General features: G+C 42.6%; 103 protein-coding genes and 1 tRNA gene (1 of these 104 running past the window's edge). 40 read left to right on the forward strand and 64 right to left on the reverse strand.

Features of this window, described 5'->3' with window-relative positions; all coding sequences use genetic code 11:
• Nucleotides 1-210: 210 nt before the first annotated feature.
• The 5 genes from SFU91_13630 to SFU91_13650 form a co-directional block, all read right to left on the reverse strand.
• A complete protein-coding gene (locus tag SFU91_13630; protein ID MDX2130069.1) occupies nt 211-1,275 on the reverse strand; it encodes a glucose-1-phosphate thymidylyltransferase in 1,065 nt (354 codons plus the stop codon).
• A gap of 97 nt (nt 1,276-1,372) precedes the next feature.
• The gene (locus SFU91_13635; GenBank protein MDX2130070.1) at nt 1,373-2,806 is read right to left on the reverse strand and encodes a cytochrome ubiquinol oxidase subunit I; all 1,434 of its coding nucleotides are present in this window, start codon (nt 2,804-2,806) and stop codon (nt 1,373-1,375) included.
• A gap of 302 nt (nt 2,807-3,108) precedes the next feature.
• On the reverse strand, nt 3,109-4,188 hold the full coding sequence (locus SFU91_13640) for a cytochrome b N-terminal domain-containing protein (protein MDX2130071.1): 1,080 nt from the start codon (nt 4,186-4,188) through the stop codon (nt 3,109-3,111).
• A gap of 32 nt (nt 4,189-4,220) precedes the next feature.
• Nucleotides 4,221-4,742, reverse strand: a complete 522-nt coding sequence (locus SFU91_13645) for a Rieske (2Fe-2S) protein (GenBank protein ID MDX2130072.1) — start codon at nt 4,740-4,742, stop codon at nt 4,221-4,223.
• 1 nt (nt 4,743) lies between these two features.
• Complete coding sequence (locus tag SFU91_13650) at nt 4,744-5,904, reverse strand: hypothetical protein (GenBank protein MDX2130073.1); 1,161 nt, start codon at nt 5,902-5,904, stop codon at nt 4,744-4,746.
• Between the two features lie 536 nt (nt 5,905-6,440).
• Here SFU91_13650 and SFU91_13655 point away from each other — a divergent pair.
• Nucleotides 6,441-7,643 carry a porin gene (locus tag SFU91_13655; protein MDX2130074.1) on the forward strand — a complete coding sequence of 401 codons (1,203 nt, stop codon included), beginning with the start codon at nt 6,441-6,443 and terminating at the stop codon, nt 7,641-7,643.
• A gap of 64 nt (nt 7,644-7,707) precedes the next feature.
• On the opposite strand, the gene SFU91_13660 is transcribed toward SFU91_13655, so the two are convergent.
• Nucleotides 7,708-8,862: a citrate synthase gene (locus SFU91_13660; GenBank protein MDX2130075.1), complete on the reverse strand. Its 1,155-nt coding sequence runs from the start codon at nt 8,860-8,862 to the stop codon at nt 7,708-7,710.
• A gap of 177 nt (nt 8,863-9,039) precedes the next feature.
• Between SFU91_13660 and hemW the strand changes: the two genes are divergently transcribed.
• From hemW to SFU91_13695, 7 genes are all read left to right on the forward strand, one after another.
• Nucleotides 9,040-10,239, forward strand: a complete 1,200-nt coding sequence (gene hemW / locus SFU91_13665; GenBank protein MDX2130076.1) for a radical SAM family heme chaperone HemW — start codon at nt 9,040-9,042, stop codon at nt 10,237-10,239.
• Between the two features lie 20 nt (nt 10,240-10,259).
• A complete protein-coding gene (locus SFU91_13670; GenBank protein MDX2130077.1) occupies nt 10,260-11,525 on the forward strand; it encodes a Wzz/FepE/Etk N-terminal domain-containing protein in 1,266 nt (421 codons plus the stop codon).
• A 164-nt stretch (nt 11,526-11,689) separates the two neighbouring features.
• On the forward strand, nt 11,690-12,256 hold the full coding sequence (locus SFU91_13675; GenBank protein ID MDX2130078.1) for a peroxiredoxin: 567 nt from the start codon (nt 11,690-11,692) through the stop codon (nt 12,254-12,256).
• A 72-nt stretch (nt 12,257-12,328) separates the two neighbouring features.
• The gene (locus SFU91_13680) at nt 12,329-12,928 is read left to right on the forward strand and encodes a carboxymuconolactone decarboxylase family protein (protein MDX2130079.1); all 600 of its coding nucleotides are present in this window, start codon (nt 12,329-12,331) and stop codon (nt 12,926-12,928) included.
• 114 nt (nt 12,929-13,042) lie between these two features.
• A complete protein-coding gene (locus SFU91_13685; GenBank protein ID MDX2130080.1) occupies nt 13,043-13,996 on the forward strand; it encodes a TerC family protein in 954 nt (317 codons plus the stop codon).
• Nucleotides 13,989-14,522 carry a putative metal-dependent hydrolase gene (locus SFU91_13690; protein MDX2130081.1) on the forward strand — a complete coding sequence of 178 codons (534 nt, stop codon included), beginning with the start codon at nt 13,989-13,991 and terminating at the stop codon, nt 14,520-14,522. Before SFU91_13685 ends, SFU91_13690 begins: the two co-directional genes overlap by 8 nt.
• Nucleotides 14,523-15,059, forward strand: coding sequence for a hypothetical protein (locus SFU91_13695; protein ID MDX2130082.1), 537 nt, complete (start codon nt 14,523-14,525; stop codon nt 15,057-15,059).
• A 3-nt stretch (nt 15,060-15,062) separates the two neighbouring features.
• Here SFU91_13695 and SFU91_13700 read toward each other — a convergent pair whose 3' ends face one another.
• Together SFU91_13700 and SFU91_13705 are read right to left on the reverse strand one after the other, a co-directional pair.
• Complete coding sequence (locus SFU91_13700; protein ID MDX2130083.1) at nt 15,063-17,921, reverse strand: putative LPS assembly protein LptD; 2,859 nt, start codon at nt 17,919-17,921, stop codon at nt 15,063-15,065.
• 9 nt (nt 17,922-17,930) lie between these two features.
• Nucleotides 17,931-20,012, reverse strand: coding sequence for an alginate lyase family protein (locus tag SFU91_13705; protein MDX2130084.1), 2,082 nt, complete (start codon nt 20,010-20,012; stop codon nt 17,931-17,933).
• Between the two features lie 127 nt (nt 20,013-20,139).
• Here SFU91_13705 and SFU91_13710 point away from each other — a divergent pair, with 127 nt between their 5' ends.
• Complete coding sequence (locus SFU91_13710) at nt 20,140-20,550, forward strand: DUF2721 domain-containing protein (protein MDX2130085.1); 411 nt, start codon at nt 20,140-20,142, stop codon at nt 20,548-20,550.
• A 62-nt stretch (nt 20,551-20,612) separates the two neighbouring features.
• Here the strand turns inward: SFU91_13710 and SFU91_13715 are convergent, their stop codons facing one another.
• The 4 genes from SFU91_13715 to SFU91_13730 form a co-directional block, all read right to left on the reverse strand.
• Entirely contained in the window at nt 20,613-21,518 is a 906-nt protein-coding gene (locus tag SFU91_13715; GenBank protein ID MDX2130086.1) for a TonB family protein, read from the reverse strand.
• 211 nt (nt 21,519-21,729) lie between these two features.
• A complete protein-coding gene (gene bchD, locus SFU91_13720) occupies nt 21,730-23,610 on the reverse strand; it encodes a magnesium chelatase ATPase subunit D (GenBank protein MDX2130087.1) in 1,881 nt (626 codons plus the stop codon).
• Between the two features lie 118 nt (nt 23,611-23,728).
• Nucleotides 23,729-25,006 carry a glycosyltransferase family 87 protein gene (locus SFU91_13725; protein ID MDX2130088.1) on the reverse strand — a complete coding sequence of 426 codons (1,278 nt, stop codon included), beginning with the start codon at nt 25,004-25,006 and terminating at the stop codon, nt 23,729-23,731.
• Between the two features lie 47 nt (nt 25,007-25,053).
• On the reverse strand, nt 25,054-26,274 hold the full coding sequence (locus tag SFU91_13730; protein MDX2130089.1) for a hypothetical protein: 1,221 nt from the start codon (nt 26,272-26,274) through the stop codon (nt 25,054-25,056).
• 301 nt (nt 26,275-26,575) lie between these two features.
• On the opposite strand from SFU91_13730, the gene SFU91_13735 reads away from it, so the two are divergent.
• From SFU91_13735 to SFU91_13755, 5 genes are all read left to right on the forward strand, one after another.
• Nucleotides 26,576-27,997 carry an FAD-dependent oxidoreductase gene (locus SFU91_13735; GenBank protein MDX2130090.1) on the forward strand — a complete coding sequence of 474 codons (1,422 nt, stop codon included), beginning with the start codon at nt 26,576-26,578 and terminating at the stop codon, nt 27,995-27,997.
• Between the two features lie 279 nt (nt 27,998-28,276).
• Entirely contained in the window at nt 28,277-29,149 is an 873-nt protein-coding gene (locus SFU91_13740; GenBank protein MDX2130091.1) for a pirin family protein, read from the forward strand.
• 30 nt (nt 29,150-29,179) lie between these two features.
• Nucleotides 29,180-30,742, forward strand: coding sequence for a hypothetical protein (locus SFU91_13745; GenBank protein MDX2130092.1), 1,563 nt, complete (start codon nt 29,180-29,182; stop codon nt 30,740-30,742).
• Nucleotide 30,743: 1 nt separating this feature from the next.
• Nucleotides 30,744-31,757 carry an N-acetyl-gamma-glutamyl-phosphate reductase gene (gene argC, locus SFU91_13750; protein ID MDX2130093.1) on the forward strand — a complete coding sequence of 338 codons (1,014 nt, stop codon included), beginning with the start codon at nt 30,744-30,746 and terminating at the stop codon, nt 31,755-31,757.
• 157 nt (nt 31,758-31,914) lie between these two features.
• On the forward strand, nt 31,915-33,468 hold the full coding sequence (locus SFU91_13755; protein ID MDX2130094.1) for a hypothetical protein: 1,554 nt from the start codon (nt 31,915-31,917) through the stop codon (nt 33,466-33,468).
• Nucleotides 33,469-33,664: 196 nt separating this feature from the next.
• Here SFU91_13755 and SFU91_13760 read toward each other — a convergent pair whose 3' ends face one another.
• Together SFU91_13760 and SFU91_13765 are read right to left on the reverse strand one after the other, a co-directional pair.
• Nucleotides 33,665-34,672, reverse strand: a complete 1,008-nt coding sequence (locus SFU91_13760; protein ID MDX2130095.1) for an energy transducer TonB — start codon at nt 34,670-34,672, stop codon at nt 33,665-33,667.
• A gap of 226 nt (nt 34,673-34,898) precedes the next feature.
• On the reverse strand, nt 34,899-35,117 hold the full coding sequence (locus SFU91_13765; protein ID MDX2130096.1) for a hypothetical protein: 219 nt from the start codon (nt 35,115-35,117) through the stop codon (nt 34,899-34,901).
• A gap of 479 nt (nt 35,118-35,596) precedes the next feature.
• Between SFU91_13765 and SFU91_13770 the strand changes: the two genes are divergently transcribed.
• Both SFU91_13770 and SFU91_13775 read left to right on the forward strand, forming a co-directional pair.
• Complete coding sequence (locus tag SFU91_13770) at nt 35,597-36,205, forward strand: inorganic diphosphatase (GenBank protein MDX2130097.1); 609 nt, start codon at nt 35,597-35,599, stop codon at nt 36,203-36,205.
• A gap of 18 nt (nt 36,206-36,223) precedes the next feature.
• Entirely contained in the window at nt 36,224-36,679 is a 456-nt protein-coding gene (locus SFU91_13775; GenBank protein ID MDX2130098.1) for a hypothetical protein, read from the forward strand.
• 48 nt (nt 36,680-36,727) lie between these two features.
• Here SFU91_13775 and SFU91_13780 read toward each other — a convergent pair whose 3' ends face one another.
• The 4 genes from SFU91_13780 to SFU91_13795 form a co-directional block, all read right to left on the reverse strand.
• Nucleotides 36,728-37,792, reverse strand: a complete 1,065-nt coding sequence (locus tag SFU91_13780; protein MDX2130099.1) for a tetratricopeptide repeat protein — start codon at nt 37,790-37,792, stop codon at nt 36,728-36,730.
• Nucleotides 37,789-38,892: an MlaD family protein gene (locus tag SFU91_13785; GenBank protein ID MDX2130100.1), complete on the reverse strand. Its 1,104-nt coding sequence runs from the start codon at nt 38,890-38,892 to the stop codon at nt 37,789-37,791. Before SFU91_13785 ends, SFU91_13780 begins: the two co-directional genes overlap by 4 nt.
• 128 nt (nt 38,893-39,020) lie before the next feature.
• Nucleotides 39,021-39,758, reverse strand: coding sequence for an ATP-binding cassette domain-containing protein (locus SFU91_13790; protein MDX2130101.1), 738 nt, complete (start codon nt 39,756-39,758; stop codon nt 39,021-39,023).
• 20 nt (nt 39,759-39,778) lie between these two features.
• Nucleotides 39,779-40,576, reverse strand: a complete 798-nt coding sequence (locus SFU91_13795; protein ID MDX2130102.1) for an ABC transporter permease — start codon at nt 40,574-40,576, stop codon at nt 39,779-39,781.
• A 206-nt stretch (nt 40,577-40,782) separates the two neighbouring features.
• On the opposite strand from SFU91_13795, the gene lepA reads away from it, so the two are divergent.
• The 4 genes from lepA (at nt 40,783) to SFU91_13815 (ending at nt 45,871) form a co-directional block, all read left to right on the forward strand.
• Entirely contained in the window at nt 40,783-42,627 is a 1,845-nt protein-coding gene (gene lepA, locus SFU91_13800) for a translation elongation factor 4 (GenBank protein ID MDX2130103.1), read from the forward strand.
• 9 nt (nt 42,628-42,636) lie between these two features.
• Nucleotides 42,637-43,503, forward strand: coding sequence for a signal peptidase I (lepB, locus tag SFU91_13805; GenBank protein ID MDX2130104.1), 867 nt, complete (start codon nt 42,637-42,639; stop codon nt 43,501-43,503).
• 17 nt (nt 43,504-43,520) lie between these two features.
• Nucleotides 43,521-44,426: a signal peptidase I gene (lepB, locus tag SFU91_13810; protein MDX2130105.1), complete on the forward strand. Its 906-nt coding sequence runs from the start codon at nt 43,521-43,523 to the stop codon at nt 44,424-44,426.
• A 113-nt stretch (nt 44,427-44,539) separates the two neighbouring features.
• Complete coding sequence (locus SFU91_13815) at nt 44,540-45,871, forward strand: hypothetical protein (GenBank protein ID MDX2130106.1); 1,332 nt, start codon at nt 44,540-44,542, stop codon at nt 45,869-45,871.
• An 84-nt stretch (nt 45,872-45,955) separates the two neighbouring features.
• On the opposite strand, the gene SFU91_13820 is transcribed toward SFU91_13815, so the two are convergent.
• The 3 genes from SFU91_13820 to SFU91_13830 form a co-directional block, all read right to left on the reverse strand.
• Entirely contained in the window at nt 45,956-46,831 is an 876-nt protein-coding gene (locus SFU91_13820) for an ABC transporter permease (protein ID MDX2130107.1), read from the reverse strand.
• Nucleotides 46,832-47,019: 188 nt separating this feature from the next.
• Entirely contained in the window at nt 47,020-47,883 is an 864-nt protein-coding gene (locus SFU91_13825) for a hypothetical protein (protein MDX2130108.1), read from the reverse strand.
• 98 nt (nt 47,884-47,981) lie between these two features.
• A complete protein-coding gene (locus tag SFU91_13830) occupies nt 47,982-48,758 on the reverse strand; it encodes a DUF4397 domain-containing protein (protein ID MDX2130109.1) in 777 nt (258 codons plus the stop codon).
• Between the two features lie 186 nt (nt 48,759-48,944).
• On the opposite strand from SFU91_13830, the gene SFU91_13835 reads away from it, so the two are divergent.
• Nucleotides 48,945-50,756 carry an ABC transporter transmembrane domain-containing protein gene (locus tag SFU91_13835; protein ID MDX2130110.1) on the forward strand — a complete coding sequence of 604 codons (1,812 nt, stop codon included), beginning with the start codon at nt 48,945-48,947 and terminating at the stop codon, nt 50,754-50,756.
• 78 nt (nt 50,757-50,834) lie between these two features.
• Here SFU91_13835 and SFU91_13840 read toward each other — a convergent pair whose 3' ends face one another.
• On the reverse strand, nt 50,835-53,315 hold the full coding sequence (locus SFU91_13840; protein MDX2130111.1) for a T9SS type A sorting domain-containing protein: 2,481 nt from the start codon (nt 53,313-53,315) through the stop codon (nt 50,835-50,837).
• A 150-nt stretch (nt 53,316-53,465) separates the two neighbouring features.
• Nucleotides 53,466-55,394, reverse strand: coding sequence for an acetate--CoA ligase (gene acs / locus SFU91_13845; protein ID MDX2130112.1), 1,929 nt, complete (start codon nt 55,392-55,394; stop codon nt 53,466-53,468).
• Nucleotides 55,395-55,712: 318 nt separating this feature from the next.
• On the opposite strand from acs, the gene hisD reads away from it, so the two are divergent.
• The 3 genes from hisD to SFU91_13860 are packed head-to-tail and all read left to right on the forward strand — an operon-like array spanning nt 55,713 to nt 59,433.
• Nucleotides 55,713-57,071, forward strand: coding sequence for a histidinol dehydrogenase (gene hisD / locus SFU91_13850; protein MDX2130113.1), 1,359 nt, complete (start codon nt 55,713-55,715; stop codon nt 57,069-57,071).
• Nucleotides 57,068-58,258 carry an anhydro-N-acetylmuramic acid kinase gene (locus SFU91_13855; protein MDX2130114.1) on the forward strand — a complete coding sequence of 397 codons (1,191 nt, stop codon included), beginning with the start codon at nt 57,068-57,070 and terminating at the stop codon, nt 58,256-58,258. The genes hisD and SFU91_13855 overlap by 4 nt, the downstream gene beginning before the upstream one ends.
• Nucleotides 58,255-59,433, forward strand: a complete 1,179-nt coding sequence (locus SFU91_13860; protein MDX2130115.1) for a hypothetical protein — start codon at nt 58,255-58,257, stop codon at nt 59,431-59,433. The genes SFU91_13855 and SFU91_13860 overlap by 4 nt, the downstream gene beginning before the upstream one ends.
• A gap of 38 nt (nt 59,434-59,471) precedes the next feature.
• Here the strand turns inward: SFU91_13860 and SFU91_13865 are convergent, their stop codons facing one another.
• Together SFU91_13865 and pgeF are read right to left on the reverse strand one after the other, a co-directional pair.
• Complete coding sequence (locus tag SFU91_13865; GenBank protein MDX2130116.1) at nt 59,472-59,921, reverse strand: hypothetical protein; 450 nt, start codon at nt 59,919-59,921, stop codon at nt 59,472-59,474.
• An 89-nt stretch (nt 59,922-60,010) separates the two neighbouring features.
• Nucleotides 60,011-60,751, reverse strand: a complete 741-nt coding sequence (pgeF, locus tag SFU91_13870; protein MDX2130117.1) for a peptidoglycan editing factor PgeF — start codon at nt 60,749-60,751, stop codon at nt 60,011-60,013.
• A 122-nt stretch (nt 60,752-60,873) separates the two neighbouring features.
• On the opposite strand from pgeF, the gene SFU91_13875 reads away from it, so the two are divergent.
• Entirely contained in the window at nt 60,874-63,267 is a 2,394-nt protein-coding gene (locus SFU91_13875; protein ID MDX2130118.1) for a hypothetical protein, read from the forward strand.
• Here the strand turns inward: SFU91_13875 and SFU91_13880 are convergent.
• Nucleotides 63,251-64,648, reverse strand: coding sequence for a DUF2851 family protein (locus tag SFU91_13880; protein ID MDX2130119.1), 1,398 nt, complete (start codon nt 64,646-64,648; stop codon nt 63,251-63,253). The two genes, SFU91_13875 and SFU91_13880, sit on opposite strands and share 17 nt — an antisense overlap.
• A gap of 166 nt (nt 64,649-64,814) precedes the next feature.
• Between SFU91_13880 and SFU91_13885 the strand changes: the two genes are divergently transcribed.
• Both SFU91_13885 and SFU91_13890 read left to right on the forward strand, forming a co-directional pair.
• The gene (locus tag SFU91_13885; protein ID MDX2130120.1) at nt 64,815-66,014 is read left to right on the forward strand and encodes an FtsX-like permease family protein; all 1,200 of its coding nucleotides are present in this window, start codon (nt 64,815-64,817) and stop codon (nt 66,012-66,014) included.
• A gap of 76 nt (nt 66,015-66,090) precedes the next feature.
• On the forward strand, nt 66,091-68,091 hold the full coding sequence (locus SFU91_13890) for a tetratricopeptide repeat protein (protein MDX2130121.1): 2,001 nt from the start codon (nt 66,091-66,093) through the stop codon (nt 68,089-68,091).
• A 4-nt stretch (nt 68,092-68,095) separates the two neighbouring features.
• Here the strand turns inward: SFU91_13890 and SFU91_13895 are convergent, their stop codons facing one another.
• The 8 genes from SFU91_13895 to SFU91_13930 form a co-directional block, all read right to left on the reverse strand.
• The gene (locus SFU91_13895; protein MDX2130122.1) at nt 68,096-68,659 is read right to left on the reverse strand and encodes a DUF4276 family protein; all 564 of its coding nucleotides are present in this window, start codon (nt 68,657-68,659) and stop codon (nt 68,096-68,098) included.
• 4 nt (nt 68,660-68,663) lie between these two features.
• Nucleotides 68,664-69,860, reverse strand: a complete 1,197-nt coding sequence (locus SFU91_13900) for an AAA family ATPase (GenBank protein ID MDX2130123.1) — start codon at nt 69,858-69,860, stop codon at nt 68,664-68,666.
• 32 nt (nt 69,861-69,892) lie between these two features.
• Entirely contained in the window at nt 69,893-70,459 is a 567-nt protein-coding gene (locus tag SFU91_13905; GenBank protein MDX2130124.1) for a Uma2 family endonuclease, read from the reverse strand.
• 69 nt (nt 70,460-70,528) lie between these two features.
• Complete coding sequence (locus tag SFU91_13910) at nt 70,529-71,173, reverse strand: NAD(P)H-dependent oxidoreductase subunit E (protein ID MDX2130125.1); 645 nt, start codon at nt 71,171-71,173, stop codon at nt 70,529-70,531.
• Nucleotides 71,174-71,226: 53 nt separating this feature from the next.
• Nucleotides 71,227-71,784, reverse strand: coding sequence for a nucleotidyltransferase (locus SFU91_13915; protein ID MDX2130126.1), 558 nt, complete (start codon nt 71,782-71,784; stop codon nt 71,227-71,229).
• Nucleotides 71,751-72,047 (reverse strand): hypothetical protein, encoded by a 297-nt coding sequence (locus SFU91_13920; protein MDX2130127.1) that lies wholly within the window; start codon nt 72,045-72,047, stop codon nt 71,751-71,753. Before SFU91_13920 ends, SFU91_13915 begins: the two co-directional genes overlap by 34 nt.
• Before the next feature lie 18 nt (nt 72,048-72,065).
• The gene (locus tag SFU91_13925) at nt 72,066-73,778 is read right to left on the reverse strand and encodes a class I adenylate-forming enzyme family protein (GenBank protein ID MDX2130128.1); all 1,713 of its coding nucleotides are present in this window, start codon (nt 73,776-73,778) and stop codon (nt 72,066-72,068) included.
• 30 nt (nt 73,779-73,808) lie between these two features.
• On the reverse strand, nt 73,809-74,384 hold the full coding sequence (locus SFU91_13930) for a hypothetical protein (GenBank protein MDX2130129.1): 576 nt from the start codon (nt 74,382-74,384) through the stop codon (nt 73,809-73,811).
• A 90-nt stretch (nt 74,385-74,474) separates the two neighbouring features.
• Here SFU91_13930 and SFU91_13935 point away from each other — a divergent pair, with 90 nt between their 5' ends.
• Nucleotides 74,475-75,098, forward strand: coding sequence for an LEA type 2 family protein (locus SFU91_13935; protein ID MDX2130130.1), 624 nt, complete (start codon nt 74,475-74,477; stop codon nt 75,096-75,098).
• Between the two features lie 44 nt (nt 75,099-75,142).
• Here SFU91_13935 and SFU91_13940 read toward each other — a convergent pair whose 3' ends face one another.
• From SFU91_13940 to ppc, 5 genes are all read right to left on the reverse strand, one after another.
• A complete protein-coding gene (locus tag SFU91_13940) occupies nt 75,143-75,403 on the reverse strand; it encodes a Txe/YoeB family addiction module toxin (protein ID MDX2130131.1) in 261 nt (86 codons plus the stop codon).
• Nucleotides 75,400-75,657 (reverse strand): type II toxin-antitoxin system prevent-host-death family antitoxin, encoded by a 258-nt coding sequence (locus SFU91_13945; protein MDX2130132.1) that lies wholly within the window; start codon nt 75,655-75,657, stop codon nt 75,400-75,402. The genes SFU91_13940 and SFU91_13945 overlap by 4 nt, the downstream gene beginning before the upstream one ends.
• Nucleotides 75,658-75,857: 200 nt before the next feature.
• Nucleotides 75,858-76,070: a DUF2283 domain-containing protein gene (locus SFU91_13950; protein MDX2130133.1), complete on the reverse strand. Its 213-nt coding sequence runs from the start codon at nt 76,068-76,070 to the stop codon at nt 75,858-75,860.
• Nucleotides 76,055-76,378, reverse strand: a complete 324-nt coding sequence (locus SFU91_13955; GenBank protein MDX2130134.1) for a PBECR2 nuclease fold domain-containing protein — start codon at nt 76,376-76,378, stop codon at nt 76,055-76,057. Before SFU91_13955 ends, SFU91_13950 begins: the two co-directional genes overlap by 16 nt.
• Before the next feature lie 9 nt (nt 76,379-76,387).
• Nucleotides 76,388-79,267, reverse strand: a complete 2,880-nt coding sequence (ppc, locus tag SFU91_13960; GenBank protein ID MDX2130135.1) for a phosphoenolpyruvate carboxylase — start codon at nt 79,265-79,267, stop codon at nt 76,388-76,390.
• Nucleotides 79,268-79,414: 147 nt separating this feature from the next.
• On the opposite strand from ppc, the gene SFU91_13965 reads away from it, so the two are divergent.
• The 3 genes from SFU91_13965 to SFU91_13975 all read left to right on the forward strand — a co-directional run bounded on the left by SFU91_13965 (nt 79,415) and on the right by SFU91_13975 (nt 82,198).
• Nucleotides 79,415-80,422, forward strand: coding sequence for a polyprenyl synthetase family protein (locus SFU91_13965; protein MDX2130136.1), 1,008 nt, complete (start codon nt 79,415-79,417; stop codon nt 80,420-80,422).
• A 240-nt stretch (nt 80,423-80,662) separates the two neighbouring features.
• Nucleotides 80,663-82,057, forward strand: coding sequence for an OFA family MFS transporter (locus tag SFU91_13970; protein MDX2130137.1), 1,395 nt, complete (start codon nt 80,663-80,665; stop codon nt 82,055-82,057).
• Nucleotides 82,058-82,198, forward strand: coding sequence for a hypothetical protein (locus tag SFU91_13975; GenBank protein MDX2130138.1), 141 nt, complete (start codon nt 82,058-82,060; stop codon nt 82,196-82,198).
• Nucleotides 82,199-82,296: 98 nt separating this feature from the next.
• Here the strand turns inward: SFU91_13975 and SFU91_13980 are convergent, their stop codons facing one another.
• From SFU91_13980 to SFU91_13990, 3 genes are all read right to left on the reverse strand, one after another.
• On the reverse strand, nt 82,297-83,730 hold the full coding sequence (locus SFU91_13980) for a T9SS type A sorting domain-containing protein (protein MDX2130139.1): 1,434 nt from the start codon (nt 83,728-83,730) through the stop codon (nt 82,297-82,299).
• Nucleotides 83,731-84,066: 336 nt separating this feature from the next.
• Complete coding sequence (locus SFU91_13985) at nt 84,067-84,309, reverse strand: hypothetical protein (GenBank protein ID MDX2130140.1); 243 nt, start codon at nt 84,307-84,309, stop codon at nt 84,067-84,069.
• A 30-nt stretch (nt 84,310-84,339) separates the two neighbouring features.
• Nucleotides 84,340-84,585, reverse strand: coding sequence for a hypothetical protein (locus tag SFU91_13990; protein MDX2130141.1), 246 nt, complete (start codon nt 84,583-84,585; stop codon nt 84,340-84,342).
• Nucleotides 84,586-84,662: 77 nt separating this feature from the next.
• Between SFU91_13990 and SFU91_13995 the strand changes: the two genes are divergently transcribed.
• Nucleotides 84,663-84,800 (forward strand): hypothetical protein, encoded by a 138-nt coding sequence (locus SFU91_13995; protein ID MDX2130142.1) that lies wholly within the window; start codon nt 84,663-84,665, stop codon nt 84,798-84,800.
• Between the two features lie 22 nt (nt 84,801-84,822).
• Here the strand turns inward: SFU91_13995 and SFU91_14000 are convergent, their stop codons facing one another.
• From SFU91_14000 to SFU91_14010, 3 genes are read right to left on the reverse strand one after another with little or no spacing between them, the layout of a single operon-like run.
• Complete coding sequence (locus SFU91_14000; protein MDX2130143.1) at nt 84,823-85,869, reverse strand: hypothetical protein; 1,047 nt, start codon at nt 85,867-85,869, stop codon at nt 84,823-84,825.
• Nucleotides 85,856-86,635 (reverse strand): site-specific DNA-methyltransferase, encoded by a 780-nt coding sequence (locus SFU91_14005; protein ID MDX2130144.1) that lies wholly within the window; start codon nt 86,633-86,635, stop codon nt 85,856-85,858. The genes SFU91_14000 and SFU91_14005 overlap by 14 nt, the downstream gene beginning before the upstream one ends.
• Nucleotides 86,625-87,602 carry a DNA methyltransferase gene (locus SFU91_14010; GenBank protein ID MDX2130145.1) on the reverse strand — a complete coding sequence of 326 codons (978 nt, stop codon included), beginning with the start codon at nt 87,600-87,602 and terminating at the stop codon, nt 86,625-86,627. Before SFU91_14010 ends, SFU91_14005 begins: the two co-directional genes overlap by 11 nt.
• Nucleotides 87,603-87,854: 252 nt before the next feature.
• On the opposite strand from SFU91_14010, the gene SFU91_14015 reads away from it, so the two are divergent.
• A complete protein-coding gene (locus SFU91_14015; protein ID MDX2130146.1) occupies nt 87,855-88,043 on the forward strand; it encodes a hypothetical protein in 189 nt (62 codons plus the stop codon).
• A 196-nt stretch (nt 88,044-88,239) separates the two neighbouring features.
• Here the strand turns inward: SFU91_14015 and SFU91_14020 are convergent, their stop codons facing one another.
• From SFU91_14020 to SFU91_14040, 5 genes are all read right to left on the reverse strand, one after another.
• Complete coding sequence (locus SFU91_14020; protein MDX2130147.1) at nt 88,240-88,842, reverse strand: hypothetical protein; 603 nt, start codon at nt 88,840-88,842, stop codon at nt 88,240-88,242.
• A 3-nt stretch (nt 88,843-88,845) separates the two neighbouring features.
• Nucleotides 88,846-89,403 (reverse strand): hypothetical protein, encoded by a 558-nt coding sequence (locus tag SFU91_14025; GenBank protein ID MDX2130148.1) that lies wholly within the window; start codon nt 89,401-89,403, stop codon nt 88,846-88,848.
• A gap of 11 nt (nt 89,404-89,414) precedes the next feature.
• Nucleotides 89,415-89,861, reverse strand: a complete 447-nt coding sequence (locus SFU91_14030; GenBank protein MDX2130149.1) for a hypothetical protein — start codon at nt 89,859-89,861, stop codon at nt 89,415-89,417.
• Between the two features lie 376 nt (nt 89,862-90,237).
• Nucleotides 90,238-90,705: a hypothetical protein gene (locus SFU91_14035; protein ID MDX2130150.1), complete on the reverse strand. Its 468-nt coding sequence runs from the start codon at nt 90,703-90,705 to the stop codon at nt 90,238-90,240.
• A 297-nt stretch (nt 90,706-91,002) separates the two neighbouring features.
• On the reverse strand, nt 91,003-96,933 hold the full coding sequence (locus SFU91_14040) for an FG-GAP-like repeat-containing protein (protein MDX2130151.1): 5,931 nt from the start codon (nt 96,931-96,933) through the stop codon (nt 91,003-91,005).
• A 169-nt stretch (nt 96,934-97,102) separates the two neighbouring features.
• On the opposite strand from SFU91_14040, the gene SFU91_14045 reads away from it, so the two are divergent.
• Entirely contained in the window at nt 97,103-99,586 is a 2,484-nt protein-coding gene (locus SFU91_14045) for a ligase-associated DNA damage response DEXH box helicase (protein MDX2130152.1), read from the forward strand.
• A 36-nt stretch (nt 99,587-99,622) separates the two neighbouring features.
• Here SFU91_14045 and SFU91_14050 read toward each other — a convergent pair whose 3' ends face one another.
• The 8 genes from SFU91_14050 to SFU91_14085 form a co-directional block, all read right to left on the reverse strand.
• Nucleotides 99,623-100,327 (reverse strand): hypothetical protein, encoded by a 705-nt coding sequence (locus tag SFU91_14050; protein MDX2130153.1) that lies wholly within the window; start codon nt 100,325-100,327, stop codon nt 99,623-99,625.
• Nucleotides 100,328-100,460: 133 nt separating this feature from the next.
• Nucleotides 100,461-102,104, reverse strand: a complete 1,644-nt coding sequence (locus SFU91_14055; protein MDX2130154.1) for an ATP-dependent DNA ligase — start codon at nt 102,102-102,104, stop codon at nt 100,461-100,463.
• A 2-nt stretch (nt 102,105-102,106) separates the two neighbouring features.
• Nucleotides 102,107-102,499 carry a type II toxin-antitoxin system VapC family toxin gene (locus SFU91_14060; GenBank protein MDX2130155.1) on the reverse strand — a complete coding sequence of 131 codons (393 nt, stop codon included), beginning with the start codon at nt 102,497-102,499 and terminating at the stop codon, nt 102,107-102,109.
• Nucleotides 102,496-102,684, reverse strand: coding sequence for a hypothetical protein (locus SFU91_14065; GenBank protein ID MDX2130156.1), 189 nt, complete (start codon nt 102,682-102,684; stop codon nt 102,496-102,498). The genes SFU91_14060 and SFU91_14065 overlap by 4 nt, the downstream gene beginning before the upstream one ends.
• A gap of 149 nt (nt 102,685-102,833) precedes the next feature.
• On the reverse strand, nt 102,834-103,838 hold the full coding sequence (locus SFU91_14070) for a ligase-associated DNA damage response exonuclease (GenBank protein MDX2130157.1): 1,005 nt from the start codon (nt 103,836-103,838) through the stop codon (nt 102,834-102,836).
• 53 nt (nt 103,839-103,891) lie between these two features.
• Nucleotides 103,892-104,905, reverse strand: coding sequence for a hypothetical protein (locus SFU91_14075; protein MDX2130158.1), 1,014 nt, complete (start codon nt 104,903-104,905; stop codon nt 103,892-103,894).
• Nucleotides 104,906-105,040: 135 nt separating this feature from the next.
• Nucleotides 105,041-105,211, reverse strand: a complete 171-nt coding sequence (locus SFU91_14080; protein MDX2130159.1) for a hypothetical protein — start codon at nt 105,209-105,211, stop codon at nt 105,041-105,043.
• A gap of 307 nt (nt 105,212-105,518) precedes the next feature.
• The gene (locus SFU91_14085) at nt 105,519-106,511 is read right to left on the reverse strand and encodes a LamG-like jellyroll fold domain-containing protein (protein ID MDX2130160.1); all 993 of its coding nucleotides are present in this window, start codon (nt 106,509-106,511) and stop codon (nt 105,519-105,521) included.
• A gap of 65 nt (nt 106,512-106,576) precedes the next feature.
• Between SFU91_14085 and SFU91_14090 the strand changes: the two genes are divergently transcribed.
• Nucleotides 106,577-106,996, forward strand: coding sequence for a nuclear transport factor 2 family protein (locus tag SFU91_14090; GenBank protein MDX2130161.1), 420 nt, complete (start codon nt 106,577-106,579; stop codon nt 106,994-106,996).
• 12 nt (nt 106,997-107,008) lie between these two features.
• On the opposite strand, the gene SFU91_14095 is transcribed toward SFU91_14090, so the two are convergent.
• The 3 genes from SFU91_14095 to SFU91_14105 form a co-directional block, all read right to left on the reverse strand.
• On the reverse strand, nt 107,009-107,932 hold the full coding sequence (locus SFU91_14095) for a hypothetical protein (GenBank protein MDX2130162.1): 924 nt from the start codon (nt 107,930-107,932) through the stop codon (nt 107,009-107,011).
• 73 nt (nt 107,933-108,005) lie between these two features.
• Complete coding sequence (locus tag SFU91_14100; GenBank protein MDX2130163.1) at nt 108,006-108,434, reverse strand: ACT domain-containing protein; 429 nt, start codon at nt 108,432-108,434, stop codon at nt 108,006-108,008.
• A gap of 80 nt (nt 108,435-108,514) precedes the next feature.
• Entirely contained in the window at nt 108,515-109,609 is a 1,095-nt protein-coding gene (locus SFU91_14105; protein MDX2130164.1) for a peptidyl-alpha-hydroxyglycine alpha-amidating lyase family protein, read from the reverse strand.
• Between the two features lie 332 nt (nt 109,610-109,941).
• Between SFU91_14105 and SFU91_14110 the strand changes: the two genes are divergently transcribed.
• Nucleotides 109,942-110,880: an AEC family transporter gene (locus SFU91_14110; protein ID MDX2130165.1), complete on the forward strand. Its 939-nt coding sequence runs from the start codon at nt 109,942-109,944 to the stop codon at nt 110,878-110,880.
• Nucleotides 110,881-110,887: 7 nt separating this feature from the next.
• Here the strand turns inward: SFU91_14110 and SFU91_14115 are convergent, their stop codons facing one another.
• Nucleotides 110,888-111,364, reverse strand: coding sequence for an acyl-CoA thioesterase (locus SFU91_14115; protein MDX2130166.1), 477 nt, complete (start codon nt 111,362-111,364; stop codon nt 110,888-110,890).
• 144 nt (nt 111,365-111,508) lie between these two features.
• Between SFU91_14115 and SFU91_14120 the strand changes: the two genes are divergently transcribed.
• On the forward strand, nt 111,509-112,525 hold the full coding sequence (locus SFU91_14120) for a c-type cytochrome (protein ID MDX2130167.1): 1,017 nt from the start codon (nt 111,509-111,511) through the stop codon (nt 112,523-112,525).
• Nucleotides 112,526-112,587: 62 nt separating this feature from the next.
• On the opposite strand, the gene SFU91_14125 is transcribed toward SFU91_14120, so the two are convergent.
• Complete coding sequence (locus SFU91_14125; GenBank protein ID MDX2130168.1) at nt 112,588-112,971, reverse strand: cupin domain-containing protein; 384 nt, start codon at nt 112,969-112,971, stop codon at nt 112,588-112,590.
• A 43-nt stretch (nt 112,972-113,014) separates the two neighbouring features.
• On the opposite strand from SFU91_14125, the gene SFU91_14130 reads away from it, so the two are divergent.
• From SFU91_14130 to meaB, 3 genes are all read left to right on the forward strand, one after another.
• Nucleotides 113,015-113,087 (forward strand) — tRNA-Gln (locus tag SFU91_14130).
• 121 nt (nt 113,088-113,208) lie between these two features.
• Nucleotides 113,209-113,976, forward strand: coding sequence for an RsmE family RNA methyltransferase (locus SFU91_14135; protein MDX2130169.1), 768 nt, complete (start codon nt 113,209-113,211; stop codon nt 113,974-113,976).
• On the forward strand, nt 113,969-114,994 hold the full coding sequence (gene meaB / locus SFU91_14140; protein MDX2130170.1) for a methylmalonyl Co-A mutase-associated GTPase MeaB: 1,026 nt from the start codon (nt 113,969-113,971) through the stop codon (nt 114,992-114,994). The genes SFU91_14135 and meaB overlap by 8 nt, the downstream gene beginning before the upstream one ends.
• 55 nt (nt 114,995-115,049) lie before the next feature.
• Here the strand turns inward: meaB and SFU91_14145 are convergent, their stop codons facing one another.
• Nucleotides 115,050-115,343, reverse strand: the 3' portion of a protein-coding gene (locus SFU91_14145; protein MDX2130171.1) for a VanZ family protein. Its footprint extends 78 nt past the window's final position; 294 of the gene's 372 nt are visible here — the last part of the coding sequence; its start codon lies beyond the right edge, outside the window; the stop codon is at nt 115,050-115,052.

The following is a 115,343-nucleotide window of genomic DNA, read 5'->3' on the forward strand; positions in this document are numbered from 1 at the left end:
ATCACCGCCACACGGAACAAACCGGAAGTTTTTCTCAAACCTCGGCTTTCACCACCACCGCCCGCCTTCGCTTGCATTTACAAGCCTTTAGCCCATTTCCCCATCATTTTCTCATTTCTCAAACTTCCGAATCCTTTATAGCAAGCAAGAATTCCATTTTTTTTTGTTTGAACATACATTTTTCAAATTGCATTACACACGTGTTATTTCTTAGACCACCTCAACACGTGATTGATCTCCTAACATAAAACGATTTGTACGTGGTTTTTTTCTTGCACTGACAATTTCAACGTCATTCCCGAGCAAACTTTCTTCAATTCGAATTCCAACATCTTCAATACGGCAATCTTTCAAAATGATGCTGAATTCAACCTCCGACTTCTTAACAATGCATTTATCAAAAATGGATGTAAACGGTCCAATGTATGAATCTTGAATATGGCAATTTTCGCCGATGATAATTGGCCCTCGAAGTACTGAGTTTTTCACCACACTTCCTTTACCGATTGATACTTTTCCACTAATCTGAGTTTCTTCATCCACTTTTCCCTCACAAACTGCAGTATGGTTTTCCAGAACCAAACGATTGGCCTCGAGCAGGTCGTAAGGTTTGCCGGTATCTTTCCACCAACCCGTGATTTCTGAGTAGGTGACTATTTTCTTTTTAGAAAGCAAGTACTGATGCGCGTCAGAAATTTCAAGTTCCCCTCTTTCGCTTGGCTTTATGGCTTTAACGGCATCAAAGATACTTGAATCATAGAGGTAGATTCCGGCAACGGCATAATCGGATTTTGGTTTTTTGGGTTTTTCTTCAATTGAAACAATGCGCCCATTTTTTAATTCAGGGACACCGAAACGCTCGGGGTCTTTTACTTTTGAAAGGGTCAAGTGACAATTCGATTTTTTCTCTTTGAATTCTTCGATAAATCGCTTTACACCACCCACAAGCATATTATCGCCAAGGTAAAAGATAAATGGGTCACCTTTAATAAAGTCTTCTGAGATTTTCACTACATGAGCTAAGCCAAGCGGCGCCTCTTGAGGGATATAGGTTATTTTAACCCCCCACTGTTTTCCCGTTCCAATTGCAACTTCAACCGCTTTGTTTTCCGCATTGGTCACGATTCCAATTTCCTTTACACCCGCTTCGACCATTGAATCAATGGCATAATGCAACATTGGTTTATTGGCAATTGGAATTAAGTGTTTGTTTTGCGTATGTGTTATTGGGCGAAGGCGTGTGCCTCTACCTCCGGAAGTAATTAGGGCTTTCATAGTATTATTGATTAGTGAAAAAAGCCATTGAAAATAGACTTGCCGATGTGAAATAAAAAAAGCCCCTTTCAGGGCCTTCTTTATTAAAAATAAATCTTTATTGATTTCCAGAAGCCACCTCTTCGCGTTTTTCACGCGCACGAAGCATCATCGCAATTTTGCTCTGTTCTTTATTGACTTTGTAATCAAGATAGTCGGCTAAGGCCTCGATTTCTTGCACTTTACCGGCAAGCTGTGGCATATATTTTCGGTAAGGAGAATCTTCTTGATACTCATGCAAAGTGGTAAGCAACATTTTGATGGAGCTATGTTCGCGGCCCTTTAAGAATTTTGTCATTGAACGGTAACCTTCGGAGGTATGACAACTTTGGCATTGGCCTCGGTACATTGCCTCCCCATCGCTCAAAATTTGTGAGACGGAGTCTCTCTTATCAACAACCGTTCGAATCCATTTTGTTTTTGGCAAATAGCCTTCTCGATTAATCGTTGAAACCTCACTTTTGCGAATTCCATTTGAATACATGTGACCGGCAATACTATAAGGTTTTCTAAGCATTTCACGAGAATATTCAGCACTTGCGGTTGCAATCAGTGCCAAAACTAAAACAGCAATACCGTGACCATAAGAAAAGCTATGCGGCGAAAATCGCGAGAAAAAATAAACGATTCCGGTAATTGTGGCGGTGGTCATAATCATTACCAGAGAGATTCGTGTTACTTGTGTAAATGCGCCTGAACCGGCAGTTGAAATTCCCAATTCCAAAAGACCGCGTTGCACTTCTGGAACACTCCAGAGATACCAAATCAATGCAAAAGGCATGAGAACAAATGTTGGAATAAGCCATTTCGAACTCCATACAATCAGTTCAGATTTCACTTTCTTTTCATCATGCCCATCTAAACGGCTATGTGAATAGAGTGCCCAGACGCCGGCGAGCGAGACACACACCAATATTCTCATCAAGAGACTTGGGAAATAGGTCGGGTTAAAGAATGCATGCCAAAAGCGGCTTGCTTCATATCCTGTTCCGGCTGCAAGCATCCACGCGTCGCCGGGAGTCAGCATAAAGGATAAAATCCCATTAATAATCACTAGTGTGAGAAATGACGCGCCAGCATAAACCCATCCTACTTTGAGGTGGAGTTCGTTATCGATTTTCCCCCAGCTATAGTAATAAACGGCGGCGGCAGTGAGTTCAACAATAAAGAAAACCCACTCAATCGCCCATCCAAATACAAAGTTATGAATAAGGGTGGAGGTTGACTCCGGGTTGGCAAGTCCAATTGCAAACCAAATTCCCACTCCAGACACAGCGCCAAAGACGCCGGTCAGAATAAGGAAAAAGCGGGCATGTTGGCGCAATTTCGGCAGCCAATCCGCACGACCTTCCTTTAGCGCTTTGCGCTCAACTAAAACCAAGTAAAGGCCGCCGCCGACGGCAAATTGAGAAATAAGTGTGTGATAGATCGCGATAATTCCAATAACCCATCCGCTACCGATAATTGGAACATCCCAAAATGGGTAATTCATAGTACTTCCTTTTGTTTATAAATTCTTGAGATAAAATTAGCCGTTTCTTCGTCTTATCGAATGATTCGGGCAGAATCGGGTGTCTATGAAACAACCCAAAGCCCCTTTTTTCGCTTCTTCAATCGAATTGCTTTGATTGAAGCTTTTCGAATGGTTTTGATTTTTACCAGATGTAAATTCTAAAAGCGAATAATCAGTCGTTCAATTTCTAAGTAAATGTTCTTAAATGTTGTATGGCTTAGTTCTGATAAAGCCTCAATTTTTGACTATCAAATTCAAAGAACTTGTTTGGTTTCAATACGCTATAAAACAAGGTATCCCCAAATGGTGGTCATCAGCAGAACTGAAAGTGCAAATATTCCAAAGTAGGTTGCATTACGTGCTTGAACACTTTTTTCGTGCTTTCCATCGTAGAGAGGAATGAGCACCCAAAGCACCAACCCAAGAGTAAAGATGACGATTCCAAGGCCTTCTCCGAGTGCGCCCGGAAACCAATTTCCAAAAATTTTCAACGTTTGAAATGAGCTCATGAAGTACCATTCAGGATGAATTCCCATCGGTGCGGGTTTTAGCGCATCGGCGGGTTCACCCAAATCCCAAGGGAAAACGGAGGCAAGCAATGCTAAAACATTCAGTGCAATGAGCCACATTGCAAGGTCTTTCATTAAAAAATTCGGGAAAAATGGAATTGAGCGCCTCATATAATCAGGTTTTTCCATTTCTGAGGGAATTGTGGCATTGCCGTGTTTTTGCACAAGGTAGAGGTGGAAAACTAAAATTGGTAAAAAGATCATTGGCATAAGCACAACGTGCAGAGCAAAGAAGCGTTGAACGGTTTGCTCACTCACTTCTAAGCCGCCTCGAAATAAATTCGCCATTGGCTCTCCAAATAAAGGAAGGGCGTTCGGGATTTCCATTCCGACTTTCGTCGCAAAGTAGGCGAGATCATCCATCGGCAAAAGATAACCGCTGAAGCCAAAGAGCAGCGTGATAATCAAAAGTGCCATCCCTGTCCACCAGCCGAATTCTCGGGGGTAACGATATGCTTTCATAAAATAAACGGAGAACATATGAATGAAAACCGCCGCCACCATCAGATTTGCCGACCACGAATGGGCCGAACGAATCAGCCACCCAAATTCGATTTCATAAGTAATTTGACGAACTGATTCGTACGCTTCCGGGCCCGGTCGATAATACACCAATAACAATACCCCGGTAAGGCTTTGAACGATAAAGAAGAAGAGTGATATTCCACCCCAATAATACCAGAAAGAGTGTTTATGCTCGGGCACAGTTTTTTTGCTTGCAAATGCGAGAATATCGGCAAGACCCAAACGCTCATCCACCCACCCATAAACTGAAGAAAATAAGGTTTTCATAAAACGACTTGTTTTGCGTTATGGCAATTGAATTATACTTTTTTTACAGTGATAACCCCGTTTTCATTTGAAACGGCGAGAGACTTTAAGGGTTTAGGCGGTGGCCCACCAGTATTTTTGCCCGTCTTGGCATCATAGGTGCCGTTGTGGCAGGCACAAAAAAGCTGTTCTTTATCAGATTGATATTGAACAGTACATCCCAAATGGGTACAAACCGCTTCGGTGGCAGACCAAGTTCCGTCGGTGTGGTGTATAATCATAGCGGGTTTAGTTCCGAATTTGAACATTAAAGCAGAACCTTGTTCAATTTTTGCTGCTTCTCCCAAAGTGACTTCTGTGACGGCAGTTTCGTGTTTAGCCTTTTCAATCGGTGTGGCCAAATATCGGTAAACTGGGTATCCCAAAGCACCGGCATAACAGATTCCCATACCGGTAAAAACAAGCTTTGCAAAAGCCCTTCGAGATATTAATTCACTTTCATCAAGCGAAATCATCTCAGGTGAAACTTCGGTCGCTTTTGCCTTAAGACTATTTTGTTGATTTGTTTCGCTCATTTTAAACTCCTTCTGTTACTGTTGCGGAAACTTCATTTTGAACACCCATTCCTGTTGAATTTTTTTTGCTTTTTGCTTGGAGCATCACGGTTGCGAGCCAACCGACAACACCCAGACCTGCTACAAAAAGAACGAGGAAAATGGCAACGACAGACCAGTTGGTAACGACCACGCGATCCCAAACATCAAATCCCTTTTGGAGCAGCGTGACATCGCGAACGCCATCGCGGTAAGACACCAAACCAACTGTAGAGAGCAGCGTCACCAACGGAACCGCCCAAGCAACAAGAATATTGGAAGCCGGCTTCACTGAACTTAGCAGCGCAATCGCAAGGAGAGCTACAGTAAGTACTAACCAAAGCCCAGCATAAACTTGATATAATAGACTTGCTCCAAGACCAACACGAACCGCTTCAGATTGAACGACATACGCCCAAATCCCGCAAGCCAAATGCACAGCTACCGCAACAGCGCCAACACTACCCCCGATTTTCTCAAGAAATAGCCTTAGTTCAGAAGAAAGTGATTTATTGGTTCCTGAAATCCAAATCATCCAAAGCCCACCAAAAGCGATTCCGCCGCTCATCATTAATAACCATCTCGGGGTCAGCGACGGGTCTCCTTCAGGAAGAGCTGTTCCAAACGCAGAATTCGAATACATCGCTTGCCACACTTCCGGACGAAGCATGAGCGTCATGTTTGTTGAGTAAATTCTGCCAATAATTAAAACAATTGAAAACGCCACAAGGGTCATAACCCACGCCGGCTGATGTGACTCAGTTTTTTCGGCAATCTTATAAAAGAGCCAATAAGCAAGGGTTAGTAAAGCAATGACTGAAATCCAATAGGCTCCGATAAGCACACTGCTGGTATAAATCGCTTGTCCATAGAGAACCTGCGTAAAAAGCAGCGGAGGCACGCCTAAGTTTATTACATAGGTAGTAACCACCGGAAGCCTTTTGGCAATGGCTGCTGCCCCCTGCAATTGCAATAAATTTCTTGTGCCGGCTCGATTTCCCAAAAAGGAAAGAGCGGCAACTAGGGCTAAGCCACCAACCAGCATTTGCATTGCAACAAAATGCAGGCTGAGTGTTACAATATGTAGAAGTTTGAATAACCAAATCGGGGCGGGAAGCGGAATCGGATCGACGGTTGGAAACATACAACAAACAGCCGGGTTTAATTACAACAAATATCCCTGCTGAAGCAAGCCTTAACGGCAAGAAAGTGAAAAAACAAATGTATTTTACAAGAAATGTTGCTTTAAATTCAATATAAAGCAATGAGTCACTGCGAAACTACAAGTTCATCACTTTTCGCGTTTTTAGCCCATCTTCTTTAAGCAGAGTTCGCTTTTCTTATCCAATTTTCAATCTCAAAAATTGATTTTGTTGAAGAAGGAAAAGCCACTAATGCCTTAAGTGAAGTTCTTTAATAGAGATTTCTCTGAGATTTCTCTTCTTTAAATATTATTCCTATAAGACACTTAAATTTAGGTAGCTTCATTAATCTGTAAAAAAAATATGGCAGCATCTTGCATAGTATTTTTCAGAATTAACTCTTCTTTTTATCGTATTTTACAGTCAAAATCGGCCATAACGGTTTTAAACATATTGGATTTTATGGGAAACAGGAAATTATTTTGCCCACTTCTGAATTCTCATACTCTTCCGTTTATTTGACCGACCTATTCATTGAATGAATCGTTTCCTTATTTTTTGTTTTGTTTTCCTTCAATTTGGAACATTTGTTGAGGTATTGCATGCTCAAAATCCGGATAAAGCAGAAATTACGCCCATTATAAAAGATTTCGGTAAGGGTATCACCTACATCAACTCAGATAGTACGCTTAGCACCTCCTTCCGATTTAGAACTCAATTGCGAGGTAATTTTCTCTATGATGATGACGAATTACAAATCGATGGGCTATTTCGGAGATTTCGATTCCGGCTCGACGGTTTTTTGTTATCACCACAATTCACCTATGCCTTTCAATTTCATCTTGCAGACGCTGATTTTGGATCACAATTCACGACAACGCACGGATCAAATCGTACCGTCATTCGAGATGCAAATTTTTCATATCTCTTTGAGAACGGGATTCAACTGACTTTTGGACAAGGGAAGCTTCCAGCTCACAGGCAAAGAATCATTTCGTCTGGGAGACTTCAATTTACTGACCGTTCGATTGCACATTCCATCTTTGATATTGATCGGGATTTCGGGATTTGGTTTCGCCATCAAACATTGCTTTCCGAATCCTTTTACATAAGAGAAATCTTCTGTTTTAGCGGCGGGGAAGGACGAAATCAACCCATCGATTCAAGGGGATTCAGCTATACGGCAAGACTTGAATTTCTTCCACTAGGGCTGTTTGCAAGTGGTGGAGACTATTTTGAAGGTGATTTACTTCGCGAAAATGCTCCTAAAATTTCAATTGCTTTTGTTTACTCCTTTAATCATCAAGCCGTTCGAAGCGGTGGACAGGTTGGTTTTTTAATCAATTCCCCAAGCGACATTCATACCTTGATTTCCGATTTCCTCTTTAAATGGCAAGGGTTTTCTTTTGATGGGGCATTGTTTTTGAGGCAACGAAGCCCTTCGGCTTTGTTTACACCTTCCGCGTTTGTTTTTGCAGGATACGGCGCACACCTCCAATCAGGCTATTTCTTTCTTGACTTTTGGGAGGGTTCTGTTCGTTATTCATTTGTTACACCCAATCAAGACACTCGCCTTTATTCTCCAATTCAATCAGAATATTCTATCTGCCTTTCACGGTATATTGCCGGGCATTCTATTAAGGTGCAATCAGAATTTACTTTGATTAGGCGACGAAGTGAAACCCAGAATCAAGTTCAAAATCTTTCAACTTTCCGAATTCAAATGGAAGTTGGAATTTGATTTGAACGATTTATTAAAAAAATAAGGCTCTCGAGGAGCCTTATTTTTTTATCGAACACTTTGCTTATTCACGTTCCTCAAGCGGGACATATTGTTCGTGTGTTGGCCCGGTATATTCGGCTGTTGGTCTAATCAAGCGATTGTTTTCATATTGTTCAAGAATATGAGCAATCCAGCCTGAGGTGCGGCTAATAGCGAAAATTGGTGTAAACAGATCAAGCGAAATTCCCATTAAGAAATAGGTTGAAGCAGAGAAGAAATCAACATTTGGATAAAGTTTTTTATCAGCCAAAACCAATTGCTCAATTCGACGGGATATTTCGTAATACTTTTTGATTCCGGTTCTTTCTCCCATTCTTTCGGACATCTTACGGAGGTGGGTTGCTCGAGGGTCTTCTGTTTTGTAAACCCGATGTCCGAATCCCATAATTTTTTTCTTTTCTGCAAACGCCTTTTGGATATAACCATCAACACGGCTTGGATCGCCAATTTCCAAAAGCATCTTCATGACCTGTTCATTTGCGCCACCGTGGAGTGGTCCTTTTAAGGCACCGATTGCACCGGTAACGGCGGAATACATATCTGAGAGGGTGGCGGCAATGACACGAGCAGTAAAGGTAGATGCATTCAATTCATGATCAGCGTGTAGGATAAGGCAAATATCAAGGTTACGAACCACTTCGTCTTCGGGTACTTTTCCGGTAAGGGTATAGAGAAAATTGGCGGCAAAAGAAAGATCCGGATCGGGTTGGATTAAATCGCGTTCGTTTCTGATGCGGTCATCAAAGGCGACGATGGTCGCAATTTGTGAAAGCAATTTGCATGACCGCTGAATTTTATCATTGCCCATTGGGGTATCATCATTATCATAGAGCGCGAGTTCCGAAACCGCTGTGCGAAGTGCTTCCATTGGTGGGGCATATGTTGGAATCGTATAAAGATGCGCGACAACTTCACGGGGTAGGCGTCTGTTCTGAGCAAGTTTTCGGCGAAATTCATCCAACTGCGTACGATTGGGGAATTTTCCGAACCACAATAAATAAACCACTTCTTCAAAAGAAGCACCGCCCTTAACAATGTCATTGATATCATATCCACGGTAAACAAGCCGTCCTTCTATTCCATCAATCAGGCAAATATCCGAGGTCGCTGCGACGATATCTTCAAGACCTGCTTTTTGGGGCACTACTTTGCCGCCGCTGTTTGTTACATCCGACATAATTTTTACTTCGATTTTTTGTTAATGCAATTTCATTTTTAATGTTCAATAACAAAGGTTCTTGTTCAACTTGAACTATCGATGATGAGCTAATCTGTGCTTTGGGTCATCGAATATAACTTTTTTCCATCGGCTGCAAAGGGTTAATTTATCGCAAATTCGTTAAACATCTTATCAATGGCCGGTCTTTATCTACATATTCCTTTTTGCAGAAGACGCTGCCACTATTGTGACTTCTACTTTACCACCAATCAAACATTGGTTGATGACTTTATCTCTGCATTAACACTCGAAATAGACTCAAAAAAACATCTTCTCCAAGGATTGCCTATACAAACGATTTACTTTGGCGGTGGAACTCCCTCGCTTCTTAGCCCAACTCAATTGTCTAAAATTTTGCAAGCGTTGAATCAAGCATTTGAAACAAGTAAAGTTGCGGAAATTACGCTTGAAATGAATCCGGAAGATTATACCAAAACATATGTTAGATCATTAAAAGGGCTCGGTATCAATCGGATTAGTTTAGGTATTCAATCGTTTGAAGAACCTAAATTAAAACTCCTTTCACGCGAACACTCCGCTAAGCAAGCATTCCTTTCGCTTGAGGGAACTCTTGAAGAAATTCCCAATGTGAGTATTGACCTCATTTTTGGGACTGAGAATGAAACTTTAGACCATTGGAATCATGAATTACAAACTATACTCTCCTATCACCCAAAACACATTTCTGCGTATTCGCTTACGGTTGAACCAAAAACACTTCTTGCCAAATTGATTTCGCGGCGCTTACGCAAAGCACCAAAAGAGGAGGTCCAACGGGAAATGTTTTTACAAACGATTTCCACGCTCAGTACCGAGGGTTACCATCATTATGAGGTTTCGAATTATGGGCTTGCGGGGTTTTATTCAAAGCATAACCGCGCATATTGGGAGCGCATTCCTTATTTAGGTTTTGGCCCATCGGCACATAGTTATTTCACAATGGATACCTCGAATGGACGCGCTGAGATCCGAGCATCGAATCAGGCTTCTCTTTTGAGTTACCTTAAATCGCCGTCCGATTCAATCGATTTATCTGAAACCCTACTGCCGGTAGATATTTTTAATGAAAAAATATTGCTGGGGCTTCGGCAATCAAAGGGGATTGAAAAAGCGATTTTTAATTCACCAATTTTAATGGGGCTTGGGGAACAGATTCAACTTGAAATTCTTCAAACCCTCTCGAGATTTATTTCAGCGGGTTTCATGAAAGAGAATGAGACACATTTTGTTCTTTCTTCAGAAGGGCTTGCACTTGCCGATTCCATTGCCGAGGAATTTTTTTTGGAACTCCCAATTCCTGAAAATTCAGAAATCAATACCTCCCTTTCAACTTGACTTGATTCTACGTGAATGATATGAAACATGACCTTAAAGAAACAGCCCAACCTCTAACGCTGCGCCTTTTCATTGAATCGCTTTTAACACGGCGAAAACTCATTTTCAAGTACTTGATTTATGGGAGTCTTGTAACGCTAACAATTCTCCTTTTTATGCCAAAAACTTACACGTCACGTGCGGTTTTGATGCCGCCGGAAGACCCAAAAAGTCAATCGGTGTTGCTTCAAGCCATTACAGGTGCAACAGGGTTTAACCTTGGCGGGGCTGTACCCAATCTTGCAGAGGAGCTTGTGGAAGTTCTTAAAAGCAGAACGATCGCGGAATCTGTTTTGGGCCGGGTTTCTCTGAACGGGCAATCGCTTGAAGTGCTGTTGGAGGGAAGGAATCGAGAAGAGACCTTAAGAGCGCTTTCTCAACGGGTAAAATTCTTTTCAAACAAACAACGGTTTATCACGATTGACGGCTCTTGGGAGACGCCTTATTTTTCATTTTCAGAGGCAGACGAAGATTCGGCAAAAATGATGTCGGCAAGGCTTGCCACGGCATTTCTTCGCGCACTTGACGAGACCAATCGAAAACTTGTCAATCAGCGCTCGCTTTATAATGCGGCCTATTTTTCCGATCAATTGCAAATGGCAAAAGCCGAGCTTGATACGGCTTATAAACGATTGGAGGAATTTCAACGCAGAAATAAAGCTGTAGCCATTTCGGATCAAATGCGGGTTCAAATGCAGGCTGCCAGCGAAATCAAGGCAAAGGTAATTTCTACCCAAATTGAACTTGATTTGCTCCTTCGAGACCGTTTAGAGACCGACCCATTGGTTACTGAAGTAAAAAATCGACTTCGCGAACTTGAATCTCAATACAACCGTGTTTCTTTGGGAAAAGGCGATAACTATGCGATAGGTTTTGAGAATTTACCCGCACTCAACCGCGAGTATGCCACCTATTTTCGTGAAGTAAAAATTCAAGAAGAGGTTTATGCATTGTTAAAACAACTTTATTATCGAGAGCGACTTCAAGGTTTCCGAGATACCCCAACGATTGTGGTTCTTGATCCTCCTCAAATTCCGGATTTACGAACCTCTCCAAAGCGTATAACAACCCTATTCCTTGGTTTTATTTTTTGGGGCGCCTTGGCCGTTTTTCACATATTAATTTCTGAATTACTAAAGTCATTTTTCAAAGATCCGCGTCATGCTTCTCTTCGCGAACTGCTTTTAAGTTCTTATCTCGAGATTGCTTTTTGGGACAAAAGGAAAAAGGAAACGAAACAACCCTAATTTTCGGTTCTTCCCATAGTTATAAGATTCCTTCAACATAGTTTTCGGCTATTTCCAATTGGAAAATTCTATGCTTTCCCTGCTTGTAGGTTTCGCTTCTAGGTGTATTTAGCAGTGCAATTTTTTTACTTCATTTTACTTCAATTATTAAACACATATAATCGATGCTTACTATTGGTGATAAATTCCCCGAGTTTCAACTCGAAGCGGTTGTTTCTACCGAAAAAGGAAAAGAATTCAAACAAGTTTCTTCGCAAGAGCACAAGAAAGATGGAAAATGGATGGTCATTTTCTTTTGGCCAAAAGATTTCACTTTTGTTTGCCCAACCGAAATCGCCGGTTTCAATTCCAAGTTTGGCGAATTCCGCGATAACGATGCCGTGCTTTATGGCGCAAGCACTGATACCGCCTTTGTTCACCTCGCTTGGCGCCGAGACCACAAAGATCTTCATGACTTAAAATTCCCAATGCTTGCTGATCATGCAAAGAAGCTTTCTTCTGCTTTGGGCATTTTAACCGGCGACGATCAAGTGGCGCTCCGTGCAACTTTCATCGTTGACCCGCAAGGCGTTATTCGCTGGGTGAGCGTGAACGATCTCTCCGTTGGCCGTAATGTTGAAGAGACCGTTCGCGTGCTTCAAGCGCTTCAAACCGAAGAGCTTTGCCCTTGCAACTGGAAAGACGGTGAAAAGACCTTGAAAGTTGAAGGCGGAACACTTGTTGAAGCCTAACCTTTCAATATTTTAATTTTCAAGGGCGGCACAACCGCCCTTTTTTTATGAATTTTTTTGCACAATAAAATTATGGAAGACACACGGAAAGATTTTTTAACCGATCTCGGTTTGCCAATTGAAGGAAAATTTGTCGGGCTTGACGCTTTTGTTAAAGGAGATTACAAATACATCCGCGATTTACGCGTCAATTTGAAATCAATGCTTGAACTGCCAAATTTAGGCGGGAAGAAAAATGCGGCGCTTATTGCATTGAGTGTTGCAGTCAATGAACGCTCCGATGCGCTGACAGGCGTATTCACTGCACTTTCCAAGACGGAAGGGGCAACAGAGGCTGAAATTGCTGAAGTGCACGCAATTGCTTCGTTGCTGGCGACAAACAATGTTTTCTACCGCTTTCGCCATTTCTCGGAGAATAAAAAATATGAAACTTTGCCGGCGGGAATTAAGATGACCATTATGGCGCGGCCAACATTGCCGAAGATGATTTTCGAATTAATTTCGCTTGCCGTAAGCGCGGTTAATGGATGTGAAGTCTGTGTGAATTCGCATGAGCGCTCGGTGCGTGAGGCAGGGGGCACCGAAGAGATGATTTTCGATGCCATCAAGCTTGCGGCGGTGGTTCGCGGCGCAGTGATTTCGTTTCATCAAGCCACCCGAGAAACGGCTTAATTTATTTTTCCTTTTTGACGCAAAAGCCAAACCAGCGGGTTTGGCTTTTGCTATAAGAATTCAACTTAGACTGTTCTATATTGTACCCGTTTTGCATTAACTAGAAGCATTTATATGATCGAATTTTGGATGTGGGCTGGGTTTTTCCTTTTGATAACCGTTATGTTGGCCTTAGATCTTGGGGTTCTCAATAAAGAGGCACACCGAGTTTCCACAAAAGAAGCCCTCAGTTGGACAGTCGTTTGGGTTTCGCTGGCTCTGGGTTTCGGCGGTGTAGTTTGGTATTTATATGATTTTAACAAAGCAACGGAGTACATCACGGCTTACCTTATCGAGGAGTCGCTTTCGATTGATAACCTGTTTGTGTTTGTCCTTGTTTTCCGTCATTTCAAGGTTGAAGATAAATACCAGCATCGTGTGCTTTTTTGGGGCGTATTAGGAGCTGTTATAATGCGGGCGATTTTCATTTTTGCGGGCGTGGCTCTCATTCAGCAATTTCATTGGGTGACTTACATTTTTGGAGGTTTCTTGGTTTATACTGGCATTAAACTCTTTTTCCAAAAAGACGAATCTGAAGAAACAGAGGAAATGAGCGAAGGCGTGGCGGTTCAAATCGTTAAGCGATATTTTTCCATAAGCAAAAATTTTGATGGGCAAAAATTTTTTACGATTGAAAACGGTAAAAAGGTTGCCACACCGCTTTTTTTAGTGCTTGTCGTGGTTGAAATCACCGATCTTATTTTTGCGGTTGATTCAATCCCTGCTGTGCTTGCTGTAAGCAATGATGCCTTCATCGTTTTCACTTCGAATATCTTCGCCATTATGGGCCTTCGTTCCCTTTATTTCCTCTTATCGGATGTCATTGATAAATTTGTTTACCTTAAAACTGGACTTTCAATTATTCTTACATTTATAGGAACGAAAATGATTTTAGCAGGAATTGATGAATCTCTGAAAATTCCATCAACCGTTTCGTTGGCTGTAGTAGCGGGGGTATTGCTTCTTTCTGTGATCTTTTCCGTTTTAAAAACCAGTTCTCAATCAGAAACCGCAAATCGAAATGAGTGATCTTTTAAAATATCCTATTGGCCTTTTTGAAAAGCCGATGGTTATTACCCCTGAACATCTTCAACAATATATCACGGATTTATCCAGCTTTCCGAAACGATTACGTTTGGCCGTTGAAGCCTTACCGGAATCAATGATGGATACGCCTTATCGTCCCTCAGGGTGGACTGTTCGGCAGGTGGTACATCATTGTGCAGATAGCCACATGAACAATTTTATTCGAATTAAATTGGCACTGACGGAAGAAAACCCAACCATCAAACCATATTATGAAGACCGTTGGGCGGAATTACCCGATTCCTTAACAATGCCGGTAGAACCTTCACTCGTTATGTTGGAAGGCATTCATCAACGATGGGTGATGCTTCTGCATTCAATGCGCCCTTCGGATTTTCAAAAAGGGTTTTTTCATCCTGAAAAGAATCGATTAGTTACTTTGGATGAAAATACCGGCATCTATGCGTGGCATAGCAATCACCACTTGGCACATGTTCAAAGCATTTTAAAAATCCGCTCTGGGTCTTAAATGAGAACGCTGATTTCCTCTTATACTATAAAACATTGTGGTTTGCTCGCATCGATGCTTGCTTCCATCTTTATGAGTTTTTCATCTTGCGACTCCGGTCTTGAACCTGCAGGCCGCGCTCCAGTGGCAAGCGATAGCGGCTTTTATGCGGGGACCATTACCTTCGAGAATTGGCCTGAATCTACGGATTCATTGCTTGAAGTGGTGCTCGTTGTTTATCGGGAAGCGCCGGCAAGAAATAATTTTCTCAATCTCACCACTATTTCTGATACGCTGATTCTTCTTTCGCAAACACAAGGAAAGACATCTTTTTCATTTGAGCGAAAACTCCGTTCGGGCTCTTACCCTTATGCGGTGGTTGCGCAATTGGTTTCCCCGAACTTATTTGAAAGCTCGGCGTGGCGGTTATTAGCGGTCGCGAACCCCCGGTTTGATGGTGACTCGCTCGGCACGCCATTTACAATTTCTTCAAATCAACGAACCGTAGGAATTCGCTTCAATGCCGATTTCACGCGATCTCTGCCCTTTCCTCGCTAACACTTAAAATATTGCGGCGCTACCTCCGGCAGGCCGACTGGCTTTTTCAATTCGTATATCTTGCAGTTCGGGGGCTTTAAGATTGAGTTGGAAGAAGTATGATTTAAACTGCCCGATTGGAACCCATTGAAAGCTCATTGACCAGCAGTGGAAATCGCGCGAGATACGCACATTCGGAACAATAAATTGTGCGTTGGTGAAATTATAGCCGGTATTCATACTCAGCTTCCAATTTTTTGTAATCGAAACGGCTCCTGAGATATTGATTTGCGCTTGCAGTTCAATCGGTATAAATGGATTGGGTTGGCTTGCCCTTACGGATCCATTGAGTGATAAATCCCACGGAATCTCGAAATCCACATTTTGACCAAAGTTGCGCCCAAAGTTTGTTTGTTCAATTAGCCGTTGTTGAACGTTGGCTTGTGCATTGATTTCACTTTGGCGTAAAGAATCTTGATTTTGCACTGTTTCACCCCCGCCACGCTCTCCTCTTAAACTCATTGAAAAACCAAGATCAGCACTGATGAAGCGAAGCAACCCTCCGCCTAAACTTTGATAGGATTGATTGATTCGGGTTCCGGCGGAGTCGGTGCCATAGTAATCGAATTGCGCACTGCCGTTGAGTGTAAAGAGTGGGGCAAGGGTGTTGCTTGAGGCTGAAATTGAAATCGGTTGCACATTAAATTCAGAGGCAGCAAAATTGTACCCGCCCGAGATATTGGCTAAAAGAAACTGAATATTTTTTTCGGTTCGAGCAGGGTCGTCAATGGCTTTGGTGGTGTCAAGTGTTTTGATTTTTGCATCAAAAACATTGCTCAAGCTAAGGCTTAGGGATTGGCTTTCGCCCGGAACGCCTCCAAAGAAAGCGCCTTCAAAGCGGTTGTAACGGACAGTATTTCCATTTTGATCGACATACGAGGCGAAGTAGGAATTTTTTTCAGAGGTGAAATCAGGATTGTAATTGTAAGAGAGGTTTGGAATCAATGTGTGGCGCAACGCTTTAAGCCCAATCAAATTTCCAAGAGCGCCGGTGAAAAGAATCCCATACAATCTTGTTTGCGCTGAAAGGTTAATCCCGTAGGTGGTTATGGATTCGGGTGAACGTCGAACAAGCGTGACAACGCTTCCGGCGGTATCAACAAAACGCTCAATGGTTCGATCAGCAACGGAGTAATTGAAATTCAAACTTGAAGATAAATTCAAATTTAAGGCGGGCACTGTGATACCCGCGGAAATCGGCGCAGTCAGTTGCACTCCGGAGCGGTCGAGTTCGGCAGTGGTAAAGCGATAGGCCGTATTCAAATTGATTGATTGGGAAAGGTTGACCAAAAAGCCTGTTCCGCCGGGTCGAAATTGAAGATTAAAACTAAAACCGCCTTGGGAATTCAAATCGCGCGAAGAGGTGGTATCGGTATCTCGTAAAAACGCATCAATGCTAAGCCTTGGATCAATGCCAAATTGATCAAAGAGCGATGTTCCATCAGACTTTTTACTTCTGAAAGGAAAGAATCGAGTTTTGGCAAATGTGAAATTGATATTGTTACTGACATCCGAAGTTTCGAGCGATTGATTTCGGATAAATCCAAGTGAAAGCGAGCCTTCGTTATCTCCGATAATCTGATCGAGCCGAGCGGTGGAAGTTGCTTGAAGGTTAAAAATATTGCTTGGGTTTATCGACGTAATCCCCACGGTGCTTAAGCTTGAAAAGTTTAGGTTAGCCGTGATTCTTGTGTAGGGTGTGAGTTCTTGGCTGTGTTCAACAATCATATTCCACGATTCATTGATTCGGTAATCGGGGTCGCCGGATTCGTTAAAGAAGAGGCGTTGAAATTCTCCGGAGATTCTCCCGCGAAATTCACCATTCAGGGCATACCGAAATTGCGACCCCAAGCGCCAGCTCCCTCGCGTTCCGAAATCGCCTTCAAATTTCAGGTCGGTGAAGTCGCTGATTGCCCAATAGTAACCACCGCGTGCAAGTGTAAAGCCTCGGGTGTTATCAAAGCCATAGTTTGGCATAATAATCCCTGAGGCACGTCCTGAACTTCGTTGGGTTGGGAAGAACGCATAAGGCAATACAAATACGGGAACGCCTTCAATATAAAGCACAACAGGGCGAGCAAAGACGCGTTCATTTGGAACCAATTTCATTTGGCTGCAATAAAACCAATAATGCCAGTGGTCTTCATTGCAAGTGGTGTAATACCCGCCATTGATAAAAAGCTCACCCGTCTCTTGCCGTTTGATTTGATCGCCGCGGTAATAGGCCTGTTCAATATTGGTATAAACTTCACGAATTTTCCCTTTCCTGCTTTTGAAATTATAGGCGAGCTTTTCTGCTTCATAATTTCCGCTTGCGTCACTGAATTTCGCAGGAAGAATGACATAGCCCATTGAATCCAAGGAGGCATCGGCATTGAGCAAATTTTCGGGCGTGAATATGGAAACCGTTGGGGCTTCAAGTTTGAATTCTTGATAGGTCACTTTGGCTGCGCCATTTAACCTAACGCGCTTTTCGCGGAGATCGTAAACGATTGAATCTTTTGCGCTATAAACCACCACGGTATCAAGATCATCTTTTCCGGTTGTGGTTGAATCTTGCACAAGCAATTTTTCTGTTGCCACTGAATCCGTTCGTTTTAAGGTGTCAAGAGGAATAATTGCGGCATTGGTATCAAGTGCTCCAGAAATGTCTCTTTTTCTTTGTGCAGATTTCATTGCGCGTGCGGCATCTTCTACGGTTGGCGTTTGAGAATAAGCCGTTTCCGAAAGCAATAGCAAGCCCACCGCGGCAAAGACATGACGCCCGTGACAAAGACGCAGCCAACGCCACATCAATAAATATTGATTAAAGAGTGCTTTCATTTTTTTGGCTTATGCCAATTCGAACCTCACACGAAAATCAAGACTTCCCTTGAAAATCCTTTTCAGCCGAAGCATTGAAGCCTTTTCTATTTTGCCATATCTTGGTGAATAAGAATACTCTTCCTGAATAATTTCGCCTTGAAAATTTTCCGTCTGAAAAATCATTGAACTGTTGCTCTCGCGATGCGAGAGCCTGTACACCGTCGGCGCAATTTTTTCAACCGTAAGCATTGGATGAAAGTGATAAAACGCTTCAGCGGTATGTTCATCGTCTGTTTTTTCGCTATAAATATTATCTGTAATGAGACAGGCTTCTTTTGTCAGCTCAATTGACCTTCGATGAATGAGCGGAAAATACGCTTGATGCTCTGCTATGACCTTTTGAAAATTATCCTTCGTTTCCCAAGCGATTATCCGTGGGCGCGTGTTGTCTTCAGTAATCTTAAATAGACCTTGAAAGGATGCTATTTCCCTTTCATCAATCATCACGCTGTTGTGTGCTTTTCCGCTTCGAAATGCATTGCGCATCTCAGGGTTGGATGTATAACAATAAGTCCCTCGATCAACCAAAATGGGATAAGCAATTTTAGGTTGTTCCGTTTTTCCGGATGGTGAATAAAAAAGCTCAACGCTTAGAGTATCGTTGTGGCCGTGACCTCCCCACCCGTTTTTTCCCATTTGTCCGGCATCCAATGTCATGTGAAAGTTTTCATTACAAAGTACTGCAAAGCCGCTTTGCATAAAGCGTTGCGGGTGAAACTCATTTTGAACATCACCCTTGCTCCTTTCGATGCTGCGCAGTTTCTCCCAGCCTTCAACACCAAAAAGCCAGAGGGCGCTTTCAGTAAATCCTCCTGCTTTCTTTAATAAATCTACTCGTGAAAAAAGCAATGAAGCAATACTCAATACTTCTCGCGAATCGGTGGGTAGCTTTTCGGGATTGAATGGAAGCAGTGCTCCATCGTCGCTATCGCCAATAGCAGCAATGCTTCCGTCGCTTCTCGTAACGGATGAAAGGAAAACGCACATCGATTCAAGCCTTGTTTTGAATGCTTGTGAAAAAGTAACTTGATTAATTTCGGCTAAGCGAGATGCGGCCAAAAGCATTTCGGTAACAAAGAGATGATAGGCCAAACTCATTTCAAAATTGACCCCGTCTTCGCCGTGTTGACGAAGAATTTCTTCCTCCAAAATGCTTCGCCCAATTTCAATCCATTGCTTTCCCTTTGCCGTATCTCGAAAAAAGCAGCCGATAAATAGGAGACCCACCGCATTTGCAATTAAGTGATTACCGCTATTGCGGGTGAATTCAAGGTGATTTTCAATAAATCGTCCGTGATTGTAAATCAATTTCAGAAGGCGCAGGAAATCGCTTGCAGTAATGATTGGCTCCTCAAATTCGGTTTCGACTTTGTGACGCTCGGTTGCATCCATAAAAAAGTAATACCCTGAAATGAGCGAAACCGAGCGAATTGCCGCTTCCATTGCGTTCATCCAGTTTGCCCCCCTTCCAAGAGGATTTTTATTCTCCCAATCTTGAACAAGGTTGAAGAATTTTTCAACAAACTCTTTTCGACCGGTGAGCCAAAAGCCTTTGCCTAAAGTAAAAGAAAATGAGAGCCGCGAAAGCTCCCAAACCACGCGCACGTCACTTCCGTTTTTTGGAATTTTGATTCTGATCGAATAAGGAAGGTCTTGCGGTTTCGGGGGCGTTTCGTAAAGAGATTTATCATTGAGATAGTCTTTTTGCCAATCAATCCCGTCATGAAAAGGCCGCGATTCCCCATAAAGCGTGAATTTATCGTTCAATATTGCATTTGCTTGCATTTGTGGTATGTGTGGAGGATGAACTTTTGAAAGCAATTGCAGAAAAAAATCTTTGCAGTTAAGCGGGTTGAAAAAAAATTTGGGTCGAATTGAAGTATTAAATTTTGAAATAAAGTCTTCTGCCGTTTTGGCTTGCCATCGCGCGGGGAAAAGGGCGTAAAATTCCTTATCCTTAAAGTTTAACCTTTTCGCAAACACTTGAAAGGCAAAGAAATATGGGCGAAGAACATGATGAAGAAAAATCCGCAAATATGCTTTAATCATTCACTGAGCGTGATTCACTTTTAACTGCAAAACAGTTTTACAACCTTAATCGAACAAAATACGGCATTTTACCGATTCGATTTCATCCAACATTTTTGCCATTAAATCATTTCAATACAATTTTTCTATGGAGTCACTTATCAACGCGCAACCCTTTACTTATGCCACTCCCGCCTTGCTGTTCCCGGCACTTTCGCTCTTAATGCTTGCATACACCAACCGATTTCTCGCCTTAGCCGCATTGATTCGCAATCTGAAAGCCGCGTATCACGATAAGCCCAATGATGCGTTAAGACTTCAAATTATTAACCTAAGAAAACGCACTGAATTAATTAAGAACATGCAAGCCTTTGGTTCTCTTTCGATTTTCTTTTGCACGCTTTCGATTTCTGCGCTTTTTTTTCAAAATGCCTTAATTTCAAAAATCCTTTTCTCCATTAGCCTGCTTTTCATGCTGATTTCACTTGCACTTTCACTTCGAGAAATCTTGATTTCAACCGAAGCGCTTCGTTTAGCGCTTGATGAATGTGAAGAATAAAAAAAGCCGCGAAATGCGGCTTGATGAACCTATTTATCCAACGAAGTGACCTTCATTTGACATCAATTTGATTTGAAGTTAAATGGAATCACAAGCGTAGCAGGCATATCCTTTCCCCCTGCTTTTGCGGGCGTAAACTTTGTTTCTTCTGTCAACACTCGAAATACTTCATTGTCAAGCACCGGATTCAAGGCTTTCAGAAAATCAACTTTGATCACTGAACCGGTTTTATCAATAAAGACCCGAGCAACCACTTTCCCCTCAAGCCTTTGCTGACGCGCCATATCGGGATATTTGATTTTTGAATAAATGGCACTGATACCGCCCACAATATCAGCTTGCTCATCAATGGTGGCTTCGATTTCTAAATCATCGGCGGCCAAGTTTTCTTGGGTTAGGCGTTCGAGTTCTTCATCTTCTTTATTCTGTACCTGTTTTTCAGGTTGGGCTACTTTTGGAATCGATGGTGCTACTGCTGCTTGTTTTGGCGTTGTCGGCGAATTTGACGCTACTTGTTTAGATTCGCTTGCTTTTGTTTCTGAGGGTTTCGGTTTTGCACTTACTGATGGCGTTTGTTTAACTTCAGCAACCTGAGTTTCTGTGTTTGCGCCTAATCTAAAATCCGCTCTAGTGGTTGCTCCCGAATTCACAGATACTTCAATGTTTTCCTTAGCGGGCAAGCCTCGTTTGAAAACACGCATTTTATAACTCCCTTCCGGTAAACTGAGAAAGGTATAATATCCTTGCGCGTTTGTAATAGCCGCTTGTGTTGCTGTACCGTTTATATAAAGGGTTGCTCCTGCGAGAGGGACACCGCCTTCGTCAATCACTCTCCCCATTAATCGTCCTTGATTCTGTGCAATCGTCTGAGAAACACACAAAACCGAATGAAAAATTAAAAATGCGGAAAACCCAAATAAAATTCTTAAAGGATACTCTCCCCAAAATTTAACGGATAGTCTTCTCATAGCACCTCAAATGTTTTAATACTCATTAATTGGAAAAGTGCTTATTTGGAAAAAGTAAAACGACACGTACTAAAAGAAGAAGGATTTTCCTCTTTTCACACAAGTGTTTCGCTTTTTCTCAAATCGTTTATGTTAATAAACTGTTATGAATATAGAGAGTAAACGGAAAAAAGCAACTCTTAAACTTGATTTTTTCTTGATTTAAATCACATCAGCTTAGTGCTACGTTAGCAATTTGCTCGGCTTTGGCATTGGGTAGATAGACATACTTGCCGTTCAAAAACTTTGCAAGCGTTGCTGCTTCACCGCGTGAGAGATAATTGGCTTGGGTATCGATGACCACCGCCCCGATTCGCTCCGAAGCAATAAGAGCTGAAACGCTTTGTATTTCTTTTTTTAACGCTTCCTTTTTAAACGCTTCACTCTCCGATTGCGGTTCGAGAGGAGTCATTCCCACATTCCCACGCCCATCGGTAATAAGAACCAATGTCGTTTGAGTTATTCCCCGACCTTGTGCTTGCTTTGCCACGGTATAACCGTTGTAAAGTGCCGAGGCAAGGGGCGTTCCACCGCCTGTGGGCAAGGTGTCTAATTCTCTTTTTGCCCGCTCCACACTTTGCGATGGCGGGAGAAGCATTTCCGCCGCTTTCCCGCGAAAGGCGATGAGCGCCACTTGATCGCGGTGGATGTAGGCATTTTGAAGCAAATGCGCGACGGCGCCTTTGGCCTGACGCATACGGTTTAGCGCCATCGAGCCTGAAGCATCCACAATAAAAATGAAGAGTGTTCCGGCTTTGTCTCTGAATTTTTTGATTCGGATATCATCTTTTGCCACAAACAATCGTCCTTGAATCTTTGCCGTGCGAACGTTCTTCTTCATTGCTGCGGCACTTCGTCGGCTTTTCTGAAAAGGCATCGCGGCAATCAACGTGGGTACCAAGGCCAATTTCCCATTGCCCAATTCGCCTTGCTCGGAGCGGACATACTTGCCTCGCTTGTTGTTCAGTGCAATTCCACGGCTGCCCGTTTTACCCCGCCGTTGCGCAATAAAAGGTAATGAAAGCACGTTTTCGGGAAGTTCGGTTTCTACAGCATCCATCAAAAGTTCTTGAATTTCTTCGGGCGATTGCGACGGCGGGGTTTCTTCATTTATATCATCCTCATTCGATTCATTTTCATTTGAATCGTTTTCCGATTGTTGTTGCTCTTCCCGCTGCTTTTCTTCGGGTGGGGTTTGGGTTTCTTCTGAAGGAATAACCGTTGCGCGTGGCATGAGCACCAATTTTGCCGCGAGTTTCAAATCTTCATCATCCACTTCCATTCGTGAAGCCAAGGCTGCCGAAGCCACCGCGGCTCTTACTGCAAAAACATCGGCACGATTTCCTTCAATTCCCAATGCCAAAGCCGTTTGCACCAACCCTTGAATTTGCTCATCTCGAATTCGAACGCCTGCCAAATCGGCTCTTGCTGAATCAATAACTGCAGAAAGCATTTTCAATTCATCCGCTAACTCTTCTTCCTCTGCACCTCCGCGAGCGTCTTCCAAGAGCACGGCGTCAAGAACCGCTTTGCGCGCTTCACCTGTTGAATCGGGCATAAATGGCACGATTAATCCAACACGATCCAAAAGCCCCATCCGCACCTCGCCTTCATCGGGGTTGAAGGTTCCAATAAGCGAAAACTTCGACTCATGCTTGTCACTCATTCCTTCACGCTCAATAACCACCGCACCGCGAGAGAGTGCATCAATCACATGAGCGGTAGTGCCGCTATCCATCAGGTTTAAGGCATCGACATACAAAACGCCTTCATTGGCTTTGGCCAAAAGTCCTTTTTCAATAATTTTTTTTCCGGTTTTTAGAGCGGCTTCTAGGTTAAAGCCGCCAAGAAGCCGGTCTTCTGTAACGCCCACCGGAAGTTCAATAAAAGGCGTGCCTTTTGGCAGAAGTTTTGAAAATGCACGCGCTAAAATCGATTTACCTGATCCTACTTTTGCCGGCAAAATTACACCGCCAAGCGCGGGGTCAACTGCAAGCAGCAGCAACGCTTTTTTGGCCAGTTCCAGACCAACCACTTCATGAAATGCCAGCATTGTTCTCCCTTTTCAATTCTAATTGTAATGCTTCTGTTGAATTCTCATTCAAAAATCTCTTCACAAAATTACGCAATTTCTTTACGCTCATTCGGTGCGGTGAAGTCATTGCGTTCTATTATGTATTTGCTTCTGATGTCAATTTTAAGAGCGTTTTATACCGCGCCCATTCAATAAATACCCACCCAATCAAGCACGGCACAACTTTCAAATTATTTTCTTTCCAAAAAACCCGTAAAGGTTCGGGAAATAAATCCGTTGAAGACAGTGTACTCATTATAAAGGTGCCCCATATCAGTATTTTTTTAAGCGAATCATGAACACCCATTTTGCTCCAAAGTGCATAGAGGTAGATGCCTGCAAGCGCAATCACAAAAGTTGGCGATTCCGCCTTGTGGTTAAAGATGACAACCCATACCAAAACTGAAGCGATTGAAAGCAATTGAAACTCACGAAGCCACTCGCCATTTTTTTCAACCAATGTATTTTCACTCTTTTCATTATCCTTCCCTTGCTGAGTTTCTTTTTGCAGGACAAAAAGCAAATAAATAAATGGAATGACGAGAATCAATGCCGCAATGGCTTGAACAACCGTGTTGTTCAATTCGAATCCGAACGCGGTTTTCATCAACCCAATGAATGAAATGCCGCTGCTTTCTTGATTATCCCATCTGAGTAAATTCAGCCAACTTGCATATTGGGTTAAGAGCGACTCCCACGGCAAGATGACGAGAGGCAAAAGAAACAAACCCACAAAAAAGATTATACCCGTTATCACGGCTCCTCCCAATCGCCGCGAAAGAATCGCTATAACGCCCATTGCAGCGGCAAAAGGCTTTATGAATGCTGCAAGAACAAGTATTCCCGTCCCGGAAATAAAGCCAGGACTCGCCGCTTGCTTTTCCCTCGTAAGCCCAATTTCAAAACCGCCCCATATCATCATTCCTAAAAGAATTCCATTGCTCTGCATGTTTTGAACCGAAGTCAAAAGTTCTAAAAAGAGAACAAGCATCAAGAGAGACCTTTTCTTTGTTTCAATATCATAGTCGTTTCCGAGACGGTGCAACGCCCAAAGTGGCAACGCTGCATTGAGCGCTCCCCAAAGCGATGCGCCCAGTGCTACGGGCAACAGTGAAAAGGGGGCCATCAAGAGTGCGAAGAGCGGGGAGTATTTGTAATAATCAAAGTGATCTTCGGGATGAAGGAGATAAAGGTCTTTCCCCGCCAATAAATGTTCAAATGATGTTTTAAAGATGAGGTAGTTATTGATATCTCCCAACATTACTTTTTGAGCGGCGGCAAGCGTACAGAGTAATACCATTGCAATGATGAGCCACTGCGGGAACAGGAGTAACTGCAATGCTTTTGCTTTGAACGAAGATTTCACTGCCGTCATTTTAGGGCTGCCTTCCACTTTGCACGCTGTGTATGAAGTAAATGCCTTTACTTAAATGCGTATGCACTTCTGGTATCAGCCGAATCGAATGAGACATCAACACTTCGACACAGGTTAAAAAATGCTTCTTGCGGTGAGCTTGCAGAAGCATTGATTTTTTGCAACACCAATTCTTTCCCAATCGGATAGGTCAGCATATAGGTACGATAATCCGCGTCGCGAAGCCGTGCAACGGTGCGGCGAAGCATCACCTCATCATTGGGGCTGAATTCAGCAAGATAATTCACCACAGCTTGATCAGTTGCATTCTCTTCGTGCATCAATAAAGCGGCGTTGATTACCGCCTTTCGACCAAGCTTTTCAATCGCTGCTAAAATCTTTCCATCTCTTTCCGTAAATGGGCGTTTATGAAGCAATTCATTTTCTTGCAACCACTGCGCCACCGCCTCATCGTTTCCAATGACAATCTCCGCGGCTGCTTCGGCTAAGCCTTCTGAAAGCAGGCTGCACGGCGCACCCAAAATGTTTAATGTAAACTCCACATAACCGCATTGGTTCACCAATTCTTGTTCACGAATGATTGCCTCGGTATGATGCCCGCAAAAGGCTTCGTGTGTGGTGGTATGCAGTACGCCCCAAATGGTTGTGGGAACATCGACATTCAATTCATAAAGCGAAGTGAAATTCCCTTTATACCAATGATAACCCGTCCACGGCTTATTCCGAACCAAACTTACGGAAATTGAATTTTCGGGAAGTGGAAAAAGACTATGACTTTTCTCTTTCATTTGTTCCATCGCCGCGTTGGTGAATTTCATCACTTCCTCACCACGAAGCTCAAATTTTCTTCGCCACGCGGTATATCGCTCTGTAAGTAGCCCGCTTCCTTCAAGCAGTGCATCCAATTCATCCATTGCCTCGTGAAGAGGCGCTTCCTCTTGCTTTGAAATTGTTTCTATTCCAAGCATCAATCTTGCTTCATCGCGATATGTTATATCGGCACCTAATTTTTTTTCGATAATGGTTTTTAAGGCGAGCGTTTGCTTATAGAGATAGCGTGCTCTTGGCTCTTGATTCGATTCAAGTTCGCCAAGAATAAACTCTGCACTTGAATGCAGTGCATTTAATGAAACAATCGGCTCCGACTCCACCTGCAGCTTAACTTCAGAAGCAAAGCCATAATGCGCGTCCACCACCCCGCGATGATGCCGCTCAAGCCGATGAGCAAGGAGAATATATTTTTTTACCAAAGGATCAAGCACTTTCATAAATCTATGTATTCATTTTTCTATTCAATGAAGATACTCTGTTTTTTTTTGCGAATATCATTCAATCTTCTATCGTTTCACATTACCGGAACGGCCAATTCGCCCATTCTTACAATCAATTTCACGGGTTACGCCAAAAGTCATATCAAACTCTCGCCGTAATTTGAATGGTGATTCGTTTTTTCGTGAAAATTCTCGAAACGTCTCCATCATTCACCTTGTTCTCTTTATGAACTTCCAATGCATCAAGGTTTTTTGGCATTTGTGACTTCTCTTTTTGTACTACTTAATTTTCATTTTTATGAGCGCATATACAACTCTCGAAGCCCCGCGTGTATCAACGGGCGGCGGCAAGTCTGTTTTGATTTTGGGTGGCGGATTGGCTGGTCTTTCTGCCGCTAAACGGTTAATTGATAAGGGTTTTCAAATCACTTTGGTTGAAAAACGCCCCATTTTTGGTGGCAAAGTCTCCTCTTGGAAAGATAAAGATGGCGATTGGGTTGAAACCGGATTGCACTGCTTTTTTGGAGCCTACAAAGAAATCTATGATTTGATGAAAGAAATCGGCACCTACGATGCCATTCTTTGGAAGAAACACGAATTAAATTATAAACTCTCACAAGGCGGTGGATTCACTTTCCGCACTTGGAATTTGCCTTCTCCACTTCACCTTACGCCTGCACTTTTCAAAAACGGATATTTCTCTGTGATGGAAATGCTCCGCTTCGCAAAAATATTAGGCCCAATTCTTTTTGGCGGCGAAAAGTACTACGAAAAGCAAGATGGCATGACCTACAAAGAATGGCACGAAAAGCGCGGCCTTTCTCAGCGAATGATCAAGAAAATGTTTTTGCCGATGGCGCTTGCACTTAAATTTTTACCTCCCGAAGAGCTTTCGGCGAATATTGTGTTAGCGGTTACGGGCGAGTTCCTTCGCCGCCCCGATGCCTCGATGATGGGCTTTTTGAAAGGTTCTCCGCAAGATTACCTCACCGGCCCACTGACCGATTACTTGAAAAAGAAAGGCGCAAAACTGTATTCCGAAAGTAAAGCCGTAGAAGTGAAGTTTGATGGCGAGCAAATTTCCGGCGTGCAAATGGCCAATGGCGAAACCCTCACCGCCGATTTTTATATCACCGCCCTTCCGGTGCACAACCTGAAAACAGTATTGCCCGAAAGTTTAAAGAACAAGCATCAATTTTTCCGAAATATTGATGCCTTTGAAGGTGTTCCGGTTGTTACCGTTCAAGTTTGGTATGACAGGCAAATTACCGATGTGAATAACATTCTCTTTTCACCCGATGGCGTGATTCCCTTTTATGCCGATATGGCACAAACCACGCCCGAATATGCCACGCTATCGGGAGTTTCGCATCAGGGCAAAACGCGGTTTCAATTTGGCGTTGCGCCGGCTAAGCATGTGATTGGGCTTTCAGACGAAGAGATTTTGGCAAGAGTTGATTCAAGCGTGAAGGATATTTTCCCGGTTTCGGCAAAAGACGCGAAAATTTTGAAGCATACCATCGTCCGTGTGCCGCAATCAGTGTATGCGCCTTACCCGGGTCTTGAAGCTAACAGACCGACACAAAAAACGCCGGTAAAGAATCTCTTTATGGCAGGTGGTTATACAAAAAATCGCTTTTATGATTCTATGGAAGGTGCAGTGTCAACCGGAAACAGTGCCGCGCGTGCATTATTAGAATCCGTTGGAATACCTGCTTAATTTATTCCATACATTTAATTTCAAGACCGCAAAGTTCTTTTAGGTGAATTTTGCGGTTTCTTCTTTACCACACTGTTTTAGTTCCCAATAATTTTTCCACAACCATCAACGGCGCATTCCCGCAGAAGGCGTACGAAGAAAATTGCAGGACCTCGGGGTCTAAGGCATCCGCACGGCCAAAACCACCTATGATTTATGTTTATCTTATTCTCGAAACAAACTATCTTCTATTCTTGTAGAAGTGTGTTAAAACACATATCTAACAAATAACCTTGAATTATGTCGATTACTCAAGTTTCTTCGCCAATCAAATCCGTTCTCCCCGTACTCACCGTCTCTGAAGGGGAAGGGTTTTTGGTCAACCGCGCATTCCCGCGACGAGGGTTAATGGCACTCGACCCATTTCTTCTTTTCGATGAACTTCCCCCAAATCATCTCAAGCCCGGCGAAGCCAAAGGCACGCCGCCTCATCCACATAAAGGATTCGAGATTCTGACCTACATCCTTCAAGGTGAAGTCAATCACGAAGATTCTTTGGGTAATAAAGCCACACTCCGTGCAGGCGATGTTCAATGGATGACCGCCGGAAAAGGAATTGTTCACAAAGAGCAGCCATCCGAATCACTCAAAAAAAATGGCGGTGTATGGCACGGATTTCAAATTTGGATTAATCTGCCTGCTGCGAAAAAGAATATCACACCCGGCTATCAAGAAATCCGCAGCGAAGAAATTCCGGTTCATCGCGGCGAGGGATTCTCGGTCAAAGTTCTGGTTGGAACGGCCTTTGGTACAGTTTCACCGATTCACCCGAATACACCTGTAGAATACCATCATTATACCCTTTTTGCCGGAAGCACCGTCACGATTCCGTTACACGCCACGCATAAAGCGTTCATTTATCTATTGAAAGGCTCTGTGAGCATCGGAAAAGAACACTACGAGCGAGGCGTAATGCCGGTATTCAATCCCGAAGCCAAAACCGTAATGATTTCAAACACTTCCACTGCACCCACAGAATTCATTTTCCTTTCGGGTCAGCCGCTCGATGAGCCAATTGCGCGCTACGGCCCGTTTGTGATGAATACCGAAGCGGAACTTGAAGCTGCGTTTTATGAATACCAGCGCGGTGAAATGGGGCAATTATCCGAGTAGCTTCAACCTTACTTTTCTACATTCATTAAAGTGGCGCTTTCAGGGCGCCATTTTTTATTACTTACTTTTGCTCCAGACTTACCAATTCAACTTCCACTACATTTTTCCATCGCATCTTTCCAACTCATTCTTCCTTCAATTCCCAATCATTTCCTTACATTTCAACTTCTATTCACTCAATGCTTAGTCATTTTTTCAGCCGTCGCATCAATGCTTAAAAAAGTTAACGATACCTATAACACCCTCATTTCTAAACTGCCGCAAAGTGAAGTGCTTGCGTTGCATAACGAGATCGAAACCCGCTCGCACGAGATGAAACTTACCTTTGGTGGAAGGCCGCTGACATCCGTTCTGCGCCCAAAATTCATCACGCGCCGCCACTACGAAACAATCACCCAAGTTTGTTTTCATTTGGGCAATGCGATTCAGAAAATCAATGATCATCTCATTGGAGGTGGCGTACTGGCAAAGGAAGTGCGGCTCACCGATGATGAGCGCTCGCTGGTGGAAATCGACCCAAAATATTCGTCACCCGTAGTAACCGCTCGGTGGGATACGTTTTTCGGTGAAGTGAACGGCAAGGAATCATTCAAGTTTGTAGAGTTGAATGCCGAAACGCCCGCGGCTATTGCCTATAGCGATGTCGGCTCCGAACTATTTCTTTCGCTTTCGCCAATGAAATCGCTCGCAAAAGAGTATCGAATAACACCATTTGAAACACGGCCAATGCTGATGAAAGCGTTGCTTTCGCATTATGAAGAGTGGCATATCAAAGTGAAAAATAGAGTGGTGAAGTCGAAGCCGAATATCGCGATTGTTGATTGGGATGGCGTACCAACCTACACCGAGTTCGAGCTTTTTTCGGAGTATTTTCAATCGCAAGGCTGTAACACCATCATTTGCACCCCACAGGAATTGGAGTATAAAAACGGCGTGCTATCGCACCGCAACTTCACGATTGACCTTATTTATAAGCGCGTGATTGTGAGTGAATTTTTAAGCAGGAAGGAAGAATGCAAAGCCCTGTTCGATGCATATCGCAATCATCATGTTTGTATGATTAACGCATTTCGAATCAAGTACTTCCATAAAAAGGCGATCTTCGCCGTGCTCACAAGCGAGCGATTTCAACGTCTTTTCAGTGCTGATGAACGCGCAGCAATCGCGGCTCATATCCCGTGGACGCGGGTTTTTGAAGAAGCATTTACAGAATTTGATGGAAAGAAAATCGACCTTCCCGAATTCGCGCGAACGCATAAAGATCTCTTTGTCTTAAAGCCTAATGACGAATACGGCGGAAAGGGCGTGGTACTTGGTTTTGAAAGCAGCGAATCGGAATGGGAAAAGCATTTAGAATCGGCCTTGCGCACCGAAGCGGCTTGGGTTCTTCAGCACAAAGTGCCGGTGCCAAAAGAAAGTTTTCCGCATATCGAAAACGGAACGCTTCATTTCGATGATTACATCGTCGATTTTGATCCGTTTGTTTTTGGCAACCAAACTGGCGGAATGCTCTCTCGCCTTTCGCGCACATCACTCGCGAATGTCACTTCCGGCGCAGGCTCGGTTCCAACCTTTTTATTAGAAGAAAATTAAGATGAAACAGGTTTCAATTCTTGGGGCTTCAGGGTATTCGGGTGCGGAGTTGGTGCGCATCATTTTGCGACATCCGCATCTTCAAATAGATAAACTCTTCGCCAATTCAATGGCAGGTACATTGTTTTCTGACACCTTTCCCGAGTTTCGGAAACGCGCGGATGTGGTGATGGAAAAGTACGCGCCCGAACTCACCATTCAGTCTGATATCATTTTCCTTGCCCTTCCTTCCGGCGAGGCAATGAAACTTGCTCCTGCAATGCTTGAGGGAGGTAAAGTGGTGATTGACCTCGGCGGCGACTTCCGCTTGAAATCCACAGCCGAATACGAACGCTACTACAAACACACGCACTCTTCACCGGAACTCTTGAGTGCTGCGCATTATTCACTTGCCGATTTGCCTGAAAATGAAATTCAATCGGCCACGCTGATTGCCAATCCCGGCTGCTACCCCACATCGGCACTGTTGCCTTTGATTCCGCTGCTTCGTGAAATGCTCATTTCACCACAAGGCATTGTGATTAATTCACTTTCGGGCGTGAGTGGAGCAGGCAGAAAGGCCGATTTATCGCTCTCGTTTTGCGAAGTGAATGAAAGCGTGAAGGCGTATAAAGCGGGCGAGCATCAACACATTCCGGAGATACGCCAAGCTTTGGAGAAAGCAGCTGGCGCTGCGGTGTCGTTTTCATTTATTCCGCATTTAATCCCTATCACCCGTGGGATTTACACCACGATTCACGCGAACCTTGCGAGCGATGTTACTGAAGAAAAGATCCACACAGCGTTGAATTTGGCGTACACGGCTTCGCCGTTTGTTCATCTCACCAAGCAATTGCCTGAAATTCGTGCAGTGCAGCACACCAATCGGTGTGACATTTCCTTCAGACTTTTACCCGAAACGAGGCAAGTGGTTCTCTTTTCCACGATCGATAACTTAGTGAAGGGCGCTGCCGGCCAAGCCATACAGAACCTGAATCTACGGATGGGGTGGGATGCGGCGCTTGGGTTGATGTAATTATCTTGCTTAAATTTTTTTCTTTTATGGCGTGATAAAGAATTGTAAATTTAAATATTGATGTTTATGAATTGTACTGATTGAGACCCTTTCTCGAATAGATGAAACGTTTGAATTGGCCTCAATTTCCGTTCACTCTTTCACATTGGAGGATTGTATGAAACGAAATGCTTCATTCATTTTACTTTCCCTAATTATAGTTCTCTTTTTTTCAAGCTGCGGGGAAGATGGAATTGATTATCCAATAACTCCCCGAACGCTCCAACCAACTGAAGAAAACATTACTGTTGATGAAATTTTAACCCGCGGGTTTGAAGCGTTATTCGAACCACACGGTTTCTACTATTCCACAAATGCAACAATGGAAATTGTTGCTGACCATATTCATACTGCATTAAGTCAAAATGACTGGGTTTATATGAAGTTTGGCACACAAAATGGGCCTAGACCTCATCTACGTAACAATCTTGATAATCTTCTTCCACACTTTCAATTTCCTTTTACGAAATGGCACCAATGTATTTTGGCATCGAATCGCGTTTTAAGTCGATTGGATGATAAAGACACATTTCAAGGAAGTGAGCGGCAATACCAAATTTATCTTGCCGCAGCGCATTTTGTCAAAGGGATGGCTTATGGCTATTTAGCCAATACATTTGATAAATCATTAATACTTAGCCGTGACACGATCATTTTGAGAGACATCCCATTTTCAACCTATCGTGAGGTCATTAAACACGCTTCTGCGCATTTCGATACTGTAATTTCCATTTGCAAATCCTCCCGTTTTACTTTGCCCAACGGGTATTTACCGACCGTTGGAGGAGCATATTCCAGCGAAAGACTTCAGCGATTAGCCTATACCTATAAAGCCAATTTTATCGTTCAAAACGCGCGTAGTTTTCAGGAGAATGTTGCCACAAACTGGCGACAAATTCTAGAATACACAGAAAACGGACTTCGGAATGGAGAAGATTTTTCGATTATTATAGATGGGGTAAAATTTGATAATAGTATTCAGGTTATCTCTGGGTTGGATTGGTATTGGAGAGTGGATCATCGAATTTTAAGGTACTTTGATCCTAACTACCCAAAACGAAGATCGAATCGAAAGGGAATCAATCCAAGACAGATAACCAATTCAATTGATGAGCGTTTACATCTTTATTTTCAATATGACCCTTGGGTTCCAGATTTACGTGATTTTGATTTGTGGAGTTATTACAATTACTATCGTTACAACGCACTTTTTGATCTACCATATCCTCAAAATTGCGTATTTCTTTATGCAGAAACGAATCGTCTCTTAAAAATTGAGGCACTCGCGATGACCGGACAGATTTCAGAATCAGCTCAGCTTTTGAATGACCCGCAAAGCCGAAGGAAATCACTTGGCAAAGTCTCAGATGTTTCCCCATCAATTTCTATTGATAAGCTACTTGATGAAATATTGAAGGAGCGCGATTTAGAGTTAATGTTTACGGATTATGGTCTGCACTTTAAGGATATGCGGCGTTTAGGTAAACTTCAAGTCGGTACTTTTATTCATTTTCCCGTCCCACATCTTGATCTTATTGCACGCGACCTTGTTTCTTACACTTATGGTGGGCAAACATATTTGAATGACATTCAAACATCCGGCACTCAGCTCGATTCGAGTCGCTCTTGGATTAAGCCAAGTGAAGTCCTTTTTTATTCAAGACTTCAATAACATCTATAATTCATCCAAGAAATTGCAACCCTTTTATCTACACTAGCCGCTCTTGGCTTAGGCCAAGTGAAATTCGATAATTCGTACAAAAGCAAAACGCACCTTCTCGGTGCATTTTGCTTTGAGGGGCACTTCACGCCCACTTGGGGGCAGGCGGGAAGGCAGACGGTGTAGGTTAATTTCAAGTCCTTATTTATCATTCATCTGCAGAAAAATTGTATGGTATCTCCACACGCTGAATAATTTCTCCTTTGATTGCTCCGAACTTTGTTCTTCGCAACACTTGCATCATTCCGTTTTCTAAAATTGAATTACGAATCGCTGATTTAAGAATCCGTGCATTACGAACCGTGCCATCAGGCTGAATGAAAATTTCAGCTACCACAAGTCCTTTAATTTCGGTCTGCTGTCCGCGGGCGACTCGGTAAACATCTTCCAGCGCCGGAGTAAGCGAACGAACCACTGCTTCAATTTCTTCAGATTTACGCCCTTCACCCGAAACCTTCATATTTTTGAAACTCATCTCAATTTTAAGTGCCATCTTTTTTCCTGTTCCTAATGAAAGGCTTCCGTTTCCGCTGAGACCTAAATCGCTTCGGCCTTCTCGCCCGATTCCTGCATTTGAACCGGTAGCAAATCCAAGCTCATTGCCTCCGCCTAATCCTTGCGCTGTAAATGAGCCGCCGGATGTATTCACCCGAAGCCCTGCACTGCCTGCGCCGGAAAGCAATGAACTTCCATCTTGGCCAACTGCTGTGGCGCTTGGCGTGGGTAAGCCGCCCATCACTTCTGCCATTGCTTGCTTCAGTTCTGTTGAAACCAAATTTCCAACTTGCCGCATTATGGCTTGCGATGCCGCTTGATTCACCGGAGATGCATCTGCAAGAACATCGGGTTCTACCGGGGAAACATTTGGAAGACTTTCCGTTTGCTGTCCGGCTTCTCTTTTTTCAACTGGCGGCGGTGGTGGTACGACATCAATTTCAGCGACAATTTCTTTGTATGCCCTTGTCTGCGACTCTTCAACAATTGGCTGATAAATCGTTTGAATCATATAGGCAATTAAGAAAGAAAAGACCGCGACAATTGTTAGCGCAAAAGCGTGCGTCATCCGACGCGAGTATTCGTCTCTCATCTTAAAAGCATGCGGTCTTGGGGCATACCATCTGTTTTCAAAACCGAGTGAAATAGCTGTGTTTCTCATGTTGGCTCCTGTATTTAATTTCAGTGATTAAGACTTCAAATTTCTTACACTGCAATTATGCGACACCGCGCGGCGGGAGTTGTCATGAGCTTGTCAAAGATTTGTCAAAGCGTGGAAATTTTGAGGAATCCTTTATCGAAAGGGAGTAAATAAAAACGCCGAGCATCAATACTCGGCGTTCTCAACAAGTCAAAATTAAAAGGCGAAAGCAACGCTTCACCCATCTTTATTTTTTATATACAATCTTTCGAATCGTATCAAATTGTAAGTAAGGATATTCGCGTTGAACATCTTCAATGGCTTCCGCAGCTGATTTATTTGTACGGGAAGTATTAAAGATTTGGCGGATATGATAATCGCGAAGCTGCTTTTCGTCGATTAAACGATGGGCACGAAGTTGAACGAAAGTTTCGTCCGAAATGAGTTGTCGAATTGGATTACGCATTGCTGTCTCCTTTGAGTTGAATTAAAAAAATGGCGATTGCCGGAAAAATGTATCTAAGAGCGTAGCGTGTGCGTCGATAAATTCGATATTAAGTTGTTAAAATAACTGACTATCAAGAGTTAGACTCTTGACCCCTCAATCGGTTTAATTCCAAATGATTTGGGCGTTGGTAATAAATGGTACGAAAAATAACTTCTAAAAGTTTTTCCACCAAATCGTTGTTGTGCGTTTTAACACAAAATCTATTATTTCATCTGTCTATTGATGGGCGGAAAAAAATCCCTACATTTGCAGTTCGTTTCACTTTAGCACTAAAATCAATTGAAAAATATTATCGAACATGAATAAGAAAGTTCAGAATGCTTGGAAAAAGCACCGGAAGAAAATTCAGAAAATGAAGGCAGAGCGTAAAGAGTCAATGAAGAAAGCCAAGTCTGCAAAGAAATCTTAATTCAATATCACTTCTACACTCGAAGCACATGATTAATTATAAAACACTCCCTGTTGGCGACAAGGCCCCTAAAGAGGTTCATGCGATTATTGAAGTTCCCAAAGGGGAGCGGAATAAGTATGAATATGACCCCAAGTTAGGCGTTTTCAAACTCGATCGTGTATTGTATTCCTCAACACATTATCCCACATCATATGGATTCATTCCAAGTACGCTTGCTGAAGATGGCGATCCGCTTGATGTATTGGTTATGACGCACGGCGCAACCTTCACGGGGTGTGTCATTGATGTACGCCCAATCGGGTTGCTTAAAATGCGAGACGATAAAGGACTTGATGATAAAATATTAAGTGTTCCGGTTAACGACCCGATTTACAAAAACATTCGTCGCCTCTCTGATATCAGCCCACATCTTCCGACAGAAATTGAACACTTTTTTTCGGTGTATAAAGAATTGGAAGGTAAGCATGTCGAGAGCTTTGGATGGGAAGATTACTTTGTTGCGGAGCGAAAAATCACGGAGTCTGCTGCTCGCTTTTTAGCAGAAGAAAAGAACGGAAACGCGGTAAAGCCAGTTTCATCAAGCAACGGCAAATCACATTCGAAACCTTCGGCAAAAGCCGGTTCAAAGAAATAAGTTAATTCCTCTGGTGTTATGGCTTGGCGCGATTTTGACGAACTCTCACCTGATGAGCAAAGGCTTGTGCGAAGTAAAGCACGAGCCTTTATTTTTTTTGCGTCTATCCTCATGATGATATTCGGTTTCTCGAATGTCTATGAAGGCATCGCGTGGCTAATTAAAGACGATGAATTTATTTCAACCAATATTGCTTATCCCTCTAACCTTACACCAACCATTGTACTTTCTTTAATGCTTGGCGGTTTTGAAATGTTTTGCGCACTTGGAACAATCAGGCTGAGTTACACCGCTTGGCGGACAAGCTTTTTTGCAACACCTTTGCTTTTGGTGCAAGCATTGATCAGCACATTTGTTTTTCGAGGTTGGTTTTTAGGGTTCGGGTCTTATACGGCTCTTGCGTTAACCGCCTTGATTTTCATATTGCTTTACTTGGGAAGAACCGCTGTACTTTATAAAGAAGAAACCAATTAACTCTTTTTGAAAATTGAAATTCAACTCCATTTTTATAGCGGGTTTGAATTAGTTTGTACTCATCGTCGATATTGCGCCAAGTGTTTTCTCAATTTCACTTCTTATTTCAACGGACTTTATAAAAGAAAGCATCCCCGTAAGTCTTTCTTTAATAATTTCTCTTTCTTTTAAATTAAGCGATACCGCTTTAACACGAATATTTAGCGCTTTAGATTCTGCGCGTGCACCCAATTCCTGAAGCCCTATCGAATAATATATTTCGCTTGATCTTTCATAAAATCCTTCTGCATCTTTAGGCTTATTCAGGCTTTGAGCGGCTGCTCCCAATCCAAAGAGGTTATCGGCCAAGCCTCGGTAATTCGCACGCCTTGAATCTTCATCGCGCGCTTTTTCAAACCAAGAATAGGCTTCAATCCACCGACCAAGTTTGGAATCAGTATAACCTAAAACATACCCGACAAAACCAATAACCAAGGCATCTCCAATTTCAGCATCTTCCTTTAAGGCGATTAGTTTCTTGAAACCACTTTTTAATTCATCATACTCTGATTTCACAGATTCCGATGACGGATTTGGGTATTGCAATTTTGCCATTAAGCGATAGGAGATGAGTTGTGAATTGGTCTCAATTAAGTCTGAGCCGATTTCAACCCCATCAGTATAAACCAATACCGAGTCGAAATTTGAATTTTGAAATTCAATCTCTGTTTTTGCGAGTTTCCATTCGTTTATGCTTTCGGGGGAAAAGGTATCAATAATCGTTAAGCCTCGATCAAGCCAATAGTCGCGAAGGATAAGTGTATCCAATCGGTGATATGCTCTTGATAGGGCGAGAGAAGCGCGGATTTTCCCTTTGATGTAATCGGCGAGCGTAAAACTTTCATAGCTTCGCGCAAATTGAGCGGCTGCACTTTGAAAGTCACCTTTTCTCATTGCGTATTCGCCTCGTCTGAGATAGTCATTGCCGGTTGCGATATCGGGAGGTGGTGGGTTTTTGAGTGTTTCAGGTAAAGACGAACATCCTTGAAATGCAATGATTAGTAAACTAATAGCAAGAATCGATACGAAGTGGTGGTGAAGCCGTCGGGATAATTTTATGCGCCACTTTCTCATTGCTGCGGCTCCTTTGGCTCAAGATTATTCAATCGAATTTTTGCCCCTTGTTCTTCAGTTTTCGGCTCCGGCGGAATCCCTCCTTTTAAAAATGGATTATTACTCACGCCTTCCATTGTGCGTTGTGCTTGCCTCATTGTGGACTTGCCTTGATCAATTAGGTATGAAACATTTGGCGTTTGAGAATTGGCATAACGCAAAAGTTCATTTACTTCACGAAGCGTCACTTGAAGGTCTGTCATAATTGTAGCGAGCGGCTTAAAAATTTTATCCCCCTTTGGGTCGAGCGCGCGTACGGCAAGATTATCGGGGTTTTTATAGACGCGAATGAGCGAATCGGTAAGGAGCAGCGTGCCGTTTGTTATCGCAACGGTTTCTTGAAGCTGTTCTAAAAGATCAGCGCCACTATTGAGTGTTCTGAATATGGTTCCGTCTTGCGAGGTTGTTGGGCGGTTTAATTTCGAAATGGTCATATTGACATTTTCCAGAGCTATGCTTCCTGAATTTGCCATTGATTTCAATTGCTCGGAGGCTTCAGCGAGATTATAGATTGCACGGAAAATTGCACCGTCATCAGGGTTGTTATCTCTTGTCAGTGCATAACTGATTCGATTGATGTTATAAAGAATACTTGAGACCACGTCTCCGGCGACGATAACTTTCTTCTGTGCCTCCAATCGATCTCCCTCAAGCGTCCCTAATGAAGGAATAAACCCGCCTTCAGGCACAATTTCAAGCGAATTGATTCCTTGCAAAAATTCGATTGATGTGATCCCTGTAATTGGATTGCTGTTTTTATTGAGGGCTGAAAACTGAAGTATTTTATTTCGAAACTGCTCATAAACTTCAAGCTCCGCTTCAATAAAATTTTCGTCTGAAAGCCGGAATGATCGGATTTTACCGATCTCATAGCCCTTAAAGAAAATTGGGGTGCTGCTGCTTAGGCCGTTGGCATCGGCAAATTTGGTCTTAAAGACATATTTCGGGACAAAGAATTTTCGATTAAATGCCAAAAAGGTAATTGCCACAACAACAATCACCAAGGCACCGAGTACGAAGCCTCCGACAAAACGATCGGTGTACTTAAATTTTAATTTCACAATGATATTCGCTTGAATTCTTCAAATTTTTATTGCTTCCGTTCATAAAGAACAAACCCGAATGCACTCTTCAAAACGCTACTTTCACTAAAGTTTATTTCATTAATTTTCGAGTTTGAACAGTTTCTTTAACCGCCTAAATATCGCTTGACAATATCATGTGCAGGACCGCTTGAAAGCCCCACCAATTCTTGGGCTTCCCCAGTTTTAATGACTTTCCCGTCGTCAAGTAAAATTAACCAATCTGCCACATTAAAGATTGCCTCAGATGAACTCGACGCCGCGATGAGGGTTGTTCCCGCCAACTTCTGACGCATGATTTCTCGAAAAATTTTTTCTCGAATGCTGACATCGCAATTGGCAAATGGCTCATCCATAATAATGACTTTCGGGTCAATGACAATTGCCCGAATAAACCCAATCATTTTTGCTAAACGCCGAGGCAATTCAGCCGGTCTTTTTTCAAGAATATCCGGTAATTCAAAACGGTTCAATTCATGACGAATACGCTCTATTTTTTCTGCCCGAGATTTTTCTGGGAAATAGAGATTGAGGGGCAGTAGCAAATTCTCGAGCACACTAAGGTTTGAAATCAACCCGCCATTTTGGAACACAAACGATAAATTTCTACGGACATTTAAAACCTCCTCTTCTGTTCCTTCAAAAAGATTGACATCATCCAAAAAGACCGCGCCTTCATCAGGCACAAGAATACCACCCATCAGGTTGACAAGTTCTGTTTCGCTATCTCCATCTGCATCAATTATCAGCGTAAGATTTGCGTCAGGAATCGTAAAACTGATGTTATCTAAAAGGGGTTCATTCCCTTTATAAATCGTGACAGACTTTACCTCGATTCGTGGCACTATTTCCCGTTTCCAAAAAATTAAAAGAAAATGAGAATATCAATGATAACATCTAAGATAATCATCCAAGTCAGCGATTGCACCACCGCTTTAATGGTTCTTTGCGGTACTTCAGTCGATGCAAAGTTGACTTGTAACCCTTGATAACATGAAATCAGTGCAATCATCAAGCCAAAGCAAAGTGATTTGATAATTGATGCAATGATATCGGAAAACTTAATTTCAGCGGCAAGCCGTGAAAGGAACACCCCGATATCAACAGGATATACAACTGCAGATACCAACCACGCGCTAAGAATCCCAATCATATTGAAGTACACTGTAAGCGTGACAAGAGCGACAACAACGCCAATGGCACGAGGCACCACAAGATAGGAAATCGGAGATATGCCAATGGAAAGCAAGGCGTCGATTTCTCGATTAATTACCATATTTCCTAATTCGGTTGCGATGGCGGTTCCAGAACGGGCAATAATGATGATTCCTGTTATCAAACAGCTTAACTCGCGTACAATAACAGTCACAAGTAAAGTGTAAAGGAACGGGCTTTGACTAAACCCGGAAAGCATCGAATTCCCCTGAAGAATAATGATACCGCCAATGGCAAATGAAATTAGAGCGATTAATTTCAAAGCTTCATAGCCGGTGAAAAGAATTTGGCGCAGTAAAACAATAAAACCCACTTGCTTTTGATCATAAAAAACCAAAAACTGTCGAAAGACTTCACCCGAAAAAAGAATAAAATCCATAAAACGCCGTACAGACCCACGCGATCCTTCACCAAGTGCAATGCTTGCTTTAAGCAAAAATTCTTTCATGAAAAAAAATAGTTCGTTTTTACCGTGAGGAGTATCGCTTCGTTTTCACGAAGGTAATAAATATCTTTTCATCTTTCGCAGGAGCTGCACACCTATATTCAAGTTAATTTCAATTGAAACGGAATTGGGCACTTCCTTAAAAACTGAATTCCTTTTGAAATGGTTATATTAAAGTTTTCTCTAAGTAATTTGGCAAAGACCACACGATGGCAGAACAGCAGGCACGAGCACTGACCGGCGAAGCAATCACGCCGCAAGAACGAATTCGAAATTTTTGCATTATCGCTCATATTGACCACGGCAAATCCACCCTTGCCGATCGTCTTTTAGAAGACACAGGAACCGTCTCAAAACGGGAAATGATGAATCAACTCTTGGATGATATGGATTTGGAGCGCGAGCGCGGTATCACCATTAAGAGCCACGCGATTCAAATGCATTACAAAGCCAAAGACGGGAAGAATTACACCTTAAATTTAATCGATACGCCCGGACATGTGGATTTTACCTATGAAGTCTCCCGCTCACTGGCAGCTTGCGAAGGTGCATTATTGGTTGTTGATGCCACTCAAGGCGTTGAAGCGCAAACCATTGCCAATCTTTATTTAGCCCTCGACGCCGGTTTAGAAATTATCCCCGTCATTAATAAAATTGATTTACCTTCGGCCGATATTCCCAAAGTTTCTTCTCAAATCAGAGATTTGATTGGTGTAAATGATGATGAAATGGTTCATGCTTCCGCTAAAACAGGAATCGGAATCGAAGATATTCTTGAAGCCGTTATTGCTCGAATTCCACCTCCGGCTGCCTCGCTTCAAAAGCCTTTGCGTGCATTAATCTTTGACTCTGTATTTGACGACTACCGCGGCGCTATTGCTTATGTTCGTATTGTGGATGGAATGCTTCGTAAGGGTGAAAAAGTAAAGTTTTTTGCGAATGGCAAAGAATTTTACGCCGAAGAAATCGGAACGCTTGGGCTAAAAAAAGTCCCTACCGATTATCTCGAAGCCGGAAATGTGGGCTATCTCATTTGCTCGATTAAAGATGTGAAGGATACGAAAGTTGGCGATACCGTCACCAATGCACTTCATCCAGCTCCGGAGCCGCTAGCTGGTTATAAAGAAGTAAAACCAATGGTCTTTTCGGGCGTTTATCCGGTAAGTACAGAAGATTTTGAAGATCTTAGAGAATCGCTTGAAAAACTTTCCCTGAACGATTCTTCACTGACTTATGTCCCTGAAAGCTCCGTCGCGCTCGGTTTTGGATTTCGCTGCGGCTTTTTAGGACTCTTGCATATGGAAATTATTCAAGAGCGATTGGAACGCGAATATGGGATGAATATTATTACCACGGTTCCAAACGTTGAATATGAAGTCTATACTACCGATGGACAGCAAATTTTAGTTGATAACCCTGCCAAAATGCCGGATCCGGTTCGGATAGAGCGAATCGAAGAACCATTTATTAAAGCGCAAATTATCACCACCACAGAGTTTATTGGGAACATCATGAAACTTGCAATGGATCGTCGTGGGGAATACAAAGACACTAAATATTTGGATGAAACCCGCGCAGAGTTGCGTTTTGAATTTCCACTCTCTGAAATCATTTTTGATTTTTATGATAAGCTTAAATCCGTTTCGAAAGGCTATGCCTCAATGGATTATGATTTTCTTGGTTACCGAGAATCTGATTTGATAAAACTTGATATTTTGCTCAATGGTGAAGGGGTTGATGCGCTTTCAATGATTGTTCACCGCACAAAAAGTTATGAATGGGGTAAGAAGCTTTGTGAGAAATTGAAAGAATTGATTCCTCGTCAAATGTTTGAAGTCGCCATACAAGCCGCAATTGGCAGCCGCGTCATTGCCCGCGAAACCATTGGTGCGATGCGTAAAAACGTGCTTGCGAAGTGTTACGGCGGCGATATCTCACGCAAAAGAAAACTGATTGAGAAACAAAAAGAAGGTAAAAAGCGAATGAAGCAGGTAGGCTCGGTAGAAGTTCCGCAAGAAGCCTTTCTTGCAGTTTTAAGTATTGGAGACGATTAAAATAAACCAATGGCTAAATCCACATCAAAAAAGAAAAGTGCTGAAACCGGCACAGAAACGATTTCCCGAAACCCCACGCAACTTGCCATTTATTTGGTTAAAGAATATGGGCCTTTAGTGGTGCTTGTTCTTTTTGTAAATGTTTTTTTTGTTCAAGCCTACAGTGTGCCTACGGGTTCGATGGAAAAAACCATTTACATTGGCGACTATTTTTTTGTATCGAAACTTACTTACGGGCCACGATTACCTTTTATTGATTATCGTTTACCCGGTTTAAAGGATCCAAAAGCCGGTGATATTGTCGTTTTTGTTCAGCCGAGAACCGAGGAAAATTACATCAAGCGATGTGTTGCAGCGGCAGGTGATACCCTTGAGATTCGCAATCGAGATTTGTATTTGAATGGCGAAATCATTCCTTTGCCACCAAATGGTCAGTTTATTGGTGAATTAAGGCCACAAGGATTCTCGGACGAGGGCATTTTCCCAAAATATACCTCTTGGAACAAAGATTTTTACGGTCCGATCCGAATTCCCAAAAAAGGAGATCGTATCACGCTTACGCCTGAAAACTATAGCCTTTACAATTGGTTGATTGAGTACGACGGTCATACAACAAAATTTAACGGTGGAAATATTTTGATTGATGGTCAACCTCGCTTTGAATATACAGTTGAACAAGATTACTACTTTATGGTGGGTGATAATCGCGATAACTCCCTTGATTCACGATATTGGGGATTTGTTCCGGCTTCTCATATCGCGGGTTCACCTCTTTTTATTTATTGGTCGTGGAATCCCGACATTTCAATTCTCACTTCTCCAGTCGAAAAGTTGGCTTCGGTTCGTTGGCGAAGGTTAGGTAAGTTCTTAGAATAACCTCATGAATTTGATCATTGAACACTGAAGTAAACAATTTGGGTGAAGATTATTCCCCACCACCCGAAGTGGTGTCAAAATCAAATTCTTCATTATCATCGCTTTCATCAACTCATGCCGATCAATCTTCAATCAGAGACTGGATTGAAGCATTGGTTTTTTCTCTTCTATGCGTTTTTATTTTAAGAGTTTTTGTTGCAGAGCCTTATCATATTCCTTCTGCCTCAATGGAAGACACTTTACTACCCGGCGATTTCATTTTGGTTAATAAGTTTGTGTATGGCGCACAAATTCCTTTCAGTTCTTGGAAGTTGCCCCCCCTCCGGCAAATAAAAGTGGGCGATGTTCTCATTTTTCGATATCCACGAGATCCTTCGATAAATTTTGTCAAGCGTTGTGTTGCTTGTCCGGGCGATTGGGTTGAGATTAAAGAGCGTGAGGTATTTGTCAACAATCAATTTCAAGCTTATCCCCTTGGCTCTAAGTTTATTGGCGAAAAGCTTTCGGTTCACATGAAAGAGGAGTCGATTTTTCCTTCGAACTCAGGGTTTAATAAAGATTACTTCGGCCCTGTTTATGTCCCTAAATCTGGTGAAGAAATTTCACTTCATCCCGAAACCCTTTCATTGTATCGCTTTCTTTTGGAGTATGAAGGGCATCAGGTTTCAGTTATGGGGAACGCGGTATATTTGGATGGATTTCCCGAACCGACCTATAAGGTCAAAAATAACTATTATTTCGTGATGGGTGATAATCGCGATAACTCACGTGATTCGCGTTATTGGGGTTTTGTTCCTGAACCATATGTGAAAGGCGCGGCAATTATGGTTTTTTGGTCTTGGAATCCAGATCTAACTTTTTTTAATCCGATTGAGAAAATTAACTCCATTCGTTGGGACAGAGTTGGATTGCTCATTCATTAAGCATCAATATTATGGGTAAGCGAAAGCCCGATTAAATCCGTTCTTTGATGTATCTTTGCTATTTATGGTTACTTTTTATCGATTAATTCGGAGTGAATTCACCAAACAAGACTATGCCCAACGCTTTTTTTAAGAAGCTTTTTGCGTTGATTTTATTTACTTTTTCAATTTCAGATTCGGGTCTTGCTCAGCAAGGGTCGATTTATTCGCGTTTTGGCTTAGGCGATATTCGCTATATGCCAAATTCTCGTACCAGCGGAATGGGGTTCGCGGGTTCATCATTTGATGATTCTCTTTATATCAATCGCTTAAACCCTGCTTCATTGGCATTTATCACCTCAACCCGTTTTTCTGGCGATTTCACTTATAACGGTTACCAAGCTACAACCGGTACTTCATCTTCTTATCAAGTGATGGCGGGTTTTGAGGGTTTAGGTTTTGCAGTTCCTGTTGGCCCAGCAGCAATTTCGACAGGCTTATATCCCTATTCATCAATGTCTTACTTTTACTCTGATCGAAGAAACTTTAATCCCTTGAATCTCCCGGATAGTTCAGTCGCATATGATTATTGGGATAAAGGACGCGGCGGATTAAATCTAATACCTGTTGCTTTTGGTGTAACGGTGTTTGATAATCCTTCGATTGGGCGCGTTAATCTTGGTCTTTCATATAATTTTGTTTTTGGCTTACTTGAGCGAACGGTTGAAAATTTATTTCCCCAAACTGATGAAATCGGGATTCGAACCGGACTTTTAAATTCAAGAAGAATCAATGAAGACAGAATTAATGGGCAAACCTTCACCATAGGGTTACATGCAGTTTCTCCAACAGGTTGGTTGTCTGAAAAAGGGACTGTCCTTTTCTCATTTGCATTTACTACTGCAAGCACGATGAGTGTTCGTAACCTTCAATCGAGTGTTTATTGGCTTCCCACAAGCCCTACAAGAGGGGTTAATTCATTAACCGTTGATACCGTTTCAACCTCTGATGGGGAAATCAATTTGCCTTCATCTTTATTATTTGCATTTGGTTATAAAACAGCTCGCTTTGGAATAGGGCTTGATGCACAATTTCAAAATTGGTCTTCATTTACTTTTAGCGGTAATGATGTCTCGTATGCCAGAAATTCCTATCGAATTGGTGCGGGTATCGAGTTTTTTCCCTCGACCGAGTTTCGAAGCACGTTTTTTGAAAAAATGGCTTATCGTGCAGGCGTATTTTACAACCAGACTGAAATGGGTTTTTCGGGAGGCGCGGTAAACGAAATGGGATTCACGGCCGGTGTTTCACTTCCGTTGCAAAACGAAATATCTCGAGCTGATATCAATTTTCTATTAGGCACACGCGGGGTTGCTGAAAATGGTTTTCTTAAAGAAACCATTTTTCGAGTAACGCTTTCGCTTAACTTTGGTGAAAAGTGGTTTATTGAAAGAACTATCGAATAAATTTTTGGGGAATAAATGAAGCAGGCGAATCAAAAGATTCGCCTGCTTCATTTTAAATCATTTCGAATGTTCGATAGATTAGTTTTACCTACGAAGAAGCCTCAGTTGAGGAAGTGCAACAGCCAACAATACAAAGAGAGCTGTAACAAGTTTTAAGTCAGTTTGATTCATCCCACTAATCAGCGCGAGACCAACAAGTAGTCTAAAGATTACCGCACCAACAATGACCGACATGAGAAGGCTTCCTATACTTTTCTTTTTTATCAACCCTACAATTGCTTCACCAATAATGACACTCGCCAAGCCGTAAACAATCGTGCCAGTTCCCATATTAATATCCGAAAAGCCTTGATATTGACAAACCAAAGCCCCACAAAGCGCGATAATGGCATTGGATAACCCTATACCCACGACTTTCATGACATCGGTATTAACGCCATTTGCGGAGATCATTATTTCATTATCTCCGGTGGCTCTCATCGCAAGACCAAAGTCGGTATGGAACAACAGCATTAAAAGTCCAGCGACGGTAAAGGCAAAAAGAAAGAAATAAATGAGTGCTGGAAATGGTTTTGGAAATGGCGCAATTTGTTCAATAAAAGTTAAAACTGTTTCAGGGACATTGAGTAAGGGGATGTTTGATCGCCCCATAATCCTTAGATTAATGGAGTAAAGTGCAGTTGTAACCAAAATTCCTGAAAGCAGCCCATTAATGCGGAATTTTGTGTGAATAAATCCGGTGACTGTTCCGGCAAAAAAACCGGAAAGTATTGCCACTAAAAGAGACATATAAGGACTTACGCCTGCAACCATTAGAGCCGCGGATACGCTTGCGCCCAAGGTAAGGCTTCCATCTGCGGTAATATCGGGAAAGTTATACACCCGCATTGTAATGAACACGCCCATTGCTAAAAAACCATAGCATAGGCCTAAAGTCGTTGAACCGAGCCAAAGCTCCATTGAAAAATATTCTAAACTGTTAATTAGGTAACCCGACCTGCGGGGTGTAATGCCATTTGAAAGATAATACAAAAGCTTGGCAATACACGTTTCACTTATTTGAATTCATAACTAAAGAAACCTGTGGTTCAAGCAAAACTCCAAACTTCATATTCAGCACAAACTTCTTATTCCCCAAATCTAATCTTCTAATAAAAGGTAAATGGTGTGGACATTTTTTGCCTTTGTTTTATATCCGGTTTTGGAAAAAATTCAACCGAAAACGGAAATGAAAATTTTTTTTCGCCCATACGGAATGAGACGCGAACTTTTTGTAAATGAAGGTCAGGAAAAGGCAATTGAATTTTTCCATTAATAGAATAAGATGGCCGCAGTGTGGTTTTTCTTAGGTATGTAAAACGAACTCTTTCTCGTTCATTTTCCAAAACCATCCTTTTATTTTGAAATGAAGTTTCGTTCAACGCGCTTTCTGCTACTAATCGGCTTTGTGCCGCTTCGGATTCAATTCGTTGTAATTGGCGCGCTTTTTCTGTTTCGCGTGTTCTTTCTGCTGAAAGAGAATTTGAAATTGAACTGACTACATCCGATGTTACATAAAGCATCGAATAAAAGGAGGTACGGCTGTTTTCAGTTTTGTAAGCCGCCTCAGCGGAAGCAAATCGCAAATCATTTTCAAGAATTAATGTTTCGGGGTCATCGGCAACACTTCCTTTAGCCCAGCTGCTGTCGCTCATTTGATATTCATAAAAAAACTCTTGGGGAAGAGTAAGGATTTCTTGATTCGACATATTTATAAGTTCAACATCAAAAACACACTTCCCATTCGTTCCTCTTTCAAATGCCAGAATAATTTTAATGGTACTATCTCCCATCATTTGGAATCCTTGGCCTTGAAGCCATTTGATGTCACTCCCATTGGGTTTTAAGAGAGCGACTCTTTCGGGTGAGTAAACGGTATAGCATCCGTGAAGCAATAGGAGAAGAAAAAAGGAGATGATATGAGTTATACGGGAATTCAATGATGGTGTAAAATCGGTGTTGTGCTTAGGCATAAGAGGAAATTTTTATTTATTTAAAAATCAACCTCTTTAAAAAACAAAAGGCCTGCAAGATATGCAAGCCCTTTTGTTAACTCTTAAATAAGATAGACTTAGTCTGTTTTGTAATCATAAACCAAAACGCCGTGAGAAAGGGGTTGACCGCCGCTGAAACCGCGGGCATAAATTGTATAGGCCTTACCTGCTTCAAAATTCACATTGCCAACATTCAAAACTTGGGTAAGCGTATTGGCTTGGCGAACTACTAAATTATAAGTTCCCGGTCTAACACTCGTGTAAATCTGCTGACTTGTGGCAATCGTTCTGCTAAATGGACGGTTAACAAATAATCCTTGTGTTGCTAATGTATCTGTGCCAACTCTTGCAACTGTAACATTAGGTGCACCGGGAGCTAAATGAAAGAAGCGAACCAATGCAGTTGTATCAAGCGCAGTGGCAGATGGTAAGTTTAAATTATCAAATACAATTATCGGAGTAATTCTTCTTGTACTATCGGCATTTGCAACAGTATCGGCAGCAAACACGGTATAGTTGAAATCAAATAAGTAGTTATCTCTCGACGAAATTAAGGTGTCTCTTAATGTACTCCTAAGAGAACTCAATGCTTGCGCATTTCTATCAACAGGCACAACTTGAAGTACATTAAATCCTGCCTCAGTTGTCAGATATGGTGTCGTTCCAGTAAATGTAACACCAGACGCAATGTTTGTTCCATTAAGAAGCAAGTTAACTGCTGGTGCATTTGGGGAGGCATGAACAACGCGGATTTTTGTTTTGGTATCAAAAGAAGCTGGATCTTTTGAGCATGATGCTAAAAAGACAATCGTGAAGACGATGCTTAAGAATACCGAAAAAGTGCTTTTATTCATTGTTGTTTTATTTTATTTATGATGGTTAACATAGAAACCAACCTTATTTCTAAAGTAATTTTAGTTTCTGGCAAACAAACCGTTTTGCGCTTGTATTTGTTGAAGTAAAAAGATAATAAAAATGTTCCGTTATTTTCAAATTTCCTTTTATCAAACTGCTGATAAAGAATAAACTATTTTTCATTTATGGCCAAAAAAACAACAAGTGCCGACTTTCCAAAGACTAAAATCACAGTAGAAACCCTTACTGCCGCGAAAGAGCTTATAACTTATTTTCTTCCTTATAAATGGAAATTTATTGCCGGTTTAGGGATGCTTATTATTTCAGGTGTTGCCGGCTTAGGGTTCCCGTACATTATGGGCAGACTTGTCGATGCAGCACTTTTGGGAAAAGGGTTTTGGATTTTTCATAGCATTAACTCCCTCGCATTGGTCTTAATGGCTTCGCTAGCACTTCAAGCAATCGGATCATTTTTTCAATCACTCTGGTTTGTTGAAGTTGGAGAAAGAAGTTTGGCAGATATCCGAAAAGACAGCTACACGAAGCTCATTTCATTGCCGATGAGTTTTTTTGCTAATCGCAGAGTCGGCGAGCTCACAAGCCGCCTTACCGCAGACCTTGCTCAAATTCAAGAAACCTTTACTTGGGTATTATCTCAATTGGTTCGGCAGATGCTTTTACTTGTTGGAGGTATTGCCCTTTTGCTTGTTACATCCTTTCATTTAACCGGAGTGATGCTTTCTTCATTTCCGATACTTATTGGTGTCGCGGTTTACTTTGGTCGTAAGATTCGGCAGCTTGCCAAAAGCTCACAAGATCAACTTGCAAATACAAATGTAATCGTGGAAGAAACGCTTCAAGGCGTCATGAATGTCAAGGCATTTTCAAATGAAGGGTTTGAGGTTGGTCGTTATTCAACCAGCATTTCAGATTATGTCACAATCGCAATGAAATCGGCGCGATTTCGTGCGGGGTTAGTATCATTTATCATTTTTGGGATTCTCGGCGCTGCTGTGCTTGTAATGTGGTTTGGCGCAAATCTTGTACAAACGGGCGAAATGACTGTTGGAGACTTAACTCAATTTCTGCTTTACACTACTTTTGTGGGTGCTGCGATGGGCAGTTTTGCTGAACTCTACAGTCAAGTTCAACGGACTTTAGGCGCTACGGAACGCATTCGAGAAATATTAAAAGAATCTCCCGAGCCGATTGTGTTGTCACAACCCCCTCAAAAAGTAGCCCGTCTCAATGGCATGCTTGAATTTCAGGAGGTTCGCTTTCGTTACCCCGCAAGACCTGAGATTGAAGTACTGAAAGGCATTTCATTTACAGCAAAGGCTGGAGAGCGCATTGCATTGGTTGGCCAAAGCGGTGCAGGAAAATCAACCATTGTCTCACTCATTCTCCAATTTTATAAACCAAGTTCTGGCCAAATCCTATTTGATGGAAAGCCTGCATCTTCGTTTGAACTTTCTGAGTTACGGTCTCAAATGGCTATTGTGCCACAAGACATCGTCCTTTTTGGGGGCACTATATTTGAAAACATTGCTTATGGAAAACCCGGTGCAAGTGACATTGAGGTTAAAGAAGCCGCAGCCAAAGCGAACGCACACGAGTTTATCTCTCAGTTTCCTGAAGGCTATCAAACCGTTGTTGGGGAGCGTGGGATAAAGCTATCAGGAGGGCAACGTCAGCGTGTTGCGATTGCGCGTGCAATTCTTAAAAACCCCTCCATACTTATTTTAGATGAAGCCACAAGTTCGCTTGATTCAGAATCTGAAAAACTTGTTCAAGAAGCTCTTGATGCGTTAATGAATAATCGGACTTCGATTGTTATTGCTCACCGGCTTTCAACCATTCGAAATGCCGATCGTATTATCGTGATGAAAGAAGGGATGGCTGTGGAAGCGGGTACACATGAAGAATTAATTCAAAAACCAAACGGGATGTATCGAACACTTTCCGAACTTCAATTTGAGGCATCACTTGGGGAATAATTTTATTCTCATAAAAATCAAAAGCCCTCTTCAAATGAAGAGGGCTTTTGATTTGATTTATTGATGCCCACTTTTCCTTTATTTCACCAGAAGCATTTTTTTAACTGATGATTGTGAGCCCGTCGATAAACGGTAAAAATATACCCCGCTTGAAATGTTTGATGCATTGAATGCAACTTCATATCGACCCGGTGATTGTCGATTATTGACCAAAGTGGCAACTTCTCTCCCTAAAACATCATATACTTTTAGGCTGACATTTTCGGTTGAAGCCAGTTGGTAGCGAATTGTTGTTGAAGGATTAAACGGATTCGGGTAATTTTGATCCAGTAAAAATTGATCGACTTTTCTTTGATTTCGAGAAGTTGTTAAAGCGGGTTCAGAATCATCAGCAACGGCAAAGAGTCCCGGCGTTCTCATCCCAACTGCTGTGAGATACCCTTTGCTTCGAATGGTATTAACAGGTGTCCAAATCTTTTCTGTGGAATCATAGGCGATAATTAGCAATCTTTCGGGGTTCGCCACTTCCTTTAACATTTCAATTTTGATAGAAAGCCCAAATGTCACTTCATAGTTCGCTTTTGAATCAAAAGACAAATTCCACGCAAGGTCTGGATAGATTTTTCTGGGTTCAATTTCATTTCCATTTGCAAATGCTTTTCCTTTAATGTCTCTTGAAATAACTGGAATAGTTATCAGCTTTTCTACATTTATTGTTCCAATATTTTCGCTTTTACTTTCTTGAATCATTAGGTTGAAGTCCTCTTCAGGATAATTGAAAAGGCCCGTTAATGAATCTATTTGAAGATTTTTCCCTGATTGCGACCACACATCGTAAACCCTCGCCAGATGGAAGAAAACAGAAGCGAGCTCAAGGTCTGAAAGTGAACGGTTGTATAGCAATACATCACCAAGAAGGCCTTTGAAAACGGAATTATTCCCGCGAGCCAAGTAAGTATTATTGTAGTTGCTTGTGCTCAAATCAATTGAGGGTTCTTGTAAACATAGCCTGCCATTGGCGAAAATTTCTCCTGTTGTTTCCTTCTCTGATGCCGTTTGACGGAACGCAACGATACTAATCTCGCGACTTACAAATTCGAAATTAGGTGCAACATGTTTTACCGATTCAGAACCGTCGAATGTCGATCGAAAAATTTCTACCTTAAATAATTTTGACCCTTCCTCTCGGCCAAAGTCAAGGGTTGATTCAAAGTTCGATAAACCCATAATAGGAGATGAGCTATTGATAAAGTTTAAGTCAGGTGCCACCACAGAAAAAAATGTAAGCCCGCTCTTGGCTTGAAATTGAACTTTTGAAGGGGCACGGTAAGCGAATTGGCTTTCAGTAAAGTCAATGAGTTGTCCGGGCTGATTTTGTTGTTTTCCTTCAAGTCTTGCCGGTTGTGCGTTATTTGTAAACCGCAAGTCGTTCATTTCAAGGGATGCATTATTGCCATTGCCCGAGAGATCATACCAGAAGTAATACTGAAGGGCAGAATTTGAAACAAGCCCGTAGGAGGGAAGATAGTAAGCAGAAAGGCCCGAGAGAGGAACAGGGGCGTGAATCATTGCGAAAGGGCTTCTTGTGTGAAACTCGTTGCTGCTTGCTGAAAAATAAAAGAATAACGATTGATAAAACGGAATCTGATCAATTACTTTTCCAAATATGAATGGCTCTTTGGTACTAAAAATTTCTGGATTTAAATCAATCACGTTTTCAAACTTAAAGGTCGGGCTTGTTAGTAATTGAAAGGTCTGTGGCAGTTGCCCTGTTGGAGAAATAGAAGTATTTGCTTGAGCAAAATTTGTATTCAAGCTATCTGAGAATGGATTTGATAAAGTTGGTTGTGTTCCATAAAATCGATAACAGGTTTGGCGAGGAATCTCTGCAAACTCGTTTTTAAAAACATCGTTGTAAATCGGTTTCGCGGTTTCGGTTATCACCGTCATGAAAGACTTCGCCTCTGAGAGACCAACCAATACGCCGCTTTCTTGCGGCTGAATATTGTCGCCATATCGATATTCAATTCGATTTTCATTTTCATAAAGCAAAACTTGAAATCGTGAATATGGACGTGATTCGCTATTTGGGAGTCTTACTTTCCACTCGATGACACAGATGCCATTTCCTCTTGAGCCCTTATAAAAATGGCCAACATATCCTTCGCTTGAAGTAATAAAATTTGAAAGCAAGGGAGCGAGAAGAAATCGATTTGAGGGTGCTTTAAACTCATTTTTCAATACAGATCCAATTTCTATTGGCTGTTCTCCAAACCCTAAAGAGCCACCGGTTGAAATTGAAATTTTGGAAAAAATGACGCCTGCGTAGGTGAACGAGAATCCTATATCAATGTTTGAAACAACCTTTTCGTCTGCACCCGATTGAATATCCAGAATAAAATCAACGGTATCCTCAAGTGCAATATTATTGGCTTTGATTAATGGATAGGATTGTGGTGTGATTTGTGCATTTGCAGTTTCTATTGAAAACAAAATTACAATCGTGAGTAATACTGCTTTCAATTCAAATTCAAATTTACTGATTTGACGCTGTTTCATAGAAAACCGAAGATTCTTTTGATAGGAAAAATATTTTAAAGCTATACTGAAAATTGAAACTTTGAAATGACCTTCCTCACCCACATTGACCGGTGTAAAAAAAAAAGAAGCCCTTTCAGACTTCTTTTTTTTTGAGAATAAATCGATTGGTTATTCTTCTTCGCCCTGACGAAGCTTCTCTAAGATTGAAAAATCTTCGAGGGTTGTGGTATCGCCTTTGATTTCGGAGCCTGAAGCAAGTTCGCGCAAAAGGCGACGCATAATTTTGCCGCTTCTTGTTTTTGGCAATCCGGCAGCAAAGCGTATTTCATCGGGCTTCGCGATAGAGCCAATCTCTTTCGCCACATGCTCGCGCAAGTTTTCTTTAACGGCTTGATCGCCTATAAAGCCTTCTTTCAAGGTTACAAAAGCAATAAGGGCGTTACCTTTCATTTCATCTGGGCGAGAGACAACGGCTGCTTCTGCAACAGAAGAATGCGCAACTAATGCGCTTTCTACTTCACTTGTTCCAAGTCGATGCCCCGAAACATTGACCACATCATCGACACGCCCCATTATCCAAATGTATCCGTCGCTATCTTTTCGTGCGCCATCGCCGGTGAAATACATACCTTCAATTTCAGACCAATACGTTTTTTCGTAACGGGTGTTATCGCCATAAATGGTTCGAAGCATTGAAGGCCAAGGCTTTTTTACAACCAAGTACCCGCCTTCATTGGCTTTACAAGGCGTTCCATCTTTTCGAACTACATCAACGGCAATGCCGGGCAATGGCCGTGTCGCGGTGCCCGGTTTAGTGGGTGTTGCTCCGGGAAGCGGAGAGACCATAATTCCACCGGTTTCGGTTTGCCACCACGTGTCAACAATCGGGCAGCGTTTTCCGCCTACAACGGTGTGATACCACATCCACGCTTCAGGATTGATGGGTTCGCCCACGGTTCCTAAAAGGCGAAGTGTAGAAAGATTTCTTTTTGTCACCCACTCATCACCTGCCTTAATAAATGAGCGAATGGCTGTTGGCGCTGTGTAGAGAATGGTCACTTTGTGGCGCTCAATCATTTCCCAAACTCTGCCCCAATTGGGGAAGTTTACAGCGCCTTCGTACATCAAGACCGTTGCGCCATTGATGAGTGGACCATAAGTAATGTAGCTGTGACCTGTAATCCATCCGACATCTGCCGTGCACCAATACACATCTTCATCACGTATATCAAAGACGAGCTTATGAGAATTTCCGGCATGAACCATATAGCCTCCGGTGGTATGCAAAATCCCTTTTGGTTTTCCGGTTGAGCCACTGGTGTAGAGAATAAAGAGCGGATCTTCTGCATTCATGTGTTCGGCCTCGTGGTGCTCGCTTGCAAGGCTCATGAGATCGTGCCAAAGATGATCTCGCCCTTCGACTAAAGTTGGAACACTTTGCCCGCGTTGAAAGACAATGACATTTTCGACACTTGGCGTATTAACCAATGCCTCGTCAACGGTTTGTTTTAGGTTTAAGGTGGATCCACGTCGAAATACGGAGTCAGAACAGACCACCATTTTGGCTTCGGCATCATTGATGCGGTCGGCTAAGGCTTGCGCCGAGAAACCGCCAAATACGATGTTATGAACTGCCCCTATTCGTGCGCAGCCAAGCGCAGCAATGACAAGTTCAGGTGACATCCCCATATAAATCGCCACGCGATCACCCTTTTCGACGCCACGTCTTTTAAGGGCATTTGCAAATTTACAGACTTCACGGTGCAATTGGAGGTAAGTGAATGTGCGTACCTCTCCAGTTTCCGATTCCCAAATAATCGCCGCTTTATTTTTTCGAAAACTATTTAAATGACGATCAAGGGCATTGTAACAGATATTTGTCGTACCGCCAACAAACCACTTGGCATAAGGGGTTTTCCATTCCAACACTTTATTCCATTTCCGAAACCAATGAAATCCGGAAGCCACTTTTGCCCAATAGGCTTCGGGATTTTTTTCCGCAGATTTATACAAGGCTTCATACTCAGCCATCGATTTGATATAGGCAGCTTTTGAAAAAGACGCGTTTGGCTTTATTACACGCTTTTCAACCAGCATAGAGCTTATCGAAACTTCACTGTTTTTTTCACCTGTCTTCACAGGCTCTTTTGTTTTCTTATTAACTTTAGAACTGCTTGTTTTTTTTGCAAGTGGCTTTGGCGGCGTCTTTTTTACTGCTTTACTTGCCGATGGTTTCGCTTTACCGCTTGAGGCTGTTTTTTTGGATGGTTTTTTTTCAGGCATAAATGTATTCCATTTAGTTAATTGGTTATTCAGGTTTCCCTTAAAAGTTGTTTAAATGTTTTGCTGAAAGAAAAAATCAAACGATGGAACCTTTGTTTGAGGTTCATGAATAAGTTCAAACATACATCACGAATGAGAAAAATTTCAAACAAAAATCGATTAAGATTGATTCTTCATAAAGATTCCCCAAATGCGATTCACGCCTTTCTGAACCGAGCGACTCCCTATGATGAGAATACCGAGAAACTTGTTAAAGACATCTTACATTCCGTAAGGCTCAATGGTGATCAAGCTGTACGGGACTTTACAAAAAAATTTGACGGTGCAAATATTCGAGATTTTAGGGTAAGTGAACGTGCCATAAACGCAGCTTATCGTAGCGCGAATAAATTATTTCTCTCAATTTTGGAGGAAGCGGCTGCGAATATCGAGAGGTTTCACAAAAATGAACTTGAGAAAAGTTTTTTTTATGATGATGGCGATGGGGTGATGCTTGGTCAAAAAATCTCTCCGATTGAGCGTGCGTTGCTTTATGCGCCGGGTGGCAAGGCAAGCTACCCGTCCTCGGTTCTCATGAATGCTATTCCTGCTAAGGTTGCGGGCGTTGAGGAGATATACCTCACTTCCCCTTGTAATGCAACTGGCGAATTAAAATCTGAAATTCTTTTGGCGGCAACAGTTGCAGGTATTAAGAATGTGTACCGCATTGGTGGCGCTCAAGCAATCGCCGCGTTTGCCTTTGGAACAGAAACCTTGCCAAAGGTTGATAAAATTACAGGGCCGGGGAATCGGTTTGTTGCCTTGGCAAAGCGTTTCGTTTTTGGAACCGTTGGGATTGATAGCATTGCAGGGCCTTCGGAAATTACCATCATTGCTGATGAAACAGCTGAACCCGAAGAAGTGGTAATGGATTTATTCTCACAAGCCGAGCACGATACCGATGCCTCAGCCGTTTTGATTACACCTTCAAAGAAGTTGGCGTACACTGTTCAAAAATTAGTCGAAACGCTGTTGCCCAAAATGCCTCGCGCTGATGTCATTTCAGAAGCCATTAATAAGCACTCTGCCATTATTCTCACCGAGTCGATTGAAGATGCGGTTATAATCTCAAATCAATTGGCTCCGGAGCATTTAGAAATTCAAACGCATGACCCTTGGGCACTCTTGCCGTTCATCAAACATGCCGGGGCTGTTTTTTTAGGCAGAGCTTCAAGTGAACCTGTGGGCGATTACTTTGCAGGACCGAATCATACACTCCCAACCAGCGGCACGGCCCGTTTCTTCTCTGCCCTTTCAGTACGCGATTTTCAGAAGCGTACTTCTATCATTGCATATACAAATAAGCGCTTGGAAAGAACCGGTCCGCTGATTGCCGAATTTGCTGAACGTGAAGGGCTTTTTGCACATGCCGGCGCGATTCGCGCACGCTTGAAGAAAACCGGTTCTGCTTCTTCAAGTGAGAAGAATAAGGCTAAAGGAAAGCGCGCATGATTTCAATTAAACCGACTCGCAGCAAGCGTCTTGGGCTTGGACTCCTGTCAGGCACTTCGCTTGACGGGATTGATGCCGGTCTTTTTGAAATTAATGGTAACACCGATTCTCCTTCAATTTCGACAAAAGCATTTCGCGTTTTTCCTTTTTCGAAATCACTTCATTCCTCAATTCTCAAGAATCTCAATCCCGAATCCGCCAAATTGAATGAGCTATCGGAATTGAACATAGCTATTGCCAATGCATTTGCCGATGCGTCATTGAAGCTTTTGAAAAAAGAACGACTGCCCGCAACTTCTGTTGATTTTATTGGCTCTCACGGGCAAACTTTTTGGCATGATCCAAAGGGAGGTACACTGAAAACCCGCTCGACTTTTCAACTCGGGGATGGCTCAGTTATTGCTTCTAGAACAGGGATTCTGACAGTTTCTGACTTTCGAACGGCAGAACTTGCTTTCGGCTCTGAAGGCGCGCCACTCGTGCCGTTTCTTGATTTTGCGCTTTACAGGCATCAAACGGAGAATCGGGTTTTAATAAATATTGGCGGGATATCGAATGTCACTTTTTTGCCTAGAAAAACTTCAAGGATAGAGCCGATTTACTTTGATGCAGGGCCGGGGAATGTCTTGATTGATAAGGCCGCGAGGTTACATTTTGGCGTCCCCTTTGACAGCTCCGGAAAATTTGCCAAGAACGGAAAGGCAAACCAATTATTACTTAAAGAATTTTTAAAAGAACCTTTTTATAAAAAGCGCCCTCCGAAATCTACCGGGAGAGAACTATTTTCTGATGGTTACTTTGAAAGACTTACCACTCGAATGAATGAGGAGGGCTTAAGTAAAGCAAATCATTTGGCGACACTCACAATGCTTACAGTATCAACACTTGCAGCACAAATCAAGCGATTTATTTTGAAGCGTTTGACAGGTGAGCCGCTTCATTTGATTTCTATTGGTGGGGGAGGTGCCAAAAATACTTTTATGATGGAGTTGCTTCGGGGGCATTTTCCAAACACGCGTCTTGTTTTACAGCAAGAATTGGCGATGAATTGCGGTGGAGTTTTAGAGGCAAAAGCAAAAGAAGCTGCCCTTTTTGCTTTGCTTGCGGATGCCGCACTTTCGGGAATTAGTGCTTCAATGAAAACACCTGCAATTTTGGGAAAAATCTCTTTACCTCCCGTCAAATGAAGCCTCTTTTCGTGCGTCTCGTTTCTCTCTCTTTGCTTGCTGCGATTAATTCTCTGTTCATTTATAAATATTCTGCTCGACTTACATCCTTATTTTTGCCAATTTCACTCTTGTCATTCGTTTTATTTATTGGTTTCTATTGGTGGTTGCTTAATAGAACCGTAAAACAGGATGCTTTAAAGTCTTATCTGATGTTGGCGCTTATCGCTTTGATGTCCATACCGCTATTGATTTTAAATCCAGTGCTTGAATTGAAGGTTGACCGATGGATGATGATTCAAACATTTTGGGATAACTTTTTTTCGGGAAGTTACCCTTACGCTCCGCGTTATACTTTTTACAATCAAAATGTGCCTGCACCGTTACCCTATTATTTTCTTTTCACCTTTCCCTTTTATCTCGTTCGTGAAATCAGTCTTGTTACTCTTTTCACGCTTTTGTTGGTTGTGTTTTTGTATCAGCGAGCAACAGATAGGAAAATTCATCTTAATCGTGATATAAAGCCACAGGCATATTTTCATGCAACGATGTTTTTACTTTTTCTTATTGTGATGCCAGCATTTTGGTGGGAAGTGACAACCCGCAGCGCTTTACTTTTCAATTCGCTTTTAATTCTCACCTTTATTTGTTATTGGCTTAATGATGCATTGCTCTTGCAAAGAGGATCATTATGGATTTATGCAGTTGGGTTTGGAATGCTTTGTGGGACGAGGAGCGTGATGGCTTTACCGCTTTTTATTTGTTTGGTTTATGCCGTGAGGGAATCGGGGCAAGTTCGTATTTATGCCGGATTCTTATTTGTTGCCGCGATCGTGTTCATTTTGCCTTTTGCATTGCTTTATGCGTTCGACCCTATTCTATTTTTTCAGTATAATCCTTTGATTTCACAATCGCTTGTACTGCCATATCAGTGGTCTGTGTGGTTGATCATTTTTTGTTTTTTTCTTTTGATTTTTACGACATCATTTGATCGGGTGATTTTTTTTTCAGGGTTGATTTTATTTGCGGGAGCTTTTCTATCGTTGGGATATTTTTCGAGTCAATCGGGGTGGAACGCCGCCGTATTTGGAAGTTTGTGTGATATCTCTTACTTCATTCTCTCGATTCCATTTTTCATTGCGTCGATATATCGTGAATTGGATAAAAGGGAGTCACGCTCCCTTTTATCACAATGATGAAAGATTTGCAGCCAAGACCACCTGTTCGTTTTTGATTACAGTGAAAAATCAATACCAATAAAACCGCGATACCAACCGTCTCCTCCTTTTAAAAATACGGCAAGATTGCGTGAAAAAAAGTAACGCGCTCCACCTTGTAAGCCCAATGATGATGCACCATCAGTGACAGCTAACCCTAAGCCTACAAATAAGTCGAGTTGAGGTATTGATTGGATATCGAAATGATAGCTTCCGTGGGCTCCGAGCCAAATGTTGCTTCCACCGCTCACAAAATTGATACCTCCCATTACACCGACACCAATATAACCGATGCCGAGTTTGGGTGTCACGCCCCATTCCAATTGTCCGCCCAATGGAAATACTTTGTCACTCGTTCCCAGACCAATGCCCGCACCAGCCAAAAAAGTGTTCTGTCGAAATTGCGCGTTCGACTCCGCCGCAGTAAAAGCAATTAAAAGTGTGATGATAAAGAGAATTTTTTTCATCGTTGTGTATTTAAGATTTTAAGAGTGTCATAATTAGAAAAATAATTATGAAGTTAATGTGATTCAGATAAGCTTTTGTTTCTATTTTTTTACTTTAACCCAATGACAGCAAGCATTCTTCCCGTGATACCGCCGCTTTTTCGATGCGAAAAAAATCGGTCTGGAGAGCTGGCCGTGCACTCAGTTGAGATTTCCACTTTATCCCTTTTCACCCCATTCTCTTCCGCTTCTTTTGCCAACGCTGATTTTAAGTCAAGTAGAAATTTCCCTTGAATTTTAGATTCCCTGCTGAAGAGTGGGTCAAAGGCTTCGGCGACTTCCTCGCCGACTTCAAATTTTTCACTCCCGATACATGCTCCGATAAACATCAAGATATCAGCAGGATTAGAACCGTATTGTGCGTGTAAGGCGATAATCGTTTTGCTCAGAATTTTATCTTTTGCACCGCGCCACCCGGCATGAACGGCTGCAATCACTTGTTTTTTCGGGTCGTGCAGAAGGATTGGGGCACAGTCAGCAATCGAAACACCAATCAAAATTCCGGTTTGGTTTGTCATAAGTGCGTCAAATCCGTCATAAATTCCGGGCATTTCAACTTTCAAAATGCTGCTCCCGTGGATTTGTCTTGAAAGGGCAACCTGCGATAAACGATAACCCAAGTGCGAAAAAAAACGATGCCTATTTTGATCGACATTTTCCGGGTTGTCGTTTGTGGAATTGCCCAAATTCAGTGAATCATAAGGCACAGGGCTGATACCGCCTTCGCGTGTACTTTGAGCGGCGATAAGGTTAAGATAGGGGTGAAAGATTTCAGGTCTGATTGGATTCATTTTTTTCATATTGATTTCATCTCCTAAGTTATTGAAGAAGTCGGGTCTTTCAGTTCGAAATATTTCCTCTATTTTAACAAGTTGCTTTACTTCAATTTCATGAAAAGCTCACCTAAATCATTTTGGCTATTACTTCAAACTTGAATTCAATCTTTGCGATCAACACTCGCTCTTTGAAGTGGAAGATTCCGTTGCATTTTTTTTCAGCAGTTGGTTTAACCCGTTTCATTGTGTTTTTTTTATCTCTACTTACAACCGCTCTTCCGCTTCACGCTCAAATTTTGGGTCAATGGAAAAGCTACACATCCTTTAATATCGCCACATCAATCGCGGTTGAAAATGATTCCACCTTATGGGTTGGAACGGAGGGCGGCTTGTATCGATATCGCACATCATCAGGCACTTTTAAAACATTCACCAATACAGAAGGCCTACCGGACACACGCGTAACCGCTGTGATGTATGATTCCATTCGCAAAGGGCTATGGGTTGGTTTTGAAAGTGGCGTGCTTGGCTATTTCGATACGCAGCGAGAAACAACAGAGGCATTTTTCGATCTTTCTCGAATTACGGATTTCCCTTCAAAATCGATTCGAGATTTGGTCATTCAAGGCGATACGCTTTGGGTGGCAACAGATTTTGGAATCGCGTTATTTCTTCCGCTTAGAAAAGAATTCAAAGAGAGTTATACCCGTTTTGGTTCTTTTCCAAGCGGAACAGCGGTTCGCCGAATTGCTTTTACAAAAACACATCTCTTTGCAGCCACAGCCTCAGGTGTTGCACGAGCGTCTTTATCTTCCTTGAATTTACTTGCGCCTTCGGAATGGCAGAATATTTCCGGGACAAGTGGCGCACGAGATTTGCTTATCAAATCGGATTCACTTTTTGCCACAGGAGATTTTGGAACCTCATTTATCTCGGGTACTTCTTCTCAATTCATACGAAGTGGCGCCGCCTTTGGGCTATTTATCAATTCAACTTCTCCATCGTCCGAATTTTTGATTCTCACCTCTAACGGGCTCTTGACGCGAAGCGGAACATTTTTTTCAACTGATTTCGCTCAATATTCACGAGGGGCTGTGCAAAACAATTTTCTTTGGATTGCTGATAAAACACTTTCACTTCGGCGGCTAAACTTATCACTTCCATCCTCACCGGAATCATTGACGCCGAATGCCCCAAAAAATTCTCGATTTGATATCGTTCGGGTTGATGGTTTTGGCAGAGTTTGGGGAAGTTCTGCGTCCGAAAACCGCGGTGCTACAGGGTTTTCGCGCTTAGAGCTGAATGGCGTTTGGAAAAACTATGATAATTTTCGGGTTTTGAATTCTCAACCTATCCGTCAGTTTAATGATGTGCTCTCCGTTGGAGAAAAGACATATATCTCCACTTGGGGCGGTGGAATTTTCGAATTCGATTCTTTTGACTCAGTAAAAGTTTTTAACAACACCACAGGCGACTTTACCGGCATTCCTTCCGATACAAGTTTTGTGGTATTGGCTGCATTAGGCTACGAACGCCGGTCTAATCTCATTTGGGCGCCAAGTTTAGGTACTCGCTCGAATCCCATTTACGCTTTTTCACCGGAGCAATCACGCGCAGTGAAAAGTTTTGGCAGCAGTGGACTTCAAACGGAAATCCCAACGGGCGCCAATGCCTTCGGTCTTTTTGTAACGAGCGATGGAAGAAAGTGGATTATTCTTCGTGAAGGCACTGAGGTTGGACGTGGAATCGCGGTTTTCGACGATCGTCGCACGCTTGAATCCCTTGCAGACGACCGGTGGTATCAACTAACCACACAGCCCAACTTTGGCGGTTTGCCTGACTCTCGTATCAATGCCATTGCTGAAGATCTTGATGGAACCGTTTGGCTTGCAACAGACCGCGGCGCAGCGTCTTTCTTTTCGAGCAGCGATGTCGGTTCAATTTCACTTAGCTCTTTCGATCCATACCCACGCGGTACACCTTCAGCAACAACGGTTTTCGAGCTACGCAGTGAGGCTTTAACAGGCGTTGTTGTTGATGCTGCAAATCGAAAATGGTTCAGTTCTCCAAATGGTATTTGGGTGCTAAGTGCCAACGGCACAAGCATAGAAGCTCAATTCACAACCGCCAATTCGCCGCTTTTATCAAATACGGTTCGCTCAATTTCGTATAATTCGGCAACGGGCACATTTTATTTTGCAACCGATCGTGGTCTTTCTGCCTTTACAACCTCAGCTGTTCGCGCTGCAAGCACTATCGAAGCGCTTTTTGTTTATCCAAACCCCTATCGATTACCCTCCGCTTCGCCGCTTACCATTCGAGGTTTAGCGGGCAATGCAACCGTGAAGATTCTAAGCTTTAGCGGTGCTTTGGTTCGCGAGATCGGCGCAACCCCGGCAGGTGCAATTCAATGGGACGGAAAGGATCAATCGGGGCAATGGGTGGCGAGCGGAATTTATTTGGCTGTGGCCGTGAGCGCCGATGGAAAGCAAGGCGGTGTGGGTAAAATTGCCGTTATTCGAACACGTTAGGATTGGAATCTTCTTTTTCGGAAAAAATGGCTTGCCCAATATTGCACTCAAGGCACCGAAAGGGCTTACAGTAATTCTTTCGCAGTTCTAATATTCCTTGCTCAAATGCCGCACTCTTAATGGTGTAACCTTCACCCAGAATTGCGGTCGCTGTATTTCTTGCAAGCTCACTGCTAAGCGTTTTTGGATAAGCTCGGTAGAGTTCGTGAACTTCTTGGCAGGCTTTTTCATCTCCTTCATAGCCTTTATACAATGCGGGTAAAATGATGTTTAAGATGATTTCTGCACTTCGTGTTTTCCCAATCAAGGATTTAGGAAGCAGATTGTCATTTTCTTTACTCGATTCTTTTTCTTTTTGCTGAAATCGCACATGCTTTAACCAATGCCCAAAAGACTCCGCTGAGAAAAGACTTTCAAGCAGTTTGAGTTTTCGCCTAGTGGGGAGTTTCATATCAAAAATGGCTTTTGCCTCTCCGTAAAAGCCTCTTACCAAAAGCTTTGAAGTTAGTTCTGCTAAGCCTGCAATTCGAACCGTAGGAAAATTTGATGGCCTTAACCGAAAGAAAATCCAATCCTCAGGTTTCATTGGGATTATGGTTTTCACTTCAGGCGACTCCTTTGCCAATGCTTCAAATTGACTTTGAAGCTCTTTGACCTTCGGTGATTCTTCGTTCCCTGCCATTAATCCCGATACCCAAAAGAGAACCGATTCGATTTTATTCCGACGCTCTTCAAATGAAAGTGCTTTGCACCCTGCGAAAAGAGAAAGCGGTACGCGCTTTGCTAATTCTTCCATTGGTGCGGCGTTTTCACTGTAGCCTAATGCCCGCGCAACGCCTTGATATACGGCTGCTTCAAGCATTTCTTGCGCGTGATGATTAAAAGACTCGGCTTTGGTTTCAAATCGTGAATCGGATAGAAATGAAATCCATTCCATTTTAAGTCGGTCATCAACTTCCTCCACAAGCCCATTGCAAGCCAGCATTTCGCCTGCTAAAAGGAGTGATTCATCGCGCAAGCAATTTGAAATGACCAAAGGAAAAGGCTGGCTTAAATGATCTCTTAGGTTTAGCAATGGTGTGCCTTCAGGCATATTGGAATCGCAGTGAAGAGCGGCATGTAAAATGAGATTGTTGTAGTGTGGGTTCTCACTGTGCCGGTGTCGATTCCAATCGGAAGTGCGTTGATGAATTTCAATATCACCTTCAACCTGCCTTGTACCGATGATTAGCTTTGCGCCGATAAAATCAGGACCTTCGTTGGGGTTTAATTTTCCAGTGCCAAGTACCTGTATTTTTTCACCTGTGGTTGTGGCGAGCGTTTCTCGATTAAAGTATTGATTCTTCCAAATATGACGGAGATATTTCTCGGGGATTTTCATAGCTTCATATAAATTTTTGGTTTATATCCCCAAAAATTAAGGAATAATTTCTTCGCGTCAATTTTTTGTACGACAACTTTATTTTGTGACCTTTCCCGAATTCAAAACAGCCTTCTCAGTTGCGCGCCGCTTTATTTTTTCGAAGAAGAAAATGCGGGTGATTAATATGATAACAGGCGTAAGTATCTCCGGCTTAGTGCTTGGCGTTGCCATTATTTGCATTGTGCTTTCGGTCTTAAATGGATTTAGGGCAATCGTGAGCGATTTATTTCTGACGATTGAAACTGAAACAGAGATTATTCCGCTTTCCGGCAAGTATGGTGTCTTTCCAGATTCTTTGCTAACAGAATTAAAAGAAGAACGAAGATTTCAATCTGCAGAGCGATTTATCTCTACAAAAGTTTTAATGTTAAGCCAAAAGCAAAGCGCAATGGTTACACTGAAAGCGGTTTCTGAAACTTCGCTTCAAAACTTATCTTCACAATTTATTTTTGGGCACAATAACCTTTCGCCTTACGGCATTGCGATTGGCGTGGGTGTTTCTCGTTCCTATTCACTAGAGCCAAATGAACCCATTCGGTTGCTTACGCCTGAACTGGTAAGTGCAGGTCTTGAAGCACTTGAAAATCCGTTTTTACCCAGCGTGCTACAGCCCCCAGCATTCACGATTGAAAATGTGTTTTCGTCGCATCGCCTTTATGATGATGCTACGATTGTCGCAAGCCTCAAAACGGTTCAAGATAATCTTTCTCTCAAGCCTTTTGAAGCCAGTGGGGTGGCCGTTCGATTTCAAGAAGGCAATTTTGGACGATTTGATTTCGAAGCCAAACGCCGCTATCTCCAATCGTGGCTTGAAGAAAATGGGTATGGCAATCGGTTTCGCGCGACGGGGTTGGATGAAAAGCATGAGGCACTTTTTCGGGTAATGAAGCTTGAAAAATGGGGAAGTTTTGCCATTCTCTTGCTTGCAGTACTTATTGCATCGCTCAGTTTGATTGGCTCACTCACAATGACAGCCATAGAAAAGCGCCGAGATCTCTTCATCCTTTCTTGCACCGGACTTGGCAACACTGCCCTTCAACTCATTTTTGTAATGGAAGGGTGTATGGTGGCGTTCATTGGAATTTGCGGTGGTATTTTGGTCTCGGCTCTCATTCTTTACCTTCAAATACAGTTTGGTTTAATTCGTTTGCCATATTCTGAAGGGTTTATTATTTCAAGCTATCCGGTGTTTATCGAGTACTCCGATTTTATTGTTGTCATTTTAGCTACACTTTTTATTTCGATACTTGCAAGCCTTTACCCAGCTTACAAAGCAAAAGAGCTGTCTTTGCGTTATGCAAAATTTCGAGAGGATCGGGATTAAGAGCAGCTTTGATTAAATTACTTTTCTTTTATATCCTTTTCCTTTCGATTTTATCTTGGCTTTGCCGAAAAGTTTTATGCAATCAGCGCCTGACTCGATTAATCAACTTGAATCCCGGCTCTCGGAAATCCGCGACCCAAAAGAGCGGGTTAATCTCCTCAATAAAATTGCTTGGGAAAAACGCTTTATCGATACCCACGCCGCGATGGAGTATGCCGGAATCGCCAATCAACTTTCCATTCAAATCGGATATGAAATTGGCTTAGCCTACAGTTTGCGAAACGAAGGGATTTGCAGCTATTTGCTTTCAAACTATGAAGATGGTCTATTAAAAACGCTGGAGGCTTTAGAGCTTTTTGAACGATTCAATGATCAGAATGGAGAAGCCTCTACATTTAATATTGTTGGTACGATTTACGAAGGACTTGGGATATATGCCTCTGCGCTTGATAGCTACCTCAAAAGCGCCAAGCACTTTCAATCCTTAAATGACCTTCAAGGCCAAGCGACAGTGCTAAATAACATCGGCAATATCTATCAAAAGCAAGGGGATTATGATAAAGCTCTTGAGTATCATCTGAGCAGTTTGAAAATCAAAGAATCGAGTGGCGATTTGCAAGGTCAGGCGAAGTCGCTCAATAACATTGGTCTTGTTTATGAAAAGATGGGTGATGTCGTAAATGCCATTGATTATCACATCAAGTGCATGAAACTCACCGATTCCATTGGGGATACGCAGGGCTATGCCACGGCGTTTCTCAATATTGGCTCATTTTATCATACACTTGGCAACTACGAAAAAGCCCTTGATTACCATTTTATCAGCCTCACCATTTTTGATGAAATGGGCGATAAGAATAGCCTTGCCATTACTTACAATAATATTGGACGCATTTACCATAGCTTGGGTCATTATGCCAAAGCGCTCGAAAATATCTTAGAAGCGTTAAATATTGCCACGCAAATTAATGCCAAGGAAATTTTATGCGATGTGTATCAGGCCCTTGCAGCGGCGTATGAAATTGAAGGTGATTTTGTGAATGCGCTAGATGCACAACGGAAGTTCACGATGTTTAAAGAAGAAATGTTTAATGAAGAAACGCGCCGTAAGATGCGAAGCCTTCAAGTCAATTTTGAAGTTATTCGGATGGAGCGTGAAAAGGAAATTTATTATTTGCGAAATACCGAACTGAAGCGTGCGAATGTTGCACTTGAGAAATCGCTTAAAGAAGCCGAGCAACTTCGCAGAGATGCTGAAAAGCGAAAGGAAGAAGCAGAACAGGCCAATAAACTGAAGTCTGAGCTTTTAGGAATTGCTGCGCATGATTTAAAAAATCCGCTTCAAACCATAATGGGCTTTTCGCGATTGATTGAAGAAGAAGCCGATAAGCCTGCGCAAGTGGTTGAGATGTCGAATTACATCTACAATTCTTCGACTCGCATGTTCAACATCATTTCGAATTTGCTGAAGATGTCGGCCGTTGAAAGCGGGACATTGAATCTCAATCTTCAAGTTTTGGACTTTAACCAAATTGTGGCGGCTGCGGCTAAGAATAATTTTATACTTGCCGAAGCAAAAAACCAGAAACTCCAAATTTCTCTTTCTCGGGAAACCTATGTGATAGCCGATGAAGAGCGGCTAATGGATATTTTTGATAATCTTATTTCAAATGCTATCAAATATTCTCCAATCGGAAAACCGGTTTTTATTTCTACAGAAAAAATGATAATTGATTCCTCTGAAACACCTTCTTTAGAGGCAATCACCGATGCGAAAAGTTTGGAAGCCTTTTCTTCACCAAAACCGCAGGTTTTTGTTCGGCTTTCTGTTCGCGACCAAGGTCAGGGGCTGACGGAGAAAGACAAGACAAAACTCTTTGGAAAATTTCAACGACTTTCAGCGAAACCCACAGCAGGCGAATCTTCAACGGGTTTAGGGCTTTCGATTGTGAAACAGTATGTGGATTTATTTGGCGGAAAGGTTTGGGCGGAGTCGGAGGGGAAAGACAAAGGCTCGGCATTTATTGTTGAGTTTCCTTGTGTCCCGCCCGAAGAAGTGGTGATGGTGCGGGAATAACATTTCAATTGAGAAATTTTTTCACACCTCTCACAAACTCCTTAAAACTTGGCGATGTTTTTTTTTCAAGACTCATATAGTTCGGGATTGATTTTGAGGCAACTCCTTTTTGAAAGTTGGGAATCAACTTTTTCAATTCTTCTGCTGCTTGGCATAAATCCGGATTTCTAAACTTTTCTTTACCTAGAAATTTATTTGCCTTAAAACGAGGGTACGCTTGTTCTATCGCTTCCATATCACCCAAATACCACGACTCTAATTCTTTGCACGGGATTCGAATTAAAACCGGGCAGTTGCCATTCACTTCGCATATCTTTTTCAAGTCTTTTTTTAAGGCTTTGCAATCATTGGAATCTTGGTCGTGCAGTATTACAATTTTTGTTGGCTCATATAAGCGGGAGAAAACCTTTACTTTGTTTGAAATAGATTTCCTCAAATCGCTTTTGCCGTTGTGCGGTCTTAGAAAGCAGTTCTCGTTTAGTTTGTAAGAATCCGGTAAAATCTGTGGAAGTAGAATTTCCAAAACATTTTTCATTGATTCTTCTTCTAAAAGAAATTCTACTCTCATCGCCCTAAGAATTGGGGTTGCTGCCTTTTAAGTAGCCTTGATTCCAAAGCCAACCCAGTTTATCGCCTTCCTTTGTCAATTGACTGACGAGGTCGTCATCTTGTGCGCGGTGAATCGTTGTATAACCATTTTCTTTTTTAAGCCAAAAAAGTTCATCAATTTCTAAAGCATTCACAAAATCTGGTGAGTGCGAGGAAATGAAGACTTGCCCGCCGCGATTGGCATAATCGCGAAATTCTTCTGCAAGTTCTTTAAGTAGAGCAGGATGAAGATAATTTTCAGGTTCTTCAATGCAGAGAAGCGGATAGCGATTGGGAGAGTATAGAAGAATTAGGTAGGCGAACATCTTTAGTGTTCCGTCAGAGACATAGCGAGAAATAAACGGGTCTTTGAATGCGCCGTCTTGAAACCTCAAAACGATTCTGCCGTCGGATGTTTTCTCAGCATCAACTTGAGAAATGCCCGGAACGCGCTGTTTCATTTTCTCCAAAATTTTATTAAAGGTCTCACGGTGATTCTCATAGATGTAATCGGCAACTAAAGCGAGGTTATCGCCTGTTGGCGAGAGTGTTTCACTTACACCGATGTCTTGGCTTTTTTTGGCGTCTGGTATTTGGAAGTTGGCGATATACCAATTGTCAAGCAACCTCCGAAAATCAGCTACCGCTTTGAATTCTTGAAACTGACCCAGTCCTTTAATGGCTAATATATCTGGCGCGTCTAATTTGTAATCTTTTCTCTCTTCTTTGAAATCTTGTTTCTCTTTTTCAAACTCTTCTTCATTGACAATTGCCTTCCCCTCACCGTTTGAAAAATCTAAGAATCGGTAAGGCCGTCCGGTTTTTCCTCGTCTATAACTTAAAATCTCTTTCTTTACAACGATTTTCCCCGATTCTTGCCCCACACTGAGTTGATAGGTAATGATGGGCTGTTTTGTTTTGCCCTCATTTCTGAACTTGATTTCAAACTCAATGTCTTCTTTTTCTTTGCCACGAGTGACAACTTCTTTATACCCGCCACGATTGTTAATGGCTGAACGCACATTATTTTTCAAGCACGCACTCAAAAATCCAAAAACATCGAAAAGCGTTGACTTGCCTGAACCATTTGCGCCCAAAAAGACGCACATGTTGGAAAGCTCTTTGATTTCAGCATCAGCAAAGACTTTGAAATTTTTGATATGAAGTTTTTCTATTCTCACCTTAAAGCGTTCCCGTTTTACCCTTGGTAGTCTTACTCCCAAACTTCTTCATACACCTCTTCCAGTTTCAATCCCGCACCAATGGCGTCGAAATGTAACTCATCATTTGGGTTGGTGTACCGAGAGTAATGCCACTCATTTTCTCCCACTTTGTGATACCACTCCACTTCCTTTTTTTCTTGTGATACCAAAAGATAATCTTTCAGCGAAGGTAGGTTCTGGTAACTCTTGAACTTCTCCCCGCGATCATACTTTTCGGTTGAAGGTGAAAGCACCTCAGCAATCAATACTGCATCCGCGGCAACATCGTCTTCAATGAATGATGAATTTCCGCAGATAACGGAGATATCGGGGTAAAAATAGCGCTCTTGTTTTCCAACAGTGATTTTCATTTCGTTGGCGTAAGTTTTGCAAGGTTTCCCCTTTAATTCCTTTCTAAGAGCCGAGGCAAGATTTATTGTTATAAGAATGTGCCTTTTTGAAGCTCCCGCCATCAACCGCAGTTCTCCCGAAACATACTCGTGCTTCACATCAGAGGCTCTTTCCAATGCCAAGTAATCGCTTGGAGAAAGAAGCGTTTCAAGTTGTTTTTCTGCCATTATTCAAAAACTGAATTGATTTGAATTTCGTGCTTCTTAAATGAGTTGATTATTTTTTTTTGAATTTCCTTAAAGTCCTTTTTCTTTGAGAAAAGACTCTAATTTTTCTATCGTTAAGTTTTCGATGTAGTCGTAATTATTGACTTGCATTGCCGGCGCCATTCCGCAAGCGCCAAGGCACTCGGCTTCTTCCAAAGAGAGCAATCCATCAGGTGTGACATCGCCGTTTCCAATGCCGTATTTCTTCTTCACATAATTATAGACTTCATATCCGCCGCAAAGCATACAAGAAATGTTGGTGCAAATGGCCAAATGCGTTTTCCCCACTGGCTTTTTCCAATACATCGTGTAAAAGCTTGCCACACCAAAGACATCCGCTCTCGGCATTGGAATAGAATCTGCAACAAGATTAATGGCTTCAATCGAGAGCCACCCAAATTTTTCCTGTGCCATCCAGAGTGCGCGCATCACCGCAGATTCTTTGGAGGGGTATCGCTCAACAAGGGCTTGTACCTTTTTCTTTTCATCTTCAGTGAAAAAAATAGATTCCGGAGTTTCGGAGTGGCGTGCATGAAACTCTTGAATTCCGGTTGAGGGTTCAAGGCTATCGCCGTGACTGCCGTGCGCAAAGCGCTGTTGCTTTGCGGCATGCTCGCCATTATGATGATCCTGATGATGATGCCCGTTCTCGTTAGAGCTGTGTGATGCTGACATACTGCTGTAAAAATTTTCGATGATTACGATCGTTAAATAAAAATTGAAATGGCTTACTCGCCCAAAAACCGATTTAAATTTTCTAAGATATCGCCCCGCTCCAATTCTTGAAATTTCTTCGCCGTGCTTTTGAGATAAGGGATACTTAATTGTTTTCTAAAACGACGAATTAAATATTTTACATCAGCGATATCACGCTCTCTTGCAGCAAAGAGTTTAAAGATAAGCATATCTTCAGGCGTGGCGATATTGAATTCGGCATTCCCAAATGTTACTCTTTTTCCTCGTGAAATACTTAATTTTTCAAAACCACCAACTCCGGCAGCCACATCCACTTTTATACCGTTCACATCGTCAATAAGTGGTAAAACAAAATATCTTTCAAAAAATACTAATGGGTTTTCTTTTACAGCTCTAAACCCATTTGATGTAAAAATATTTACGACTTTATTAAACTCGCCTATTTCTGTGTCAACCGATAGATCTATATCCGTGGTTTGGCGGGCGCTTTCATAATACATAACGGCAACGCCACCTATTACGATATAATCAAGATTACTTCTTTTACAGAGAGAATCTATTCTTGCGAGAGTTGCATCAAATCCTTCCATAGTTCTTTATCTTTTCCGCATTCATAGAGTGCTTTTTGTCGTCTAACCCTTTCCCAAGTTTTTTCTTCTAATACTTCATCTGCTTGTACCAATTTCAACCAATTCAAAATATTTTCATTAGCAAAAATTAGAAACGACTCTCTTTCCTTCGAAGTAGAAAAACCATTTTTTTCTTCGTTATCACCATCCAAAAGCTCATATTTGGCTTTCATCGCTCGTACTTCTTCAAGCGTCATCGTCCAAGTCACTTCATGATTTTCCATACCAATTCCGCTTAATTTTTATCCCTTAAACTGGACCGATTTCCACTCTGCAAAAAGATGCTTCACCTTGCCACGCTGATACTTCCCTGTTGATGTAACGGGAATCTCGTCACCAAAGACAATCACCTTCGGGCATTTCTGAAAAGGTAACCTTTTAGCACATTCAGAAATTATCTCTTCTTTACTCTTCACCACGCCAGATTTCAGCGAAACATACGCACCCACTTCCTCGCCATACCAATCATTCTCGAACCCCACGGCAATCGCCGCTCTTACGCCATCAATCCCATTCAATACTTCATCAATCTCAAAAGGAGAGAGATTCACTCCGCCTCGAATAATGAGCTCTTTCAGCCGACCTGTTATAAAAAAATACTTTTGACCGTTTTCCGCAACCTTAAAAAAGCCTTCATCACCGGAGTGAAACCATCCCTTTTCAAAAGCCTTGATATTGGCATCAGGATTTTTGAAATAGCCTTTCATCACATTGTGCCCTCGAATCACAATCTCACCACGCCAGCCTTCACGCACTTTTTCGCCGCGCTCATTTAAGATCGCCATTTCATTGATGGGCAACGGTACGCCAATTGAGGGAAAGCCGAAATCTTTGAGCCACCGATCGTGATCCGTTTTTTCTAATTCTGTTGGGAGAAAGCACGAGTAGCAGGTGGTTTCCGAAAGCCCGTATCCGTGAATCACTTTAAATCCATAATGCTTTTCAAACTTCGCGACTAGCTCGACTGTCAGCGGACCCGCCCCACAAATAAAATGACGGAATCCAGATAAGTCATATTTCGTGAGGTTGATATCGGCTGCGTGCAAAAATTGAAGTAAGGTGGGCACCACGCTTACGATTTGCACTTTTTCATTCGCCAGCCTCTCAAAGAAATGCTCAGTCGAAAATTTTTGATTGAGCACCACACGGCCGCCGTAAATCATTGGGGTTACGAGTGTCACCACCGTTCCATTAACATGATGAATAGGCAGAACACACATCATCGCATCTCCCTTCACAAGCCCGTGATGCCGAGCAATGGCATTGGCATCAACGAGTAAATTATACTGCGTAAGAACAACGCCTTTTGGGTTTCCCGTTGTACCTGAAGTATAAACAATCATTGCTTCGGTTTCGAGATCGGCAAAGGTGGCATTTTCATCAAAATTGCTCATGCCTTTTTTTCGCGTGTCCACTACCCCGCCAAGCGCAAGTGAATCGGGAAAGGTTTCCTTTTCTTTATGAAAATCCTCTTCCGAAAGTATTTCAAGTGCCTCCGTTTTTAACGACTCCGCAAGTAGTTGATAATCATTCAAATAAAAGAGAAATGCTGTTTCGGAGTTTTCAAGAATGAATTGCAACCGCTCTTTCGATTCGCTTGCGTTAAGGGGCACAACGGTCATTCCCGCACACCACGCCGCAAAGTAAAACACCACCACATCGGGATGATTATAGCCCAAAATCGCCACGCGAGATTCCTCAATCAAGCCCTTACTCTTTAAAAGATTTGCAGTTTGAAAAACCTGCTTTCGAAAATCGTTATAGGTGTAGGAGCGATGCACCCCGCCTGAACTGTAGTAGGTGAGATAGACTTCTTCCGACATTTCTGAGCTACGCTGAATAAGCAAATCCAAGATATTTTGTTCTGCCACCATATACTTTGTGGGCATAAAGGTTTCGCCCTCAATCATCACGGCGTGTGCCATATGCGTCGCAAAAATGAGATCTTTATTCATTTCAATTTCGGTGAGATTCGTTGCAGTAGTTTAGATTTTTTTCATTGCGGCTTTCATCACATCGCATTGAATGAGTGTACTTGAGCCATCCAATACTTTAGGAACTTCCTCGAGCAGTTCTGGGATTTCGGTTATGTTTTCCTCTAAGGCAAAGTGGATTCTTTGAAGTTGAACCCGAATTTTTTCTGGCATTGTTTCAGGCGGTTGATACGCTTCTTTATTGAGCCACTTGGCTACGGCTTCGGGAAGTTCGGGAATGAGCGGGGTATTATTGACAATAGCCCCAAGCAATTTCTCCATTCTTGAAAGACGCCCCATCTCGCGGTCCTCTTCTGTGAGGCGCCGAAGCGTATCAAAATGCGGTTTCATTTCTTCTGGAAGGTGATGTTCAGAGGCGCGAAGTGCCGCTAAAAACTTGGGAATGTCATGCTCTTCATATGGCTTGAGTGTAAATGTTCCATCCGTAAAGCGTATAAGTGATGAACCGGCGTTTAAGGAAATTTCACTTTCGATTTGCTTTCCTGTGGCTGATGCAATAAGTCCCGGAAAGGATTTTGCGAAGTGTGTTTTCGCGAGGGAAGTTTCCCATTTTTTTTCGGCGTACATAGATTGGTTAGCTTTATTTCACCTCAATTTAACCGCTTGTCGCTTATTTTCGTTGAGCTATTCTTGTTCCATTCTCAAATTTTTAACCAAATGCCGAACAAAAAAAATTTCCTCCGATTTTCAGTACTTGCCTCTGTAATAGCACTTTTGATTTTATTCAATGGTTGTGCCTCGGTGATGAAACAGGTTGAGGGAATCCTGACGCTCACGAAGTGTGAATTTCGCTTAGCGTCTTTAAGCGAGCCTAAACTTGCAGGGATTTCGGTGGAGCGTATTGCATCGCCTTCTGATCTATCCTTTTCTGATGCTGCGCGTCTGACACTTGCCCTTACGCAAGCCGAATTGCCTCTCACCTTTCGTTTGAATGTGGAAGTGAAAAACCCGAATCAACGTGCGGCGTCTCTGACACGATTTCAATGGCGGCTATTTATTGATGACCTCGAAATGACGGCCGGAACTGTATCATCGCCAGTGTCTATTTCAGCAAATGCAACTGCAATTGTTCCAATGGAAATGACGGTTGATTTAAAGAAATCTCTTGCGGGGCGCTCGCTTGAAACCCTCAAAAACTTTGCGTTTAATTTGGCCGGAGTTGGTGGAAAGCCCACGCGTGTGATGTTGCGGGTGAAACCCAGCTTACAAGTGGGGTCAATGATGATTGACTATCCAAATGAGATTGATGTAAGAACGGAATTCACAGGTGGAAAAAAGTGACATGTGAAAGGCTTTTCTCTAATATTTTCAATTAAATGAATTCATTATTTATCGTAATGGAATCTACATTTTGCAATAAGAATTGAGTCTTTGGTTGGTTGGTAAATCAATCGATGCTCTTCATCGATTCTTCTCGACCAAAATCCTTGATATTTATGCTTTAAGGGTTCAGGTTTTCCAATGCCTGTGTAGGGATTACGTGCGATATCTAAAATAATTTCGTTGATTCTTTTAACCTTTTTTGGATCGGTCTTTTGCCAAAACAGATAGTCTTCCCAAGCTTCATCACTAAAAACATAATTCATTCAACTTCAATCAATTTTCTTCGCTTCCCTTTTCCTGCCTTTAACTTTTTAATTGCTCTGTCTAATCTTTTCTCATTTGTTTTGGACGAAAGTTCATACTGGGTTGCATTCAGTGCGTTGTATTCCTCAAGAGAGATAACAACAACCCCCACATCCTTTCCTCGATTGATAACCAATGTCTCGTAGTCATCGGTTACCTTATCAAGGTACTTTTTAACATCCTTTCGAAAATCAGAAACCGTGGTTGTAATCATAAAACTTGTACGTTTTTTTGTACATAAAATAGTTAGCAGCTTCTATACTTTCCAAATATCGATGTAGAGTACTTAAACCGTTGTTTAACTTTATTTTCGATAGTAATCAATCACCCCGTATTCTTCATTCCTGCTGCGATTCCGTTCACGCTTGTGCGTAAAAGCACGGGTACAACCCTACCCAATTCATCACTCGAATTTCAAACAGGATTTCCTAACCGAATTGATAAAGGGAGTTTTGGGTTCATTTGACTTACTTTGAGAATAGAAAACCCGATTATTTCCCCATTCATATTTACTTTTTCCATTATTGCATCATTCTCTGTTTCTCTAAAGAAACCTTTTTCCTTTTCAAAAAGTACTTCTAAGAAATCTGCCTCTTTGTCAAACCAAATTGTTATTTCTTTTTCCATAACTCTACCCCAGTCTTTATTTTATTGGTAAAATAAGTTGTTACAATAAAGTTATCTTTATCACTTTTTTTTACAACAACACATAAATATTTACTCCCAACCTCAGTTTGTTTATACCACTTGTAGTACAACTCTATCTCACTGTCTGATTTTGATAATGTTATCGAATCGGGATTCACTAATGTTTCTTCAATTAATGCGAAACTTTCTTGCAATTCGGGATGGTTTGTTTCAATGTGATTCCATCGTTCTTTTGAAAGTCTTATCGTGTGATTTCTCCTATCTACGAAAAAATGATTCTCATCCATAAATATCAATCACCCCGTATTCTTCATTCCCGCCGCGATTCCGTTCACGCTTGCACGTAAGAGCGTCAGCAAAGCCTTGCGCTGCTCATCTTCCGGCTCAAGAGCGCGAAACTGCTTCAACGCCGAAATTTGAATAAAGCTAATCGGGTCGAGATACGGATTGCGCAAGGTTATAGACTTTTGAAGCGTGAGGTCGTTTTCCAAAAGCGACTTTTGCTTGGTGAGCTCTAAAATGATTTTTTTCGTTCGCTCATATTCCCCTGAAATGACTTGCATCATACGCTCGGCATTGGCTTTATCGTGTGCGAGCTCCGCATACGAAGCCGCCACAAGCATATCCGATTTGCATAAAATCATTTGAACATTATCAATCAGTGATTTGAAGAACCGCCACTTCTCATACATTTCTTGCAATGTTTCAAGCGATGTCCCCGCTTTCATTGCCGCTTCAATTCCCGAGCCCACGCCAAACCAATTCGGTAATGCTGCGCGGTTTTGCATCCACGAAAAAATCCACGGTATGGCACGCAGATCTTCAATACGCTTCTTCGCTCCGCGCCGTGCAGGCCGTGAGCCGATTTCCATTTGCTCGATGATATCAATCGGTGTGGCTTCTAAGAAAAAGGGCAAAAAGTCTTTATCGTCATACACCAAGCCTCGGTAAGCATTTTTAGCTTCCTCCGAAATCTTCGCCATTACGGTCTCCCACGCTTTAGGGTGCTTTGGCGAATGATGCTCAAGGCTCGCCACCATTACTGCAGAGACAATCCGTTCAAGATTCCGATTGGCGATGTGAGGCAATAAGTATTTGGCCGAGATGATTTCACCTTGCTCGGTGATTTTAATTTTTCCGTCAATCGTTCCCTCCGGCTGAGCCAAAATAGCTTGATGCACCGGCGCCCCGCCGCCGCGGCCGACCGTTCCGCCACGGCCGTGAAACAGCCGCAATTTAATGCCGTAGTGTTCGGTAAGTGCCTTTAATCGGAACTGTGCGTTGTAAAGCTCCCAATTTGACGCAGCGACTCCTCCATCCTTGCTCGAATCGGAGTAGCCGATCATAATTTCCTGCACATTGCCACGGGCTTCCAAATGCTTACGATATACGGGGTTTTCAAAGAGCGATCGCATTAAGGTTTCGGAGCGTTGAAGATCGTCGATGGTTTCAAACAGTGGAACTATGGTTAAATCGCTTTCATATCCATCGTGGTCGTCTTGGCGTATCAAGGCAGCTTCTTTGGCGAGCAGCAAAACTTCGAGCACATGACTGGCTTTTTCCGTCATGCTGATGATGTAGCTTTGAATGGCTCTTGGAGAAATGAATTCCAATATTTTTCGAGCCTGACGAAAGACAGAAATGATTTCATTTGTTTCTTCACTAAAGGTCAGTTTGAAGGGAATCATTGGTCTTCGGCTATTGATTTCATTTGATAGCCACTTAATTTTTTCTTCTTCCGAGAGCTCTGAATATGATTTTGAAATTATCCTTAACTGTGCGGTGATTTCACCAATTGCCGTGGTATGCTTGGTGCTATGTTGCCGAAGATCGAGCGTTACGAATGAGAATCCAAAGATTTCTACTTGCCTAAGCATCGGTTCAAGCGTGTGCTTGGCAAGCCGAATTGTTTTAGGCTGCTTCAAACTTTTATAGATCACGCGAAGATCATCGATGTATTCCTTTTCTGAATGATAAGCATGCTCATGCAAATGATCTTTATCAACCGATTCAAGCGTACGCTGTAATCTGTAATACATGTATCGGAGCTTAATCCGGTAGGCTTCGCTTCGATTCTTCCCCGCCCACTCTTTTTCAATATGTTCCTTTCCAATTACTTCATCATCTTTTTGAATCGAGGCTAAGAGTTCATCAGAGACCTTCACTCTCGCGGTTGAAACACTAAGGCTCATAATGGCGGCTTCGAGTGACGCCAAGTATTTTTTGAGTATCACGGTTTTGAGATAGCGCAAGGTTTCGCGCGTGACATCGTGCGTGACGAACGGATGCCCATCGCGGTCGCCACCCGTCCAAGAGTGAATCCGCAGAAATGGCGGAATGTGAAATTCAGCTTCGGGGTAATGCGCTTTAAGAGATTGCTCCAATTCGTGATAAAGCGCCGGGATAATCGGATAGAACACACGCTCGAGGTAGTATAACTGACTTTGAACCTCGTCTTTCACCGTAAGTTTTGTAGATCGCGCTTCTTCAGTTTGCCATAACGAAGTAATTTGATAGTAGAGTTCTTCCATCATTTCCATTCGTTCGCGCTCGCTGTGGTTTGGGTTATCGAGCCGCTCTAAAATGGTTGCAATATGACGCCGCTTCCGAAGAATGGTGTGGCGCAATGCCTCGGTGGGGTGAGCCGTAAGCGTGGGAAGAATTTCAAGATTTGAAAGGAGGGCTTTAATGTCATCTGCCTTTATCCCGCGCGATTTCAACCCGCGAATGGTTTCTTCAATTGCTCCCGGAAGAATATTCCCGCCTGCGGCTGCTTTGCGTTCGCGGCGAATAAAGTGATACATATCGGCCACATTGAGCAAATGAAAATATGTTCCGAATGCACGGATTAAATCAAGTGATTCTCTTTGGCTTAAGCCTTTAATGATTTCAGTGAGTGCCTTTACCCCACCATCAAATTGGTCTTGATTGGAGGATGACGGTGATTTACTTCGAAGATCTTTACAGAGCAGACGAATTTTTTCTTCTAACTCTAAAAATGAACTTCCTTCTTGCTCAGTAAGCACATCGCCCAAAATATTCCCGAGCATTTTCACATCATCGTGCAAGCGATTCTCGCCGTTTTGAAATAGATCATGTTGATGCGAGTCGATTTTCGCGCTTTGTTCTAAATGGCTTTGTGGAACAAGGATTTCAGGTTGGGTTTCTGTTTTCATAGCGGTACTCCTTAGGTTAATTATTGGTTTCAATGTACGGATTGACCCATTGAGATTCAAAGCCGTTTCTATCTCTCTCCGAATCGAGTTTTCATTGTATTTTAGGATTAACTCGGTGGTTATCACCCGAAAATCTTAGGATCATCAATGCCATATTCAAAACCTGCGGCCTCTGCGCCTTCATCAGTTGAAAAAGAAATTGCCAAGCTTCGCGACCGAATCAATCGTGAATTGATTACCGTTTTTCCGCAAACCCAGCCGAAGTCACTCTATGAACCGGCTCGGTATATCATCACCGGAAGTGGCAAACGCATTCGCCCAATTTTGGTGATTATTGGCGCAAAGTGCATTTCAAATAAAGTGGATGCGGTTATGCCCGTCGCTCTTGCCGTTGAAATTCTCCACAACTTCACGCTTGTGCATGATGACATTATGGATAAGGCCGACCTTCGCCACGGCCGCGAAACTGTTCACAAAAAGTGGGATATCGATACCGCCATTCTTTCGGGCGATGTCATGCACGCGATTTCCTATCAACTCATCACCCGCTCGAAAGTCAAAAATCCACTCCCAATTCTTGATTTGTTTCTTTCGGCCACCATTACCGTTTGCGACGGACAAGCCTTCGATAAAGAATTTGAAACCCGCCACAATGTCACCTTGCCCGAGTACCTCACAATGATTGATTACAAAACAGGTCGCTTAATTTCAGCTGCACTTGAAATGGGTGGCCTTGCCGTCGGCGCAACCAGCATTCAAGCCAAAGCCCTGCGCGACTTCGGTAGTTCAATTGGCCGCGCCTTTCAAATTCAAGATGATTTATTAGATGTAATGGGCGGCGAAAAGTCGGGCAAAACCGTGGGCGGAGACATCATTGAAGGCAAAAAAACTTTTCTCCTCCTTAAATCTCTTGAGCTCGCCAAAGGTAAAGACCGAGCACTTCTTCAAACTGTAATCAAAGAAAAGGGCATTGATAAATCCCGCGTACCTGAAGTGAAGGCGGTCTTTGAAAAGTGTGGTGCAGTTCAAGAAGCCAAGAATGCTATCGAAACGGAATACAATAAAGCCCTGAAACTTGCCTCTAAACTTCCCAATAAAGACGGCCGCGACATGCTGCTCGGCCTTGCGGCCTATTTGATGAAGAGAGACTATTAGGAATTTTAGAATTGTGAGTTGCGAGTTAAGAAATAAGAGTTAAGGATAAAAGTCGAAATTCACCAAATAGGACATACCGAGATTTATGATGCTCGTCAAGCTCGCGATGCAGCGCGTCCGCAATCCTTCATGAAAAGAATTTTACGTTTCTTTTAATCCTCTTTTCTTTCCTTCTTTATTTCTCCCTTCAAAATTCTATATTTCATCGCCTGAATTTATTGCACATTAAACAAACCATTTATGTTCCAATTTCTTGATCGTGAGCATTCTATTGCCCCGCCCAATTTCAATCGTTGGCTGTTTCCGCCGGCGGCACTTGCTGTTCATCTTTGCATCGGCCAAGTGTATGGTCTCTCCGTTTTCAACATTCCAATGACAAAGCTTATCGGGATTACAGAACCGGCAAAAGGGCTTGATTGGACAATTCCCGACCTTGGGTGGATATTTAGTATTGCTCTCGCAATGCTCGGGCTCTCCGCCGCCTTTTTTGGAAAATGGGTTGAGCTTTCAGGTCCAAGGAAAACGATGTTTGCATCTGCTATATGTTGGTCGGTCGGATTTTTTATCGGTGCGCTCGGCATTTGGCTGCATCAGCTTTGGATTGTGTATTTCGGTTACGGTGTCGTTGGCGGCATTGGGCTTGGACTTGGGTATATCTCCCCTGTTTCGACGCTGATGAAATGGTTTCCGGACCGCCCCGGAATGGCCACGGGAATTGCGATTATGGGTTTTGGTGGTGGCGCAATGATTGGCTCTCCACTTGCCGTTGAATTGATGAATACCTTTAAAACGCCATCGTCAATGGGCGTTTGGGAAACTTTTTTAGTGATGGGTGCCATCTATCTTGTCTTTATGCTTTTCGGTGCGTTTGCAGCACGTGTGCCTGCACCGGATTGGAAACCGGTCGGATTTAATCCCTCTGTGCTTCCCAAAAAATTGGTAACCTCAGCCAATGTGAGTGCCGATGCTGCAATTTCAACACCTCAGTTTTGGCTGCTTTGGGGGGTGCTTTGTATGAATGTCACGGCGGGAATTGGCGTTTTAGGTCAGGCTTCGCCGATGATTCAGGAAATGTTTCTTCTCAAAAAATTTCGCGATGCGGGCATGAGTGAAGCCGATGTGGTGAAAATGGCAGCCGCAGCGGGCGGCGGATTCACGGCTTTGCTTTCGCTTTTTAATTTGGTTGGTCGATTTTTTTGGTCGTCTCTTTCCGATAAGTTTGGGCGAAAGGTGAACTATATAATTTACCTCGGCTTAGGAACGCTGCTTTATGCGCTGATTCCAACAACCGGTCAACTTGGCAGCGTGGTGCTTTTTGTCGTGCTCTTTTCGGTGATTATGAGCATGTACGGCGGCGGATTCGCGACAATTCCCGCCTACCTGCGTGATCTCTTCGGCACAATGCAAGTGGGTGCAATTCACGGGCGATTGCTCACGGCGTGGTCTGTTGCGGCGGTGCTTGGGCCGGTGCTGGTGAATTACATTCGGGAGTATCAAATTAGCGTGGGTGTCGCGAAGGCCGATGCCTATAACATCACGATGTACATAATGGCGGGGTTATTGGTCGTTGGGTTTATCTGCAATTTTTTGGTAAGGGAAGTCGCTGAAAAATATCATCATAAGGAGGTTATTTAAATGGAAAAAAATCTTCAATCACAACCGGAAGCGTCATCGTCACAAACCGTGAAACTTGTCCTTTACTGGCTCATTGTGGGTGTGCCCTCGCTGTGGGCGGTATGGCAAGTGGTGGTGAAATCGGCGGTGCTTTTTAAGTAATAGCAGGATTAACTCGCATTAACCTATATCTTGATTTTATTCTTGACCAAAAAAAGGCGCATCTTAAATGCGCCTTTTCCTTCTTTAAAGATCAAATTTTACTTGATAAGCATCATCTTTTTTGTTTCAGTGAACGACCCCGAGACCAATTTATAGAAGTAAATGCCCGACGCAAGATTGTTTCCATTAAAGGGAATCGTGTAAACACCTGCTTCTTTAACCCCATTTTCTAAAGTTGCAACTTCTCTTCCCAACAAATCATAAATCTTCAACTCAACCCGCGACGCAGACGGAATGTTGTATCGAATTGTGGTGGTTGGATTAAATGGGTTCGGTGTGTTTTGCAACAACTCGAATTTTCTTGGCAAATTTTGAACTGTATTCTCAATCACTCTATCTCCAATGCCTATTGCAAATTCTCCAAATGCTGTTAAATCATTAACGATAACATTCGGGAAAATTTTCAATATGGTTAAGCGTTGAAATGCGCTCTCGACATTTTTCCACGCTGAGGTTTTATTTGGACGGTAAAGAATTTGTACTTTTTCTGCTGACGGATTGCCTTCAACTTCTCCAACATTCACAATGAGATTATATCTTAACCCTACCGTTGAAATGCTTCCTGTTTGTTCAATCACCCAATATCTTGAGTTGGAGAGCGATTCAATACCCGGAGGCAATGCGCCGACTAACGTAGGATTTTGTTCAATTGAGCCTCTAATTTGAAAGGTTGACTCCCGGTTTTGTGTCACATTCAACATAAACTCTTTAGAACCCAAAAGATATGCCCCGGTTTCATTTTGCCTTATTGTTGTGTTAGCATTATTATCCTTAAGTGACACCAATTGGGTAAAGGGATCAAACGAAAAACTAAGTTGTGGTTCGTTTCCTGTGTTTATTTTTCTAATAACGAATGGAATCCTATTTCCACTTAGGCTTCCCCTAATAACCGAATTAAATTGCGTTAAATCAAAAGGATCACTCAACTTTGTACCGCCAATATATAATTCTTGAATAGTATTGTTTTCCGGGAAGGAGATATTTTCAATTGGAACGCCATCTACGATTACCATATTTATAGATGGAGCATTTCTTAGATCGACTTCTCTCAAAGGCATCTCTGAAACCCAAAAACTAGTTAAACTTGGTTTATTTCCAAGCAGTAAAGTTTTCGCGTTTTTTAATCTCCAAACTTGAAGGAGCTGAATTTTTTCATTTTGAGTGAGATCAATTTCCTCAACCAACCCATCTGATAAAGCAAATTGCGTCAACTCTTTGAATGCTTCAATTCCTTTAAAGGATCTAATATTTCTTGCTTCGTTTATTACGAGAGGATCAAAAAACGATATGCTGGTTATATCACTAACCTTTGGATTAGTAAAGGTAACGGTTTGTGCTGCATCATCTTTCGTGACGCCTGTGAAGCTTTTTACAAGTACTTCTCTGAAATTTTGATCCTGAATACTGACCGTTTGGGCATTCAGCGAAATCGCGGAAGCCAGCAACAAAACAAAAAATGTATTTTTCATCATATTCATCATTCGAGCAATTTGGGTTAAAAGAAAAAAGGCACAACAACTTTTATTAAACATAAACATTTTATTAAAAAGTTTTCATAAAAATTTTCTAACGCCGTTTTCTGTTATTTTTGTTTAATTAAAGACCTCTCTTGCAAGCATTACTGGAAAAATTGAAATGTGTTTAAGGTTTCACTAAAGGCCGCAAATAAGTTTATAAGATAAGCAGAGAATTGGCTCATTGTGGGCGTGCCCTCGCTGTGGGCGGTTTGGCAAGTGGTGGTGAAATCGGCCGTGCTTTTTAAGTAAAAAAAATGGGGAATATCAATGCCCCACCTGATGAGAACGGGTTCACCGATTTAGAAAGTACTCTCGAAAATCTGCCATTTCTTTTCGCTCAAGCGCCACATATTTTTCAAAGATTTGTTTCCCAACTTGATGTTCCAACGCTGAGATCCCAACATCTATCAACCTTAAACCGGTGCTGGTGAGAAAAATATTATCAAAGGCTAATCCGCCGATATTAGACGGTCTTTTCAGATCGCGGTGTACAAATCCTGCTCGTTGTAACGCTGTCAATTCATCTTCGAACACTTCGACCCACAGTTCTCTTCTTTCAACTTCCTATGCTCTGAAATCAATCGGATAAAGCCGCCGCATAACAAGCATTTCTACTTGAATCGGTTCATTGAATTCTAATCGGAGAAATTTGACGACCAGATGATTAATCTCATTGGCAAACTTCATCTTTGCAGCTTCGCTGCCGATTTCAGAGCGCGAATCCCCAATAAATAATTTGCCAACTTCCGTGTCCCTTAAACCAATGACTGTATTATTCGCACCTGCTGAAAGTTTGCGTGGGTATTTCATTTTTTTCGCAAATGAAAAGTGAAATGCTTCGTGTTTATTAAAATCTCTGATTCCTAACTGAAATAAAATACCTAAACATGAATGTGAAACCTCAGACAAATAAAGATGATGATGAGCCTTCACAAGGTGCAATTTGTGATTTATTGGCTTATTGTGGGCGTGCCCTCGCTGTGGGCAGTATGGCAAGTGGTGGTGAAATCGGCGGTGCTTTTTAAGTGATTAAATTGACTTTTTTTATTAAGTTTCTTTTTTAATCTCATTGATAAATTCAGAAATAGGTCTAACATAATCCTTTAAACCCACATGCTGGCTTGCGTATTTTAATTTTCTACTATTGTCTGGCAAGAAAAATATTTGCCTTTGTTCTCCGAGAAGAGTCAGTTTATCATCAGACAAATCCTCATCGAAGGTCACTACATGATAAATATATTTCACTTTAAATCTGCTGAATATTTCTTTTGAACTGCTTATGTTCTTCCATCTTTCACGAAGGGTTCTTTTGCAGGATATTCCTATAACCCATCCATCTCTACATTTGACCCAATTGTCAACTTCTAAATCTGCTTGAAAATGACTTGGTGCCTCTGCTCTACTAATGCCGTAATAATCAAGAATAAAATCTGTAACATCTTCTAAACTTCCCCCCGCTCGTGATTTTCTTTTTTGGCCTGCTCTCCGTTCGAATTCTTGACAAAAGGCAGTCAGAATAATGTCTTGATCATAATTACCAAGATTTAACTTATCATTAAGGAAAACTCTTAAAGAACCAAATGCTTTTATTATTTCTGTCCTTTCAGCATTCAAACAGCCCTTTACTCCTAAATCATCCCATAAATTAATAATTGTTGCAAGACCAATTGAACCATTTATATCTAAAAAAGCCTTAGCAATCGATTCTGTATATATTTTATCATTACTTGGAATATTTGAAATTGCCTGATTAAGAGGCATTACAACTTGTTCACAGGTTAAAATAAATGCACTCATTTCATCGTAAGTCTGAATATCATCATTTAAATCTTCCAATAATTTTTCAATTCTCATTTTTTTTGAGGAAGATTTTTCAAATTTTCTTCTCAAAATTTCGTTTAATGTCCTTTTTTGATGAATAAAAACTTCCGATTTATTCTTAAATGATTCACTTATAATTTTTAAACTAGATGTTATCTCTAATAATAATTTGTTGTTTTTACCAATAGATCCATATTTATCACCACTTATTAGCATTCTTGAAAACCAATAAACTTTATGCCAGTGATTTTGTAATTCTTCAATTACTGCCATTAAATTCCTCCATTTCACTGAATGTAATAAATGATCTTTCCTTAAATTCTAAAATCCTTTTTTCCGCCATTTCTACATATAGAGGTGACTTATCAATACCGATATAATTTCTTCCATTTATAATTGCTGCTAAAGCGGTCGTACCCGACCCAATAAATGGATCTAAAATAAGTTTTGCTCTTGTAGATGAAATGATTCTGTCGATTAGAGCGACAGGGAAAGGTGCGGGATGAGCATTTTTCATTTCTTGTTTGAATTCCCAAACGTCTCCAAAAGAATTAGCCTTTGGTAAAAGTTTAAATTTCGGTTTTGCAATCATATAGATTACTTCATATGTCGGAAGAAAATAACCGGGATTAAAATTTATACCTCCCTTCCTTTTCCATATAATTATTTGACGAACTGGAAAATCCTTAACTATGTCTTCACGATCTTGCAGTAAACCGTCCTGCACACGCCATTTGTGGTTATAAAAAATCGCCCCTTCATCGTTAATTAATCTCATCATTTCGGTCAAACATTCTCTTTGCCACTTTACATATTCATCATGTGGCATACAATCATCATGATGACTATAACCATTTACTAATGATGCATTTTTCCATTTACCGCCACGCCCATCTTTCATGCCGTTTCCTGTAGAATTTTTTAGGTTATAAGGTGGTGATGTAACGACTAAGTCAATACTATTTGTTGGCAATTGTTTCATTATTTCTAAACAATCACCTACATAAATCTTGTTAAGATCTATTGAATTATTTTTCATAAAAATTTCTAACCTTTTTCAATTTAAATTTCAAACTATTCCTCTCCCAAAACACCCCATCCGCGAAGCCTTGAATACCCGTTTCCTTTTCAGCCAATTCCAAACGCTTTTCTGCCCAAACGCCATATTCCTCATTCAATTCAATCCCGATGTAGTTTCTCCCCAGTTTTTTTGCAACCACCGACGTTGTTCCCGACCCCAAAAACGGGTCAAGCACCACATCGCCCTTTTTGGAAGAGGCTAAGATGAGTTTCGCGATGAGCTTTTCCGGCTTTTGCGTGGGATGGTCGGTATTTTCGGGCATCGACCAATACGGCACACTGATATCATCCCAAAAATTAGAGGGAAATGTGATTCTGAAATTCCCGTCCTCGGTTTCTTCCCAATCTTTTGGCTTTCCGTCTATTTTATAAGGCGCAATCACTTTGCGTTTCATTTTCACGGCTTCGACATCGAAGTGGTAACTGTTTTTATCCTTTACCCCAAACCAAATGTCTTCCATCGCATTTTTCCAATTGCTTTGTGCGCCGCGTCCCTTTTCGCGCTGCCAAGTAATTCGGTTCATCACCACCAAATGCGCTTCCATTACTTCTTGCAGGGCGGCGGTGCACTTCCAATCGCCGCAGAGATACAGCGAGCCGGTATCTTTGAGCAGCCGAACGATTTGTGGAAACCACGTTCTTAAGTAGGCGCGATAATTTTCGGTATCCGTTTCTTTGAATTGAAACCCGTTGAAATTTTTGCTGAGGTTGTAGGGCGGGTCAAGAATGATAAGGTCAGCAATTTTTTCAGGGAGTTTTTCAACGATGGGGAGCATATCGCCGCATAGCGTATTGTTGAGAACAGCATCGAGAGATAGTTCACTTTCATCTTTCACCCGAACCAACTTCGAGGCGAAGCGTGGGTATTCCACGGCATCAACCGTAAGCGTTCGATTCCGCTCCGCTCTGATATTTTCGGTTTCCATTTACTTTAATTGTTGTTAACGCTTAAGGGCAGTGTTCTAAAGCAGAATTTATTTCTCAAAACGCAACTTTGCAACAGCAAATTCTTGCATGATAGAAGTGCATTCAGGATTCCGAACGCGTGTTGCTTGACTAAATGACCAACCAAAAGGCATGTCATTTCGAACGGAGCTTTAGCAGAGTGAGAAATCTCCAGTGCGCGGGGAATCGGAGATTTCTCACAGCGAACTTGACGAGCATCTTCAATCCTCGAAATGACATACACTTCTATTTGGTGGCTTGCAGGATTCCGGACAAGCCGGAATGACCAACCAATAGGCATGTCATTTCAAACGAAGCAACGCGGTTTCAAGAAAGTTGGGAAATCTCAAGCGTGGGGAAGGTTGGAGATTTCTGACATTTTTTTGTTTTATCTCCGTGTGATTCGAGTACTTGCCTTGTGAACTTTGTGTTTTTAAATCCGAAACACGGAGGTCACTGAGAAAAACCACAGAGAGCACAAAGGATTATTGCGTCTTCGCGGCTTTGCGAGAAACAGTAGCCTCGTAAGGTGGTTTCAGCACTTCGAAAAGATTAGGGCGACACGGGCAAAAACACATAATCTCCTTGCGATATGGTAAGAAAAGGGAGATAAAAAAATTAGAAAAGAAGAAGATTAGTGCCGAAAGTTAATGAGAAAGAATTAAAACTTGAGCTTGTCACTGAGTTTGTTTGTTGAAAATCTGATCGAACGGTTAATACATTTGCATTTAATTCAGAATAAATCTCAAGAAAATTTGCAACTTTTTTTGAAACACCTATACCAAAAATAAATCCTAATGTAGGAACATTTTTTGATGAAAAAGTTGTTGTTTCGGAATTAGGAGTAAATTTACTTTCAACTTTTACAAAACTAATTATCATTCCTGCTCTTGTGTATAATTCAATATTATCATTGATAAAGAATATTTTGGTACTTGGAATTAAGATGAGGCCTGAGGTTTTATATTCATATCTTTGATCCAAAATATTGCTGCTTATCAAACTCCCTTCTAATTGAACTTGAAAAATATTGTTTATTCGATAAGCTAAACCTGCATTATAGCGTAAGCCCGACTCATTGTCCAATAGAAATGAGTCATTTTCTTTTAGAATTGGCAAATGATAACCACTACTTAAACTAAGAGAAAGTTTTTGTGCTTCTAATTGTGTAGTGAAAAATAATAAGTTAATTGCGAGAAAAATTCCCTTTTTCATATTCATATCCTATAAATCTTTTTTAATACCAATCGAAGTTCCAAAGTTACTATAAGGAATAGTTCCACCATCAATTAAATTCCCATTTGCTTCAATGAAAATTCCAAATAGATTTTGAATGGGATAAGTAAGACCAAGCCCACCTGTAAACCCAAAACCGAATTTGAAGCCCGAACGAAACCCTGAGGGGCTAAAGTCCATATTATTCAAAGAAAGACCTAATCGCGAGTACAATTGAATAGATTCTAATTTCTTATTTAATACAATAAAAGGTGAAAAACCATAGCCAATTGTTTTATATTGACTTAACCCAGAACTTCTCCCGCTAAAGTAGAAACCATCAATTTCCAGACTGATAAGTTCAGAAAGGTGATAACCAACCGATCCGTTCAATCGGATTCCTGTTCCAGAATTTGTAATGGTGTTACTGAATCCACTTCCAAACTCAGGAAATCCTTCTGTCACACCAAAGTAATAACCTCCACCAAACTTCGTGTAAATGGTTTGTGCCAAAATACTACTGGGAAGAAGAACAATTAAAGCAATTAAAAAAAAATGCTTTTTCATTTTTTAATGTTTTATTTTAAGTTAACTTTAAACTCTAAAAATTCATAGTTCTCATCGGCGAATTTTTCTTGAGAAGTAATTAATTTATATTTCAAGGTTTCGTTACTATCAGATAAAAATGAATATTGATAAGAGTCGGATTTTTTACAACTTGAACATTGCTCGTAAAATATCCCATCCTTCACCCACCATTTGCCGTATTCCACACTTCTTTTTCCGCTACCGTTCTCGATGGCTACAAACATAATTACATAAGTACCATCTGCGAAGCGCTGTTGCATCCAATGTTTTTGCATACCTAATTTTTGATAGTCTGTTTCCATACCTTCCCAGACCCCGACGAGACGAATATCCGTGCTGTCAGAAACCTTTTTTTCAATCGGTTTTTGAATTTCTTTAGACCCGCAGGCTGAAAAAAGAATTAAACTGATAAACCCAACTAAAAAAAATTTATTCATATGATTATTATTTAAAAATAATTACAATTTAATTTATTGATATTTCTAAGACTTTGAATTAAAAACGGCAATCGACTTCTGCTTGAATTATTTATACTCGAGTCTTCAAATTCACAACCTCTGTATCACATTTTCATACTCTTGTTACAAAAATAGTGACTGCTGTGTTTCTTTTTAATACGCAAGTCATAAAATCGATGACCGCTGTATTACATTTTCATACTCGTGTTACAAAAATAGTGACTTCTGTATTACTTTTTCATACGCAATTCATTAAATTGACGACCGATGTATCAACTTTTCATAAAGTAATACTGTTAAAAATGGAGCAATTTTCATCTTCTCTCTCCTTTCTTCCTTTCTTATTTTATCAGTATTATTTTGAATCGGATTTCCGCATCCCTTGTTTCTTAAACCTTGCTCCCATTTCCGTTACCATCGGTTTTAGTGAAGCGTTCTTTTTAACGGCAAGTTTAAATTGGTTATAGATTGTATCCGCTTCAGCGCGCGCCTTATTCGCTGCTACCAAACGAAGGTCGTTGATGGTCTTGTGAACTTGCTCTATTTGCAAGAGAAGCGACTCTGCCTGCGAGAACAGTTGCACGGCATTTTCAAATGAGGCTTTGTCGAAATCTGCTGGCATCACATTTGGAAATTGAGCTACGGCACTTTGGCAGTCATTCAAATAATCAATGCTGCTATCGCCCACTTTTTTCAGTCTTTTGATTTCGACCGAAGAAAGCGTCGAGGTAAAACTTAGGCTGCTCGCAAGGTCATTGACCCTTTTCTGCAAAGAGGCAAATGCCTCATCAGAATACGCGGTTGGAACTGTAGGAATCGCCATTTTTTTAATCGTTTGAGTTAATAAAAATGAACCAAAAGAATGGAAAAAAAAAGATTTATTTGTGAGAAGTAATTAGGGCGTTAATCGGGATTATGGATTATTATCAAAGCCTTCCTGTGGTTAGCGCCTTCGATTCTTGATTTTACAAATTATCTTCAAATTTCACAAATTTATTTCACTCTTCCCCGAACCGTTTTTTTCTTGGATTTTCTTGAAGATTTATAGAATTAGTAAAACCAACACACCAAAAAAAAGACGCCTCGTGGGCGTCTTTTTAATTCTAACTGAGAAGATGAATTACTTCACAAGCATCATTTTCTTTGTCGCGGTGTTTTTTCCGGAACGTATGGCGTAAAAATAAATACCACTCGAAAGCTGCGACGCATTGAACCGCGCCTCGTATTGCCCTGCTTCTTTGCGCTCATTGACAAGCGTTTGCACTTCGCGCCCCAAAATATCATACACCTTCAGCACCACAGCCCCGGCTTCGGCGATTTGATAGCGAATGGTGGTGGAAGGGTTAAATGGATTCGGGTAATTTTGATCCAATGAAAATTGATACGGCGTACGAACCGAAATCGGCTTGTGCTCCGTGGCCACACCGGAATAGCTCACATCATAAAGTTTGTAGTGATACATCGTGCCGGGCTTTAGACTCCGTTCATCTTCGTATTGATAGGATTTTCCAACGGAAGCATTCCCTGCGCCGCGGAGTGCAGGATGAGTACGGAAATCGGCAATGGTTTCATAAGGCCCCGATTCGGTGAGAGCGCGTTTCAATACATAGCCTTGATTATCCCGCTCGGAGGCCGTTGCCCACTGAAGTGAAATTTTCGTTTCAGTTGCTTTCGCTGTAAACGAAGTCAGTTCAACGGGTAGTGGGTTATCGCCTAAGGTGCCGATGGCAAACTCGCCGAGCAATGACATATTCTTTGCAATCATATAATTTCCTTTGAAGTCGAAAATCACAAAGCCGTAGTCATTAACACTTTCCCAAAATGCCGTTTCATCATCGCGGCGAAGCAGTTGAAGAGTACTTATGTTGGTAACACCTGTGATGGGTGTAAGATCAAGAACGAGGTCGAAATTCATCGTATAGCTTGGCGTGGTGAGGCTCCAATATTTATCGGCAGAAATTCCCGGAACCCCTAAAGGCAATGAGCCATTGATGGTTGGGGAGACTCCGGCGAAAGTCGTGAGGGGAATATCGCCACCATTTGAGTTGATTGCCACACGAATGATAGCCCCAGTTTTGCCAATGATAAACCCGCCCGTTTGCCCATCGAGGATGGTTGGGTTAATAATTTCAGAGCGCAAGAAATCGGTAATTGTCCCGAAATCAACTTGTAAAGTTGTTGGTGCTGGGTCGGCTGTTAATACAATTGCAAGAGGATTATCTTCTGCACGGAGGTTATCTAATAACGGGTTTGCCCCTGTGTTTAACACATTCAACAAATTAAACTCACAGTTCAACCGATTAAGAAGCGGTAAATCGCTGAGGTCTAATTCGGTAAGTTGGTTATCATAACAATATATTTCTTCAAGTAAGGGATTTTGTGAGAGATCAAGCGATGTTATTTGATTTTCATGACAATCCAACACTCTTAAAAATGGATTGCCTGAAGTAACCAAAGTGGTAAGAGAATTATCTCCAATGTTTATGGATTCCAAACGAACAAAGGCTTCAAGCCCTGTTGAATTTACTATGCCACTAAAACCTAATGATAAGTCTGTAATTGCCGCGGCTGCTGAAGGATTGGTGATAAAATTTGCTCCGTCAAAAGTGATTCCATAATCGGCTGCTAATTTATTTCTAAAGTTTTCATCAGGCACTTCTCTTGGTCCGATTTTATAAGATGCCGGAGCTGTATCAAAAAAGGTCGTAACTGAACCGGAAGGAAAAGGCAAGGCTGAAACCGTTAAGAAAAAAGGCGTGGGATTTCCTTGGATATCCAATGACTCAAGAACCGTATTGGGTGTAATATCTAACTCGGTAAGTTGATTATTAAAGCACGCCAGTTCGATAAGCCCTGTAGCGGGCGATAAATCCAAAGTGGTCAGTGGATTATCGTTGCAGATTAAGTTGGTTAAGGTGGAAGTGCTTGGAAGCGTGAGCGAGGTAAGTGAATTGAAACTGCAATCCACAAGTTGCAATGTTGTGTTATCCGTTAGATTGAGAGTTGTTAAAGCATTGTATTGGATACGCAAATCAGATAACGACGAAAGTCCGGTTAAGTTTACGGAAGCGATATTACTTTCGCTACAGCGAAGGGTCACCAAATTCGGATTTCCGGTGAGGTCAAGGGTTGTTAAATCGGTATTGTTGCCATACAGCAATGTAAGGGCAGAAAGCATTGAAACATCAATCGATATGATTGGGTTTGTCCCAAAATCCAAGTAAGTAAGTGCTGTATTGGAACTGACATCAAGGCTGGGTAAAAGATTATTTGGGCAGCGAAGATCATTGAGCGCTGTCAAGGTTGAAACATCAATGGAGGTAAGGTCATTATCGCCGCAAGCTAAAAAAGTAAGATTCGGATTGTTCAGTGTTAATGTGGTTAAATCGTTCAGCGAGCAATCTAAGTAAGTGAGATTGGCGTTTGAGGAAACATCTAAAGAAGTTAAAAGATTAGCAGAACATCTTAAGTTAGATAAATTTGAATTTGATGAGACATCAAGGGTATTTAAAGAATTTCCCGCACAGAACAATGTCCCTAAAGTGCTTGTTGAAGGAAGCGTAAGCGTAGTTAAGTCATTATCATGAGCATAAACTTCAATAAGCGCAGTGTTTGCCGATAAGTCTAGTGATGTTATCGAATTGACTTGACAGGAAAGTGTTTGTAATAAAGGGTTATTGCTGAGATCTAATGAAGTAAGTGCATTTCCAGAACAGTATAAAAGTTGCAATGAGGGTAACATTGAAAGATCTAAAGAAGTTAGAAGATTGACATCACAGCCTAAAACTCCTAAAGATGTGTTTCCACTCAAATCAAGTGTAGTAAGATAATTATAGTCACAGTAAAGTGTAATAAGACCTGTGAAGAGCTTAATACCTGTCAAATCAAGAATGTTTGAATCGCTAACATCTAGTTCATTAATCCCCGCCACAAACGGCAAATTGGTTACCCTATTGCTCATATTGAAGGTTACGCCTTCTGCAATCAATGCCGTGCGGAAATTGGCATCGGGCACTTCAAGGTCGCTGCCCAAGTATTTGATGGAAGCCGGCGAGGTATCGGTAAAGGTTCCGGGATTATAGGGCAATGAAGGCACAATGAGATAAAAGGGCGTCGGGTTACCGGAAATATCGAGCGTCGTGAGTGATGTACTGTTTGCCACATCCAAAAAATTGATTTGCGTAATCCTGCAGTCTAAGAAAGTTAGGCCGGTTAACCCAGAAACATCCAAAGCGGTAATCGGGCAATCCCAACACTGAATGGTTGTGAGTGTGCTTGTATTGGGGAGCGTGAGGGTCGTTAGTGAAGGGCATTGTGCACCATCAAGGGTGACGAGCGCCGTATTCGCAGATAAATCAAGAGATGTAATTCCGGTTCCATAGCACCCCAAAATTTCAAGATTTGGGTACCCACTTACATCCAATGATGTGATATTACTATTTCCTCCGCAAGATAATTCACGAAGTGAATCGTTAGGTGTGGGAAGGGTCAATGAGGTTAAAGTTAAACTTGAACCTTGATTATTACATCCAATTCGGGTGAGTTTTGTATTCAGTGAAAGATTAAGTGTTGAAATGTTATTGGATGAACAAAAAAGTTGCGTGAGTTCAAGATTATTACTGACATCAAGAGCGGTAAGGGCATTCTGCCCAACCGATAATTGATCGAGGTTCGTGAGATTGGAAACATCAATCGTCGTTAAAAGTGGATTTCGAAATGCCAGTAAAAGTGTGATTGCTGACGCTTGTGAGACATCGATAGTCGCGAGATTTGGGCAGTCGCCGCTTATAAGAGAATTTAATACTGGCGCATTCGGGGCAAGGCTTGTGATTGCGGTTTCGCTCACATTTAAGATTGTAAGCGAATTCGCCGGTGAAGGCAATGTAATTGTCGCAAGCAAAGGATTGCCGGCGCATTCTAATGTGCTAAGAGCGACTTGACCTGAGACATCTAATGATGTTAAGTTGTTTCCAAATAAATTAATCGCGGTCAGTGAAGTAATTGAAGATAAACCGTCAATTGTAGCGATATCACAAGAAGACCCGTTAATAAATTCGAGCGAGGTACACCCAGTGATATTTAATGTTGCCAAGCTAGGATTACTTTGGCAATTAAGTGTTTGGAGATTAGTTAATCCTGAGACATTTAATGTAGTTAAAGAATTCACTTCTAAAATCAGAGTAACCAATCCCGTAAAGGCTTCTATTCCGGTTAAGTCACTAATGCCCAAACTTCCAAGATATAATTCGGTAATTCCTGCCGCAAAAGCTGGATTGGTAATATTATTCGAAACATCAAAGGTTACCCCTAAAGTAATGAGAGCGTTTCTAAAATTCGCATCAGGAACATTCGGACCGACTGCTACAACATTGTTAAGAACCACAGAGACAGTACTAATAAAATTAGCGGTAAGGAAATCAGGCTTACCGTCTAAATTCACATCGCCAATCGCCACATTTTGAGGAGCCGTACCCACGCTAATCTCTGTGCTACCCGAAAATCCGCCTGCGCCGTCGCCGAGCCGTACCGAAACGGTGTTGTCACTGACGTTTGAGGCGAGAAAATCTGGCTTACCATCCAAATTCACATCGCTAATCACCACGCTTCGCGGACCCGTGCCCACACTAATCTCTGTGCTACCCGAAAATCCGCCTGTGCCATCGCCGAGCCGGACTGAGACATTGTTGCCAGTTGGATTGGCAGTGAGAAAATCGGGTTTGCCGTCCAAATCGACATCGCCAATCGCTATGCTGAAGGGGTTCGAGCCGACGCCGATGTCGGTGCTACCCGAAAATCCACCCGTGCCGTCGCCGAGCCGCACCGAGACTGTGTTACTCGCATCATTCGCAGTAAGAAAGTCGGGTTTGCCGTCTAAATTCACATCGCCAATTGTAACGCTGTTTGGAAGCTCTCCAAGGCTTACGCTACTCGCAGTGCCAAAGGGATTTAGTGCAACGCTCGTTGTATTGAGCAACACCCCAACATTATCACTGTTCAGGTTAGCGGTTAAAATATCGGGTTTGCCATCTGAATTGACATCGGCGACAAAGATTCCATAAGGGCCGCTCACGACGCCAATGTTGGTTGAGCCTGTAAAGTTACCCGTGCCGTCGCCTTGCCGAACAGAGACGGTATTGTTTCCGAAATTTGCCGTAATAATATCTGGCTGTCCATCTAGGTTGACATCATCAACGAAGAACTTATTTATTGATGAGCCGACACTGATTTCAGTTGTGCCGCTGAAACCGCCGGTGCCGTCGCCAAGCCTCACTGAGACAGTGTTAGAACCGTTGTTTGCTGTAAGAAAGTCTAAATTCCCGTCATTGTTAATATCTTTCACAAACACACTTCTTGGAATAAGCCCAACAGAGATGTTGGTTGAGCCGGTGAAATTACCCGTGCCGTCACCAAGCCGCACCGAGACGTTGTCACTTGATTGATTCGCGGTAAGAAAATCTAAATCGCCGTCATGATTCACATCCGCAACATAAATGCTGAAAGGCGCTGTGCCAACGATGATATTGGTTGAGCCGGTGAAATCGCCTGTGCCGTCGCCAAGCCTCACTGAGACCGTGTTACTTGATGCATTCGCAGTAAGAAAGTCTAAATTGCCGTCATGATTGACATCCGCCAAGTATATGCTGCGTGGAGCAGAACCAACGCCAATGTTGGTTGATCCGGAGAAATCGCCCGTGCCGTCACCTAAGCGCACCGAGACATTGCTACCGCTTGTATTCGCCGTCAGCAAGTCTAAATTGCCGTCATGATTGACATCCTCCACATAAACATCGCGAGGGCCCGAACCAACGCTGATATTGGTTGAGCCGCTGAAACCTCCAGCGCCATCGCCAAGACGCACAGAGACAGTGTTGCCAGCAAAATTTGCCGTGAGAAAATCAGGTCGCCCGTCATGATTCACATCTGCCACAAATACGGCATTCGGTTGACTCCCAACACCCACATAGGTTGGGGCTGAAAAGGACGGTGTTTGTGCAGTGGCAATCGAGGCGAAGGATAAAAAAAGAAAAAGGAGCGATAAAAATTTATTCATAAAATGAAATTTGTTGCACTTTTGTTGGTTTCTTGATATATCAATATAGAATAATTTCAACTCCATAAATGCCGTTTTTTTCGAAACTTGACACTTTTTTAGCGCAAGTTGTTTGCATTATCTCATTTTCACCAACCCTTTTTCAATGGGTTATTGATCATTTCCAGTCTTGAAAGACTTTCATACACCTATTACACGACCTACTTCACAAATTATTCAACCGCCCCACACACCGCTTGAAACTTGGTTTCACAAGCAGGGGTGGAAGCCGCTTCCTTTTCAAACACAAGCGTGGGAAGCCTATCATGCGGGGAAAAGCGGTGTAGTTTCTGTAGCAACAGGCTCCGGAAAAACCTATTCCATTTTTCTTGCGGCAGCACTGAAAGCCTCTTCAAAAGTTACCGCCCCGGGGCTAAAGATTTTATACATTACCCCGCTTCGCGCGCTTTCGCGCGATATTGAGCGTGCGCTCAAACGCCCAATTGAAGAACTCGGATGGCCGCTCACAGTCATGTCGCGCACCGGCGATACCGGTGCCTCGCAAAGGCAAAAGCAAAAAACACGCCTCCCTGAAATTTTGATTACCACGCCTGAATCGCTCTCGATCTTGCTTTCCTATCCCAATGCAGAAATCGCCTTTGCCGGGCTGCAATGCACCATTATTGATGAATGGCACGAACTCTTAAGTTCCAAACGCGGGGTTCAAACCGAGCTTTGTCTTTCTGCATTAAGAATGCTCGCACCCAATATGCAAACGTGGGGGCTTTCAGCAACGATCGGCAATCTGAGCGAAGCGGCGCAAACCCTTGTCGGCTCGGGCAATCCCTATACCATAATTCAATCGGAGGAATCAAGGAAAATTCATGTTCACACGCTTCTGCCCGAAAGCACCGATAGCTTTCCGTGGGCAGGGCACTTGGGGCTTGTCATGCTGCCTGAACTCCTAAAAACATTGGAGATTAAAACATCGACTCTTCTTTTCACCAACACACGAAATCAAGCCGAGCGGTGGTATCAAGAGCTTAGTGCGGCACTTCCAAAATTCTTTCACAAGATGGCTCTTCATCACGGCAGTATCGACCGCGAAGAGCGCGAGCGCATCGAAACGGGTGTGAAACTCGGTGTCATCAAATGGGTGGTTTGTACATCGTCGCTCGATTTAGGGGTGGACTTTGCGCCCGTTGAACGTGTGGTACAAATTGGCTCCGCAAAAGGTTTTGCACGATTGATGCAGCGCGCCGGTCGCTCAGGGCATCAACCCGGAAAGACCTCAGAGATTTTATTTGTGCCCACCAATGCGCTTGAAATTTTAGAAGTTGGGGCATATCGCCACGCGCTTCAAGAACGGGAAATTGAATCACGCGTGCCGCTAAAGAAACCTTATGATTGCCTCATTCAGCATCTTGTTACACTTGCATGTGGGGATGGGTTCGATGAAAGCGCAGTGCTAAATGCCATACGAAAAACGCATGCGTACGAAAGCCTTACCGATGAAGAATTTCGATGGTGCCTTGAATTCATTACTACCGGCGGGCGATCTCTCCAAAAGTACACCGAGTATAAAAAAGTAGTATTTGATATGGGGCGATGGCGAATCGCGACCCCGCGGCTTGCACGGCTTCACCGAATGAGTATCGGCACAATTCTCTCGACGCCTTCAATGACGGTAAAATTTCAACGCGGAAAGCCCTTAGGCACCGTTGAAGAAAGTTTTATCGCAAAGCTCAAAGAAGGCGATGCGTTCTTCTTTGCAGGAAAAATGTTGGAACTTGTGACGGTGAAAGACTTGAACGCCATCGTGAAACTCGCGTCGAAAAATTCATCGATTGCGCCATCGTGGGCAGGAGGACGGTTGCCGATTTCCCCTTCACTCAGTGCGTTTTTGCGAAAAGAACTTGCCTCACCTACCGGCTCACTCACCGAAGCGGAACGAACGGCACTCAAGCCAATATTCGACGCGCAACGGCGTTATTCACAAATTCCAAACGAGCGGGAGGTGCTGATGGAGCTATGCAGTTCAAAGGAAGGGCGGCATCTTTTTGTCTTCCCGTTTGAAGGGCGGTTTGTTCACGAGGGAATCGCGGCACTATGGTCTTTTCGTTTTGCCGAAGTGCTTAAAGGGACATTCAATTTCGCCTTTAATGATTACGGATTTGAGATTTTAGGCCCTCACGATTATCCGTTTCAGGAGCTTTTTTCGGCGCATTTTCTGGCTACCGAGCGGCTTGGCGAGGAAATTGAGCGCAGTTTGAATATGGCGGAATTGGCGAACCGGCAGTTTCGGGGAATTGCGCAAGTCGCGGGGCTCGTCTTTAATGGCTACCCGGGCGAAAAGCGCGCTCAGCGGCAGTTGCAGGCGAGTTCGCAGTTGCTTTTTCGTGTCTTTAATGATTACGACTCGGAGAGTTTATTGCTGAAACAGGCACGGCAAGAGGTTTTGGAACAGCAGTTGGAGAAATCGCGCTTAGAGGCGTGTTTGGAGCGAATGAAAAACAGCCGTTTGATTTTTCAAGAAACCGAGAGGCCTTCGCCTTTAGCCTTTCCGTTGATGATTGAGCGGTTGGGAACGATGCGCGGGAGTCTTTCGAATGAAACCTCGCTTGAGATTGTTGAGCGGCTGAAGCGCGAATTCAGCGCGGGGAAAAGGGGCTAAGGATATCGTAATTTGATTTCTAAAAAATCGAATCGTTTACTTCTTCTTCACGATTCTTGTCACAAACACCACATGACTCCAATCATCTTTCTTCTTTTCAATATGCTTGGTGGCTTTGAAATTCTTTGAGGCCACTTCATATTGGAGTAGAGTCGATTTAACCCATTTTGGTTTAATGGTTAGCCCTTGGTCTTGCCAATGATCTTCGTCAAAATTGTAGAGCAATTGCTTTTCAAGTTTGGGTACTTTCCCTGCAACATTCCAAATTTGAATTCGGCTAAGCAGATCGGGGTTTTGTGGGTAAAATGAAAAGGTGGCTAATCTTCGTTTATCGGGAGAGATTATTGGGAGAACATCAAACATCATTTTATTGCCATTGTCTTTTCGAACCAAGAGGTACTGGCGGCGTTCTTTGTTTCTGAATTGAAAGGCGAAGCAATTGATAGACGGGAGAAAATCATAAAAGTAGTAGGCTTCACCGGCTTCATCTTTTGAGACCAATTCAATCTCTTCTTTATTTCTGAGAGTTACGACTAACGTTTGAGCGTCTCTTCGTGAAACAAATTTTCCAAACCTTTTTAATTGATATTCTTCGATGTAAGCGGCCTTTTCATCAAGATCGGTAAGATGCTTGCCGAGCGTATCCATCACGGCCACTTTGCTTTTCTTCGCTTTTTGTGCGAAGGTCTCGTGTGGTAATGTCAGCAGAATGAAAAAACAAATCAATAAAAGTCGAACCATAGTCGATAAATAGTTTTGGATGATAGTGATGCTGACTGCCGAAGGTTTTTTAGGGAAACTGCCTTTACCTCGATCCGGATACAACGATGATAATGTATGTTTGTAAAGGAATCTAAGGGAAAATTTTACAATCTCAAAATAGTTTCATGAGCGCCTTTGCTTCAACAAGCGAATCTGCCTCACCCGCCGATTTATCTAACCGCCATCTCAAGATACGAGGAAAGCGAACCGCGATGCCTGATTTATGCCGTTTTGATGGGCCAATACCTTCAAAGGCAATTTCAAAAACCTGCAACGGTTCTACGGCTCTCGCCGGCCCGAAACGCTCTTTGGTATTGGCGCGAATCCATTTATCCAATTCGCGAATCTCGTCATTCGAAAGTCCGGAATACGCTTTTGCAAAAGTGACATGCTCGGTTTTTGCTTCGTTCCAAAGTGCAAAGGTATAGTCGGTAAAAAGCCCCGCTCGCCCTCCCCGACCTGCTTGGGCATAAATGAGCACGGCATCGAGTGTCATTGGTTTTACTTTGTACTTCCACCAATCGCCGCGCTTTCTTCCAAAGAGATATGCCGAGTTTTTGCGCTTGAGCATCAAGCCTTCCGCTTTTTCTTCCTTAGCCCGAAGCCATAGCGCATGCAAGGCTTCAATCGTGGCAAATTTAAGCAACGGCGAAAGTTGCAACCTCGGATGTTGCATTGAATGCGCTACAATAATTTCTTCAAGCAGTTTTCGCCGTTCGATAAAAACATTTTGCCGAACATCCTTTCCCTCCCACTCAAGACAGTCGTAGGCGATAAACGCGGCGGGTGAATCTTTCAAATCGGCAGGGCGAATTTTCTTGCGCGAAATGCGGGTTTGAAGTTGTTGGAATGGTCGTATGGCGCCTTCGCGCCACACCACCACTTCGCCGTCGAGCACCGTTCCGCTTGGTAAGGCTTCACCAAGCGAGGCGAAATCGGGAAAGTTTTGGGTGAGCAAATTACCATCGCGCGACCACAATGCCCACGCATTGCCGCGCTTCACCAATTGCCCGCGAATGCCATCCCACTTCCACTCTGCCGCAAAATCAAGCGGATTCTCCGTTTCAAATTCTTTAAGATCAAGCGGGCTTGCAAGATAAAACGGGTAAGGTGTCAGGTGCTCCGTACTTGGGATTTTCAAGGAGTGAAGAAACGACGCGCGCGGCTCAAAGTCGCCGAATAGCCGCTCCGCTACAAGCGCTTCATCGACCTCATACGCCTCAGCAAGCGCTCGCTGAATCAGGGTTTCAACGCCAATCCGAAACCCTCCGGTGATGAGTTTATTGAGCACAAAACACTCGCGTTGAGAACGCCCAGCCCACCACGCTGCAAGCGTTTCGGCTCGCCGGGCTTCGGTTTGCTTGGCAAGTGCTGGGATTCTTTCTTCCATCCACACGGCAAGACTTTCTTCTTCAGTGGATTTCGTGGGTGATATTTGAGCGAAATCGGCGCCTCTTTGGCTTACCGTTTGAAGCAAGAGAGAAATCATTTCGGCGGTATCCCCTACGGCGGCCTGACATTCGTCGATAAGCCAAGATGGCATTGGAATTTCTTTGGCAGACATTACCAATAGAAAACAGGTCAATAAGTCACGCGAGGTGAGCACGCGTTTGTGGCGTTTGCCTAAGAAAAGATAGACCGCCCACGCGGCATCTTGCTCCGTGACGGAGAGAAGATAGGCTTTGAGGAGTGCGGTTTTCTCTTTGGTGGAGGTGGTGGCATCTAAGCGGTCAATGAGTTCAGCGAAGCGGCGCAAAGTTATTTGATTTGACTTGCAAAGGGATTGAGGAGTTTAAGCTTTGGAATCGCTTCAAAGTCCCTTTCATTTCTGGTTATCAGGGTTGATTCTGTGAATAAAGCAGAAGCGGCAATGATGCTATCTCCCAATTTCATTTTCTTTTTGCGGCGAAGTTGAATGGTAAGATCTTCGATTTGCTTATTAATAGGAATCGCAAAAAATTGGTTGAGCAAGTTATTTAGAAGTATCTCATCGTGCTTCGTTGCTAAAGGAAATGACAATATTTCAATACGTGTTACTCGTGAGTAAAAACATTCATTATTGTTAAGGAATGCTAAGGCGAAAAAAGGTAATACTTCAGGTTCTTTTGCAGTCGCATAAATAAAAATGTTAGTATCAAATAAATACTTCATTCTTCATTTCTTAATTCTTTCAAATACTGGAGTATTTCTTCTTTTCTATCTTCAAACATTCCAAAAGTCTTTTCAACATGAGAATAATCAATCTTCTTTTTCTTTTCGATGTTCTTAGGCTTTTTAACGACAGCGGATTCGTTCTTCACCTTTCTGACTTTTACCGGTGATTTGATTTGATTCATAATTCTTTAAAAATTATTGAAGCTTATTTGATACATATTCACATGAAAACATTACAATTATTCCAAATGATTACCAAATTTAGAGTTTTTTTCAGAGCTAAGGCTGATTTCTATTCGATTCAAAAAGAATTTCTTTCACTGGAATTTTCCTACTCCCCCTCGCCTTCGAAGAGCGTTTCAAGCGGCTCAGCGCTAAGGTGGTGGATTTCGCGGAGATAGCGTGCGAGCACATCCGATTGTCCGTGGGTGATATACACTTGTTTCGCACCGGTGGCAAGAATGGTGCTCACGAGGTCGTTCCAATCGGCGTGGTCGGAGATTGCAAAGCCGCGGTCGTAGCCGCGTTGCTTCTTCTTTCCACGAACTGCCATCCACCCCGAGGCAAAGGCCGTTTGCGGGTCTTGAAATCGGTTCATCCACTCCGAGCGGTGTGTCGAAGGCGGCGCTAAGATAATCGATTGCCCGAAGCTTTGTTTCTTTCTTCCTCCACCCGCGGGTAAGGTTGCTGGAGAGAAGGGTGCGAGCGTGTAGCCACATTCGCGGTATAGTTCCGAAAGGGCGATGGCAGCACCGTGAAGATAAATCGGTGGTGTATCGAGCAAAGCAAATTCGGCGAGCAATCGCTGTGCTTTTCCGAAAGCATAACAAAAAACAAGGCTCGGGCCGTTATACCCTTTTGCCCAATCCACAATTTCTTTGGCGAGTTCGGCGGTATTCTGCCATTGATAAATCGGGAGCCCGAACGTGGCTTCGGAGATGAAGGTATCGCATTGCACAACTTCGAAAGGCTCGCAACTGCGGTCGGGCGTGCGTTTATAGTCGCCCGAAACAACCCAAACGGATTCGCGGCCATTCTCATCTTTCCCTTCGATGCGGATTTGTGCGGAGCCAAGCACATGCCCGGCGGGGTGAAACGACACCCAAACATCACCAAAGCGTTTTTTTTCACCATAAGGAACGGCGGTTCCGCTGATGTTGCCGAGCCGCTTTTGCATTGCACGGAGTCCGGTTGGCGTAGCGAAGTAATGCGTGTGACCGGGTCGTGCGTGGTCGGCATGAGCATGCGTAATGATGGCGGTTGGAACAGGTCTCCACGGGTCTATGTGGAAATTGCCCTTCTTGCAGTAAAGCCCTTCAGTGGTGACGGTGACCATTATTACACTTGATTATTTCCTTGAAAGCCATTTCCCAACCTACAAAATCAATTTTAATTTTTTTTATTCGTAAATGGCATAAAAATGCCCTTTGAAGTGGATTGGTCGAGAATTTGAATGGCTTCTTCTCGGTTTGGGAAAAGGATTTCTTGTCTTCGAATTCCGGCATAATACCGTGTGTAAAAATGAAGGAAAAAAATAAACGAAAAAAGATATAGAATTACTGAAATTGCCGAAATCACCTGTATTTGATATTGGCGATATTTCAAAAGAAATTGAAATTTTTCTTTGATTGAAATCAATAAAAACCCTGCTGAAAGGAGTGTGAAAGATGAGTAAATATGGTATCTCGAAACCATTGCTTGAGATAGACCAAATTGGCTTCGAGTGAGTGCTGCCAATAGCGACGTCCCCAAAAAGAAAATGACCATAAAGAAGAATGGATTTCTCCAAACCCGTTTTAATTCATTTTCTTCTTGGTGAATCAACCCCTCAATTGCCACTACCCATACCAAAACCCCAATCGTAACCGACGGGATAAGTGAGATAAGGGTAAGAGTAGGAAAATTATTTCCTCCAATTGAAAATGCACTTCCTAAAAATGAAAAACTGAAAATCATCATCGATGTTATTTGATCGAAGGAAATTTGAATTTCTGATGAAGATGGTTTGGATAAAAAAATAGCGAGATGACCCAATGATAAAATTATGGAAATGAGTAGCGCCCAATATTTTTTATTCATCGCAAAGTAAAAGGCAACCAAAAAAGGTAAAAGCAGACCATTTCCTTGTGCAAAAGGCGCTAAAGATGAAAAAAGTAGTGCGATTACCCATCCATACTGAGATTTATGATTTAGCCAATATGCTGTAAGAACAAGGAGCGCAAGGACTGCTGACGATTGGATGCTTGCCATTGCCCAAAGCATACTTTCGGCTGAACCGGTGTGAAAGAAAAAGATTGTACAAATAATAATTATCCAAGGGGATTTTGATATCAATTCATTTGTGATTTCAATTTCCTTAAGAAGTGAAACAAAACAGAGGTAGGCTGATAAATGAAGCAGCAATCCGTAAAAAATGATTCGCTGAAAATGAATTTCTCCAAATAAAGCGTGATCAAATAAAAAAAATAGTCTTGTAATTACAATTCGATGTTCATTATGCGGAGAAAATAATAAAGAAAATGTTTCACTTAATGTTGATTACCCTTTGATTCGGTTTAGAAAATCAATTAAAGTGAAGTCATCTAATATTGGAAAATTCGCTGATCCAAAAAGGGAAAGGAAAGTATAAACCCCAATGATTCCGATTGATGCCCAAAGCGAAAACTCGGAGTGGAGAAAAATCAATTGCTGCTTTTTATACAAATTCATAGGGTCGAATTCAATTCAATGAATTCATTTGATTAATTTTTAATATAAACCCTTATTAAAAAATCTTGGGAATCTCTCAAGATTTATTTTTTCCATTATTTCACTTTCACCAAAGCGACGCTTTTCATCATATAGGACTGCAGTGTCCGAAAAATTGCCGAGCCGCTTTTGAATTGCCCGAATTCCGGTTGTGGTGGAAATCGCCTTTTTTTTCAGTATAGCCCTTCAGCGGTGAGGGTGACCAACTCTTTCAATTTTTTATGTTAAATAATAACCCAAAATGGATTCGGGGCTTTATTGACTTTTTTTACTTGATAAGCACCATTTTTTTCGTTGAAGTAAAGTTCCCTGCGGTGAGCTTATAGAAATAAACGCCGCTGCTTAAGTTCCCTGCTTGAAAAGGAATTTCGTAACGACCCGCAGGTTGAGCGCTGTTTACTAAGGTTGTAACCACTCGCCCTAAAGCATCATAAACAACCAAGTTCACCGTTGCCCGTTCTGCCAAGTTGTAACGAATGACCGTACTCGGGTTAAAAGGATTCGGGAAATTTTGACTCAATTCAAACCCCAATGCTTTTGATTCATTAATTCTTGCCGACGCAACACCAAAGTTTTTTACCGTACCGTTATTTTTATTGATTGAATAATCGATTACCGTGCCGTTTTGCCAATCATTTAGACGCCAATACCCAACAAGGCCGCTATCCGGAGAAGTGTAGGTTGATGCCCTGAGCGAATCACTCCACGCTGAGGCAATTTGAGTGGCAGTTCGAGCGACACGCCACACCCGAGTTTCTTGCATACTGCCATAAAGAAAGAATAAGTTATCGCCGCGTTGGCCTAAAAAAAGATTGGCTGTGTTGGTATCAGGAAGCGACGTTGTCAGGGTTTCTTTAATAAATTTTCCATTGAAATAGACGCTTAATTTCAAACTATCAAATACCGCAGCATAATGTGTCCAAACGCCGGTTTTGATGGTTGAATCCGACCCGATTTGCCGTTCGTTGGGTGTAAACCAAACTTCCCCAACATTCTCATAAATCCAAAGGCTTGGGGGACGGTTGGGAACTGCTTCTTTTGAAATCAACGCTTGCCAATTGGAACTTAAAATGGTGTCGGTTCGGACCCAAGTTTCCAAGGTCCATTGTTTCGAATAATTATAGGCCGAGATATGCGGGATTTCGACATAAGAAGTCCCTGTAAAGGGCATTGAATTTGTAAATGGCTGTGCGTGAAGCGTATGAGAAAATACAAAGATGCCCAATAGGAGCATGAAAAGATGGATGTTATTTTTTATCATTGTATTATTTGTTTTGGTTAAATAAAAGATAAAGATTTTCTCTTAATCGATTTCATTTCATTGATATGAAAAAAGTTTTTCTTTTGCTCCTGATTGCAAGTACGACATTTGCTAAAGAAGGCATTTCACAAACACCTGAAACCGTTGTTGAAGCCCAGCTGAAAGCCTACAACAAACGCGACATCGAAGCCTTCCTTGCCACCTATCACGATAGTATTGAGGTATGTGAATATTCCGGTAAGGTTACAATGAAAGGCAAAGACGGCTTACGCTCGGTTTACGGCGGGATGTTCAAAACACTTGAAGTCTTAGAAGCGAAAATTTCAAAGCGAATCACCATTGGCAATAAAGTGATTGATCAGGAAACCGCGACTTTCACTTCCAAAACCCCTGAAGGAAAATTGCAGTCGAATTCGCTCACGGTGGTTGTAATCTACGAGATTACGAATAACCTGATTTCCCGCGTTACTTTCATTCGAAACTAACCAGCTTTTTTCTTAAATCGCTCGTTTCAATTGTTTACACAGTTCAGCGGCGTAGCGCGCGAGAATCTCAGCTTTTTCGGGGTCGATAATGGCGGATTGCGCGCCAAGCGTAAGCCCTTTATCCGTAAAGAGGATCCCGTGTTGGTCAATCGCCGATTCCTTCACAAATCCAAAATCCTTTTCTCGCCACTCCAAAAGAAATCGCTCGAATTCACCCGTCAGCGTACGCTCAAGCAAGCGTAGGGTTGACGCCACGGCATAGAATTTTTCTGCGAATTCCGGGTTTTGTGAGACATGCGCCGGCGAGCCTTTGATTTTCACCTTCTTTCCTTCATCGCCAAAGTACCCTTTGGTGTAAAACGAAATCGCCGCCGAAGCCGCAGTTTGAATGGCCGAAGCAACAATTTTTCCAAAAATACCACTCCCTTCTGATGGCGCGATTTGTGTAGCACCTTTCATTGAAGGACTGGAGATAATGAGCAGAAATTCGCCGGGCGAGAGTGAAATGCTTTCACAGGTAAACTTTAAGCTTAAATCCATTTCATCGAGTCGATAGACATGTGTTGTCGGTTTATTATCATAGTTAGCACTATTGAGCCTGATGAATGATTCCATTCGCCACCGAATTCCGTCGGTTTCGCCGTGAAGCTCATAGCGGCCGGTGCGAATGGTTCGCGGACTGCCGTCGGGGTTTTCCCCGAAATGGCAAAGATGTTGACCCAGCCTTTCCTCTGCACCCGCCACGCTTGCAGCCGTTTCTTTTTGCGAATCAACAGTTTGTTGATACTCGGCGCTTGCCACTTCAATGGCTTTGCTTCGTTTGCGATAAGTGAATGCCCTGAACAGCGCAGCAAGTGCAAGCATCAGATAAAGAAAGTTTCCGCCAAAAATGCCATAGAATACGCTTTCCCAAACACTTGTTAGAATTTCTTCCATACTGCCTCCGTGCACGGTTTGTTATTGGTTCAATCTTTTAGTTGCTTCAATTCAAATTTATGGTTGCATTTGTTCAGGTCAATTTATCCTTCGGCTGTTGCTGAAGTTTTTCAAGAATCTGTATGGCTTCATTTGCTTTAAGAGCGGGCACAAAGCAATAGTCGTGATAAAACCCGGCGATGATATTGGCCGCAATGGATTCTTTTGCCAAAGCTGAACTCACGGCGGCGGTGAGCCCAACTGCTTCTAAGCTTGAGTGAACGGAAAGTTTTATCGCGCGATAAGGAGCTGAAATTTGTTGAATGTGATTATTCTCTTTTAATGCTTCAAGCGATTGTTCATTCACCACCAAAGTCGTTCCTTCTGTTTCTTGAATGATTGCAAAAGGTTGAAGCGCGAGCAATTCGTGCGAAACTTTTGGGAGTGAAATAAAGAAATACGCATCGGGCAGCAACACCGGTGAGAGGTTGCGAAGCAAATGGTGGAGATTGGTTTCGCCCATTGCTGAATTTAGTTGATATTCAAGCAGATGCAGTTCTATGAAGTTAGAATAACTTTGCTGCCGTTGCAAATAGGCTAAGATTACGGTAAAGCCTTTTTGAACGTCACAAACCGATTGTTTTTTAAGTCGGCGACATAAATGTTTCCTTCTTCATCGGCCACAATGTCATGCGGGACAGCAAGGTTGCCCTGTTCCTTTCCATATTCGCCAAATCTCTCAATCACATTTCCGTTCAAATCCAAAATCACCACTTGGCTTTGCAGCGGTTTCGTAGGATCATCAAGTACATTCCCGCCATCCGCGACATAAAGCTTTTCACCTACCATATATAACCCAAACGGCCGCCCGATTTCCGGCTTCTGCCAAATTGAAATCAACTCACCCTCGGGCGAATACACCTTGATTCGGCTGTTGGCACGGTCAGCCACATAAATTCGCCCACTGCTATCAGTCGTGATGCCGTGAGGCAAGTGAAAGGCATTTTCTCTGTTTCCAAATTCACTTTCTTCCCACAAGAACTTCCCCGAAGAATCGAAAGCGGCGATCCGATAATTTCGGTATCCATCGGAGACAATAATTCCGCCGTTCTTTGTAAAAGCCACATCGGTAGGCCGAGCAAAAAGATACGGCCGATGTGGTGCGGGAATTATGGGGATGCTTGTGCGCAGGCGGAAGAGTGTTTCGTAGGTTTGGGTGTGAGGCTCGCCAATGGTTTGAAGCAAGGCACCATCACGGGTAAAGCGGTAAATTAAATTCGTTTCGGTATCGGTAATCCACACTTCACCTTTGGGCGAAACCGCAAGTCCGTGCGGCGATTTGAACATTCCTGCTCCCCATTCTTTTACCACCGATTTCGTTTCGCGGTCAAATTCAATGACCACCGGTTTTTGAATGGGTTCTCGATTCCCATATCCTTTATCGGCGCGATGCAGGGCGAGCAAATTGCCGTTGGGCAAGAGTGCAACACCCACGGCATCGTTGGTTTGAATGGCTGGCGTTTGATAAATCTCCGCACGGTAGCCGGCAAGGGAATCGGGCGTTGAAGGAAGAAAATCTAAATAAACCACCTTTGGCTTTGCAAAATAACTCCACGCCAAAAGCGCAACGCCTGCAAGCAGCACATAAATGCTTAACCGCAACGCCCACCGAAAGGCAAATTGAAAAAGCTTTTTCATCTCTTTTTTCTTGATATAAAAGCGGAAAATACGGGAGTTGTGATTGAATTCGAAAGGAATGTCGAAATGAGATACAGAGAAATGAACGATACTTTTGGGAAGAAAACCTATGAGAGGTGAATTTGCTTTTGGGGAGAAAAAACAGAAGGGCGTGATTTCGAGGCGGCTGCATTCCTATACTCCTTCGCCGTCAGGACTCCAATCCACGCCCTTTCGCGGTCTTTTCATCGTTTGCTTGTGCTTCAGTCAGCTTTCGGTACATTGCCATCATTTTATAAACATTTATTGCCTCACCTAAGTTTCAACTATTTGTATTCACTTGAACATTTCTCATGCAAAGCACTTTTTTCAGTTTCCTTGTTTTAATGGGCATCGGCGCATTGTGGCAGCTTTTTTCGGAGTCGCGCGAGCGTGAGGCTATTCGTAGTGCCATCGGTGCCATTGTAATCAATACCTTTCTTCCGGCCCTGACCTTCACCGTGCTTTATCGTGCCCCACTTTCGGCAGAGACTTGGCAAATTCCTGTGCTTTCAATGCTTCTTTGCCTTTTGCTCTTGGCCATTGCTTTTGGGGTTTATCGACTATTGATGATGACTTTTTCCTCAATCTTGGTTCCCTTATCACAAGGGTCATTTGGCGCGCTTCTACTTGCAACCGCGTGGTGCAATGCCACATACCTTGGCTTGCCCGTCATCACGCTTTTTTTGGGCGAACCCGCCGCACGAATCCCGATTCTCTTTGATCTTTTAGCTCTAACGCCGCTTTTGCTCACCTTTGGCGCACTGCTGGGAGCGCGGTTTGGCGAGGGCGAAAAACAAAATCTACTTGGGCTGTTTCGAACGGTTGTGAAACTGCCACCGCTTTGGGGTGCGGTTTTAGGATTGCTCTTTAATGCCCTTCACATTCCCTTGCCGGAGTTTCTTTTTCAAGCCTTGAAGATGGGCGGCGCGATTGTCTCTCCTTTGATGATTTTTTCGGTTGGGCTTGCCCTGAGCTTCAAACCTTCGTGGCGCGTGCTTTGGGCAACGCCGGCCATTTTGCTTAAACTTTTTGTATCACCATTCATCGCTTATGGACTTTCTCTGTGGCTTGGAATGATGGGCGAAGCGCATCAAGGTGTGGTGATTGAAGCCGCAATGCCATCGATGGTGCTCACAATGGTTTTGGCCGATCGCTTCAAGCTCGATTCTGAACTTTTGGCTCAAACCATTGCGCTCAGCACGGTGTGTTCATTTCTTTCATTGCCGCTCGTTTGGCGGTTAATCTCTTAAGCTACCTCTACAACTCACTCATCTTTTTGCGGTAGTCCTCTGCAAGTTTTCGGCGAAGTTTGGCTTTCTCGTATCGGCGCTTTTCATCAGGCGTTTCGGGGGAGACTGGGCGAACGCGTGTAGGCTTTCCGCTTTCATCAACGGCAACCATTGTGAAGTACGAAGAGTTGGTATGCCGCACCGATTTCTCCCGCACATTTTCTGCAATCACCTTTACCCCAACTTCCATCGATGTGGTTCCGGTGAAGTTAATCGAAGCTAAAAAGGTGACCAATTCGCCGATATAAATCGGTTCCTTAAACAGCACTTGATCGACCGAAAGCGTGACCACATAGCTGCCGGAGTAACGCGAAGCACAGGCATACGCCACTTGATCGAGCAGTTTTAAGATTGAACCGCCGTGCACTTTTCCTGAAAAATTCGCCATATCGGGTGTCATGAGCACCGTCATGCTCAGCTCATTAATTTTTTCAAAATCAATCATAAAAGTTCGTTTTTTGTTTAATTTCAAAATTGACTGTTGACTATTGACAGTCAATAGTCAACTTTTTTTTATTGTTTTTTGAATCTCCCCATTTTACTCCCAATTTTGCATATCCGCCCTTTGAACAACTAAAAATGAACAAAAATGATCAAAAAAATCATCTTAGGCATTTTTGCCTTTTTTATTGCGCTACTTGCCGGAGCGTTTGTTTTCTTTCAATCTACCTTCCCAAAAGTTGCCCCACCGGAATCCATTACCGTAGAAGCCACGCCCGAGCGATTGGCGCGCGGGAAATATTTGGCGCACAGTGTTGCGGTGTGTATCGACTGCCACAGCACGCGCGATTGGCAGTATTTTTCAGGCCCGCCCAAGCCCGGAACCTTCGGGCAAGGCGGTGAGCTTTTTGGCGAAGAGATGGGATTCCCCGGCAGCATTTACGCCCGCAATATCACACCCGCCGCGCTTTCTTCGTGGCGCGATGGCGAGCTGATTCGCGCCATTCGCAACGGGGTTGATAAACACGGCCACGGCCTTTTTCCCATTATGCCATACCCAAATTATCAATCGCTTTCGAAAGAAGATGTGTATTCGATTGTGGCGTACATTCGCACTTTAGCACCCGTGACTTACACCCCGCCAAAAACCAAACTTAACTTTCCCTTAAACTTCATTGTAGAAACAATGCCCAGCGACCACGACTACGGCGTGATGCCCGAGCACTCCGATACCGTGGCTTATGGTAAATATCTCTTTACCGTTGCCGGCTGTTCCGATTGCCACACGCCAAATAAAAAGCATGATGGCCCACCCGAAAAAGATATGGAGCGATACCTTGCCGGCGGCTTTGAATTCCCGGTGCCGTGGGGGATGCTTCGCTCAACCAATATCACGCCCGATAAGGAAACCGGCATTGGCCTTTGGACACGCGAGCAATTTGTGGGCAAATTCAAAACCTATGCGCCGGAAGAAAAGAAACGAATGGAATCAAAACCGCCGTTTGATGAAACACGCTACAACAGCATTATGCCTTGGACAATGTACGCCGATATGACCGAAGAAGACCTTTCCGCAATCTACGCCTATCTGCAAACCGTAAAACCGATTCACCAAAAAGTGAAGCGATACAGTGCCGAAGGGATGGTCATTTCACAAGCGAAATAACCGGGTGAATGAAATGCAAAAAGCGAGGGACTCCCTCGCTTTTCTTTGCACTTAAACTTGTATTAAATCCGCTCCAATCTCTCTCTTCGTTTCTCGCTCTGCACTTCTCCCGTATTGATAGTTCCTGCGGGCTCGAAGAGCATCACCTCCACCTCGTCATCGGCAACAGGCCGGTGCTCCACACCTTTGGGAACAATCAGAAATTCCCCTTCCGAAAGTTCAACACTTCCTTGGCGAAACTCCATCCTAAATTTTCCGCGAATCACAAAAAACAGTTCGTCTTCGTTCTCATGACTATGCCACACAAATTCCCCTTGAAACTTCACTACTTTCACTTCCTGCCCATTGAGTGCACCCAGAATTCTTGGGTTCCAATAATCATGAAATAAGGAAAACTTTTGCTTTACATTCACTTTTAACGGCAGGTGTTGAACTTTTTTTTCCATCTTTAGAATGAAGACGAATGAATTTGATTAATTTTGTAACTCTTGAGGAGTGGCCAAATTGGTAAGGCTCCTGATTCTGGATCAGGCAATTGTAGGTTCGAGTCCTACCTCCTCAGCTTATTCAATATAATCCCTTCTTTTGAAGGGTTTTTTTATTTGTGCTCAACTATCTTAAGAAATTCTAAGCCAAGAAGTGAAATTTTAATACAATTGACAACCGCCCAATATCATTGATTTATGGATATTTTTTTTGCACCACCTGAATTTTGCTTTATAAATGAGCGGCGTATTCTCCTTGACGAAGATGAATCGAGACACGCGGTTGATGTTCTCCGAAAAAAGGTAGGCGATGAAATCATTTGCACCAACGGACGTGGCTCTCGGTTTTATTGCACCATAGAAGAGATTCGAAAGCATTCTCTTTCGGCATCCATCGTTCAAATTGAGGAAGAACCTGAGAACACTACAAAAGTCAGCATAGCGATGTCCACGCTTCGCGTTCCCGATCGCTTTGAGTTCTTTCTTGAAAAAGTCACCGAACTTGGCGTGACTGAAATTATCCCAATGCTTTTGGAGCGCAGTGTCTCGCGCCCCAAGGAATCAAAGCAGCAAGGCAAGCATGAGCGATGGGAGAGGCTTATTATCTCTGCTGGAAAGCAATCCCGGAGATTTCATTTTCCACGCTTACATCCCCTTACCACTTTAAGCCAAGCCATTGAGATGAGTCAACTTGCCGATCATCGCCTTTTTTTTGATGAGAATCATGAGGGAACCTCTCTGCTACCTCAGTCTTTCACCAATCAACATACATTTTTCATTATCGGAGGTGAAGGAGGGTTTTCAGTAGAAGAACGTTCCCAAATTCTGAACTCAGGCTTTGCACCGATTTCTTTAGGAAAAGAAATTTTAAGGGCTGAAACCGCAGGTATCTTTGCGGCAAGTTTAGCGAAAGCCTCGGAGCTCATGAGCCTTCACAATCCTGAAATCCATCGGCGTCATGACTGAATTTCTGCAATCACCTGAACTTGCGCCGTTCGCTGAAAAAATCCTTGAAGGCAATATTGCCGCTCTCTCAAGAGCGATCACTTTAGCCGAAAGCCATTTGCCACATCATCAGGAATTCACGGCTGCATTGATGGAGCACCTTTCTGCTCAAGTTACCCTCGCTCGATCCTTTCGCCTTGGAATTACGGGGGTTCCGGGTGTTGGGAAAAGCTCTTTCATTGAGTCGTTTGGTCAATTAATGCTTGACCATTATGCAGCAATCGGGGAGCCTTCTAAACTTGCGGTTCTTAGTATCGACCCTTCCAGCCAACGAACCAAAGGAAGCATTCTTGGAGATAAAGTGAGGATGGAGTCGCTTGCGCGCCGCGCTGATGTGTTTATTCGACCTTCACCAACCGGCGGTGTTTTGGGCGGTGTTGCCCGTTCCACCCGCGAATCCATTGCACTCTGCGAAGCTGCCGGTTTCTCCCTCATATTTGTTGAAACCGTAGGGGTTGGGCAATCAGAAATCGCTGTTCATTCGCTCACCGATGCAATGCTGCTGCTTTTATTGGCTGGTGCCGGCGATGAACTTCAAGGAATGAAACGAGGGATAATGGAAATGATTGACTTTGCCGTCATTAACAAAGCAGACGGCGAAAACAAAACGCGAGCGTTGCTTGCAAAACAAATGGCTTCAGATGCTCTCCATTATTTGCCAAAGTCTCCTTCCGGCTGGGCCGCTGCGACTCACGCCGTTTCTTCTCTCAACGGGGAAGGGCTTAGTCAACTCTTACATGATCTTTTAGAATTTAGAGCCTTTGTTGAAAAAACCGGATGGATTACGCGCAATCGTGAATCTCAATCCATCGCTTGGTTTCGAGAGACGGCAGAACGGGAGTGGTGGCATCACTTGGAATCGAATTCACGTTTCGACGCACTCTTCAAAGAATTTGAAACGGCGATTGCCAAACGAAATCTTTCTCCTTTTTATGCGGCAAAATTATTTCTTCGCCGTTTGAAAGACGAGTTACCTTGATTGGCTTTTGATATAACAGAATCTCTAATCATATTTTTTAATACACGGTTACGATTTATAATTCTTTTGTCGGGAAAAATTTCCAAATGATTAAAGCCAGTAAAATTCCCAGTAAATCTGCATTCAAATCCATTATCTCTGCCGAGCGGCCGGGGGTAAAGAGTTGATGGGTTTCGTCACTGATTGCATATAGAAGGGTCACCATAAATGCTGTTGAAAATGGGTGTTCCGAGGCATCCTTGAACCGAGTTTGAAACCGAAGCGCATGAAGTGTTGAAAAGGCAAGCACAAAATATGCTCCTGTATGAATGAGTTTATCGTGAGTGAAAATATCGCCTTTGGGTAACGC

This window comes from Chloroherpetonaceae bacterium, from assembly GCA_033763895.1.
Taxonomy (GTDB): domain Bacteria; phylum Bacteroidota; class Chlorobiia; order Chlorobiales; family Thermochlorobacteraceae; genus JANRJQ01.

Coding starts and splice junctions, on each gene's coding strand:
- SFU91_13630 (MDX2130069.1), bottom strand. CDS start 1,275: ATGAAAGCCCTAATTACTTCCGGAGGTAGAGGCACACGCCTTCGCCCA.
- SFU91_13635 (MDX2130070.1), bottom strand. CDS start 2,806: ATGAATTACCCATTTTGGGATGTTCCAATTATCGGTAGCGGATGGGTT.
- SFU91_13640 (MDX2130071.1), bottom strand. CDS start 4,188: ATGAAAACCTTATTTTCTTCAGTTTATGGGTGGGTGGATGAGCGTTTG.
- SFU91_13645 (MDX2130072.1), bottom strand. CDS start 4,742: ATGAGCGAAACAAATCAACAAAATAGTCTTAAGGCAAAAGCGACCGAA.
- SFU91_13650 (MDX2130073.1), bottom strand. CDS start 5,904: ATGTTTCCAACCGTCGATCCGATTCCGCTTCCCGCCCCGATTTGGTTA.
- SFU91_13655 (MDX2130074.1), top strand. CDS start 6,441: ATGAATCGTTTCCTTATTTTTTGTTTTGTTTTCCTTCAATTTGGAACA.
- SFU91_13660 (MDX2130075.1), bottom strand. CDS start 8,862: ATGTCGGATGTAACAAACAGCGGCGGCAAAGTAGTGCCCCAAAAAGCA.
- hemW (MDX2130076.1), top strand. CDS start 9,040: ATGGCCGGTCTTTATCTACATATTCCTTTTTGCAGAAGACGCTGCCAC.
- SFU91_13670 (MDX2130077.1), top strand. CDS start 10,260: ATGAAACATGACCTTAAAGAAACAGCCCAACCTCTAACGCTGCGCCTT.
- SFU91_13675 (MDX2130078.1), top strand. CDS start 11,690: ATGCTTACTATTGGTGATAAATTCCCCGAGTTTCAACTCGAAGCGGTT.
- SFU91_13680 (MDX2130079.1), top strand. CDS start 12,329: ATGGAAGACACACGGAAAGATTTTTTAACCGATCTCGGTTTGCCAATT.
- SFU91_13685 (MDX2130080.1), top strand. CDS start 13,043: ATGATCGAATTTTGGATGTGGGCTGGGTTTTTCCTTTTGATAACCGTT.
- SFU91_13690 (MDX2130081.1), top strand. CDS start 13,989: ATGAGTGATCTTTTAAAATATCCTATTGGCCTTTTTGAAAAGCCGATG.
- SFU91_13695 (MDX2130082.1), top strand. CDS start 14,523: ATGAGAACGCTGATTTCCTCTTATACTATAAAACATTGTGGTTTGCTC.
- SFU91_13700 (MDX2130083.1), bottom strand. CDS start 17,921: ATGAAAGCACTCTTTAATCAATATTTATTGATGTGGCGTTGGCTGCGT.
- SFU91_13705 (MDX2130084.1), bottom strand. CDS start 20,012: ATGATTAAAGCATATTTGCGGATTTTTCTTCATCATGTTCTTCGCCCA.
- SFU91_13710 (MDX2130085.1), top strand. CDS start 20,140: ATGGAGTCACTTATCAACGCGCAACCCTTTACTTATGCCACTCCCGCC.
- SFU91_13715 (MDX2130086.1), bottom strand. CDS start 21,518: ATGAGAAGACTATCCGTTAAATTTTGGGGAGAGTATCCTTTAAGAATT.
- bchD (MDX2130087.1), bottom strand. CDS start 23,610: ATGCTGGCATTTCATGAAGTGGTTGGTCTGGAACTGGCCAAAAAAGCG.
- SFU91_13725 (MDX2130088.1), bottom strand. CDS start 25,006: ATGACGGCAGTGAAATCTTCGTTCAAAGCAAAAGCATTGCAGTTACTC.
- SFU91_13730 (MDX2130089.1), bottom strand. CDS start 26,274: ATGAAAGTGCTTGATCCTTTGGTAAAAAAATATATTCTCCTTGCTCAT.
- SFU91_13735 (MDX2130090.1), top strand. CDS start 26,576: ATGAGCGCATATACAACTCTCGAAGCCCCGCGTGTATCAACGGGCGGC.
- SFU91_13740 (MDX2130091.1), top strand. CDS start 28,277: ATGTCGATTACTCAAGTTTCTTCGCCAATCAAATCCGTTCTCCCCGTA.
- argC (MDX2130093.1), top strand. CDS start 30,744: ATGAAACAGGTTTCAATTCTTGGGGCTTCAGGGTATTCGGGTGCGGAG.
- SFU91_13755 (MDX2130094.1), top strand. CDS start 31,915: ATGAAACGAAATGCTTCATTCATTTTACTTTCCCTAATTATAGTTCTC.
- SFU91_13760 (MDX2130095.1), bottom strand. CDS start 34,672: ATGAGAAACACAGCTATTTCACTCGGTTTTGAAAACAGATGGTATGCC.
- SFU91_13765 (MDX2130096.1), bottom strand. CDS start 35,117: ATGCGTAATCCAATTCGACAACTCATTTCGGACGAAACTTTCGTTCAA.
- SFU91_13770 (MDX2130097.1), top strand. CDS start 35,597: ATGATTAATTATAAAACACTCCCTGTTGGCGACAAGGCCCCTAAAGAG.
- SFU91_13775 (MDX2130098.1), top strand. CDS start 36,224: ATGGCTTGGCGCGATTTTGACGAACTCTCACCTGATGAGCAAAGGCTT.
- SFU91_13780 (MDX2130099.1), bottom strand. CDS start 37,792: ATGAGAAAGTGGCGCATAAAATTATCCCGACGGCTTCACCACCACTTC.
- SFU91_13795 (MDX2130102.1), bottom strand. CDS start 40,576: ATGAAAGAATTTTTGCTTAAAGCAAGCATTGCACTTGGTGAAGGATCG.
- lepA (MDX2130103.1), top strand. CDS start 40,783: ATGGCAGAACAGCAGGCACGAGCACTGACCGGCGAAGCAATCACGCCG.
- lepB (MDX2130104.1), top strand. CDS start 42,637: ATGGCTAAATCCACATCAAAAAAGAAAAGTGCTGAAACCGGCACAGAA.
- SFU91_13815 (MDX2130106.1), top strand. CDS start 44,540: ATGCCCAACGCTTTTTTTAAGAAGCTTTTTGCGTTGATTTTATTTACT.
- SFU91_13820 (MDX2130107.1), bottom strand. CDS start 46,831: ATGGAGCTTTGGCTCGGTTCAACGACTTTAGGCCTATGCTATGGTTTT.
- SFU91_13825 (MDX2130108.1), bottom strand. CDS start 47,883: ATGCCTAAGCACAACACCGATTTTACACCATCATTGAATTCCCGTATA.
- SFU91_13830 (MDX2130109.1), bottom strand. CDS start 48,758: ATGAATAAAAGCACTTTTTCGGTATTCTTAAGCATCGTCTTCACGATT.
- SFU91_13835 (MDX2130110.1), top strand. CDS start 48,945: ATGGCCAAAAAAACAACAAGTGCCGACTTTCCAAAGACTAAAATCACA.
- SFU91_13840 (MDX2130111.1), bottom strand. CDS start 53,315: ATGAAACAGCGTCAAATCAGTAAATTTGAATTTGAATTGAAAGCAGTA.
- acs (MDX2130112.1), bottom strand. CDS start 55,394: ATGCTGGTTGAAAAGCGTGTAATAAAGCCAAACGCGTCTTTTTCAAAA.
- hisD (MDX2130113.1), top strand. CDS start 55,713: ATGAGAAAAATTTCAAACAAAAATCGATTAAGATTGATTCTTCATAAA.
- SFU91_13855 (MDX2130114.1), top strand. CDS start 57,068: ATGATTTCAATTAAACCGACTCGCAGCAAGCGTCTTGGGCTTGGACTC.
- SFU91_13860 (MDX2130115.1), top strand. CDS start 58,255: ATGAAGCCTCTTTTCGTGCGTCTCGTTTCTCTCTCTTTGCTTGCTGCG.
- SFU91_13865 (MDX2130116.1), bottom strand. CDS start 59,921: ATGAAAAAAATTCTCTTTATCATCACACTTTTAATTGCTTTTACTGCG.
- pgeF (MDX2130117.1), bottom strand. CDS start 60,751: ATGAATCCAATCAGACCTGAAATCTTTCACCCCTATCTTAACCTTATC.
- SFU91_13880 (MDX2130119.1), bottom strand. CDS start 64,648: ATGAAAATCCCCGAGAAATATCTCCGTCATATTTGGAAGAATCAATAC.
- SFU91_13885 (MDX2130120.1), top strand. CDS start 64,815: ATGATAACAGGCGTAAGTATCTCCGGCTTAGTGCTTGGCGTTGCCATT.
- SFU91_13890 (MDX2130121.1), top strand. CDS start 66,091: ATGCAATCAGCGCCTGACTCGATTAATCAACTTGAATCCCGGCTCTCG.
- SFU91_13895 (MDX2130122.1), bottom strand. CDS start 68,659: ATGAGAGTAGAATTTCTTTTAGAAGAAGAATCAATGAAAAATGTTTTG.
- SFU91_13905 (MDX2130124.1), bottom strand. CDS start 70,459: ATGGCAGAAAAACAACTTGAAACGCTTCTTTCTCCAAGCGATTACTTG.
- SFU91_13910 (MDX2130125.1), bottom strand. CDS start 71,173: ATGTCAGCATCACACAGCTCTAACGAGAACGGGCATCATCATCAGGAT.
- SFU91_13915 (MDX2130126.1), bottom strand. CDS start 71,784: ATGGAAGGATTTGATGCAACTCTCGCAAGAATAGATTCTCTCTGTAAA.
- SFU91_13920 (MDX2130127.1), bottom strand. CDS start 72,047: ATGGAAAATCATGAAGTGACTTGGACGATGACGCTTGAAGAAGTACGA.
- SFU91_13925 (MDX2130128.1), bottom strand. CDS start 73,778: ATGAATAAAGATCTCATTTTTGCGACGCATATGGCACACGCCGTGATG.
- SFU91_13930 (MDX2130129.1), bottom strand. CDS start 74,384: ATGTACGCCGAAAAAAAATGGGAAACTTCCCTCGCGAAAACACACTTC.
- SFU91_13935 (MDX2130130.1), top strand. CDS start 74,475: ATGCCGAACAAAAAAAATTTCCTCCGATTTTCAGTACTTGCCTCTGTA.
- SFU91_13940 (MDX2130131.1), bottom strand. CDS start 75,403: ATGAATTATGTTTTTAGTGATGAAGCTTGGGAAGACTATCTGTTTTGG.
- SFU91_13945 (MDX2130132.1), bottom strand. CDS start 75,657: ATGATTACAACCACGGTTTCTGATTTTCGAAAGGATGTTAAAAAGTAC.
- SFU91_13950 (MDX2130133.1), bottom strand. CDS start 76,070: ATGGAAAAAGAAATAACAATTTGGTTTGACAAAGAGGCAGATTTCTTA.
- SFU91_13955 (MDX2130134.1), bottom strand. CDS start 76,378: ATGGATGAGAATCATTTTTTCGTAGATAGGAGAAATCACACGATAAGA.
- ppc (MDX2130135.1), bottom strand. CDS start 79,267: ATGAAAACAGAAACCCAACCTGAAATCCTTGTTCCACAAAGCCATTTA.
- SFU91_13965 (MDX2130136.1), top strand. CDS start 79,415: ATGCCATATTCAAAACCTGCGGCCTCTGCGCCTTCATCAGTTGAAAAA.
- SFU91_13970 (MDX2130137.1), top strand. CDS start 80,663: ATGTTCCAATTTCTTGATCGTGAGCATTCTATTGCCCCGCCCAATTTC.
- SFU91_13975 (MDX2130138.1), top strand. CDS start 82,058: ATGGAAAAAAATCTTCAATCACAACCGGAAGCGTCATCGTCACAAACC.
- SFU91_13980 (MDX2130139.1), bottom strand. CDS start 83,730: ATGATGAAAAATACATTTTTTGTTTTGTTGCTGGCTTCCGCGATTTCG.
- SFU91_13990 (MDX2130141.1), bottom strand. CDS start 84,585: ATGAAATACCCACGCAAACTTTCAGCAGGTGCGAATAATACAGTCATT.
- SFU91_13995 (MDX2130142.1), top strand. CDS start 84,663: ATGAATGTGAAACCTCAGACAAATAAAGATGATGATGAGCCTTCACAA.
- SFU91_14000 (MDX2130143.1), bottom strand. CDS start 85,869: ATGGCAGTAATTGAAGAATTACAAAATCACTGGCATAAAGTTTATTGG.
- SFU91_14005 (MDX2130144.1), bottom strand. CDS start 86,635: ATGAAAAATAATTCAATAGATCTTAACAAGATTTATGTAGGTGATTGT.
- SFU91_14010 (MDX2130145.1), bottom strand. CDS start 87,602: ATGGAAACCGAAAATATCAGAGCGGAGCGGAATCGAACGCTTACGGTT.
- SFU91_14015 (MDX2130146.1), top strand. CDS start 87,855: ATGACATACACTTCTATTTGGTGGCTTGCAGGATTCCGGACAAGCCGG.
- SFU91_14020 (MDX2130147.1), bottom strand. CDS start 88,842: ATGAATATGAAAAAGGGAATTTTTCTCGCAATTAACTTATTATTTTTC.
- SFU91_14025 (MDX2130148.1), bottom strand. CDS start 89,403: ATGAAAAAGCATTTTTTTTTAATTGCTTTAATTGTTCTTCTTCCCAGT.
- SFU91_14030 (MDX2130149.1), bottom strand. CDS start 89,861: ATGAATAAATTTTTTTTAGTTGGGTTTATCAGTTTAATTCTTTTTTCA.
- SFU91_14035 (MDX2130150.1), bottom strand. CDS start 90,705: ATGGCGATTCCTACAGTTCCAACCGCGTATTCTGATGAGGCATTTGCC.
- SFU91_14040 (MDX2130151.1), bottom strand. CDS start 96,933: ATGAATAAATTTTTATCGCTCCTTTTTCTTTTTTTATCCTTCGCCTCG.
- SFU91_14050 (MDX2130153.1), bottom strand. CDS start 100,327: ATGGTTCGACTTTTATTGATTTGTTTTTTCATTCTGCTGACATTACCA.
- SFU91_14060 (MDX2130155.1), bottom strand. CDS start 102,499: ATGAAGTATTTATTTGATACTAACATTTTTATTTATGCGACTGCAAAA.
- SFU91_14065 (MDX2130156.1), bottom strand. CDS start 102,684: ATGAATCAAATCAAATCACCGGTAAAAGTCAGAAAGGTGAAGAACGAA.
- SFU91_14070 (MDX2130157.1), bottom strand. CDS start 103,838: ATGGTCACCGTCACCACTGAAGGGCTTTACTGCAAGAAGGGCAATTTC.
- SFU91_14080 (MDX2130159.1), bottom strand. CDS start 105,211: ATGAATTTGTATAAAAAGCAGCAATTGATTTTTCTCCACTCCGAGTTT.
- SFU91_14085 (MDX2130160.1), bottom strand. CDS start 106,511: ATGATAAAAAATAACATCCATCTTTTCATGCTCCTATTGGGCATCTTT.
- SFU91_14090 (MDX2130161.1), top strand. CDS start 106,577: ATGAAAAAAGTTTTTCTTTTGCTCCTGATTGCAAGTACGACATTTGCT.
- SFU91_14095 (MDX2130162.1), bottom strand. CDS start 107,932: ATGGAAGAAATTCTAACAAGTGTTTGGGAAAGCGTATTCTATGGCATT.
- SFU91_14100 (MDX2130163.1), bottom strand. CDS start 108,434: ATGGGCGAAACCAATCTCCACCATTTGCTTCGCAACCTCTCACCGGTG.
- SFU91_14105 (MDX2130164.1), bottom strand. CDS start 109,609: ATGAAAAAGCTTTTTCAATTTGCCTTTCGGTGGGCGTTGCGGTTAAGC.
- SFU91_14110 (MDX2130165.1), top strand. CDS start 109,942: ATGCAAAGCACTTTTTTCAGTTTCCTTGTTTTAATGGGCATCGGCGCA.
- SFU91_14115 (MDX2130166.1), bottom strand. CDS start 111,364: ATGATTGATTTTGAAAAAATTAATGAGCTGAGCATGACGGTGCTCATG.
- SFU91_14120 (MDX2130167.1), top strand. CDS start 111,509: ATGATCAAAAAAATCATCTTAGGCATTTTTGCCTTTTTTATTGCGCTA.
- SFU91_14125 (MDX2130168.1), bottom strand. CDS start 112,971: ATGGAAAAAAAAGTTCAACACCTGCCGTTAAAAGTGAATGTAAAGCAA.
- SFU91_14135 (MDX2130169.1), top strand. CDS start 113,209: ATGGATATTTTTTTTGCACCACCTGAATTTTGCTTTATAAATGAGCGG.
- meaB (MDX2130170.1), top strand. CDS start 113,969: ATGACTGAATTTCTGCAATCACCTGAACTTGCGCCGTTCGCTGAAAAA.